The sequence below is a fragment of the Bradyrhizobium sp. SZCCHNR1015 genome, from assembly GCF_032489875.1.
Classification (GTDB): Bacteria; Pseudomonadota; Alphaproteobacteria; order Rhizobiales; family Xanthobacteraceae; genus Bradyrhizobium.
This window is the reverse complement of the sequence record NZ_JAUEYW010000025.1, coordinates 1-85,362: the sequence shown is the minus strand read 5'-3', so window position 1 is coordinate 85,362 and position 85,362 is coordinate 1. Positions and strand designations below refer to the sequence as shown.

Annotated in this window: 58 protein-coding genes, 2 tRNA genes and 1 pseudogene; 31 read left to right on the top strand and 30 right to left on the bottom strand. The window is 62.7% G+C overall.

Features of this window, described 5'->3' with window-relative positions:
* The first annotated feature begins 104 nt into the window (after window positions 1–104).
* Together truA and QX128_RS31490 are read left to right on the top strand one after the other, a co-directional pair.
* The gene (truA, locus tag QX128_RS31495; protein WP_315800479.1) at window positions 105–842 is read left to right on the top strand and encodes a tRNA pseudouridine(38-40) synthase TruA; all 738 of its coding nucleotides are present in this window, start codon (window positions 105–107) and stop codon (window positions 840–842) included.
* Window positions 843–996: 154 nt separating this feature from the next.
* Entirely contained in the window at window positions 997–3,054 is a 2,058-nt protein-coding gene (locus QX128_RS31490) for a methyl-accepting chemotaxis protein (RefSeq protein ID WP_316239491.1), read from the top strand.
* Window positions 3,055–3,071: 17 nt separating this feature from the next.
* Here the strand turns inward: QX128_RS31490 and dapE are convergent, their stop codons facing one another.
* From dapE to rpmH, 10 genes are all read right to left on the bottom strand, one after another.
* Complete coding sequence (dapE, locus tag QX128_RS31485; protein ID WP_316239490.1) at window positions 3,072–4,226, bottom strand: succinyl-diaminopimelate desuccinylase; 1,155 nt, start codon at window positions 4,224–4,226, stop codon at window positions 3,072–3,074.
* 59 nt (window positions 4,227–4,285) lie between these two features.
* Window positions 4,286–5,131 carry a 2,3,4,5-tetrahydropyridine-2,6-dicarboxylate N-succinyltransferase gene (gene dapD, locus QX128_RS31480; RefSeq protein ID WP_316239489.1) on the bottom strand — a complete coding sequence of 282 codons (846 nt, stop codon included), beginning with the start codon at window positions 5,129–5,131 and terminating at the stop codon, window positions 4,286–4,288.
* Between the two features lie 348 nt (window positions 5,132–5,479).
* Window positions 5,480–6,175, bottom strand: a complete 696-nt coding sequence (locus QX128_RS31475) for a pyrimidine 5'-nucleotidase (RefSeq protein WP_316239488.1) — start codon at window positions 6,173–6,175, stop codon at window positions 5,480–5,482.
* A 220-nt stretch (window positions 6,176–6,395) separates the two neighbouring features.
* On the bottom strand, window positions 6,396–7,454 hold the full coding sequence (locus QX128_RS31470; RefSeq protein ID WP_316239487.1) for a DUF1036 domain-containing protein: 1,059 nt from the start codon (window positions 7,452–7,454) through the stop codon (window positions 6,396–6,398).
* 125 nt (window positions 7,455–7,579) lie between these two features.
* Window positions 7,580–8,476 (bottom strand): acetylglutamate kinase, encoded by an 897-nt coding sequence (gene argB, locus QX128_RS31465; protein ID WP_315800474.1) that lies wholly within the window; start codon window positions 8,474–8,476, stop codon window positions 7,580–7,582.
* A gap of 75 nt (window positions 8,477–8,551) precedes the next feature.
* The gene (locus tag QX128_RS31460) at window positions 8,552–8,923 is read right to left on the bottom strand and encodes a DUF423 domain-containing protein (RefSeq protein WP_316183285.1); all 372 of its coding nucleotides are present in this window, start codon (window positions 8,921–8,923) and stop codon (window positions 8,552–8,554) included.
* The gene (gene yihA / locus QX128_RS31455; protein WP_315800472.1) at window positions 8,920–9,579 is read right to left on the bottom strand and encodes a ribosome biogenesis GTP-binding protein YihA/YsxC; all 660 of its coding nucleotides are present in this window, start codon (window positions 9,577–9,579) and stop codon (window positions 8,920–8,922) included. Before yihA ends, QX128_RS31460 begins: the two co-directional genes overlap by 4 nt.
* Before the next feature lie 184 nt (window positions 9,580–9,763).
* Window positions 9,764–11,629 (bottom strand): membrane protein insertase YidC, encoded by a 1,866-nt coding sequence (gene yidC, locus QX128_RS31450; protein ID WP_315800471.1) that lies wholly within the window; start codon window positions 11,627–11,629, stop codon window positions 9,764–9,766.
* Between the two features lie 22 nt (window positions 11,630–11,651).
* On the bottom strand, window positions 11,652–12,053 hold the full coding sequence (gene rnpA, locus QX128_RS31445; protein WP_315800470.1) for a ribonuclease P protein component: 402 nt from the start codon (window positions 12,051–12,053) through the stop codon (window positions 11,652–11,654).
* 31 nt (window positions 12,054–12,084) lie between these two features.
* Entirely contained in the window at window positions 12,085–12,219 is a 135-nt protein-coding gene (rpmH, locus tag QX128_RS31440; protein WP_006609582.1) for a 50S ribosomal protein L34, read from the bottom strand.
* A 514-nt stretch (window positions 12,220–12,733) separates the two neighbouring features.
* Between rpmH and QX128_RS31435 the strand changes: the two genes are divergently transcribed.
* Window positions 12,734–14,209, top strand: a complete 1,476-nt coding sequence (locus QX128_RS31435; protein WP_316239486.1) for a HAMP domain-containing sensor histidine kinase — start codon at window positions 12,734–12,736, stop codon at window positions 14,207–14,209.
* 272 nt (window positions 14,210–14,481) lie between these two features.
* A tRNA-Arg gene (locus tag QX128_RS31430) sits at window positions 14,482–14,558 on the top strand.
* A 679-nt stretch (window positions 14,559–15,237) separates the two neighbouring features.
* Here the strand turns inward: QX128_RS31430 and QX128_RS33270 are convergent.
* On the bottom strand, window positions 15,238–15,462 hold the full coding sequence (locus tag QX128_RS33270; RefSeq protein ID WP_410053198.1) for a 4'-phosphopantetheinyl transferase superfamily protein: 225 nt from the start codon (window positions 15,460–15,462) through the stop codon (window positions 15,238–15,240).
* An 848-nt stretch (window positions 15,463–16,310) separates the two neighbouring features.
* Between QX128_RS33270 and QX128_RS31420 the strand changes: the two genes are divergently transcribed.
* Window positions 16,311–16,490 (top strand): hypothetical protein, encoded by a 180-nt coding sequence (locus QX128_RS31420; RefSeq protein WP_316239484.1) that lies wholly within the window; start codon window positions 16,311–16,313, stop codon window positions 16,488–16,490.
* Between the two features lie 59 nt (window positions 16,491–16,549).
* Here the strand turns inward: QX128_RS31420 and QX128_RS31415 are convergent, their stop codons facing one another.
* A complete protein-coding gene (locus QX128_RS31415) occupies window positions 16,550–16,747 on the bottom strand; it encodes an MbtH family protein (RefSeq protein WP_316239483.1) in 198 nt (65 codons plus the stop codon).
* A gap of 215 nt (window positions 16,748–16,962) precedes the next feature.
* Between QX128_RS31415 and QX128_RS31410 the strand changes: the two genes are divergently transcribed.
* From QX128_RS31410 to QX128_RS31400, 3 genes are read left to right on the top strand one after another with little or no spacing between them, the layout of a single operon-like run.
* Window positions 16,963–18,774 (top strand): NAD(P)/FAD-dependent oxidoreductase, encoded by a 1,812-nt coding sequence (locus tag QX128_RS31410; protein ID WP_316239482.1) that lies wholly within the window; start codon window positions 16,963–16,965, stop codon window positions 18,772–18,774.
* The gene (locus QX128_RS31405; protein ID WP_316239481.1) at window positions 18,767–19,921 is read left to right on the top strand and encodes a KamA family radical SAM protein; all 1,155 of its coding nucleotides are present in this window, start codon (window positions 18,767–18,769) and stop codon (window positions 19,919–19,921) included. Before QX128_RS31410 ends, QX128_RS31405 begins: the two co-directional genes overlap by 8 nt.
* Complete coding sequence (locus tag QX128_RS31400) at window positions 19,918–21,528, top strand: radical SAM protein (protein WP_316239480.1); 1,611 nt, start codon at window positions 19,918–19,920, stop codon at window positions 21,526–21,528. The genes QX128_RS31405 and QX128_RS31400 overlap by 4 nt, the downstream gene beginning before the upstream one ends.
* A 17-nt stretch (window positions 21,529–21,545) precedes the next feature.
* On the opposite strand, the gene QX128_RS31395 is transcribed toward QX128_RS31400, so the two are convergent.
* Window positions 21,546–22,076 (bottom strand): GNAT family N-acetyltransferase, encoded by a 531-nt coding sequence (locus QX128_RS31395; protein WP_316239479.1) that lies wholly within the window; start codon window positions 22,074–22,076, stop codon window positions 21,546–21,548.
* 379 nt (window positions 22,077–22,455) lie between these two features.
* On the opposite strand from QX128_RS31395, the gene QX128_RS31390 reads away from it, so the two are divergent.
* From QX128_RS31390 to QX128_RS31360, 7 genes are all read left to right on the top strand, one after another.
* Complete coding sequence (locus tag QX128_RS31390; RefSeq protein ID WP_316239478.1) at window positions 22,456–27,684, top strand: non-ribosomal peptide synthetase; 5,229 nt, start codon at window positions 22,456–22,458, stop codon at window positions 27,682–27,684.
* Entirely contained in the window at window positions 27,653–32,377 is a 4,725-nt protein-coding gene (locus QX128_RS31385) for a non-ribosomal peptide synthetase (RefSeq protein WP_316239493.1), read from the top strand. The genes QX128_RS31390 and QX128_RS31385 overlap by 32 nt, the downstream gene beginning before the upstream one ends.
* Window positions 32,374–33,231, top strand: coding sequence for a phytanoyl-CoA dioxygenase family protein (locus QX128_RS31380; RefSeq protein ID WP_316239477.1), 858 nt, complete (start codon window positions 32,374–32,376; stop codon window positions 33,229–33,231). The genes QX128_RS31385 and QX128_RS31380 overlap by 4 nt, the downstream gene beginning before the upstream one ends.
* A gap of 368 nt (window positions 33,232–33,599) precedes the next feature.
* A complete protein-coding gene (locus tag QX128_RS31375; protein ID WP_316239476.1) occupies window positions 33,600–37,169 on the top strand; it encodes an amino acid adenylation domain-containing protein in 3,570 nt (1,189 codons plus the stop codon).
* A 10-nt stretch (window positions 37,170–37,179) separates the two neighbouring features.
* A complete protein-coding gene (locus tag QX128_RS31370; protein ID WP_316239475.1) occupies window positions 37,180–40,614 on the top strand; it encodes an amino acid adenylation domain-containing protein in 3,435 nt (1,144 codons plus the stop codon).
* Between the two features lie 43 nt (window positions 40,615–40,657).
* Complete coding sequence (locus tag QX128_RS31365) at window positions 40,658–42,028, top strand: condensation domain-containing protein (protein ID WP_316239474.1); 1,371 nt, start codon at window positions 40,658–40,660, stop codon at window positions 42,026–42,028.
* Window positions 42,029–42,033: 5 nt separating this feature from the next.
* On the top strand, window positions 42,034–44,517 hold the full coding sequence (locus QX128_RS31360) for a penicillin acylase family protein (RefSeq protein WP_316239473.1): 2,484 nt from the start codon (window positions 42,034–42,036) through the stop codon (window positions 44,515–44,517).
* 1,044 nt (window positions 44,518–45,561) lie between these two features.
* On the opposite strand, the gene QX128_RS31355 is transcribed toward QX128_RS31360, so the two are convergent.
* On the bottom strand, window positions 45,562–45,801 hold the full coding sequence (locus QX128_RS31355; RefSeq protein WP_316239472.1) for a helix-turn-helix transcriptional regulator: 240 nt from the start codon (window positions 45,799–45,801) through the stop codon (window positions 45,562–45,564).
* Window positions 45,802–46,050: 249 nt separating this feature from the next.
* Here QX128_RS31355 and QX128_RS31350 point away from each other — a divergent pair, with 249 nt between their 5' ends.
* Window positions 46,051–46,284: a hypothetical protein gene (locus tag QX128_RS31350; RefSeq protein ID WP_316239471.1), complete on the top strand. Its 234-nt coding sequence runs from the start codon at window positions 46,051–46,053 to the stop codon at window positions 46,282–46,284.
* A 183-nt stretch (window positions 46,285–46,467) separates the two neighbouring features.
* Here QX128_RS31350 and QX128_RS31345 read toward each other — a convergent pair whose 3' ends face one another.
* On the bottom strand, window positions 46,468–46,683 hold the full coding sequence (locus tag QX128_RS31345; RefSeq protein ID WP_316239470.1) for a helix-turn-helix transcriptional regulator: 216 nt from the start codon (window positions 46,681–46,683) through the stop codon (window positions 46,468–46,470).
* Between the two features lie 129 nt (window positions 46,684–46,812).
* On the bottom strand, window positions 46,813–49,824 hold the full coding sequence (traA, locus tag QX128_RS31340) for a Ti-type conjugative transfer relaxase TraA (protein ID WP_316239469.1): 3,012 nt from the start codon (window positions 49,822–49,824) through the stop codon (window positions 46,813–46,815).
* Between the two features lie 171 nt (window positions 49,825–49,995).
* Here traA and QX128_RS31335 point away from each other — a divergent pair, with 171 nt between their 5' ends.
* From QX128_RS31335 to QX128_RS31325, 3 genes and pseudogenes are all read left to right on the top strand, one after another.
* Window positions 49,996–50,322, top strand: a complete 327-nt coding sequence (locus QX128_RS31335; protein WP_316239468.1) for a conjugal transfer protein TraD — start codon at window positions 49,996–49,998, stop codon at window positions 50,320–50,322.
* A 1-nt stretch (window position 50,323) separates the two neighbouring features.
* Window positions 50,324–50,569, top strand: coding sequence for a conjugal transfer protein TraD (locus QX128_RS31330; RefSeq protein WP_316239467.1), 246 nt, complete (start codon window positions 50,324–50,326; stop codon window positions 50,567–50,569).
* Between the two features lie 688 nt (window positions 50,570–51,257).
* Window positions 51,258–52,328, top strand: a pseudogene (locus QX128_RS31325) (IS3 family transposase).
* 263 nt (window positions 52,329–52,591) lie between these two features.
* Here the strand turns inward: QX128_RS31325 and QX128_RS31320 are convergent.
* Entirely contained in the window at window positions 52,592–52,795 is a 204-nt protein-coding gene (locus QX128_RS31320) for a hypothetical protein (RefSeq protein ID WP_316239466.1), read from the bottom strand.
* Between the two features lie 99 nt (window positions 52,796–52,894).
* Here QX128_RS31320 and QX128_RS31315 point away from each other — a divergent pair, with 99 nt between their 5' ends.
* The 3 genes from QX128_RS31315 to QX128_RS31305 all read left to right on the top strand — a co-directional run bounded on the left by QX128_RS31315 (window position 52,895) and on the right by QX128_RS31305 (window position 57,734).
* Complete coding sequence (locus QX128_RS31315; protein ID WP_316239465.1) at window positions 52,895–54,217, top strand: helix-turn-helix transcriptional regulator; 1,323 nt, start codon at window positions 52,895–52,897, stop codon at window positions 54,215–54,217.
* Between the two features lie 333 nt (window positions 54,218–54,550).
* Window positions 54,551–56,293, top strand: coding sequence for an ATP-dependent nuclease (locus QX128_RS31310; RefSeq protein WP_316239464.1), 1,743 nt, complete (start codon window positions 54,551–54,553; stop codon window positions 56,291–56,293).
* Window positions 56,286–57,734 carry a UvrD-helicase domain-containing protein gene (locus QX128_RS31305; protein WP_316239463.1) on the top strand — a complete coding sequence of 483 codons (1,449 nt, stop codon included), beginning with the start codon at window positions 56,286–56,288 and terminating at the stop codon, window positions 57,732–57,734. The genes QX128_RS31310 and QX128_RS31305 overlap by 8 nt, the downstream gene beginning before the upstream one ends.
* Before the next feature lie 300 nt (window positions 57,735–58,034).
* Here QX128_RS31305 and QX128_RS31300 read toward each other — a convergent pair whose 3' ends face one another.
* Window positions 58,035–59,426, bottom strand: coding sequence for an integrase family protein (locus QX128_RS31300; protein WP_316239462.1), 1,392 nt, complete (start codon window positions 59,424–59,426; stop codon window positions 58,035–58,037).
* A gap of 152 nt (window positions 59,427–59,578) precedes the next feature.
* Between QX128_RS31300 and QX128_RS31295 the strand changes: the two genes are divergently transcribed.
* Window positions 59,579–59,652: transfer RNA gene (locus QX128_RS31295), tRNA-Arg, on the top strand.
* 93 nt (window positions 59,653–59,745) lie between these two features.
* Window positions 59,746–60,813, top strand: a complete 1,068-nt coding sequence (gene hisC, locus QX128_RS31290) for a histidinol-phosphate transaminase (protein WP_316239461.1) — start codon at window positions 59,746–59,748, stop codon at window positions 60,811–60,813.
* 237 nt (window positions 60,814–61,050) lie between these two features.
* On the opposite strand, the gene QX128_RS31285 is transcribed toward hisC, so the two are convergent.
* Genes QX128_RS31285 through QX128_RS31255 form a run of 7 tightly spaced genes read right to left on the bottom strand, consistent with a single transcriptional unit; the run spans window position 61,051 to window position 69,564 of the window.
* Window positions 61,051–61,875 (bottom strand): NAD(+)--dinitrogen-reductase ADP-D-ribosyltransferase, encoded by an 825-nt coding sequence (locus QX128_RS31285; protein WP_410051421.1) that lies wholly within the window; start codon window positions 61,873–61,875, stop codon window positions 61,051–61,053.
* Window positions 61,872–62,033, bottom strand: coding sequence for a hypothetical protein (locus QX128_RS31280; RefSeq protein ID WP_315800467.1), 162 nt, complete (start codon window positions 62,031–62,033; stop codon window positions 61,872–61,874). The genes QX128_RS31285 and QX128_RS31280 overlap by 4 nt, the downstream gene beginning before the upstream one ends.
* Window positions 62,034–63,224: a vWA domain-containing protein gene (locus QX128_RS31275; protein WP_316239460.1), complete on the bottom strand. Its 1,191-nt coding sequence runs from the start codon at window positions 63,222–63,224 to the stop codon at window positions 62,034–62,036.
* A complete protein-coding gene (locus tag QX128_RS31270; RefSeq protein WP_316239459.1) occupies window positions 63,221–65,602 on the bottom strand; it encodes a DUF5682 family protein in 2,382 nt (793 codons plus the stop codon). The genes QX128_RS31275 and QX128_RS31270 overlap by 4 nt, the downstream gene beginning before the upstream one ends.
* A 1-nt stretch (window position 65,603) precedes the next feature.
* Window positions 65,604–66,707 (bottom strand): AAA family ATPase, encoded by a 1,104-nt coding sequence (locus tag QX128_RS31265; RefSeq protein WP_316239458.1) that lies wholly within the window; start codon window positions 66,705–66,707, stop codon window positions 65,604–65,606.
* A gap of 29 nt (window positions 66,708–66,736) precedes the next feature.
* Window positions 66,737–68,131: a DUF5691 domain-containing protein gene (locus QX128_RS31260; protein WP_316239457.1), complete on the bottom strand. Its 1,395-nt coding sequence runs from the start codon at window positions 68,129–68,131 to the stop codon at window positions 66,737–66,739.
* Between the two features lie 2 nt (window positions 68,132–68,133).
* Window positions 68,134–69,564 (bottom strand): SWIM zinc finger family protein, encoded by a 1,431-nt coding sequence (locus QX128_RS31255; RefSeq protein ID WP_316239456.1) that lies wholly within the window; start codon window positions 69,562–69,564, stop codon window positions 68,134–68,136.
* Window positions 69,565–69,760: 196 nt separating this feature from the next.
* On the opposite strand from QX128_RS31255, the gene QX128_RS31250 reads away from it, so the two are divergent.
* Window positions 69,761–69,952: a hypothetical protein gene (locus QX128_RS31250; protein WP_316239455.1), complete on the top strand. Its 192-nt coding sequence runs from the start codon at window positions 69,761–69,763 to the stop codon at window positions 69,950–69,952.
* A gap of 418 nt (window positions 69,953–70,370) precedes the next feature.
* Complete coding sequence (locus QX128_RS31245; RefSeq protein WP_316239454.1) at window positions 70,371–70,694, top strand: hypothetical protein; 324 nt, start codon at window positions 70,371–70,373, stop codon at window positions 70,692–70,694.
* Between the two features lie 112 nt (window positions 70,695–70,806).
* On the opposite strand, the gene QX128_RS31240 is transcribed toward QX128_RS31245, so the two are convergent.
* The gene (locus tag QX128_RS31240; protein ID WP_316239453.1) at window positions 70,807–72,363 is read right to left on the bottom strand and encodes a glycosyltransferase family 39 protein; all 1,557 of its coding nucleotides are present in this window, start codon (window positions 72,361–72,363) and stop codon (window positions 70,807–70,809) included.
* A 433-nt stretch (window positions 72,364–72,796) separates the two neighbouring features.
* On the opposite strand from QX128_RS31240, the gene QX128_RS31235 reads away from it, so the two are divergent.
* Both QX128_RS31235 and QX128_RS31230 read left to right on the top strand, forming a co-directional pair.
* Window positions 72,797–73,468, top strand: a complete 672-nt coding sequence (locus QX128_RS31235) for a response regulator transcription factor (protein ID WP_315800459.1) — start codon at window positions 72,797–72,799, stop codon at window positions 73,466–73,468.
* Window positions 73,469–73,473: 5 nt separating this feature from the next.
* The gene (locus QX128_RS31230; protein ID WP_316239452.1) at window positions 73,474–74,913 is read left to right on the top strand and encodes a HAMP domain-containing sensor histidine kinase; all 1,440 of its coding nucleotides are present in this window, start codon (window positions 73,474–73,476) and stop codon (window positions 74,911–74,913) included.
* Window positions 74,914–74,944: 31 nt separating this feature from the next.
* Here the strand turns inward: QX128_RS31230 and QX128_RS31225 are convergent, their stop codons facing one another.
* Together QX128_RS31225 and QX128_RS31220 are read right to left on the bottom strand one after the other, a co-directional pair.
* A complete protein-coding gene (locus tag QX128_RS31225) occupies window positions 74,945–76,108 on the bottom strand; it encodes a hypothetical protein (RefSeq protein ID WP_315800457.1) in 1,164 nt (387 codons plus the stop codon).
* A 280-nt stretch (window positions 76,109–76,388) separates the two neighbouring features.
* Window positions 76,389–77,339, bottom strand: a complete 951-nt coding sequence (locus QX128_RS31220; protein WP_316239492.1) for an aldo/keto reductase — start codon at window positions 77,337–77,339, stop codon at window positions 76,389–76,391.
* A 249-nt stretch (window positions 77,340–77,588) separates the two neighbouring features.
* On the opposite strand from QX128_RS31220, the gene QX128_RS31215 reads away from it, so the two are divergent.
* Window positions 77,589–78,833: an NF038122 family metalloprotease gene (locus tag QX128_RS31215; protein WP_316239451.1), complete on the top strand. Its 1,245-nt coding sequence runs from the start codon at window positions 77,589–77,591 to the stop codon at window positions 78,831–78,833.
* Window positions 78,834–78,894: 61 nt separating this feature from the next.
* Here QX128_RS31215 and QX128_RS31210 read toward each other — a convergent pair whose 3' ends face one another.
* Both QX128_RS31210 and QX128_RS31205 read right to left on the bottom strand, forming a co-directional pair.
* Complete coding sequence (locus QX128_RS31210) at window positions 78,895–80,082, bottom strand: TCR/Tet family MFS transporter (RefSeq protein WP_316239450.1); 1,188 nt, start codon at window positions 80,080–80,082, stop codon at window positions 78,895–78,897.
* A 338-nt stretch (window positions 80,083–80,420) separates the two neighbouring features.
* On the bottom strand, window positions 80,421–82,487 hold the full coding sequence (locus tag QX128_RS31205) for an acyltransferase family protein (protein ID WP_316239449.1): 2,067 nt from the start codon (window positions 82,485–82,487) through the stop codon (window positions 80,421–80,423).
* A gap of 355 nt (window positions 82,488–82,842) precedes the next feature.
* On the opposite strand from QX128_RS31205, the gene QX128_RS31200 reads away from it, so the two are divergent.
* Both QX128_RS31200 and QX128_RS31195 read left to right on the top strand, forming a co-directional pair.
* Complete coding sequence (locus QX128_RS31200) at window positions 82,843–83,214, top strand: hypothetical protein (RefSeq protein ID WP_316239448.1); 372 nt, start codon at window positions 82,843–82,845, stop codon at window positions 83,212–83,214.
* A 568-nt stretch (window positions 83,215–83,782) separates the two neighbouring features.
* Window positions 83,783–85,362: HEAT repeat domain-containing protein (locus tag QX128_RS31195; RefSeq protein WP_316239447.1), on the top strand; the 1,580-nt coding region annotated here is incomplete at its 3' end.

The window sequence follows — 85,362 nt, the reverse complement described above, 5'->3', positions numbered from 1 at the left end:
GCTCAAGACCGCAGAAGAATCCACGCCATGCACCATGTCCAGTCTGTCTGAACCGGACAGCCGTGGGTCAAGCCCGGCAATGACGGCCAAACGCGATCGAGGCGATGCCCCGCTACAAGCTCACCATCGAATATGACGGCGCGCCGTTCTGCGGCTGGCAGCTGCAGGCGACCTTGCCGTCGGTGCAGGGCGCGCTGGAAGCGGCGGTGCAGGCGACCTGCGGCGTGCCGACGCGCGTGCACGGTTCTGGCCGTACCGACGCCGGCGTCCACGCCATGGGGCAGGTCGCGCATTGCGACATCGCCAAGGAGTTCCGCCCCGACAAGCTGCGCGACGCACTCAACGCGCATCTGCGGCCGAACCCGGTTGCGGTGCTCCATGCCGAGATCGTGCCCGACAGCTTCGAAGCGCGGTTCTCCGCGCGGAAGCGGCACTACCGCTATCGCATCGTCAATCGCCGCTCCAATCTTGCGCTCGAGGTCGGCCGCGTCTGGCGCGTGCCGCAGCGGCTGGATTCGGAGGCGATGCATGCGGCGGCGCAGCGGCTGCTCGGCAGGCATGATTTCACGACCTTCCGCGATGCGGAATGTCAGGCGAAATCGCCGGAGAAGACGCTCGATCAACTCGATGTCGTGAGGGACGGCGATGCGATCACCATCCTCACCTCCGCGCGCTCCTATCTGCATAGCCAGGTGCGCTCGATGGTCGGCTCGCTGGTGTGGGTCGGGCAGGGCCGCTGGACCGCAGATGATCTTGCCGCCGCGCTCGCCGCGCGCAATCGCGCCGCCTGTGGCGTCGTCGCGCCACCGGAAGGGCTCTATCTCGTGAAGGTCGACTATTGAGGTCGTTCCCGCGTGGAACCCGGCCCGTCGCGTACCGCGACGAGAGGCTGTCCTAATTAGTTGCTGCTTCGAGTTGCGCGATAGGCCTCATTAACTTCAAATTGAATCCCTCCCTGCTATCCGGACCTCAGGCTGCTCTCCAGCGAGGTCGATCGTGCGCATTCGTCAAGTCTTCCTGCTCTCTCTGCTGCTCGGGGCGGTCATCGGCCTGCTCGCCACCGTGCTGTTCGCCTGGCAGCAGCTGACCTCGCTGCAAGCGGCCCGGACCGCGGGCGCCGATGCGCAACTGCTGGCCGCCATGCTGCGGCTCCCGGAAAAGCTCAATGTGGAGCGCGCCTGGATCAATCCGCGACTGGCATCGGCCAACCCGGCGACGGCGGAGGAGCTTGCGGGGCTCAAGAAGATCACCGGCGGCTCCGATGAGGCGCTCGCCAAGGCGCGCAGCCTGGCGCAGCTTCGCGAGGACGTCGCAGCGCTCGATTCGATCGAGCAGAAGCTGCGCACGCTGCGCGGCGCGGCGCTCGATGCCGTGGCCGAGCCCAAGGCGTCCCGGTCTGAGGCTGCCGTCCGCGACTACGTGCCGCAGATGTTCACGGTCCAGGAAGCCACCGGCAGCCACGTCGAGGTGATCGTGCGCCGGATCAACGCGGCCAACCCCGCCGTCGGCCAAGCCGCACGGCTCGCCGTGGTCGGATGGGATCTGCGCGATTGGGCCGGCCGCGCCACCACGACGCTCATTCGCATGATCGCCACCAAGCAGCCGATGGCCGGCGAGCCGGCCGAGGCGCTCGCCGCGTTCAAGGGACGCATTGAGCGGATCTGGGCGACGGCTAAGCTTGCCGCTGCCGAGATCGATCAGAAGCCGATCTTCGCGGCGATGACCGGGGTGGAGAACGGCTATTGGGCGCGCGGCGGCGAGCTGTATACGTCGCAGGTGGCGCCGAATCGCGGCAAGGTGCTCGAGCTCGACCCCGATCAGTTCCTGCGCTCGCTGTTTCCGATCCTCGACACCATCCTGCCGCTGCGTGATGCCGCGCTGACCGAGGCGCTGCGCCAGAGCGAGGCCGCGATCGGCGACGCCCAGCTCCGCTTCGTGCTGGCGCTCATTCTGCTCGTCGTCAACATTGCTGCCGCTGCGCTCGGAACGCTCTGGTTCAACGCTCGGGTCATCAAGCCTCTGTCCAACCTGACCGAGTTGATCGGGCGCATCGCCAGCGGCGCGCGCGATGTGGAAATCGCCTACCGCGACCGCACCGACGAGGTCGGTACGCTCGCCCACGCCATCGGCGTTCTGCAGGAGAAGTCGGCCGAGGCCGATCGGCTGGCGTTGCAGGGTGCCGATGCCGAGGCGCGGCGCGATGCGCGGCGGCAAAAGATCGAGGCGCTCACCCGTCGCTTCGGCGACGTCATCGACACGCTCTGCGGCCGGTTGAGCGACGCCGCCAGTGGCCTGAAACTCTCGGCTGAGACCCTCGACGGCTCCGCCAGCACCACGGCGTCACGTGCCACCGCCGTGGCCGATGCGGCGGCGCAGGCAACCTCCGGCGTCAACACAGTCGCGGCGGCCTCCGAGGAGCTCGACGCCTCGATGAAGGAGATCACCCGGCAGATCGCGGAAGCCGCGTCGGAATCCTCCAACGCGACCAGCCAGGCGCTCGACACCACCGACAAGGTCCGCACGCTGGCCGGCAGCGCGACACGCATCGGCGATGTCGTCCAGCTCATCCGCGCCATCGCCTCGCAGACCAATCTGCTGGCGCTCAATGCCACGATCGAGTCGGCGCGCGCAGGCGAGGCCGGCAAGGGTTTTGCCGTCGTCGCATCCGAGGTGAAGAGCCTGGCGTCGCAGACCAGCAAGGCCACCGAAGAGATCGAGAGCCAGATCGCCGCGATTCAGGACGAGACCGGCAGCACGGTCGCCGCAATCGAGAAGATCGCAGCCGTGGTGAATACGATCAGCGGCGTCACGGGAGCTGTCGCGACGGCCGTGGCCGAGCAGAGCGCTACGACACGCGAGATCGCTCGCAGTGTGCAGCAGACGGCGAGCGGTACCAACGACGTCTCGTCGTCGATTGCGCTGGTCAGCGCGGCCGCAGCCGAAACCCGCGGCTCGGCGCGCTCACTGCTCGATTCTGCTGCCAGCCTAGCCGGCCAGGCGACGGATTTGCGCCGCGAGGTCGATCAGTTCCTGGCGGAGGTGAAGGCCGCCTGATCGGAGCGGCACGCCGCTCACGCGAAGTAGCGATCGAGAATGCCGCGATAGATCTTCGTCAGGGTGGCGATGTCGGCGACCGAGGCGCGCTCGTCGATCTGGTGCATGGTCTGGCCGACCAGGCCGAACTCGATCACCGGGCAGTAGCTCGAGATGAAGCGCGCGTCCGAGGTGCCGCCGGTGGTCGATAGCTCGGGCTTGCGGCCCGTCACGCTCTCGATCGCGGCAACCGCGAGGTCGGTGAACGGTCCGGGCTTGGTCAGGAACACGTTGGAGTTCGACGGCATCCAGTCGATGCGGGCGCGGATGCGGTTGCCGCAAGCCTTGGCCAGCCGCTGCTCGACCAGCGCGCGCAGCGACTCCTGCGTATGGCAGTCGTTGTAGCGGATGTTGAACTTCGCCCGCGCCAGTCCCGCGATGACATTGGTCGCGGTGTTGCCGACGTCGACCGTGGTGAATTCGAGGTTCGACGGCTGGAATTGCGCGCTGCCATGGTCGAGCGGCTCGTCCGAAAGCGCGACGATCAGGCGCGAGATATCCGGGACCGGGTTGGAGGCGCGGTGCGGGTAGGCGACGTGGCCCTGCTTGCCCTCGACGATCAGGGTGCCGGACTGCGAGCCGCGGCGGCCGATCTTGATGCAGTCGCCCATGACTTCTTGATTCGACGGCTCGCCGAGCACGCAATGGTCGAAGCGCTCGCCGCGCTCGGCCGCCCATTTCAACAGCTTGATGGTGCCGTTGATCGAGACGTCCTCCTCGTCGCCGGTGATCAGGAACGAGATCGAGCCCTTCGGCCGTCCACCATTGTCGCGCAGATAGTCGAGTGCAGCCGCCACGCTGCAGGCGATGCCGCCTTTCATGTCGACGGCGCCACGGCCATAGATGTAGCCGTCCTTGACCTCGCCGGAGAATGCGCCAAGGCTCCACGCAGCCTCGTCGCCGGGCGGCACCACGTCGGTGTGGCCGGCGAACGTGATGTGCGGCCCCTCGGTGCCGATCCGGGCGTAGAGATTGTCGACGTCGGCGGTGCCCGCTTCCGAGAAGGTCACGCGATGGGTCTGGAAGCCGGCTTGCTTCAGCAGGTCCTCGAGCACGCCGAGCGCCCCGGCATCGGCGGGGGTCACGGAGGGACAGCGGATCAGGTCGCGGGTGATGGTGAGGGCATCGGTCATGCCCTCGCTTAACATGGGCGTTCGGGCGGCGGCTAGTGCGGCCGCCCGGACGTGGACGATCAGTCGCGCAGCAGCTCGTTGATCGAGGTCTTGGAGCGGGTGCGCTCGTCGACGCGCTTGACGATGACGGCACAGGCGGTGGAGGGGCCGATCTGGCCGTTCTTCATCGGCTTGCCCGGCAGCGCGCCCGGCACCACGACGGCATATTCCGGCACCTCGCCGACGAAAACCTCGCCGGTCTCGCGGTCGACGATCTTGGTCGAGGCGCCCAGGAACACGCCCATCGACAGCACCGCGCCCTTGCGCACGACCACGCCTTCGGCAACCTCCGAGCGCGCGCCGATGAAGCAGTCATCCTCGATGATGACGGGACCGGCCTGCAGCGGCTCCAGCACGCCGCCGATGCCGACGCCGCCGGAAATGTGCACGCGCTTGCCGATCTGGGCGCAGGAGCCGACCGTCGACCAGGTGTCGACCATGGTCGCCTCGTCGACATAGGCGCCGAGATTGACGAAGGACGGCATCAGCACGACGTTCTTGGCGATGAAGGCCGAGCGGCGCACGATTGCGCCCGGCACGGCGCGGAAGCCGGCGTCACGGAAACGGTTCTCGCCCCAGCCCTCGAACTTCGACGGCACCTTGTCCCACCACGACGCCCGGCCGGGGCCGCCGGGGATCACGCTCATGTCGTTGAGGCGGAACGACAGCAGCACCGCCTTCTTGAGCCACTGGTTGACGCTCCACTTGCCGTCCGTGCCCCGCTCGGCGACCCGGGCCTCGCCCTTGTCGAGCAGCTCCAGCGCGCTCTCCACGGCGTCGCGGACCTCGCCCTTGGTCGTGGTCGAGACGCCATCACGGGCATCGAAGGCGCTGTTGATGGTGGATTCCAGGGCGGACAGTGACATCGGTCGATCCTCGCTTGGTCCCGGGCCGACCGGGATAGACTTGTAGAAGCTGGGGGCAGGGCGGCTTTTTCCGGGTTTGGGGCAAGGGAGTCAAGGCACCCACCGGCGTCGTCCCGGACAAGCGGAGCGCCCGGCTGTCGCTATTGAGACGACTTTATATCGCGAGCGCCGATCCGGGACCCATAACCACAGGGAGACGTGTTGGGCACATCCTTAGCCACTTGCGTGCCCACACATCCGCCGGTGGTTATGGGTCCCGGGTCAAGCCCGGGACGACACTGAGTTTGTCGGACGCCCATCGCACCTCAGGACCGCCGGCGGCTTCGCTTGTCCGGACGACAGCGAGGGTTAGGCCTTCACCAGCCGCAGCAAGAACCCGGTCAGATCGTCCGTCACATGATCCACATGCGGATCATCGCGGCCCGACAGCTCCCAATCCTCGCGCACCACCTCCTTGGTGCCGTCCGGTACGACGAGCACCGTGGTCATGCCGAGGTCGTGCGGGACGACGAGGTTGCGGGAGAGGTCCTCGAACATCGCGGAGCGCGTCGGATCGACATCGTGCAGCCGGACGAATTTGTCATAGGTCTCGCGCGCGGGCTTCGGTGTCAATTCGGCGGCGACGATGTCGAACACGCCATGGAAATGGTCTGCGATGCCGAGCCGGCTCAGCACCGCGCCGACATGGTCCACCGAGCCGTTGGTCAGGATCAGCTTGCGTCCGGGCAGTCGCTCGATCGCCGCGCCCATCGCCGAGTTCGGCTCCAGCGGCGAATGGTCGATCTTGTGCACGTAGGCCAGGAAGTCGTCGGCATGCACGCCGTGCTCGGTCATCATGCCGCGCATCGTGGTGCCGTAGCGGCGGTAGTAGTCCTTCTGGATGCGGCGCGCTTCGTCCGCATCGACCTTGAGCCAGTTGGACACGAATTCGCCGATCCTGGCATCGACCTGCTGCCACAGATTGACGTGATGCGGATACAGCGTGTTGTCGAGATCGAACACCCAGGTGTCGACGTGATCGAAGGCGCGGGGGGACTTTGTCATGTGTGCCTCGGTCCATCATGCGTGGGTTCATTCGGCCACAGTGGCGCGGCATATTCCGCTGTCGTCCCGGCGAACGCCGGGACCCATACCGCGTGATCTGTCTTGAGGCAGGATGGCTGACGCCGGCGGCCCAAACCACGGCCGGTGGCTATGGATCCCGGCGTTCGCCGGGATGACGGCGGAATTTGTTGCGGTATCCCGGGACTCATCGATGCGTCCATCACGGCAACGCAAACCGCAGCGTCTTGCCGCCGCGGGTGATGTCGACCGAAGTGAAGCCGGTGGCCGCGAAGCCGCGGCTCGGGCAGTCGCCCTGCTCGGAGGTCTCGAACTTGTTCTCGCGGGTGCAGAGCTGCACCAGGCCGCCCCAGTTCAGCGGCTTGTTCTTCAGCTTGATGGTGCGGTTCTCATCGTCGACCGCCTCGGCGAAGCTGTAGACCTTCTTCGGCTGTCCGGTGATGTCGGGATGCAGGCACTTGCCGGCATCGATCCGGTACCAGCCGCGGCTCACCACGGTGCGGCCGTCGTCGGTGCCGACCGCCGCCATGACCTTGTGCGGCGTGTCGTTGCACCAGGTCAGTCCCACCGGGGATGGTGTCTGCACCGCATCGACCATCGTGGCGAAGAAGCTCGGCTGCGACACGACATCAGAAGACAAGCCGCGGCTTTTCAGGAACGCCGCGAGCGCGGCCTGCGTCTTCGGTCCGTCGACGCCGTCGATCGGTGAGGCGTCATAGCCGGCGATGCCGAGCAGCCGCTGGATGCCGGCGAGCCGCGCCTGCTCGTCGTCATATTCGGCGCTCTCGGCGAGATAGGCGATCAGGGTGCCGTCATCGGTCTTGCTCGGCGTGACCTGTGTGAAGGCCGCCGGCGTCTGCCCGGTGCGGCACTGCCGGGCGGCGGCGATGACGAAATTGTCGGGCGCCACGCACAGCTGGTCGTTGCCGTTCTCGGCGAGCGGCGACGCGCCGTAGAGGCTGAGCGCGCGCGCATGGAGGAGGATGCGGTCCGCCGTCAGCGTCCCCTGCAGCACCACGCGGCAGGTCGCCGGATCGAGCCGGAACCAGCCGCGCGTTGCGGTCGCCGCCTTCTCGTCGATGCCGATTGCGGCCTCCACAACGTAGCTCATGCGATTGCAGAGCTTGAGGTCGGCGCGGGCAGGGGTGGTGAAGGCGAGGAGCGGAAGGAGGACCGTTAGGGCAAGTAAAGCGCGCGCCAGGATGGACTTCGCTCGTCCACCCTCTCCGCCGTCATGGCCGGGCTTGACCCGGCCATCCATCTTTTTGCGAGCACCAGAGAGTAAGGCGTGGATGCCCGGGCCTTCGCCGCGCCGAAGCGGCTTCGGCCGCGCAGGCGGGTCAAGCCCGGGCATGACGACCTTTAATGTGGTGGCGGCCGTGCCCATCACTTGTGGATCAGCGTGCCCGTGCCCTGGTTGGTGAACAGCTCGAGCAGCACCGCGTGCGACACCTTGCCGTCGAGGATGACGACGCCCTGCACGCCCTGCTCGAGCGCGTAGATGCAGGTCTCGACCTTGGGGATCATACCGCCGGAGATGGTGCCGTCGGCGATCAGCTTGCGCGCGTCCTTGATCGAGATTTCCGGGATCAGCTTCTTCGACTTGTCGAGCACGCCGGGCACGTCGGTCAGCAGCAGCAGCCGCTTGGCCTTCAGCGCGCCGGCGACGGCGCCGGCGAAGGTGTCGGCATTGACGTTGAAGGTCTGGCCCTCCTTCGAGGTCGCGAGCGGCGCCAGCACCGGGATCAGCTCGTAGCCGATCAGCTGGTTGAGCAGCGTGAGGTCGACCTTGTCCGGCTCGCCGACGAAGCCGAGATCGACCACCTTCTCGATGTGGCTGTCGGGATCGACCATGGTGCGGGTCGCCTTGACCGCGCGCACCATGTTGCCGTCCTTGCCGCACAGCCCGACGGCCTTGCCGCCAGCCTCGTTGATGTAACCGACCAGCTGCTTGTTGATCGAGCCGGCCAGCACCATCTCGACGATCTCGATGGTCGCGGCATCGGTGATGCGCAGGCCGGCCGCGAATTCCGAGACGATGCCGAGGCGCTTGAGCATGGTCGCGATCTGCGGCCCGCCGCCATGCACCACCACCGGGTTGATCGCGGTCTGCTCGAGCAGCACGATGTCGCGCGCAAACGCCTTCGCGGTGTCCTCGTCACCCATGGCGTGGCCGCCATATTTGATGACGATGGTTTCGTCGTCATACTCCTGCATGTGCGGGAGTGCTTCGGACAGGATGCGGGCCTGATCGAGCGGGCTGATGGTGGTCGCGTCGGTCATGTCTGGGAGGTCTCGGCTGTCAGGGGCGTCGCGCCGCGTTCTAGCCGATTGGAGCCCGCGGCGCAAAGCGCCGGATCAGGCCCGCCGCGGCCACAGCGCGCAGACCGCGAGTGCGAGCCAGCTCGCGATCTGCAGGCTGCCGCCGATCGGTGCTGCGAACGGAAACAGCCGGTCGCCGGTGAACTGCCGCATCAGGAGGTCGCCCGCGAACAGGGCTGGGCCGAGCACGAAGCCGATCGCCGTGGCCAGGCCGATGCGCCTCGCGACGACGCCGCGTTCGGCCAGCGCGATGGTGCCGAGCAGGGCGCAGGCATGGAACAGCAGCATGGTCGAGGCGGTCGCGAGCCGGGATGCATCGGGATCGTGCGCGGCCTTGGCCGCCAGCGCGACGCCGGCGGCGCCCATCAGCCCGGCCATTGCGACCAGGATTCGCCACGGCGTCATCATGTGCTCCGCTCTTCCAGCAGCCGCACCATGGCGGCGCGCAGCTCCGGCATGCCGGTGCCGGATCGTGACGACGTCGCCAGCACCTGCGGGAACGCCGCCGGATGCTTGGCGAGCGCGGCCTCGGTCTCGGCGATCCGGCTTGCGAGCTCGGCCGGCTTGATCTGATCGGCCTTGGTCAGGACGAGCTGATAGCTGACGGCGGACCGGTCCAGCGTCTTGAGGATCTCCTGATCGACTTCCTTCAGCCCATGACGGGCATCGATCAGCACATAGACGCGGGCGAGCGAGGCGCGGCCGAGCAGGAATTTGTGAATCAGCTCGGTCCAGGACGCGACCTTGGTCTTCGCCGCGGCGGCATAGCCATAGCCGGGCATGTCGACCAGCCGCAGCGGCGCATGCTCGGGCCCCTCGAAGAAGATCAGCTCCTGGGTGCGGCCCGGCGTATGCGAGGTGCGCGCCAGCGCGTTCTGGCCGGTCAGCGCGTTGATCAGGCTGGACTTGCCGACATTGGAGCGGCCGGCGAAGGCGACCTCGATCGCCCCCATCGGCGGCAGGCTTTCGATCGACGGCGATGCGTGCGTGAAGCGCCACGCCTGCGCAAACAGCTTGCGGCCTTTCTCGATCAGGCGGTCGTCTGCATCGGCGCTGGTGGTCATGACAAGCCTTCGCTCTTCGTCATGCCCGGGCTTGACCCGCCTGCGGGGCCGAAGCCCCTTCGGCGCGGCGAAGGCCCGGGCATCCACGCCCATTGCGCGGGATATCAAAACGTGGATGGCCGGGACAAGCCCGGCCATCAAGGTAGATGGTTCGTTGCTTCAGCGGCTCACACCGCCTTGGTCGTCAAGCCGCTTTTTTCCTGAACGTGCCGCGGATGTTGTCGAACAGCTCCACCTTGACGCCGTTGCGGCGCATGATGAAGCCCTGCTGCAGCACCGACAGCGTGTTGTTCCATGCCCAGTAGATCACGAGACCCGCCGGGAAGCCCGCGAGCATGAAGGTGAAGATCAGCGGCATCCAGTTGAAGATCATCGCCTGGGTCGGATCGGGTGGCGTGGGGTTCAGCTTCATCTGGAACCACATCGTGATGCCCATGATGATCGGCCAGATGCCGAGCGCGAGGTAATGCCCGAACAGCGGCAGCTGGGTCGGATCGAAATGCAGGAGCCCGAACAGCGTGAACAGATTGGTCGGATCCGGCGACGAGAGGTCCTTGATCCAGCCATAGAACGGCGCGTGTCGCATCTCGATGGTGACGAACAGCACCTTGTAGAGCGAGAAGAACACCGGGATCTGCAGCACGACCGGCAGACAGCCGGCGACCGGGTTGATCTTCTCCTTCTTGTAGATCTCCATCATCTCCTGCTGCTGCTTCATCCGGTCGTCCGGATAGCGCTCCTTGAGCGCCTGGAGCTGCGGCTGGATCGCCTTCATCTTCGCCATCGAGGCGTAGGACTTGTTGGCGAGCGGGAAGAACAGGAGCTTCACCAGCACCGTCACCAGCAGGATCGAGATGCCGAAATTGCCGAAGAAACGGAAGAAGAAGTCGAGCGCCAGGAACATCGGCTTGGTCAGGAAGTAGAACCAGCCCCAGTCGATGAGGAGATCGAAATGGTTCAGCCCGAGCTTCTGGTTGTAGCCGCCGAGGCCGCCGATCGGGAAGTTGATGCCGACGACGCCGGCCTCCTTGGCGCCGGCGAACAGCCGCGTGGAGACGCTGGTCGAGCCGCCGGCCGGCACCGTCTGCGGGGTCTCGACATAGTCCGTCTGGTAGCGATGCTGGTTGTCGACCAGCTTCGACGAATAGTTCGCCTGCAGGCGGGCATCCGTCATCGGCAGCAGCGCCGCCGCCCAATATTTGTCGGTGATGCCGAGCCAGCCATTGGTGACGTCGAACTTCGCCGCCTTCTCGTCGTCCATCTTCTTGTAGGTGAATTCCTGCAGGCCCTTCTCGCCGAGATAGCCGATCAGGCCTTCGTGCAGGATGTAGTAGCCGGACACGTGCGGCGTGCCGTGGCGCGAGATCAGGCCGTAGGGATACAGCGTCACCGGCGCGTTGCCGGCATTGGTGACGTCATCCTTGATGGTGAAGAGATAGTGGTCGTCGACGGAAATGGTGCGCTGGAAAGTCAGGCCGTCGCCGTTGGTAGTGGTCAGCTTCACCGGGGTCGACGGCGTCAGCGCATTCGAGCCGTCCTGCTGCCAGACCGTGTTCTGGTCGGGCACCTGCACCTTGGCGCCGGCGGCGTTCACCCAGCCGAACTCGGCGTAATAGGGTTCGGCGGTGTTGGACGGCGAGAACAGCACGATCGCCGGCGATTTCGGATCGACCGTCTCGCGGTACTGCACGAAGGCCAGATCGTCGATCCGCGCGCCCTTGAGCGAGATGCTGCCGGTCAGCCGCGGCGTGTCGATCTTGACGCGCGGCGTGGCGGCGATGGCGGTGTCGCGCGGCATCACGCCGGTGCTGGTCACGGCGCCGCCCGGCGCGCTCGGGCTGCCGGTCGCGGTCGCGCCCGGCTGCGGGGTGGCTGACGGCGCGGCGCTGTCGGGCTGGGTTGCCGGCGCCTGCTTCTTGGCGAGCTCGGCCTGCATCTGCGCCTGCGCGCGCTGCTTCTCCATCTGCGGGCCGTTGTAGAAGACCTGCCACAGGATCAGCACGAGGCCGGATAGAATGACGGCGAGGATGGTGTTGCGATTGTCGGTCATCGTTTTCTTATCGTCTCGTCGTTCAATCCGGTTTGCGGGAATGCGCGTCCGGAGCGGAAGCGTTCTGCTGGTTCAGCTTGCGCGGCTGCGGCTTGGCCTGCGGCCGGTCGAGGCGGCGGAGCGTCGCCTGGAGGTCGGCGAGCATGGTCTGGAAATCGCGTGACAGGGCATCCCGCCGGCCGACCAGCACGTAGTCACTGTGCGGCCGCATCGACAAGGGATCGAGCCGTTTCACAAGCTCGCGCAACCGCCGACGGATGCGATTACGCTCCGTGGCGGTGCCATTCTTCTTGGTGACGGTAAAGCCGATCCGGACCGGGCCCTGGTCCGGCCGTTCCCGGCGCTGGACCACGAAGGCAGGGCTGTTCGCCCGCACGCCATCGGCAACGGCGAGGAAGTCCGCCCGCTGCCGTAGCCGATCCATGATGGAAATCTCCGGGACAGACGCCCTGGCTTCAGGCGCTGAGACGCTTGCGGCCCCGGGCGCGACGCGCGGCAAGGACCTTGCGGCCGCCGGTGGTGGCGAGACGGGCGCGGAAGCCGTGACGGCGCTTGCGCACCAGTTTGCTGGGTTGATAAGTCCGCTTCACGGGTCGTTCTCCGCTGACGGGCAATTTGCCAGTTGACAACTTGCCTGCTTGAAATGTCGATTGATGTCCGGTGATGCTTCCGGGCCCGAAATGGACCGCTGCCGGCCCTGAAATCGAGCCGCTCCCGGGCGAGCCGGGTCATCGCGGACGGTTGGCGCGGCTTATAAGGGAGCGTCCCGCCTTCGTCAATCGCGGCAAGGCGTCATAGGCGGTGCAGGGATCGACGACGCCGAGATCTCGTAAAGACCTTCGTCACCAGCCGCGGGTCAGCGTCGCGAACGACACGAGGCAGGACGAGAACGCAAGACCCTGCGCACATGACCCTGCGCACAAGACGAAGGCAAGAATAGCCTCGGCGCGGCGGGGTTGAAGATGTCAGAGATCGTGCAGTTTTGGGTTCCATTATGAACGATTTGGAAACCGGAACATGAGCGATCCGTAATTTGACCGGACTCCGGTGCAGTCCCATCTTGCGGTCCCGTAAGGGTGGGGGTGTCTCTTACAAGGGCGATCCGTGACCGAGAGCGACAACCAGCCAATCCTGGAGCGCCTGCGACCGAAACGGTCGCGCCGGCTCGGCTTGTCTGGAAAGCTGCTGCTGCTGACGATTCCGCTGGTGATGATCGCGGAAGTGCTGATCTACGTGCCGGCGATCGCCAATTTCTGGACCAACAGGCTCAACGACCGCCTGGCGGCCGCCAATACCGCTGCACTGGTGCTCGACGCCGCACCGTCCGGCATGGTGCCGGATTCGCTGGCGCGGCAGATCCTCACCTCCATCAACGCGCGCGGCGTCGCCATCAAGATGGGGCAGCAGCGCCGTCTGCTCGCCAGCGCCGATCTGCCCGCCTCGATCGACCACGACTTCGACATGCGCGACATGACGGTGTGGTCATCGATCGTGAACTCGCTGACGATGATGACGGAGACCGGCGATCACACCATGCGGGTGATCGGGCCGGCGCCGGGCCGGGCCCAGTTCATCGAGGTGGTGACCGACGAGAAGCCGCTGCGCAAGGCGATGTACCGGTTCTCGCGCAACCTGCTCGGCGTGTCGCTGCTGCTGGCGGTGCTGACCGCGGCGCTGGTCTATCTTGCGCTGCATTTCCTGTTCGTGCGGCCGATGCGGCGCCTCACCGCGAGCCTCGTCGGCTTCCACGAAAATCCGGAGAGCGTGGCGCGAATCATCGTGCCGAGCCAGCGTTCCGACGAGATCGGCGTCGCCGAGCGCGAGCTTGCCGACATGCAGCGCGACCTCGTCTCGATGCTGCATCAGAAGAGCCGGCTCGCCGCGCTCGGCCTCGCCGTGTCCAAGATCAATCACGATCTGCGCAACCTGCTGGCCTCGTCGCAGCTGCTGTCGGACCAGCTCGCCAGCGTGCCCGATCCGCGGGTGCAGCGCTTCGCGCCGAAGCTGATGCGCTCGCTGGAGCGCGCCATCGCGTTCTGCCAGTCGACCTTGTCCTACGGCAAGGTGCAGGAGCCGGCGCCGGACCGCCGCATGGTGGTGGTCGAGCCCGTCGTCGCGGAGGTGCGGGAGACCGCTGGCCTGTCGCCGGATGCCTCGATCACCTGGATCGCGGCGATCGAGCGCGGGCTGAAGATCGATGCCGATCCCGACCAGTTGTTCCGCGTGCTGCTCAACCTGGTGCGCAATGCCGCCCAGGCCCTGGACAGCCTCGCGGCGGATGCCGGCGTGCGCCAGATCCGCATCACCGGCCGCCGCGAGGGCGGGGTGGCGATCCTGGAGGTCTCGGACACGGGTCCCGGTGTCCCGGCGAAGGTGCGAGAGCACCTGTTCGAGGCCTTCCGCGGTGCCGGTCGTCCCGGCGGCTCGGGGCTGGGCCTTGCGATTGCGGCCGAACTGGTCCGGGCCCATGATGGCGACATCCAACTGGTCGAAGGGACCCTGGGGGCCACCTTCCGAATCACGATCCCTGACCGCCCCGTCGAGCTGCAGACCTTCTGGACCGAGCGCGCCAGCGCCTGAACCGGACCGGCCTCACCTGCCATACCGGCGGGGCGATGCCGCAGGCGTCGGGCCCGGAACTGCTGGCGTGTCGGAACGAAGTCCGTCCGCTCCGGCCCTGCCGAACCGCGCCGGCGCGCCTGCGGAAAAATGGTCGCAAAATGTCCCGCTCCAGCCTTGCCAAGCGGTCTCCGAGCCGTTAGTCAGGGGCCCTTCGCGAGGCCTGCCGGCGTTTGCCGCTCCGGCCTTCCGGGATCCGGCCCCTGGCCCGGAGCCTGCCAAATGCGAAAAACGCGCCCGTAGCTCAGCTGGATAGAGCATCAGACTACGAATCTGAGGGTCGGACGTTCGAATCGTTCCGGGCGCGCCAGCTATCTCCTTCAATAATCGTCAATTTTGTGCTTTTGCCGAAAATAACCCAGACTGAAATTTCCGTTTAGTCTGGGTTTTAGTCTGGGGAAATTTTTCAATCGGCTTCGCTGTTTGTGGGCGCTGGAGAGTTGCCGACGCCTCCCTACCTGCGACTTCGTCATCTGCTGCTACGTTTGGCTAAAGCTTCGCCATCACGATTGAGGCTTCCTCGGGAGCCAGCGATGCCAAGCCTGGATTCGAGCCCCGCAACCCGACCTGCGAGACAGGAAATCGATCAGCTGCGCCGATTGCCGCGGTCTCGTCTGCGTGCGGTGGCCTCTTTGCTGGGCTTGATCGAATGTTTTTAGTACCAAACCAGTGCGGTCCGACATCAACGATGCTGGTCTGTTGTCGATCGCGCAATCCATATCGGAGGTTCGAATCCCTCCCTCTCCGCCACATTAAAACGGCTTCGAGAAAGCCCCGTAAAGTAAGGCCTTTCTGCACACCAGGATTGGCCGGTGTAGCCCTCGAGTGTAGCCCGGGGCACCCCAAGTTCGCATATGCGGCCTTCACCGGCAATCGCACCCGCGGCTCATTTCATCTCGCTGCGCTTGAGGCTAACCTGAGGCTGATAACTAGTCTGGCTACGGCGGATAACCGCCGTCGCAACTGGAGCAGCATCAGTCGCTCGGGCCTCACGCCTCGGCAGCACGGTAACCTAGACACCAATGCTCCGGCCGGCCAAAATCCGATTCGAGCCGGATCAAGCTAGGTGGGCCGTCTGGAGTAAGCGCAAATCCCTTTAGGCTCTGATTGAGGCCCGTCCCAGTGGCCTTGATGATTGCCTCGCTGATGGTCCAATATCGGAAAAAAAGCCTTGTGCGGCGTGCGCCACTTAAGGCTGCGCAGACAGCGCACATGTTCCTCAGGGAAGCGATCTCTCGCTACGTTAAGAAGATCTTCAGTCCAGCTCATCCTCTCAAGGTCAATCCCGACCGCGCAGCATGACAGGGCAACAGCGGCGAAGCCTGACGAGTGACTGATGCAGAACTGTAGTGGCTCGCCCAACGCGCCAAATGGTGGACACAAAAAGGGCTTGCCATGTTCGCCCTTCTCGAATTTGAGCGCTCCCGGTGGAAGTCCAGCCAGCTTACCCAGTAAGAGGCGTAGCGCTCCGTGCGCTGCAGCATACGCGATAGCGTCCTCGCGCTGACGAAATGCTGCCATCTGCCAGCGCTCGGGTTCGCTGAAGCCGGCCAGTGCGGCGAACGTCATCAGGTCCGTTGCAGGAGAGAGCGTGCCGACCCAACAGATGAAATTGCAGCCAGATGGACAGGGCGCCCTTCAGCCGAGACATCGTCAAGAAATGTTGCGCAAGGTTGGGAAGAGCACTTTCCCTTTAGCGCCCAAGCAAGGGCAAAATCGTTCGGCATACCCGCTGGATTCAAGGTGATTAATGACTCCTCGCATCGGCTTTGCCATCCAACGCTCATGGGGCCCACAGAGCTAAAGGCTTCATTCTCAAAACCGTGATAGCCAGTCTCACACGGCTGAGTGGTGTTTGGCTGGTCTTGCTGCAGGCGCCCAATTGAAGACCGGCCAACGTCGTCCGCGGCGCAGGAGGCCCCTCGAGTGCGACGGCGTGGTCAACGTTCCTTTGACTACGGTATCCCAGGGGCCGATGCTCAAAAAAGGATGTACGAACTGAGCTACGTAAGGTACTCTAGTTGTAAACGTGGTATGAGTCACGTCCTGGTGGGAGATTTTCATGCTGCTTCATCAATTGTTGTCGCCAGAAGAGTTCGCCAATCTGAGCTCCCTCGACGAGCACCAGCTCGACATGATCGAAGAAGCGCTTGCGCGCAAATTGCTTGAAAGCAAGAGCGCGCGTGAAAAGGGAAGCAGCGTTCTAAAGCAGTTGTTGGCGAAGACGGGTGTCGACCGCTAGAAGGACCCGCGCGGAGCCGTCAAGGGGGGCTTCGGCTTGCTTCACGGTTGGGCAGGCCTTTAATTTTCCCTGGCGCTGCGGGGAGTCATGTCCGTCCAGACCTCTCTGATGTAGTCCAAGCATGCTACCTTCGATCCAGTTTTGCCGGCTTCCTGCCAGCCTGGAGGTAGCGGCCTTCCTGCGAGCCAGATTGAATACTGTTCCTCGTGATTGACAACCACGACGTACTGTCGTTCGTCGTCCTCTTCTGCAAGCATTACCTTCCTCCTGAGGATCTCTGCGGCGTACGCAGGTGGTCGCTGGCTCGGTTCAAGGCGACGATCATGGGCGACTGCGGGCACGCTTGCAACTTTTTTGCCTCACGAATGCGGCGAGTTCGGCCGCGGTCGCAATGGTCGTATTCCGCTTGGCACGCTTCGAACGACCGCCTATTCTGTTGGCCCGCGTTGGCCGCTTGGCCCTGATGACAAAAATGTCCGATCACTTGAGCCTATTCTCGCCCGAGGACAACCGAACTTGGGATGTGGTGATCTGCGGTGGGGGCCTTGCGGGGCTCGCCCTCGCGCGCCAGCTGTCGTTAGAGCTCCCCGATCGCCAGGTCTTGGTGCTAGACGAGCGCGCGCAGCCCAGCCCGATCGCAGCTTTCAAGGTCGGTGAGTCGACTCTCGAGGTTTCGACGCATTACCTTCGCGACCGGCTTCAGATGAACCAACATATGGATGGTGTTCATCTTCGGAAGATGGGCCTGCGTTTTTTCTTTCCGGCGTCAGCCGGTTTTCATGAGCGGCCGGAATTTGGGCCGTCGAGCTACGACCCGGCGCCAGCATTCCAGGTCGATCGCGGATTACTTGAGAATGGTATTCGCGCTTTGCTTGTTCAAAGTGGAATGCAGGTCCATTGCGGCACGCGCGTTGTGGACATTGAACTAGGACAAGAGGATTGCGAGCACGTCGTCAGTGTAGTCGCAATGGATGGCAACGATACTAAACGAATTCCCGCTCGGTGGGTCATCGACGCAAGCGGACGTCGACGCATCCTGCAAAAAAAACTCGGCTTGAGCATCCCGGCCGGCCATGGTTGCAGCGCGGCCTGGTTTCGGATCGCGGGACGGGTTGATGTTTCTGATTTTGTGCCGGCGTGCCGGGCCGATTGGCACGCTCGCGTGTCCCTTGGCGAACGCTATTTTTCAACCAATCACCTGATGGGCAATGGTCGCTGGGTCTGGATGATTCCGCTGGGCTCAGGGTGCACTAGCATTGGAATTGTCACACGAGAGGACGTCATTCCTATTTCGTCCTATAATACGTACGGTAAGGCGATCAAATGGCTCCTGGACAACGAGCCGGAACTTGGTGCGCGGATAGCTCCCTATCAGCCGCTGGATTTCCGGTGCTTGCGCAACTACTCTTATTCGTCGCGTCAGATCTTCTCAAAGGAGCGATGGGCGTGTGTGGGCGACGCCGGAGTCTTTGCCGATCCACTGTTTTCGCCGGGAATTGATGGAATCAGCATCGCGAATTCCATCGTCACCGATCTGATCCGCCGCGACCAGACCAGCGGCGTAAGTAGCGCTTTGATAGATCGCTATAATCAATATCTCATTGCGTTTAACGATGCGGCCATCAGGATTACCCAGCCGGCCTATCACTTCTTCGGACGCTCAAAACCTATGGCTGCTAAGCTGCTGTGGAACACGCTTGCTGGGTGGGCGGTGACCGCACCGCAGCGTTTCAACTACACATATGTGGATGATGCCCTTGCCGGGGAGATGTTGGTCGCTGCAACCCAGTTGACGGCATTGTCCCTCCGCATGGAGCGTGTCTTCGCAGATTGGGCGGAACAGCCAGCGCGCGAAGGCACCTTTGATTTTTTTGACTATCAGAATATCACGGGGGTCCAGGACCTTTATTCACGCAACGTCCGCGGAGACCAGAGCCGCGACGAACTTCTGAGCGCGCAAGCAGCAAATCTCCGATACTTCGAGACGCTCGCTCAAGGGCTGTTTCGAATCGCGTTGGAAGATCTTTGCATCGAACTTCCGGACGAGTTCTCCGGAAGTGCCTGCCCATGGCTCAATGCCTGGGGTATTGGGCTCGATCCCAGCCGCTGGGTGTCGGACCGGCTATTCGAGTGCCGGACTCCTACAGGGGAAGTCGAACCGCTTCTTGCCCAATTGAGAGCCGCCTTCGGACTGGACCGGCCGAGACACCCTGCTGGGCCACAGTCTTCACGGGCTACGTTCTCGGTCAGCGGTGGGTGTGCGGAGGTCTTAGCCGGTGACTGATGATGTCCAGCGCTCTCCTGGGTGGTCCGATTGGCGATGGCAGATCGCGAATGCGATCACCACTGTCGAAGCCCTCAAAGACTGGATCAACGTCACACCGGATGAGGAAAAGGCGATCGCCGCCACGAGCGCCCGATACCGCTGGAGGATCACTCCTTACTATGCATCCATCATGGACCCGGTAGACCCGCGCTGCCCCGTTCGCCTGCAAGCGATTCCGCATCTGGATGAGATTAGGCCGAACGTTTACGCGGAGTTGGACCCGGTCGGCGACATGCATTATCGCCGAACCGCGCGGCTTATCCATAAGTACCCGGACCGTGTCGCCATCCTCGTGTCCTCCACCTGCCCGGTATATTGTCGGCACTGCACGCGCAAATATCATACTACGGACAAGACTGGGACCTATTACGGCGAGGACCGGAGCAGCTCTTTCGAGCCGGATCTCGAGTATATTCGGCGGCGGCCTCAGATTCGCGACGTGCTGTTGACGGGAGGGGATCCGCTAATGCTCCCAACACGGCGCCTCGAACAACTGATCGAAAAACTGCGTGACATCCCTCATATCGAGCTGATCAGAATCGGATCTCGATTCCCTGTGCTCTTACCGCAGCGAGTCGACGCCGAACTCGTCTCCATGCTGGCACGGTACAAACCTTTATACTTTATCACCCACTTCAATCACAGCAAAGAGATCACCGCCGAGGCGGTGTCCGCATGTCATTCGCTCGCCGATAACGGCATTCCGGTTCTCAATCAGACCGTGCTGCTCGCTGGGATCAATGATCAGCGTGACGAACTTCTGATGCTTTTTCGGCAATTGGGAAAGCACAGGGTGCTTCCCTACTATCTGTATCACTGCGATGATGTAAACGGGGTGTCGCACTTCGTCTGCACGATCGCGTCAGGGCGGCAGCTCATGGAAGGTCTGTGGGGGCACACCACGGGCTTCGTTTTGCCGCGATACATACTGACGACACACCTGGGCAAGCTGCCGCTGTGGCCCGGACAGTTGACGACGACTGCGGATGGCTACGAATTGAGCTCCCACACGGGCGGCCACATTGTCGTATCCGAACGAGGCACCCGTGTTGCATCCTCGCCGATGTCATGGCCAGGAATGCCGTTCGAAGGCACGCGGGGATGATCGGTACCCGGCTCGACTGCGTGATCATCGGCCATCACGAGCTGCCCTTCGATCAGATCGTCGAGCGTCACCGGCGAATGCAGAAATACTCGGGCGGTTACCGGAATCTGAAGGCGAACTCAATCCTTGTCGACCAAAACCGCCTTACCTATTCGGATCTGCTCAACCGGGTGATTGGGCAGGTGCGCGGAACGCAGCCCGCTTTTGACGTGTTTCGGTTGCCGCATCTGGCCGCGCACTACCTTGCCTCGTTCTTATCTAAACGAGGATTCGCCGTGGAGGTGGTCAACAACTTCGACCACGACCAGGATCGATTGAAGGAACTCCTATCTGAGCCGCCGCGGGCCGTGGCCATCACGACTACATTTTATGTGGATGATGAACCAATCATCGACATCGTGAAGGCAGTGCGGCGACTCGTACCAGATACGATGATCCTGGTCGGCGGCCCGCGCATTTTTACGATCTGCACGAGCCACGAAGATGAAACCCAAGATCATATCTTCACCAGCGTTGGTGCGGATGCATATGTCTTCGACTCGCAGGGTGAGGGGACCCTTGCCGCCGTGTTGAGCCGGCTGAGAAGTTTGGATCTGGCGGGCTTATCGACTGTTCCGAACCTGATCTTAGCGACCGGCGACCGGATTACGCGAACGCCGAGAATACCCGAGTCCAACGACTTGGACCGGGGGGCGGTAGATTGGACGAACTTCCGCCCGGCCACCCTCGGGAAGACTGCTCCGATGAGGACGGCCCGCAGCTGCGCGTTTTCGTGTTCGTTCTGCTCGTTTCCGCTAATGGCGGGTCCACTTAGCTTGACCAGTCTGGAGGTGCTCGACTGCGAACTTCGAGCGCTTCGAGAGGCCGGTGTCGAAAACATCAATTTCATCGATGATACGTTCAACGTGCCGTTGCCGCGGTTCAAAGCATTGTGTCGTCTGCTGATAGACCGCGGTTATGGGTTCAACTGGTATTCGATGTTCCGCTGTTCGAACGCTGACGACGAGACGTTTCGGTTGATGAGTCGCGCCGGCTGTCGAGGTGTCTTTCTCGGTATTGAATCCGGTAGTCCGTCGGTTCTCGGACACATGCACAAGGCCGCGACGGTAGATCGATACGAGCGAGGTATGGCGCGGCTGAAGGATTTCGGAATCCTCACGTTGGCGTCGTTCATTGTGGGCTTTCCGGGTGAAACTGAGCAAACCGTCGAAGAAACTTGCGCCTTCATCCGCCGAACGCGTCCAGACTTCTTCCGCGCCCAACTTTATTATCACGATGTGCGGGTTCCAATTCATGAGAAGGCAGCGCAGTTCGGGATGATAGGAGCCGGCTTCAGTTGGAGCCACGCGACGATGGATTGGGCGGAGGCCTGCGACCGTGTGGAATACCTATATCAGGCAGTTAGTGATTCGCTGTTGTTCCCAGTTCACGGTTTCGACCTTGAATCCATTCCCTATCTACTTGGCAACGGCATCAGCATAGATCAGATCTTCGCATTCGCGCGCGTCGCGCAGCGGATGCTGGTGCGCAGCTTTGGTGAGGTCGCGGCCCATCCGGAAGCCGATTGGAGCGAGTTGCGTAATCTGGTTGCGCGGCGCTGCGCATAGCGCCAAGTCGCGACCTGTCATTTTTTAGTGGCCTCCTGCCCTGCGCCCCACCGGAATAGTGCGTACGGGCCGTCTTCGTAGTAGGTCCCGGCGGGCAACAGGCCAGCCTTCTGCATGACCCGGTGCGACGCCTTGTTATGGAAAAAGGCAGCGCCCAGCACCACGCGAGAAGGATGCCTCTCTTGGAGAAATGCGAGGGCGCTCCTCACCGCCTCGGTTGCATAACCCCTGGACCAGAGAGTAGGCGTAATTCCGAAAACCAACTCGAGTTCTGGCCCGGTCCTTTCCCATAACTTGAACCCGCAATATCCGATGACCGCACCGGTCATTTTCTGTTGTACGGCCCATTGCCCAAAGCCGTCTTCGTCCCATTGTTTGCGGAATCTCTCGATTGCTGAGGAAACCTGCTCACGCGACGGTTGAAATCCCGGATTCGTCATTCGGACGATCTGGGGGTCCGTCCACAGCCCATAGAGCGCATCAGCGTCCATTGGGCCGTAGGGCCGAAGCACCACCCGTTCTGAAACGATGGCCAATGAAGCACTCACCAGGAGCATCCTAGTCGTGGCGTCGGCATATTTGTCACAGGCCCTATATCCGGTCGGGGACGTGGTGGCAGCCGCTTCAACCCCAGCGGCGCCCCGATGTATCCGCGACTCCGCGTGCCCTGGCCCGCCCCGGTTGAAGTTCTTGGGGCGGGAGTTGGGTAAGTGTGCCGAACTGTCTGCTTAGGACCACTGTCCAATGGGAGCAATTTAGGCAAGCCGCCTGTACTACCGTGAATAAGTGGCTCAATGCTGCACCGGACCTCACCAACTCCTGAACCCGCCCAGCAGCTTACACTTTCGCCAGCGCCGTACAAGTTGCATGTGACAGGCAATTGGTTGCATAGTTCGTGGGATGAGATCAGGCAACGGAGCGCGGTTCGTGCCCGAGGACACAATTGCGACAATGGTCGCCGCTGCGGCAGATGCATGCCCGGATCGCTGTGCATATTCTTGGCTCGACCACACCGGAACGATCACCCAAAGCCTGACATATGGAGAACTCGCCAGTGCGGTCGAGCGGCGGCGGCAAATCATCGAACAACATACCGCTGTGGGCGATCGGGTCCTGCTCGCCGCCTCCGAGAGCCTGGCATTTGTAGAGACGTTTTTTGCCTGTGTCTCATCCGGCAGGATCGCCGTGCCGCTGCCCGAGCCCGTCGGTCAGCGCCGCATGAAAAGAATGACGGATGTCGCCGCCGACTGCACGCCGTCGCTCGTGTTTGCCAATCCCGATATCGTACCGTCCGTCAGGCGCGCGCTCGCGCGTGGCGTCAAACACGAAGTCGCCGTTCTGCCCTCGGTATCCGTAAGCAACGGACCGCTCAGTTGCTTGCAGCCGCATCCATCCCGATCTGAACAGATTGCCTTGCTGCAATACACGTCGGGGTCGACCGGCCAGCCGAAAGGGGTGCTGATAACTCATGCCAATGTCGTGCACAATTCGCGTAGCATTCAGCAGGCGTTTGGTCACGGCACTGAAAGCCGCATTCTTCTCTGGGTGCCGCTGTTTCACGATATGGGCTTGATTGGGATGCTTCAGAGCGTAGCGGCCCACGCCACCTGCTACCTCATGGCACCTGCCTCTTTCCATCGTGATCCGCTGGTTTGGCTCCGTGCAATCGACGCTCACCTCATCACTACGGCTGGGGCGCCCAACTCAGCATATGAACAGTGCGTCGCGCGGATTGAGGAACGGGGGAAGCCGCATGCCTTGAACCTTTCCCACTGGCGGGTCGCCTTTGTAGGCGCAGAAATGGTTAGGCCGTCGACCTTAGAGCGTTTTAGCGAGAAGCTCGCGCCGTTCGGCTTCAGACGGGATGCGTTTCGGCCATGCTATGGACTGGCCGAGGCGACGCTGATGGTGACTGCAGGGAGAACGATGCGGCCGTCGCTGACGGGCGTCGAGGCCAAGCAAGGAGGTATGGCCGCCGGCACCCCGGGCGCAAGGAAACCGCATCTGGTTGGGTCGGGGCACGCATTACCGGGACAGCGAATATTGATCCTAAACCAGGAAACGGACATTCCGTTGTCGGCGGGCTCCATCGGCGAGATTTGCGTATCGGGTCCAAACGTCAGTCGTGGATATTGGAACATCTCGTCGAATCCTGTCGGCGGCGCGGACAAAGAGTTCGGTGAACCGATGGTGCGAACTGGAGATTTGGGATTTCTCCGTGACGGAGAGCTTTTCATCGTTGGTCGCATAAAGGACATCTATATCAAAGACGGACTCAACATCGCGGCCGAGACGATTGAGGCGTGTATCGCCGAGGTTTACGAGCTTGCAACCGCGCGCTGCGTCGCCTTCGCGATCGACAACGGTGACAAGGAGTCACTCGTCGTCGTCGTTGAGGTCAATCGCACTCTGATCGACCTGGCCCGAATCGTTACCTTCGTTCGGGACGCTGTCGCCGATGCCTTCGCGTTCGAACCGTCCGACGTCGTGCTCGTGCGGAGGGGTAGCATCCCTCTCACGACAAGCGGGAAGCCGCAGCGCTTTCTTTGCAAGCAGGCTTTTCAGCAAGGTCGGCTCGCTGTCTTGTTGCACGATCGCCTGGATGCCAGCCATGCGGCGGCATTGAAGGCTGCGATTGGCGACGCGCCGCCCGCGCAGCCCGAGATCGTGCGCGCGATCAGCGAATTAATCTCTCGACTGCTCGCTTATTCGGCAGATGAAATCATGCCGAACGCCAGACTGGTAGATCTCGGGATAACCTCGCTGACCGCGATGCGGCTCCAGCATTTATTACGCTCAAGTTTTTCGGTCTCAGTGCCGCTAAGAAAATTGCTCTGCGCTGAGACCGTTGAAGGTCTTGCCTCGGCCGTCGCGACGGCGCAGTCTATCAAAGAGGCCAGTGAGCGTTGGAGTGATGGCGCTTGCACGCCTGGCGTATCGATGAACCAGAAGGCGCTGTGGCTGGCCTATCGCCGCGCGCCCCGGTCAAGCCTTTACAACGTGCCTCTATGTTTACGGGTGCTTGAACACCTCGACGTGGTGCGGTTGCAGACCGCATTCCAGACACTTTTTTCATCCCACTCGGTGCTCGGCATCACATACGTGCAGGACGCAATGCGCGACCTGATTCCGGTTCAGCTCGCCGACGTCCCAGCGATCGTTTTCAAGAACGTAGAAAGCATGGATCGAACGGACCTTCGCACCCTTGTCGCTATTGACGCCTCGAAGCCGTTCGATCTTGCCCAGGAAGCCAGTCTTAGGCTTCACGCCTATCGACGGGCCGACGACGAGTACTGGATTCTACTGACCGCGCACCACATCGCGATCGATCTCAGATCGATGGAGATCATCATACGCGACCTGTTCGTCTCTTATCGGCGCGACTTAAGTGATCGCCAGGCTGTGCGTGGCAAAACGCCCGCGGCAACCTTCTGGCACGCAGTTGAAGAGGAGAATCGCTTGCTCGCCAGTGTTGCGGGACAAAACGCGATCGTCTCGTCGCGATCGAATCTTTTGCCCTCGATCAACCTCGATGGATATCATGGTGACAGTTCCGAAGCGGTGGAGGAAGGGGGCAGGCTTCAATTCCAACTCGGGCGGCCACGGTCGGATGCGTTAAGGACGCTTGCGAAGTCGTTAGGCGCCACCTGCTTTGTTGTCATGTTCGCGGCAATGGCCGCAACTGTGCATCGCCTGACGGGACAGTCGCAATTTTCTCTGGGCATCGTCGATGTGGGACGCCGGCACGAAAAGTACGAGGAAGTCGTCGGCTATCTCGCCAAGATTGTATCGGTCCTGTGTTCCGTCAAGCGTGGTGAGAGCCTCGTGGACCTTGTTCTACGGCTGCGCGATGAAATAATCGATGCGCTCGATCGCATGCCTATCCCGTACGCGGCCATACAGTCCCGCGACGATTCGGGCGATTCTGCATGGGCCACGGCGTTTCCAGACGTGTTCTGTGTTGAGGAAACGCCCACCCTTCTGCGCGGACCTGCGGCCGAGGCGTTAGCCGCCGGTCAGGAGGACTACGTCGGTGAGCTTCTCGGGCTTCGGGTTGCGCCTGTCGTCCTCGAGCGGCGGTCGGTGGAATTCCCGCTGATCCTTCGGTTCGTTGTCGGTTCGGGCGGTATTACGGGCTCACTGGATTTCCAAGCCCGCGCACATCGCCCCTGCTTCATGGAGGCGTTCAGACAAGCTCTCATCGATGTCGTGGATGAAATGGGACAGGTTGCCCCTTTCACGCGCGGACATCCCCGGTACTCTAGTTTCCGGCCAGGTCCCCCGGATCAATCCATTCCGGTCGCTCCCGAAGAAATGATATCGCGGCTTGCGCTCGGTAGCCCGCAGGCGCCCGCAATCGTCGATGGCGGATCATCACTGTGCTATGCGGACTTGTGGGCTCGCGTCTCGGAAGTCGCGGGGGCGTACGCCGGCGCAGGGCTGGGCCCGGGCAAAAGGCTCGGCCTGTGTGTTTCTGACACGACCGATTTCACAGTTGGATCACTTGCAGCAATGGTGGTCGGCACTCCGTTCATTCCGCTTCCCATAGACGAGCCCGCCGATCGCCTTCAATCCATGGTACGGACCAGCGCTCCCGATCTGATTGCGATCGCCGGGCCACGGATTCCGCCCGGGATAGCTGAGCTGCCTTGCATTGACATTTCCGCAGCTGCAACGCTGGCCTCCCCTCGCAAGATGTCGGCATCGGATGTGATGTCTGACGCCCGACCGGCCTACGCGATGTGGACGTCCGGATCTAGCGGCGTGCCGAAGGGTGTGCTGGTGAGCCGCGAGTCCCTAGCCTGTCATCTTTCCGCGTTTTGCGCTTACGCGCATCTGCGCCGCGAGGATAGGGTGCTTCGGTTCTCGCCCACTAGTTTCGACGCGATCATAGAGGAGGTCTTCGGGACGTTGATGGCGGGTGCGGCGATCTGCTCTCTGAGCGAGATCGAGCGCCTGTCATTACCATCGTTCACGACCTTCTTGGAACGAGAGGGTGTGACGGTAATGAACATTCCGACCCCCTTTTGGGAAGCATGGGTGGAGTACTTAACGAGTACCGGTCGTGCGTTGCCGAAGTCTCTTCGACTTACGATCATCGGAAACGCGGCGATCGGCCGTCGATCAGTACAAGATTGGATGCGATTGTCGGGCGCGGCGGCGGTTTCGTTGGTCAACGCATACGGACCAACGGAGGCGACTGTCACGACCACCATGTTCAAAGTTCCTCGCGACGTCGACTCCGCTCGCGACGTGCCAATCGGCGCGCCACTAGATGGAAAGACCGTTCACGTCCTTGACGACGATCTCCTCCCGGTGCCGCCCGGTTCGGTCGGACAACTCTACATCGGTGGCTCCGGGCCGGCACTCTGCTATCTAAGCGACCCAGCGACGTCGGCGGCGCGCTTCTTGCCGAACCCGTTCACGAACACGCCGGGAGCGCGGTTGTTTAAGACCGGTGATCTCGTCCGGCTTGGCCCCAATGGCGTTCTTACATACGTGGGCCGCGTCGACAATCAGGTCAAACTCCGCGGGTATCGAATCGAGATCGAGGAGGTCGAAGCTGCATTGCGGGCACTGCCTGACGTCGTCGCAGCCGCCGCAGTGCTGCGCGACGCGGCCGATGGGGGCGCCGAGCTCGCCGCCGGGGTCGTCCTGCGTGCGAGCGGAGCCTCGACGTCAATTCAGCTCCGCCGTGCGGTTAAGCGCCGCCTGCCTTCGCACATGATACCTGCAGACATCGTCATTTTCGATCAAATGCCGGTCACCCGCACAGGTAAGGTGGATCGAGTAGCGGTCATGCAATGTCTACAGCCGCGTAGCAACGAGGTTCCGCAAGGTTTCGACGAAACGCGAACCTCCGTGGAAGAAGCCTTGCACCGAGTTTGGTCGGAGATCCTCAAGCGCGAGACCATAGGGCTGGAGCAGAACTTTTTCGAGCTCGGAGGACATTCCCTCACCGGTACTCGCATTCTGGCGCGAATCTCGCACGCCCTTGAAATCGAATTGCCGCTACTGACCATCTTCGAACATCCCACCATCGCGGATTTGGCTAGACATATCGAGGCTTTGCTTGACGCGAGCGACGGCAGGACCGGGATCTCGGAAGACATGCGTCTTGGCCATGCGACGAAAGGGGTGCGCAATGCCCAATGAGCCTCTCGGCGTCCCCGTTGTAGAACCCGTACTAAGCAAGCGTGCACAGTTTATCAGACGGCTGGCTCAGCGGGAGGATGCGGCCGCAGTTTGGCTGCCGCGCCAAATGTACGATGGTGGGCACGCACCGGCCACGTTGGCCCAACTTCGTCTTTGGATCCATCATCAAACGGATCAGGATACCGCGGTTCAAAACCTTGCGATTGTCGTCGCATTTGAGTCGATCGTTGAGGCACCATGGATCGAGCGTTGCCTGAGATCCGTGCTCAGCCGGCACGATGCGTTTCGAACAAGATTCATCCACGACGGCGATCATCTCTACCAGGTAGCCGATTGCGAAATCGACCCGACAATCGTTGTCGAGGATCTCAGAAGCTACGAACCGGCCGACGCCGCTCATCGCCTTGATGAGACTGTCTGGCGTGCCGTATCGACACCGTTCCGCCTCGATTGCGCGCCCCTCTACCGGTCCGTGTTGGTCCTCTTGCCGGGCGACAGGTCGCTACTAGTGTTCGTCACGCACCACATCTTATGCGACGCTTGGTCGAGTGCGATCCTATGCTCCGAGTTCCTGCAAACATGGAGCGAGCGCGCGCCGAGCTCTCAACAACGGCCGGGACTCCACGATTATGCTCGCCACGAAGCTCAAGTGGTGTCGACGCATATTGTCGAGCGTAACTTGGCCTATTGGCGAGAGCGGCTCGCAGCGCCTCTGCCCGTCCTAGCGTTGCCCTTGGATAAACCTCGGCGCAGCCTCAAACTGGAACGAGCCGGCTGGCTTTCGCAAATTCTCGGCCCGGACGAACTGCAGAAAATTACATCTGCTTGTGGCCGGCACTCGGTGACCGTGCAGATGCTGGTCCTTGCCTGTTATGTGCTGTTGCTGTCGAGGTATGCAAATCAGTACGACATCGTCATCGGAACTGACTTCGCTGGCCGAGACGACGTTCGCTTCGATGCCACGGTTGGGTTTTTCGTCGATACACTGCCGCTGCGCTTCCACGTCGGCGACAACTTAACCCTAAGAGGTTTCTTGGAGCACGTGCGCGACCGTGTGATTGAGGCGATCGCTCATCGACCGTTGGTGTTCCATCGTCTTGTGGCCGAACTCAAACCAGCTCGCACGGAACATTTGGCGCCTGTGTTCCAGACCGCGTTTTCGATTGTCGAAGAGCGACGCCGCGAGGATGACTGTAAGGACGCGGGTTCTCCTCGGATCGATCTCGTGCACCAACAGTGGCGCATTGCGGAGCATGATTTGTCGTTCTTTGCTGATGTATCGACCGACCGGATGGAAATCGCGTTCGAGTATCGATCCAGCCTATTTGAGCCATCAACTATCGCACGCTTCGCTCAGCACTTCCGCAACCTGCTGGACGCCTTCGCGGGAGCCGAAGACCAGCCGCTGCGTGAGGTGAATTGCCTTTCCACGGTAGAGCGACGGACCATTTTGGAGCATTGGAACGATACCGCCGAAATGGTGATGCTCCCGCTCGCGCTCCCGACCGCGTTCCAGGAGCACGCCCGACTTAAGCCCGAGGCTGCGGCCGTCACCTTCGATGATGATATAGTGACGTACGCCCAACTCGCCGAGCGCACAGCAGCGCTCGCGTCCGATCTGGTCGGTGCGGGGGCAGGTCCGGAACGCCTTGTTGCTATTCTGGCCGATCGCGATCCGTGGTTCGTCGCCACCGTCCTTGGGGTATTCTCAGCGGCTGGCGCATACGTGCCTTTTTCTCCGTCCGAGCCCGAATCGCGTTTGCGGATGATGCTGCGGCAGGTCGCTCCGGCGGCGCTTGCCTGCACACAGCGGACTGAGGCGCTCGCTCGACGACTTGCATCTTCCGTGGACCCATCCTTGTCTTTGGTGGTGGTCGACAGGCAAGCCACGGCCGGCGGCCCTCCTCACGACACGACTGCGGTACCGAGGCCTGCAAGTTTGGCGTACGAAATTTTTACGTCCGGCTCGACCGGCGTACCTAAGGCAGCAATGGTTTGCTACCGCGGGATGATCAATCATCTGCATGCCAAGAATGCCACTCTGGGGCTCACGTCATCTGACGTTGTCGCGCAGAGCGCGCCACAGACCTTCGATGTGCATGTCTGGCAGATGTTGTGCCCGCTATCGGTGGGCGCGCGCATGGCAATTCTGCCTGATGACGTCGCGATGGACGCGCGGCGGTTGATCGAGGCAGTAGCCGATCAGCGCATAACGGTCCTGGAGGTGGTGCCGACGGTTATGCGCGCCATCCTCGATGAATTCGATGCCGGTCGCTGCCGCCCCGATCAGCTTACGACTTTGCGATGGCTCATCTGCAATGGCGAGACGCTCGGCGCGGACTTGTGCGCCCGCTGGCTCGCAGTCTGTCCCGATACGCCGCTTATCAATGCCTACGGTCCGACCGAGTGTTCGGATGACGTGGCGCAATTCCGGGTTACCGCCGCGGCCGCCGACGGCAGAGCGGCGCCTATCGGACGTCCTTTGGCCAACACACGGATCTATATTGTCGACCGCTCGGACCAGCCGGTGCCCATCGGAGTTGTCGGAGAGTTGCTGATCGGCGGTGACGGCGTCGGACGTGGCTATGATGGGGATCCCGCTACGACCGCTGCGCGCTTCATTCCGGATCCATTTGGAGGAGATGCTGGCGCCAGGCTATACCGGACAGGTGACTTGGCGCGCTTCCTCGCCGACGGTACCATCGAATTCGTCGGTCGCGTCGATCATCAGATCAAGATCCGCGGCTGCAGGGTGGAAATCGGCGAAATCGAGGCTGCTCTCATGCGCCATGCCGGCGTCAATGCCGCGATTGTTGTGGCGCACCGTAATCCCGCGGCCGAGCATCAGCTCACGGCCTTCGTGACGCCGCGAGGCGACTTGGAGCTGTCGAGCGGAGAACTGCAAGCCCATGTTCAGAGCTTGCTTCCCCGCGAAATGGTGCCTTCCAACATTGCTATCACCCCCTCCCTTCCGTTGCTTGCCAATGGGAAGATCAATCGAATCGAATTGTCGACGCAGGCTTTTCAAATGGCGGCGACACCATTGTCGCTTGCGAGACTGGAGGGGCCGGTCGACGAACTTGTCGGACTGGTGTTCGCAGACGTGCTCAGATTACAGGCTGTCGGTCGCGATCAGGATTTTTTTTCGCTCGGCGGGCACTCGCTAACGGCAGCCGTTGCGGCCACCCGATTGCGAGAAATCCTCAACACCGATGTCAGGGTACGTGACATATTCGATCATCCCACGCCCGCGCTACTTTCTGGTCGCATCCGTAGAAGCCGCGGCGGACGTCCGTGGGACGATGTTCCGCGCATCACACGTCGCGCGGAAGGAACTGCTCACCTTGCATCAGCAGCACAGCGTCGGGTCTGGATCGCCGACCAACTTCGCCCGCAAGATCACGCATATCACATGGCCGGCCTAATGCGGATCTGCGGCAGCGTCCAGATCGAGCATTTGCAACAAGCCCTCGACGCTGTAGTCGCGCGTCACCAAAGCCTCCGGACGGTATTCGTTGAACGGTGCGGGATACTGCATACGGATGTGGTGCCAGCGAGCCCGGTCGAGCTACCAGTCATTGACTTACGTGAAAGGTACGCTGAGCGACCCAGCCTCGAGGTCGAATGGGCGCAAGAGCTTGCTCGTCCAGGCTTCCGACTGGACCGATGGCCATTGTTTCGCGTAGCGCTGCTTCGGTTCTGCGAGGAGGAGTATTCCCTTGCTCTTGCGGCACACCATATCGCTTATGATGGCTGGTCGATGTCTATCTTTGCGGACGAACTCGCTACCTTGCACGCGAACTCCGCGTTTGGACAAAGTCAGCCGCTCGCCCCCCTCCCGATCCAATACTCCGACTTTGCCGCATGGGAGCAGGATTGGCTCGGCAGCCGCGCAGCTGACATGCAGCGTAGGTATTGGCGCAAAACTTTGGGCGACCTGCCAAATCCTGACATCCTACCTGCCGATGGCGAGCGTTCAGGCCGCGGCGCCAGAGCGGAGCGGTTTGTTAGCTCCGACGTGACCTGCCGGATCAAACGCGTCGCGCGACAAGAAGGCGCGAGTGTCCTAATGGTGCTGCTGGCGGGCCTTAAGGCGCATCTCTTCGCTCTTTCCGGCCGGACCGACATCATCGTCGCAACACTATCTTCCGGCCGATGCCAAACGGAGCTGGAGCGTCTGATCGGATTTTTTGTGAACGTAGTCGCCATTCGGACGGAGCTTTCCGGATGCCGCATTTTCACCGACGCCATCGCGGCCGTTCGGCGGTCGGTACTGGATGCCTTCGACCATCGCGAACTGCCGTACGATATCGTCGTCTCAGAAGTCGTTCAGCCGCATAATCGCAAAGGTCATCATCCTTTCCAGATCGTTTTGACCTACAACGCGCTTCCCACCCCTCTGGAGTCGCGATGGGACATTGAGATAGAAGAGGTGTTCAATCAGGCTACGCGCTTCGATCTTGAGTTCCTTGTGCAGGAAAATGACAATGGCCTCAAGATCGTTGCATTGCACGATGCCGAGCTTTTTAGCCCAGAGCACGTTGCATCATTATTGGCCGGATATGTAGCTACCCTGGATGCCTTTAGCTCCGCTCCCGAGCGGCCCCTCCGAGTCGCGCCGGCAGCTCCATTCGGGATGTTCGCCTTCGAGTGCCATGACCAGGCTACTCCGACCGGGAAAGGTGATCGATGACCCTTCTGGACGAGCCTTCAGATCTCGCTCCCACGGAGCAGGAGATCGCCTCTTATCGGCAGCACGGCTGGTACTTGTCACGCCTTGTCATCCCGTCGGAATTGATCGATGACGCGCTCTACGACATGGAGCGTCACTATGCGGGCGAACGGGGACGGCCTCTGCTCGCGGAACACTACGTAGAATGGCAGCCTGGACGCCCGGGACTGCGTCTCACCGATTACATGTCGCTGCAATACGAGAGCTTCCAACAGCTGGTGAGCTACCCCGCCATAGGAGGCATTGCGGCGCGCCTCACCGGCCTGCCGCCAATCCGACTATTTCACGATCAGCTAATCTACAAGCCCCCGGCCGAGCCTGGTTCGCTGGCGATAGTCGGGTGGCACACGGATCGGGCCTATTGGAGAACCTGCTCCTCCGAGCACATGCTGACGGCATGGGTGGCTTTTCAGGATTGCGAGGCCCAGATGGGCGCCCTGCGGTTCATCGAGGGCAGCCATCTTTGGGATGGTACGCTGGGAATGAAGTCCTTCTATGACGAGGACGTGGCCCGGCTTGAGGCCGAGTTGAGCCGCGAACACAGGGAGTTCAGAGTATCGTCGCCGGCGCTGCGGAAAGGCCAAGTGATGTTCCACAATAGCAGGACCATTCACGGCAGTCCGCCCAACCGCTCCGAGCTACCGCGCATAGCGCTTGCAATCCACCTGCAGGATGGGACCAATTGCTATGTGAAAGTGAAAGATGAACACGGGCATCCGGTGGTGCACGTCATTGACACGCTCTGCCGATCCACCGCCGACGGTAATCCCGACTATTCCGATCCAGACATCTGTCCTGTGTTGTGTGCAACTTGAACAACGGCCCCGCCAAAACATCAATTGAGAGTATGGGGACCGGGAGCGCGGCTCCGGTCTGGTCGGCCCAGTTCGCGCGCCCGGCGTGGCAGGTCGTCCCCGATTTTGCTCGGCCCGGCTTGCCCTTGAGCAGACCGCGCTCAGTGGTTTATTCCCCGAAGCATCGTCTATTCACACTGAAGCTAGATGTCGAGATCTCTTCCCGGATCAAAGCGCTCGCAAGTGCTTCGCCGGGACTTGTTTTTACGACACTTGCTGCCGGCCTGCTGGCGACATTGGCGCGTTACGGACAGTGGGGGCGCCTTGGACTCGGTTGTCCGGCATTGGCCGGGAGCGGTCCAGGTAGCGCAAACGATGCGTGTGGACTGATGGTAGTGGACGTTAGTCCGGAGGCAAGCTTCCAGGATTTGCTATCCCAGACGCGGACCGAAGTCGTGGCAGTCTGCGCAGCCAAAGATACGACGTATCGTTCGCTCCTCTCAGCTTTGAACATATCCGCGGCAGCTAATCAATGTTCCGTCTTTGCAGTCGCCGTTGCGATGGACGGATTTCATGGGTCAATGCCAGACTTGAAGCAGGACGTCACGATCAGGTGGCGTGACGACGGCAGCCTCTCCGCAGATATCTATTTCGACAGCCGGATTCTCGACGAGACGGCCGTGACTCGTTTCGCGGAGTGCTATGCGACCCTGCTGGCGTCAGCGGTTGCTGATATCAATGCTAGTGTCGCGGGCCTGCGGGTGCTTGGCAACGGCCATCGGGAACTTCTCAAAACGTGGCAGCATGGCGTCACCGCCTCCTCGGACGTGTCGACAATCCTCGATATCTTTGCGCGCTCAGTCGCGACCGCTCCGGAGGGAGCCGCACTTCTGCATGAGGGCCGCATCCTCAGCTTCAAGGAACTTGACGACCGCTCGACCCAGCTGGCGCGCCTGCTCAGCCACAGCGGCGTCGCGCGCGGCTCTCGAGTCGGTCTGGCGTGCGAGCGTGTCCCCGAGTTGCCGATCGCGATCCTGGCGATCGTTAAATGCGGTGCTGCATACGTACCGCTGGACCCTGCACTCCCGTCCGCTCGACTGGCGAAAATGATAGACCTAGCCGCGGTTACCTTAATAGTCGCGACTCACAGCGCCGCAGCGAAGCTCGGCGGCCTCTGCGCGCGACTGATTCCGTTCGACCATGCTGCTGGAGTAGACGTGGATGAACCCAAGGCTGTCAAACGGCCGAGGCCGGGAAGAGATGATCTAGCTTACATCATGTTTACGTCTGGATCGACAGGAGAGCCAAAGGCCGTCGGAATGCGGCACGGGCCGCTGTGCAACTTGGTCGAATGGGAATGCCACCGGCTGCAGCCTGGACGAACGCTGCAATGGGCCGCCGCGGGATTTGATGTGAGCGCTCAAGAACTGTTCGCCACCTGGGGAGCGGGCGCAGCAATCGTGATTATGACGGAACATGAGCGGCGGGACATCAGGACGTTGCCGGCTCTGCTCGCAAAGGCCGAGATCACGAATCTATTCGTTCCCGCTGCAATTCTCGATCAGCTCGCATCCGCCTGTCTTCAGCAGAACAGCTTTCCCGAACGGCTGCAAGTCGTCACGACTGCTGGCGAGAGCCTGCGAGTGACCAAGAACATCATGCGAATGTTTCGGCGTCTTCCAGGCTGCGAGCTGCGCAATCAGTACGGTCCGACCGAGACGCACGTCGTAACTGAGCATCGGCTCGCGGGCATGTCTAGCCGGTGGGACGCGCTTCCGCCGATCGGTGGCCCTATCCAGAATGCGCGCGTCTACCTGCTGGATGAATCCCTCTCGCTTGTGCCGCCTGGCGGTACCGGAGAAATCTACGTCGGCGGCGAGGTGCTCGCCCGGGGCTATATCGATAGACCCGATTTGACCGCAGAACGCTTCTTGCCCGATCCGTTCTCCGACATTCCGGGCGCGCGGATCTATCGAACCGGCGACTTGGCCCGGCACAGCGAGAACGGTGAACTCCAGTTCATTGGCCGGGCTGACCGCCAGTTGAAAGTCCGAGGCTACCGAGTCGAGCCAGGCGAAATCGAGACGACACTTCGCGGACATCCCGCGGTCGCAGATGTCGCGGTGGTGCAAATCGAGGATGACGCCGTAGGAACGGAGCTTGCAGCGTATGTGGTCACGACCGGGCCCGATCTACGCTCGACTCAATTGCGGACGTTTGTCGCCGGGCTCCTTCCGGCCTACATGGTCCCGCGGTGGGTCATGTTTCTGCCCGCGCTGCCTCTTAATGTAAACGGAAAGGTCGACCGCAACGAGTTGCGAAATAAGCGGCCATGGCCGGACGATGTCGCCGAAGCGGCCGTGTCGGCGTTCACGCAGACCGAAGACATCATTGCGGGGCTATGGCGACGTCTGCTCCGCCTCGGAAGTCTGTCCCGGCACGATAGCTTCTTTGAGGTGGGCGGGCACTCCCTACTCGGCATGCAACTGCTCGCGCGTATACGCGACACGTTCGGCCTCGACCTCAATTTGCGGCTGCTCTTCGAATGTCCGCGGCTGGAGGACTTCGCCGCGCGGATCGATCTGATGCGTCGGCATCAATCTGGTGTGCCGAGCCTGCCCGCGATTCGGCCGAGGAGCTCGGCAGATCGTGCGATGATGAGCTCTGCCCAGAAGAGGCTGTGGTTCTTGCATCAGTTAGAACCCGACAATGTTGGTTACAACATTCAAGCCGGGATACGAATCCGGGGCGAGATCAACGAGCATCTTATTGGGGATGCGTTCAATGAGGTGATCGAGCGCCACGAAGTCTTGCGGACAGCATTCGGCAACGTCGACGGCATTCCAGTTCCGAAGCTCGTCGATGTCGAGCCGTTGTATCTGAGGAAAATCACCGTTGACGGCGAGGAATCGAGCCAGATGGAGGCAGTCCGACAGATAGCGGTGGCCGAAGTCGGTCGACCGTTCCGGCTCTCCGAGCCGCCGCTGCTTCGCCCAGTCCTCATAATCCTGGGGCGAGACGACCACGTCCTGCTGGTGACTATGCACCATATCGTATCCGACGGTTGGTCCATGAACATTCTGTTCAGTGACTTAGCCGAGGCTTACCGCGCCCTGCGAGTTGGTGCTCGCGGCTTGTCCGCCCTTACAGTACAGTTCTCGGACGTGGCGCTTTGGGAGGAAAGCGAGCTGGTCCAGGCCGCAATTGAGCGACAACTCGGCTTTTGGCGCAATCTCCTCTCGCCGCTGTGGCAGCCCTTAATACTTGGCCCAGCGAATTTGCCCGCAGTCTCGGCCCGGTCGATGCGCGGTCGAACCATCGCATTCGACTTTGACAAGAGGTTGTGCCAGGATCTCTCTCTTATCGCGCAGGAAAGCGTCGCCACGTTATTCATAGTCCTGCTGGCCGCCTATGCCGCATTCCTCCAGCGGTTATCCGGTTCGGAGGATCTCGTCATCGGGGTCCCGGTGGCTGGGCGTCAAAGGGCCGAAACGCATACGCTGATCGGTTTCTTCGTCAACATGTTGCCCTTGCGACTGAAGCCGAAGCCTACCCTTCGGTTTCGCGATTTCTTGGTTGAGGTCCGCGATCTCGCGATCGCAGCGTTCGATCACCAAGATGTTTCGTTGGATCGACTTGTCGGGGAGCTGAAGCTTCCAGGTCGATCGCTGTTCCAGACTGTCTTCATGATGCAGAACACGCCTCCGGTCGGATCAGGGTTCGTCGCCGAGGATCTCCAGACCGCACGGTTCGAGTGCGATGAAGAGGTCGCGAACTACGAACTGATTGTCGAGTTACTGCAAATCGGTTCTGGACTTAGATGCAACCTGACTTATGCATGCGAACTTCACGCTGAGAATACTGTCCGTCGATGGATGGTAGGCTACGAAAGGGTCTTGCGAGCTGTCGCCGCCGATGCCGATATTTCCATCGGTGCATTGGATGTAGGCATTCTTTAAGCAAATTGACATGACTCAAGCTTCTCAGAGAGAGCTATGGATACCAATACATGAGGTGATTGCGGCGCGCGCGCACTCATGTGGAAACACACCAGCCGTCATCACCGAGAATGCCGCGCTTACGTACGGCGAGTTGCAGTCGGCTGCCGAGGTGCTCTGCGGACAGCTTCGGAAAGCCGGCGTCGAGCCGGGCCAACGAATCGGTGTTTGGGCCGAGAGGACAACGGAAACTATTGTAGGAATTCTCGGTATTCTACGCGCGGGCGCTGCCTTCGTACCGCTTGCCCCGCGAGACCCAGCGTCGAGAACGAAAAAGATTGCCGAAGCGGCCGATATAGCCATCATCGTTGGCTCAGCGACGGGCGATGTACTTTATCCATTTCCCGATACCACTTGGCTTGCGGTGACGCCGAAGGCCCACGGCGGCAACTCCGCGGACCCCGAGGAGAGGTGCGGAGTTCGTTCGGGTGATCTTGCCTACGTCATCTTCACGTCCGGCAGTACCGGGCAGCCCAAAGGCGTGATGGTCAGCCACGAAAATCTTACCTTCTCGACCAGAGCCCGTCTTGCGACCTATCCCGAGCCGATGGGAGGATTTCTGCTCTTGTCGAGCTTGACATTCGACAGTGCCCTGGTGGGTATCTTTTGGGCACTGTCCACCGGCGGCTATATCGTTATTCCCAGTGATCAAACCATCGTGGATTCGCCCAGCGTCCTGCGCTTGATAAAGCGACATGCGATTACGCATTGGTTGAGCATTCCTGCGCTCTACGAAAACACGCTAGACCATGCCGACCCAAACAGTCTCGAAAGCCTCAAGGTTGTCATCGTCGCCGGAGAAACATGCCCAGCATCGCTCTGCGCCAAGCATCGGATGAAGGCAGCAGGGGTAACCCTTTACAACGAGTACGGTCCGACCGAGGCAACGATCTGGGCCACAGTTCATGATTGCACCCACTGCGGTTCTGACGAAGCGATCCCAATCGGCCGCGCAATCCCGGGTGCCGATGTCATTCTGCTCGACCAAAACGGCGATCCAGTGCGCGACGGCGCCGCCGGCGAGATACACATCGCTGGTCCCGGAGTAGCTCTAGGATATCTGCGCGATCCTGCACTGACCGCGCTTCGTTTCGTGCCCGATCGGTTCTTTGGAAGTGCCGGCGCACGTCTTTATAAAACCGGAGATCTTGGGCGGCGCGGGAGCGGGGGCGATATCGAATTCCTTGGCAGGACCGACAATCAGCTGAAAGTCCGTGGTTTCAGGGTTCAACTGGAGGAAATTGAAGCGATCGCTTTAACCTGCAGCGGCGTCCGGGCGTGCGCTGCCGTAGCGAAATACGCCGCCGGCGGCGAGCTCAAGATTGTGCTGTATCTTGAAGCAGATCCCGGAATCGGAGTTGACTCTAATCGAGTCGTCGAGTCGCTTGCCGTCGAGTTGCCAAAACATATGAGACCTGCGGAGGTCAACGTGTTAGACCACCTTCCACGTGGCCAGACGGGGAAGGTCGATCGCACCGCGCTTGCCTCGATTGTCTCCGAAGGGGATCATAGTTCCGGCGGCCACGAGCCCCTAGGCAACGCCGAACGCATAATCGCGGCGATTTGGAAAGATCTTCTCCGGGTTGAGTATATCTACCGCGACGACGATTTCTTTCAGCTTGGAGGGCACTCACTGCTGGCCACGCAGGCGGTTGCCAGGATCAGGGCCGCTATGGGCGTCGAGCTCCCCGTGCACTTGCTGTTTGAAGCGACCACGTTGCGCGCGCTCGCCTCAATGGCGGAGCAGGCCCTGCAGACCGTTAAGCGAGGAAAGGGGTGTCGGCACGTTCCGATGCGCCAAGGCGCCGGAACGCGCCTTTTGGCGTTGGTGGTAGCAGAGGCTGAACTTGATGCCTGCCGAGCGGTGCTTCGGCACGCCTCGGACGAGAGCATACATGCCTTCGTTCCGGATTCCTTCGATCCTGAAGCCAGCCTCGCGGAAGTCGAGGACTGTGCTCAGAGAATACTTGAGGCATTGAGAACGGTCCGGCCGTCCGGTTCATTCATGGTCGCTGGCTGGAAAGATCATATCCTGATAGCTGCAGAGTTGGCAGCTCGCTTGGAGTCGGAAGGTGACGAGGTCAGCCACCTTTTGCATATCCGGCCGGCCGGATTCGAACACAGTTCGCTTGATCCGGATCTGCAGGCTCGGCTAAGCATTATCGACTTTTCACTGGATCCGAGCGAGCGGCTGGACAGCGCGTCGATTGTGATCGGAGAGTCAGACGGATCACTAGAGCCAGCCCCCCAGAAGCAGACGCGCCCGATCGACCTGTCTGCACCGAAGAGTCAACCTCACGTCTGGTCTTGTCCGCGCTGTCAAGGGTTGCTCTCCGAGATTTCCGCGCAGTCGCAGGTCCAATGCACCGCCTGCAGCGCTGCATTTCCGAAGCTTGGCACCATTCCTGTACTCGTACAAAACCCCGATGTCCTACTCACTGCTAGTCGGGACGCGGCCAGCCGTTACGGACGACTTGTAGCCCAGTCGGAAACCTATTTCACACAGGTTTTGAAGGATACCAGGCAATCCTATCGCTGGCCGTTCGCGCGCCGGGTGCTGCCCGCACTACGCAGCATGCGCGAATTGCCCGAGAGCTTCACTGGGGCGGTTGACGAACTCTTGGCTAGGACAAACAACGGCCTCGTCCGCCAAGAGACCGACCTAGGTCCGCCCGATACCGCTGACCAGAGCGGAACTTACGGCTTCCATAACTTGAGCTACCTGCGCACCGACTGGGCAGGAACACCTGAGGGTGAAACCCAGGTTGCCGCCATGCGAGATCGCCTTATCGATCAGTTGCTGGCGCGCCATCTTGCCGAGCAAACGGTGCTCGTGCTGGGCGTGGGCACCGGTCGCATCTTGTACGAACTCGCATCGGTATGCGCACGAGCAATCGGAATAGATCTTTGTGTGCCATACGCCTACCTATTCGACCGTCTCCAGTCCGGGCCGATCCCTTTTCACGAAGTTCAAACCTTCATGCCTTTGTCCGTGGACAGCGCCATTCGGTCTTTTCGCGCAGTCAAGCCGGTTGGTTTCGATCGTCGGACCGCGGTTGAGTATGCGGTCGCAGACGCGCGCCGGATTCCTTTGCGGACAAAATCCGTCAGCGTCGTCGTATCCGCTTATTTCACCGACGCCGTGCCAATGGTGGATTGGCTGCCTGAGGTAGTGCGGACACTTAACAATGGAGGCTATTTGATCCATTTGGGGCCGCTCGGTTACGCGTTTCAGCAACCTCGAGGGCTCCTGATGCCAGAGGAGATCACGGACTTGCTTGCGGCTTACGGCTTTCGGATCGAGGAGAGTACGTGGTTTCCGCTAAGCTTCATGGCCTCGCCGTCCTCCGGCTTTCAGGAGACACACCAGGTGTGGAGTCTCGTTGCGCGCCTCCAAGTAGGATGACCGCCCAAACGGCGATTCGCGACGAGCCGAGTTTCCAAGGAGCATGCGGCCGATGAAGCGACGTCCGACCCTCAGATCAATCCTCTCGGCGGGAGAACAATTGTCGACCGCTGGCCACTGGATAGAGGCGCCGCTGAGCTGCGCCCAGTTGTCTCTTTGGCGGGTGGGGTCGCAGTCGTGGTCGAGTCCAATCGTGAATCTGCCGGCTGCATTGAGCATTCGTGGAACACTGTCAATGAGCGCGATACGACGGTCGCTGGAGGCAGTTCTAGCCCGGCATGAAGTCCTGCGGACCACATTTCATATCACGCAAACCACCGTCGTCCAGCGCATCCATGCATTTCACGTGGCGCCGCTTCGATACCTGAGCTTGATGACCAACCCGAACGATGAGCGGTTTAAGGGCCTTCTGCGCGACGAGATCGAGCGTCCCTTCGAACTGGCGAGCGAGTTCCCTTTACGCTGCACCGTTGTGAGGCTCTCTCCGGATCACCACGTTTTCATCGTCGTTTTTCACCATCTGGCAACTGACGGATGGTCAGCCGGTCTTTTCATGCGGGAACTGGTGACAGCTTATGCAGATGTACGTGAAATGCGGACAGTTTCGTCGCAACCGTCGGCGAGACAGTACCGTGATCATGTGGCTGACGAGGAGCGGTTCTTGAATTCGGCGACGGCGCATCGTCAGATGGCGTACTGGAGAGATGTACTCAGCCCCTCAAGCGAGCCATTGCGATGGCAGAAAGGCGGGGCGCAGACCGCAGAGTACAATATGGCGACCATCGCCATTCCATCGCCGCTGCAGAGGGCATTGGATGAACGCGCCCGGACAGCGGGCGTGACCGTGTTTATTGCTATGGTTGCCGCCCTAAAGCGCACCATCCATCTCTCTACCGGCGCCACCGATATCCGGGTCGCGACTCTCGTAAGCGGTCGTGAGAACTCTGCCGATCGCAATGTCATGGGGCTATTTGCCAATACCATCGTGCTGCGCAGCAAATTGGACGGTTGCTCCAAGCCGGACGAGGTCCTTGAGCGAGTAAGGTCCGTGATCGTTTCGGCGTTTGGAAACCAAACCCTGCCGTTCGAGATCGTCCTGCAGCAGATGAGCCGTAACGCTGAACTCAGCGGATCGAAGCCGTTCGAAGTGTTGTTCGTCCACCAAGCGTTTGCGGCCGAGCCCATCGCCATCGCAGGCTTGGAGATCACTCCCCTTGATCTTCCACCCTCAGGTGGTCTTGCTGGGGGGCGCGGAATAGGCTTGGTTATCGTGTGCGAGCAGAAAAACCAAGAACTGGCGTTCACGTTCTGGGGGCGGCCGGACTTCATCGACGCCGACAGCTTCCATTTGCTCCCCGCTTCGCTGCTTCGAGCCATCGAGGATTGGTGCGCTCCCCGGCCAGGACCGCGGTAAAGATAATGGGCTATTTGCTGCGCAAGATGATCAGAGTTTGGCCTTGGTCGGGTCTGGTCTGCGCGTTGGCGATCAGTATCACCGCGGCGGCGCCTTTCTTCGCCTGGACCGCTTTCGGGAAAGCGCTCATCATATTCGCCATAATGCTCAGCTTGAGTTTGGTAGTCATGCTCTGGGGCGTGCCGTGGTATCTCCGGCGGCGCAGCAGAAACGCACTCATGTTTCGGAGGGCAGTACTCGCTCTGTTTTGCTCATTTCGAGCGATGAACCGCAAGTGTCGTCGCTCCAAATTCGGTCCGCATTTGCGTGTCAATCTTGACCAGTTCGGGATGCCCATCATCCACGCCGAAAACCGTTGTGATGCCTGGGAAGCGTTGGGTTTCGCAGTCGCTCGCGACCGCATGTTCCAGATGCACCTAACTCGGCGGATCATGGCTGGCCGGCTGTCCGAGCTTTTCGGCCGGGCTGTCCTAGAGAGTGATCGCCGCGCGCGATCGATGGGCTTCGCAAGGATTGCAGCAGATGCTGCCGCGCGTCTTCCGGCGGAACATGCAGATGTGCTGCGGGCATATTGCCGCGGCATCAACCGGTGGCTGGACAGTTGTGAGGCGCGTGGGGTGTTCGAAGCTAGGTTGCTCGATTTGCAGATCGAGCCTTGGACAATGGAGGACAGCCTACTGGTCTACCTCGGCTTGTGGGAGCAACTCACGGGAGATCAAAGTACCGAGCGGATGATAACTACAATGAGGTACTGCCTTCCGCCGGAAATTGTCGACTTTCTCACCCCCCGTACCGATCCTCTCTACGGCACAACGACTTCGGGGCCGCCCACTTACTCGTCGCTATCGTCCGATGTTTGCGCCCGGATCAAATTCTTACTGGCTGAAGCTGCCGATGCGATGTCGGTCAAGGACGCAGTAGGGCTCCACACGTCTCCTGTCGGCTCTAACGTATGGGCGATCGACGGGTCCCGTACCAAGGACGGACGTGCCATTCTAGCGAACGATATTCACCTCAATCTGGCCTTTCCGCCCCCGACCTACCGCGCAAGGCTACGTTATGGAGAAGTCGATCTGGACGGATTCGTCCTTCCTGGCGTCCCGGGGATGATTGCTGGCAGCAACGGGCGAGTCGCATGGGGCAGCGCCAATCTTCTCGCTGACTGCCTTGATCTTGTAAGAATCGAGACTTCATCGGAGATGGCCGGTTACTATCGCTTGGGCGATCACTGGAGGGCTTTCGATCTCGCTCACGAAGCTATCGAAGTGCTCGGCCAGGAGCCTCACCAAGAGAGCTTTCTTTCGACTGTTTGGGGACCCGTCTCACTTGAGACGTTGATAGGAGAGCCTGTTGCAGTACGCTGGACAGCTCTCGACGCATCATCCTTGGATCTCTCTCTCTTGGATCTGGACGCGGCCGACAATATCGAGAGCGCCATAGCGCTTTTCGAGCGGTTCCGCGGTCCACCGCTCTCCGTCATTGTCGCTGGCTGCGACGGCAGAATAGGCTCGACTATTGCCGGCCGTATCCCCTCCCGATTCGGGCACGACGGCACGGCGGCCGTGAGCTGGGCTGACGGCGCGCGCGGGTGGCGCGGAGACGTCGACGTGCAACGACGCGTTTCGCTCCCGCCGCACGTCGGCTTCTTAGTGGCGGCGAACAATCGCCCGGCCCATGTTGCCCGACCCGAGCAAATCGGCCATGCATATTGCAGCAGCGCACGCGCGGTACGGATAGCCGAGTTACTGGCTCAAGATGTTCGCATGGATGAAGCCGACCTCGCCAATCTTCAGCTCGACACCTATTGTCCAGCGCTCGAGGCGTACCGCCAGCTTGCCCTCGAGGCGCTGGAGCAATCCGAAATCTTGATATGCAAAGATATCGATCTTCGAACAGAATTGGCGTCTTGGGATCTTTGCGCCAGCCGATCCTCCGTTGCGGCTTCGATCACGTTCGCATTCCGGGAAATTCTCGCAGTCGAGCTTCTGGCACCTATTGTCGCGGCTTGCCGGAGCGCCGACCCGGCCTACGTTTATCGTTGGCCGTTGTCTGATGTGCCGGTGTTAGCCATGGTGCAGTCGCGGGATCCACTCCTGCTGCCCGCGCGTCATAGGGACGTAGGTTGGCAAACGTTCTTGAACAACTGCTTGCGCGAGTCGCTGCGACGACTTGGCGCGGAAAGCAGGACGGGTCTACGCTGGGGCGTCGTCAACCGCACGCGTTTCGGTTACACCCTCGCGAAGCTTATTGCTCGAATTGACGCCCTGGTTTCTCCACCTAGCTCCGAGCAAGACGGATCGCATGAGTGCGTCAGGATCGCCACGTCCACGGACGGAGCGGCATTCCGCTTGGTCGTATCGCCGGGCCGAGAAAGTTCCGGTCTATTTCAGATGGCGGGGGGCCAATCTAGTCATCCCCTCTCGCCCCACTTTGACGACTTGCATCGCGACTGGCTGAAGGGACGCTATCGGGCCTTTCGGAGCCCGTGAAACAACCGTTATCCAGAGTTAGCTTCAAAATCCTTTGCCGCCTTCACGCCGCGGATGCGGATCCCGACGAGCAGCTTGATAATTCTGCGCGTGAACGACCAAGCCAGGTTGGGATGCGAGAGACGAAAAGGCGCTCGTACCAGCAACGGGTCGCATTGTACCGGTGTTGAGCACCTGGCTGAGAGGGGATAAGGCCGGCCGACGCAAGTTGCCGGCCTTGCTGCATCCCCGAACGGGAAGAAATGCCGGGGCCGCTACGAGAAGCCGGGATGCTTCAGCGGCCGGACCGCTGAAACCGTCCAGCGGCGCCGACGGGCTCGACAAAATGCTGGCCGCAACACACTTTCAACACGCTGTAGCTAAGCTGTTGATATATTATGTGCTCAAACGGTTTCCTAAACCGTAGGTCGGGTGTTCTGCGAATCGTAACTGTCGACTATCCCTCCTCCAGCAACCTGCGCTCAAAAGAGGTGCGATCGCGGCCATTCGTAGGGCGGATACTTACGGAAAGGCTCAAAGAAAGCCCGAAGTAAGATGTTGAGAGGCGCGCCCTTGTAAGTCTCTGATTTTAAAAGAGAATTATGCAACTAGAGCAGGAATCCCTCCCTCTCCGCCAGCGAGAAGTGCAAAAAACCCAATAAAAACGGGCATTTCTCGAGCCACCGGATTCGGACGGTGGAGACCTGCGGTGGAGACCCGCGGATCGTTCAAGGCAGGCTCAGGATCTCGAGCCCGCATTCGTTCGCGCGCGCGGCAACGGCGCGGCGCATCTGAGGAGCTAGGGAGCCCTCCACGACGGCAGTTCGTACATCGAGCCCGCTCTTTTCCGGCCATGGCGCTACCCTCGAGCAACGTGATTCAAGGATTCGGAGATAAGCGGCTGCGCTTCATGTCCAGGTCCTTGTCGTGGGCCAGAACGAAGTTCAAACTGGATTAGGCTTGTGGGGCCGGGTCAAGTCGCTTCTCCAAGCCACGGCCTCGCCGCCGAGCTTGCGCAGCCGCTCGACGCCAATAGACTATGCCCACAGTAGACCGAATACGCAACTACCCAGCCCCCCTTCGAGACCCGGCAGCAATCAGGCGCTCTGGGGTCGTATGCAGTGCGGTGGCTAGGCGCGCAAGGACGACGATGGTCATATTCCGCTTTCCCCGTTCGACCTGGGAGATGTAGGTGCGATCGAGACCCGCCTCGAAAGCAAGCTCCTCCTGAGACCAATTCAACGCCTTGCGCGCTCTTCGCACGTTCGCGGCGACTATCCCCACAACTGCCGATTCATCCACCATAAGGGACAAATCGAGAAGAATGTAGACTATCGGTCTACGGACTATGAATCCCAATTCCGATTGCCAGATTGTAGACGATAGTCTACATTTGGAATGAGGCTTGCGACCCTTAGCCAGGCAATGGAGTAGGGTCATGCGAAATCGGGGATGGCTGCTATGCCGGATCGCGGCAACGTCGGAGATGGTGCTCCGGACACAAGCGGGTCCAAATCGCGACCCCGCGACGGGCATTCCTTTGATGATCACGTAATGGCCGTCACTGCTATCGATTATTGCGGTCGCGTACTGACGGTGGTCAGTCAATCCGACGTCGCTTGCGGATCCACGCAGACGACCGACGTCATACCGTTCATGACCATCATGTTCGGAGGGCCTCTTGGCCAGATGACGTGGAAAGCCGATACATGGGCGAACTCCCTTCGAAACCACGAAACGGCGGTCCGCAAGCTGATCGAATCGATTTCCTCAGCCGGCCGCGACTGAACGGCTCAAGCGGATCGATCAGGCCACTGGTCAGGATCGCGTCGGCCAAGCTGTTTTCGAACGCCGATCAACTAGCTGAAGGAACGACACGGCTCTGGTCGGCCGGATCAACGGTCACCCAGGCAATGGCGGACACTTGGCCCACAGCCGTTTCGTCTCCTCACGACCGCGAGCTTCTACTCGTCACCGGATTTCATCGAACTCGCGTTTCGGACGCCAGGAGACCGGATCTGCGATCCAGCGGTTGATGTCCGATTCATGCCAGCCGGTGCCATTGGTGCTGATCTTGAGCTGGGCGGGGAACGTGCCCTCGGCAATCTTGCGGTAGATGGTGGACCGGGACAGCCCGGTCCGGTCAAGAACGGTTTTCAAACGGATGATACGGTCTGGTTCGCGCATGACCGCGCTGCCTCGTGCTGATTATGCCTAGCGGCTTCTGAGACCAGACAGGACTGCCGTTGCAGGCGCGCAAGAGCGTCTTTGGCGTCTCGCGTACTCTGGCGGAGAATCGGCGGTAAATCGGATGGATCAGATTCCGAGGCCGCGGCCTCTGCCAAGGTCGATGCCGTGGCTGAAGGCGAGTTCGAGGCCGAGCCGGCGCCCTGATTCGAACGCGATGCCAAGCTCGCGCTTGCGATTCTCGAGGAGAGATTCCAGTTGCGGATCGCGCTCGAGGCTTCTTGCCATGTCGCTCATCGCCGAGCGCGTGGCCTTGTAGCCGGAGATATCGCCCGCCTGATATTGGCGCAGGCTGGCCTGGTCGAGCTTCTGCCAGCGCTCCACGAAGCGGTCGGCGCGCCGGCTCGGATTAATGCGCAGTTCGGTCTCGATCTGGAGCGCGCGGATGGCGCGGTTGACTTGGCCTTGAGCCGCCTCGCGGGCCAATTCCGGGTTCTTGTTGTAGGCGGCTTCGGCGTCACGCGAGCCATAGGACCGCAGCTCCTCGAAAGCCTGCCGGGCCTCCCGTAGCTCCTTCAACTGCTCGGGGCTTGCCCTGCCGCCCATCTCCTGCGCCGCGAAGATCGCATCGACGGCGCGGGCATGGCGCACGAGCGCTCGGGTACGCACGCGGCGCAATTCTTTTTCCGGATCTTCCGCGACCTTCTGTTCCGGCGCCTCGGTATCGCGCAGCCCGGCCCGCGGACCGCTCCTTTCCCTTTCCGGCGTTTCGCGCTCCGGCCTCCGTCCCCGATCCGGGCCGGGCGCATCTCCAGGAGAGCGGAGGCCGTCGAATATGTCGCGCAGCTTCTCCGGCATCACCTTGCGCACGATCGCGGCCACGCGTTCGCGGAAGCTGATCCCACGGCGCTCGGCGTAGCTTTGGACCGGATCGGCACGGTCGTAGTCCGAGGCCATGTCCTTGGCACGATCGCGCGACAGGCCACGGACCAGCCGGCCCTGATTGGCAAAATCGTCACGGCCATAGTGCAGGTCCACGCCGTCGCGATGCCGAGACAGCGCGACATAGCTGCTGTGGGCATCCATGCCCGGAGTCGCCAGCACATGGACGCGGTCTACCGTCATGCCCTGCGCCTTGTGGATCGTCGCGGCATAGCCATGGTCGATCCGGTTGTAATCCTTCAGTTCGAAGCGCACGGACCGGCCGTCGTCAGTCCGCACGGTCATGGATTGCGTGCTGACCAACTCGACCGTTCCGAGCGTGCCGTTCTTGACGCCAAGCCCGCGCTCGTTCTGCAGGAACATGACGCGATCCCCGCTGGCGAAGTTTCTCGCGCCGCGGTCGACCGTCACACGTGTCTCATCGCCAAGATCGCCGGCGGCGCGCATCCGCTCGCGCGCGGCCTCGTTCAGTGCCCGGACCTCGTCATTGGTGTGCGTGAGGATGATCCGGCCGCGATCCGGCGATCCCTCCCGGTCGCGGTCCCAGCGCTCGATCAGATCGCCCCGCGCCTGCTCGCGGGTCTGAGCCTCATGGACCATGCCGTGGGCGTGAAAAGCTCCAAGCGCTTGTCCCACTTTGCCGGTCGCCAGATCGCGCGTGGCGTCGCGCTGCCAGCCCTCCCGCTGACGGCGCACCTCGCCGATTTCCGCTCCACCGTGACGCTCATGGATCGACCGGAACGCCGCACCCGCCTCGATGGCCTGCAGCTGCTGCGGATCGCCAATCAGCACGACCTTGGCGCCAGACTCGGCCGCATGGGACAGCACGCGCTCGAGCTGCCGCGTGCCGACCATGCCGGCCTCGTCGATCACCAGCACCTCGCGGGGAGTGAGCCCGTCACGGCCCTGATTCCAGCCATGCTCCAGGCTGGCAATCGTGCGTGACGCAATGCCCGATCCGCCTTCGAGGTTTTCAGCGGCAATGCCGGACAGCGCCACGCCACGGACCTCGAAGCCGGCTGCTTCCCACGCCTCTCGCGCCACTCCCAGCATCGCGCTCTTTCCCGTCCCGGCATAGCCGACCACGACACTGAGATCGTGCCCTTCCGTGACATGCGCCAGCGCCTCGGCCTGTTCGGATGACAGCACCAGGCCGTGCGCTTCGGCACGCGCCAAAGCGCGTTCGCGGTCCGTATCCCGGACCTCATGGCGGTTCCGTTCAGCGATCCGTTCGGCGGCGACGTGCAGGCGCCGTTCCGTCTCGATCATTTCGCGGGTGGTGAACCGATCCTCGCCACGGGCGTCCTTGCCGAGTTCGACCAGATCGGGCGCTCCCTGCATCGCGCCCATAACCTGGTTGAACTGGTCAAGCCCGTCACTGTGCCTGTGCGCGAACTTTGCCAGGTCGCGGCGCGTGAAGGTCGATTGCTGCCGGGTGATGGCGTCCAGCCCGAGGGAGGGATCGGCGATGATCCGTGCGCCATTGCCACGCGCGATCTCCCGGTGCATCTGGGCCCGGTCGGCCTCACCGCCGTGGCCTGCGATGCCGCGAACCTCAATCCGTTTCGCCGGCGCACCGATCTTTATTTGGGGCTCCAGCGCGATGCCCTGAGCTTCCAGACTGCGATGGTCGATCCGCGCGTCGACGTCGAGCTCGGCCAGGCGCTCATTGGCGAGCTCGGCCCAGCGTTCGCGCCAGCGCTCGACCATTTCGGTACGATTCCAGTCCCAGACCTTTTTGCCAAACCCGTTCTCGTCGACCGCGCGCATGGTCAGCATGACATGGGCGTGGGGTTTCGGCATGCCGTCCTCTGCCCTATCCCAATGCACATTGAGGTCGGCGATCATGCCGAGACCCACGAACTCGCGCCGAACGAAGTGTCGAGCCAACTCGATGCCCTGGGTCTCACTCATCTCGCGGGGGATGGCGAACTCCACCTCGCGGGACAGCTGCGCATCTTTCCGGACCTCGAACGCTTCGACAGCGTTCCACAGCCGTTCGCGGTTACTCCACGCAGCCGGCGCATTCTCAGGCAGTAACACCTCGGAATGGACGACGCCGCGCTTGCGGGAAAAATCCTGATCACGGCCGAGCCGCTCGTTGCGCAGCCGCGAGGCTGAGCGGTAGGCCGCCGACGCCACCGCACTGCTCCCGGCCTTCCGGCCGATGATTTTGACGTGAAGATGATAGATCGCCATCGCGACCAGAGCATCTACATGGGAAAGCGTCCGTCGGCACGACGTATAAGCGCGCCCTCCCTCGAAAAAATCTCGGGCGGGATCGTACCGTCTCAGCTCGTCCTGATGACCTGAAAGCATTGTGCGGGGTGCTCGACTATCATTTCTCCATCGACACTCATGGAGGCGGCGATGCGCAAACCACGGGACTTTGATGCGGATCTGAAGGCACTCGAAGACAAAGCACGCCGGCTGAAAACTCGTAAAGTGCAGCAACTCGGCGAACTGGTCATCGCCACCGGAGCTGACACACTCACCGCTGAAGAACTGGCCGGCGGGCTGATCGTGCTGGCCGAGACGAAGGAGGCCGGAAAGAGGGAGGCATGGGCCAAGCGCGGCGTTGCCTTTTTTCAAAGCCGGTCGCGGCGAGTTACACCAAAGGCTGACCGCAATCCGGACGGCTCTCCTGCGTCACCGAGCGGCGCGCCATCGGCGTCGAGCCGCAAGGGCGCGACATGACATGCGCACATGGCAGGTTGAACGCCGCAAGCGCACGCGGCATCTCATTGAACTTGGCGGACTTGTCGTAAAGGCCGGGATCGTGGATCTGACTGGCGATGACCGGACCATGATCCTCGGCGCGTTGGTCTGGATTGCCGATAAACTCAGGGGCCATCAGCGCGAAAAGGCTCGTGCGCTCTGGGCCGCAAAGGGCAAGCAGGTGTTCGATATGGACCCGGCTGCGCACATTCGTGCTGATCGTTGACGCCCGAAAATGGAACGTTGGCCGAGCCTACTAGATTGCTGCTTGCCGCTTGCCAGGGCGAAGAAGTTTGTGCGCGCCACGCTGCGCCAATGCTTGGGGGCAAGGTGAGCACTGTGGTATGAGACTTACCTTTTGTTCGCGAAGGATCACGAAATTTCGGCTTTGTGCTGGCACCTCATATGGGTGTTTTGTATGATGCAAACTGGCAATTCTCAGGTGAGAAAACAAAAGAGGCGAATGTCTATTTCGGCAGTTCCTTGTGGGGCAGCGCTCGCCGTGTACCGCTAGCTTGCCGATACCGTTGGAAAGGTCACAATGTTCCTGGCCATGGCTGGACCCCACTGATGGGCCACAGCCGGCACAGTGTCTGCCCCATCGGGCGTCGCCCCAGTGCAAGTCTGAACCAGAAAAGCCGACGCGAGTCGGAGTCGCCAATTTGAAGGTCTGTATTTGGGCACAGATCGACTTCGGGGTTCCTCAGCAAGCGTCTTGAAGACTGCGTCCTTTCCGAGCTCTCGATCAGTAGCGCCGTGCAAACACGGATCGAGGATCGAATCCCTTGGACCGAGGACAGATCAGGGATGATGTAGACGGCCTGGACCAATTCCAGGGCTCGCCTAACAAGTGACCTTGCCCCTCTGGTTTAATCCGGTTTGAAGTTCGTTCTGGCCCTAACGAGGACCAGAGCATGAAGCGCAGCCGCTTTACGGAAGAGCAGATCATCGGGATTTTGAAGGAGCACGAGGCTGGCGTTCCGGTCGCCGATCTGTGCCGCAAGCATGGCGTCAGCGATGCCAGCATTTACAAGTGGAAGGCCAAGTTTGGCGGAATGGACGTCTCGGAATCCAAGCGGCTGAAGACGCTAGAGGACGAGAACACGCGGCTCAAGCGGCTGCTGGCGGACGCCACGTTGGACAATGCCGCCCTGAAGGACCTCCTGGGAAAGAAGTGGTGACGCTCGCGGCCAAGCGGAAAGCTGTCGCGCATCTCGTTGGCGTTCACGGGATGAGCGAACGGCGGGCGTGTAAAGCCATGGGCTGTTGCCGCATGACGGTCAGATATCAGACGAGCCGGACCGATGATGCCGGGCTGCGACAGCGCATGCGGGCGATCGCCCATGAGCGCTGCCGCTTCGGCTATCGTCGCCTCCACGTCCTGCTCAAGCGGGAGGGCTACCTGGTCAATCACAAGAAGCTGTTCCGCCCGTACCGGGAGGAGCGGCTCACGGTCCGCCGCAGAGGTGGCCGCAAGCGGGCCCTCGGCACACGAGCGCCAATGATGGTGCCGCTGCTGCTGAATGATCGCTGGTCGCTCGACTTCGTGTCTGATCAGATGCGGCGCTTCCGCATCTTGACCGTGGTCGACGACTGCACCCGCGAGCGCCTGGCATTGGTGGCCGACACCTCACTCTCGGGTGCCCGGGTCGCACGAGAACTGGACCGGCTGGTCGCTGAGCGCGGTAAGCCCAGGATGGTGGTGAGCGACAACGGCAGCGAGCTCACGAGCAATGCCATCCTGACATGGACCGATCTGAGCCGTGTCGCCTAGCACTACATCGCACCGGGGAAACCAATGCAGAATGCCTTCATCGAGAGCTTCAACGGCCGGCTGCGGGACGAATTGCTGAATGGGACGCTGTTCACCTCGCTCGCCCAGGCCGCGCGTTGCGCTCCGATGCTGGCGGACCGACTATAACGACGCTCGGCCGCCCTCCCAACTCGGATGGGAGACGCCGTCCGAGGTGGCAGCAGTGCCCTGAACGCAGCCCCCGCCGGACCAAGGCTTGCCAATGGAGAGCGAGCGACGGGATCCTTAATCCCTTCTCCCGAGTGGAGAACCTTTCCGCAGGCGGTTCGGGTGGCATTGCGAGGAAATGGTTACCTTCAAAGCCAAAACCCGACCGTTTCGCGCTGCACAGGAAACGAACGGGTTGGGTGATGGCCGCGACCGGAGCTCAGTCGAGGAGGCAAAGCTCCGACCGCCAATTTGCATATAGAGGCTTACCAGTGCCCATTCAAAGGGCTAATGCCTCACCGTCCCCCTTCCTGCCAACAGGCCGAGCACGGCGGCAATCGATGCTTTGAAGCTCTCAATGAATGCGTTTACGAGCACATCCGCAAGTGGTATGGGCACAAAGCCGTTCAAAACGGCAACGACCACGGCAAATCCAGCTGATACGATACCAAGCGTCAATACGGCTTTCAGCAGTGCGGCAAAGCTAGCCATTTTTTCCTCCTGGGTCCGGGTTGCGTGTGCGCCGAACTCTAGAGAAGGTTGCCGCCTTTCCTGAGGGCCCCAATTTTGGCGAACCCAGGGGAGGCGGGCGTGACAGCAGCGACGAAGGAGCGGCGGGGGCGTGCGATTAAGCGGCCCCCCTCCCGGTTAGGACGTCTTCTGATTGCGCTGAGAGAGTCTGTGGGGCATCGCGCTCTGAATCCAGGCGCGCACCCGAAATTCTTGGAAAATGTCAAAAAATACAGACCGCAAGGGCTGTCTCGCCGCGAGGCGTTTGGATGGATTCAGGATCTTGGAGAAAGCGTCTCGGAGGAGGAAATACGTCGGCTCGAAACCGGGCGGCGCACATCCCCTTCTCCCGAGGTGCTCAGAGTCCTACTTACGGTCTACGGCCTATCAGAGCCGGAGATCGATTCCGTCATCAACGACCCGAACCTGAACAATCTTGGTGGCACGAATCCGCATCTGCTGACGGCGTGGCGGATGCGCGATATCGCCGTAGGAGAGTTCGGGCCGCTTATCCGCAACGCATTGCGGGTTGGGGAGCACGTCTCCACCTGGATCGAGGTTGAAAAGGCTGGGATCCAAGGCTTTGTGGGCGACGAAATCACTATCAAAGTGAGCCAGAACGAAGTGGTGCCACCGCCTAACTTCGTCAAGCTCGCCAATGACGCCAAGGACCAAAATGCGGGGCGGATGGCAAAAGGTATTCGTGGCTGGACCGACAATGCCACCCTTTGCCTTAGCGCCGTGACGTCCGAACTGGGCAGCGACATTGATGAGCGCAACAAGATAACCTTGCACATGGACCGCTCTTGGTATCGGTACAATGTCGCGGCCAAGCAGGAAATTGGTGCGGAGTATCGCTGGCGCGCGTTGCAGGGAGCCTCTGTTCCGCTGAAGCCGGTAGCTTTCCTTGCCTCAGGTGTCGGGGTTTGCATCAACATTATTTGCGACAACGGCCAGTCAATCGTCATCGGACATCGCTCGAACGACGAGACCTTTCGGAAGGGAGAGTTCGACATTGCCGTTGTCGAAGGCATCCGCCCGTCGAGCGACGTTATCGATGGCAAGATTGACATCAATACCGTTATACATCGAGGGCTGGCAGAAGAACTTGGCCTCGACCGAGCTGTTCGAGGCCGGAAGGTTCCGGACCTTATTAAACGATTAGTCGTGTTTGAGTTCGGATGCGATCTCGAATTCTATCAATGGAATTTTCTAGCATTTGCTGAAGTCAGTCTAGATTTCGACACGCTGTTTGCTGGCTGGCAAAAAGCAAAGGATCGCAAGGAAAACCAAACCCTGCGAACGATACCCTGCGACGAGCAGTCAGTGACCAAATTCCTTTCGGAGCATCCGATCTGGTCATCGGGCATGGCATGCGCACTGAGGTCGTTTGACTATCTTTGACGGTTCATATCTATTTATTTCCTGTCGCGTGGAAGCGTGTTGCGCCAGTAAATTGATCAACGGCAGTGCGCAGTGAATTTGTACCTAGAACATCCCCTTAACTTCAATACAGGACCAATCGGAAGTCACATTGGCCTGTTCAATCGTCCCGTAGTCGGTAAGATTAAGTTGGCGGTTTGCGTTTGCACCGCGAGCGGCTCAACGAATAACGTTCCCCTCTGAAGATCTATCTAGGGTACGCAAAGGATCCATCATCAACGATGACTTGGGTTGAGAAGGCTCTGCGAGCAGCAGCTTACTCTGCTTGCTTATTAGCTAAGCGAGAGATTTCGCATGAGGATAGTCTACGTAGAGATTGATCATTTCCGAGGGATCAAGAAATTGCGCTGGGCGCCCAGCGCTGGTGTCAATTGCCTCATAGGGCCTGGCGACTCGGCGAAGACGACGATTCTCGACGCGATAGAGCTGGTCCTGAATCCCCGTTCCTATTCCTTCGCCGATGATTCAGATTTCTACGGCCTGGACTACAACACGCCCGTTAATATCGTTCTGACGGTCGGGGAGTTGCCTCCGGGATTCGTCTCAGACGATCGTTACGGCCTCCATCTTCGCGGATGGAACGGAGTCGCGCTGAAGCTCGAAGATGAGCCAGGCACCGGCCTTGATGATGTCCTGTCGCTTCGTGTGACGATTGACAGATCGCATGAAGCGCGGTGGTCACTGTTCAATGAACGCATCGCGACCGACACGGAAAGCGATCCTCCCGCGTTGCGTTACAAGGATGCGCGCCAGCTCGCGAGCACGCGGTTGGGCCCATATGCGGAACGGCATCTCGGTTGGGGGCGGCTGTCGGTCCTCAATCGCCTGGAAGACAATACTGAAACTTTCAGCGGGCAACTCGCCGATGCGAGCCGCGCCGCGCGAGATGCCTTCACGAGGGGAAATCCCGAGATCTTCAAGAAAACTGCCGCTCGGGCGGAAGTGCTCGGCAAGCATTTTTCGGTGCCGGTTCGCGAGAGATACGTGGCCGAACTCGATGTAAAGGGAGTGAGCCTGACCGCCGGCGGCGTTTCATTGCACGACGGCAAGCTGCCGCTTCGGTGTCTGGGAACTGGGTCGTCACGCCTGATCGTCTCCGCGCTTCAGCATGGGGCGGGTAGTTCACATGTCGCGCTCATTGACGAGATAGAACATGGTCTTGAGCCACATCGCATTGCCCGCCTCTTGAAATATTTGGCCAGTTCCCAATCGGAAAGTGAACAAGCTTCGCTACCTCAGATGTTTATCACAACGCATTCCCCGGTCGTTATCCGCGAACTGAAAGCGAGTGATATCTTTGCGGTTAGATCAAGCAATGGCCTAGTCCAAGTCAGGTCCGTTTTGACCACAGCCCGGTCTCCCAACGATGCGCAGCGGCACATGAGAGCTGTCCCCGACAGTTTTCTCGCGCGCAAGATCATTGTCTGCGAAGGCCGAACCGAGCAGGGTTTGACGCGAGGTCTTGATTTATATTGGAGCAAAGACGACAAGCATGAGTCCTTTGCACTTCGAGGGACGACCGCCGTCGACGGCAATGGAAGCGGCGGCGCTCCCATTCTTGCCGACCACCTAAGCAGTCTGGGTTATGATGTGTTTCTCTTGCTCGATTCGGACGAGCCAGTAGCTCCCTCGATCTTAAAAGCACTCAGCCTGAAAGGCGTGCTATTTCACGAGTGGGCCGGGGGATGCTCCGTGGAGGAGCGCATCTTCCTCGATGTTCCCTGGGCAATGGTCTCCTCACTGATTGCACTCGCCATCGAATCTGTGACTTCCGATAGCGTCCAAGCCCAGATAAACAAGATGTGCCGTACGCAGAACCTGCCCGAGGTGACATCTCTTCATTTCAGCCCGTCCCTCAACACGCCCGCTTTCCGCACCGTTCTTGGCAAGGCGGCAAAAAATGACAGCCGGCCCTGGTTCAAGGACATATCCAGAGGCGAGCGAGTTGGCGAATTAATCGGCCCTTGCCTTGAAAAGGTTGCGGATACGCCGCTCGCCCAAGGATTAAGCGCTCTGCGGAAATGGATAGATGAATGACGTGGACCCCGATTTGAGAATCGGCAGACTCGCCGCCTCTGTTCGACTGGGCAGCATTGTAGCCGCTGCCGGTTGTGGGAAGACCCAGCAGATCGCCAACGCGGCCAAGTTTGGCAGCGGTCGTAGGCTCATACTGACGCATACGCATGCCGGAATCGACGTGCTTCGTGAGCGCTTAAAAGCTCTGAAGGTGCCAAGCGGTCAATTTCGTCTGGACACGATTGCCGGATGGTGTCTGCGCTATGCAGCTTCTTTCCCCATTCGATCCGGGCTCGCGACTCGCGTTCCCCGAACGGACAGCGAGTGGATCGCGGTCTACCTAGCGGCAACCCGGCTCGTCGAAAGCGGGGCCGTCGATTCCATTTTAGCAGCCACATACACAGGCGTTCTTGTCGATGAATACCAGGATTGTTCGGTTCAGCAGCATGAGGTGATAAAGGCGCTTTCCGGCAGGCTCTCCGTCTGCGTGTTCGGAGATCCTCTGCAGGCCATATTCGATTTCAAGGGACAGGAGCCCGTTGATTGGCAGGCCCACGTCTACCCGACGTTCCCAAAGGCAGGCGAACTCGTCAAGCCCTGGCGTTGGCTGAAGAAGAAGAATCCTTGCCTCGCCACGTGGTTGAAGAATATCCGTGACGAGCTTGAGGCTGGTGCCGAGATTGATCTCGCGGGCTGTCCGGACTGCGTTGAGTGGGAGACGTTGCCAGCCGATCCTCGGCTCCGGACGAACAAGATTACCGAGGTATGTAAGAGGGCTCGTGGAGCGGCTGCAAATGAAACGCTTGTCGTGATTGCCGACCCGGCGAGCATCGGAGCGCGGGCCTACATTGCCAAGCAATTGGCAAAGGTTGGATTCTCCGCGATTGAACCGATCGGCTGTGCTACGCTTTATGCTGCGGCCCGCAAATTTGAAAAGGCAACAGGCCTCAACCAGGTCGAGGCTGTCGTGGGATTTGCTGGTGACTGCATGACCGGCACCGCTGAAACACTGTTCATTGCTGCCGTAGACGCTCGCCGAAGGGGATTGCGGAAAGGCGCTGCTCAGTTCGGATCGCTGATTGATCTCGGTGTAGCCCTGATCGACAATCCAAACCCCGCAAATCAGCTTGCCTTGCTCAACGGCTTTCACGATCGGGATAATTGCTACTGTTACCGGCGCGAGATGTTTTACGCAATGCGAGCGGCGTTGCTTGTCTGCGTCAACCGCCCTTCCTCTTCTTTGGCCAACGCGATCTGGGAAGTTCAGACTGCGGCCCGCCATGCCGGACGTATGGTTGGACGCCGCTGTGTGGGAAGCACGCTACTTGTGAAGGGGCTTGAATTTGATCATGCTGTAGTTGTCCATACACTCGGCATGACACGGAAGGATTGGTACGTTGCCTTGACCCGGGCGAGCAAAAGCTTGAGGCTCCTTGTCCCGGGACAGAAACTGAAGTTTTGATAGCGTGCCAGCATTAATGGCCCGCAAGAAGGTGAGAAGTTCTTCTAGCCGTAAGATTGGGCATAGCCGGGAGAGGTCGATTCGGACGTTGCGGATTTCCGAGATGAGCTTGCCCACTATTCCGATTTGATCTTGCTCGGACCGGGAGGCTATTCTGGCTGTCTGGTTCTGGCATTGGGGAAGCCAATCGGCAACTCGTTCGATTAGTCAGAAATGAGATCCGATGCTCTGATTCGTGGACTTTTTCTCCGCGCTGCACAGGCGGCAAGACAATGTGTGAACTATGGTCTATCGCAACGACTATGCAGAATCGCCCTTGTCACCCCGCATTGCGAGGCGCCGCAGGATCGTTTTCGGCGGGCCGAGCGAACCCGAATTCGCAGCCGCACTCAACGCGGCTGCCGACATCGTCTCAGATATCGCGCCTGGTTTGAGCTGATCGTCAGTCTCTTCGACCCTAGCGCTTCTGAGCCATCGTGCTAACGACAGGTCACGCTTCGCTTCGAGGCCGTGGACAACCAATTCCGATATTCTTTGCTGCTGCTGGCGCAGGTGGTCCCTCAATAGCCGATCGCGCGTGATGTACCCGGCGTTCACGCCGGGTAGCGAATGGTTCATTAGCAGATGAATGTCGAGCTCTGAAACACCTGCCGCTTGCGCGAGCGTGCGGTAGCTCTGCCGCAGATCGTTGCCCCATTTGGAGAGGACATTTCTATCCTCCTTGTGCTCGACGAGATGTCCTTGTTCGCTATCCGCCGGAAACAACCAAGAAGACCCTTGCTCGGGATACATGATCCGACCCCACCTGATCGCGCGGATGATGCAGCGGATCATCGGCCGCGATAGCGGAATATCGAATGCCTTCTCCTCACCACCTTTGGGCTTCGGGATGTGGACGAGCCGTCCTCGCCGATCGATGTGCTCGAAGCGGACCGCTTTAAGCGCCGTTGGTCGTGATCCGCTAAGAAGTGTCAGAAGGTGAAATTCTCGCCTTAAAGGGTTGTCCAGTGCGTGAAGTTCCTTAAGCCAAACACCGATGTCGTTCGGTCCCATACCCGTATTGCGTCGGTGCTCCTTGTTCCAATCGATGGCGGAGACTGGATTAGCGGCAGGAAGGTCGGGATTGCCTTTCCGAGCGTGGTTGTAGACGGCCCGCAGACTGCGTAGAGCTCCATTGGCAATGTAAGGGCCATTTTCCTTCGTGATCTTGTCATGGCGTTCAATAACTAGGTTCGGCTGCCGCCCAAGCCGAGCCAATGGATTGTCAAGCCAGTCCTTGAATAACCGCTCCAAGTGATCTCGATAATTTCCAATGGTCCCCGAGCTTCGACCCTTACGTTCCATATGCGCATCTCGATAGCGCTCCCAGGCCTGCCGAAGCGTTATTGAGCCTCCCTTAATCGTCGGAGCTTCGCCAGGACGCTGGCCCTTGGCGATCGACCCGAGTGCTTCCTTGGCGCCGGCTCGCGCTTGTCGCGTGGTTATGTCGCCAAATTCACCAAGCTTTACCTGCGCCGTGAATTCACGAACGCCATCGCGCCAGAACTCACCCTGGGCCATGAATGTCTTCCGACGCTTGCCGACGAGGACGAAAAATCCCGGCAGCTCGCTGTCGCGCACCTTGTATTGCTTCTCTCCCGCAGAAAGACGCGCAATGCTCTTATCAGTGAGAATCTCGCGTTGGTCAGCCATGGGTACTTTCACCAATTTTAGTCTGGGTTTAGTCTGGGGAAGTCCTGGATGAGAGTCATCGAGGTCCAATTACGCCAGACTACGCTATGACGCGAAAGTGCATGACTGATCAATATCTTATCGTGGGGGCGAGAGTGTGGCGAGGTGCCGCCGCGTGTAGTCGGAAAGCACCAAATTCATACTACGAATCTGAGGGTCGGACGTTCGAATCGTTCCGGGCGCGCCATTTGCCGATGATCCACACCACGTTCAGTTCGCACGTCCATCGCTTCCGATCGATGCGTCGATCGGCGGATCTCGGGTGCGCAGGAGAGCAATCTTGAGTCGCTTCTGGTCAGAGCTCGTTCGTGGGCTGTCGCCCTATGTGCCCGGCGAGCAGCCGCAGATCCCGGGCTTGGTCAAGCTCAACACCAATGAGAGCCCGTTCGGGCCCTCGCCCAAGGCGATCGAGGCCATACGGGCCGCCGCCGCCGACACCTTGCGGCTCTATCCGGATCCCCAGGCGACGCGGCTGCGCGAGGTGCTCGCGGCCCATCACGGGGTCTCACCGGAGCAGGTGTTCGTCGGCAACGGTTCGGATGAGGTGCTCGCGCATGCCTTCGCGGCGCTCCTGAAGCAACCCGCGCCGCTGCTGTTTCCTGACGTGACCTACAGCTTCTATCCGGTCTACTGCCGGCTGCTCGGAATCGACCACGCGACCGTTCCGCTCGACGCCGAGATGCGCGTGCGTATCGAGGACTATGTCGGCCGCCCCGGCCCGGTGATCATCGCCAATCCGAACGCACCGACGGGTATCGCGCTGCCGAGCGCCGAGATCGCGCGACTCGCGGCGGCGCGTCGCGACGCGGCCGTCGTCATCGACGAGGCCTATGTCGATTTCGGCGCCGAGACCGCGATTCCCTTGATCCGTGACTACCCCAACCTGCTGGTGGTGCAGACGATGTCGAAATCGCGCGCGCTCGCAGGACTCCGCGTCGGCTACGCGATCGGCGATGCCGCGCTGATCGAGGGCCTGACGCGGGTCAAGGACAGCTTCAACTCCTACCCGCTCGGCCGGCCCGCCCAGGCCGGCGCGATCGCCGCGATTGAGGACGAGGCGCACTTCCAGCAGGCGCGCTCGGTCATCATGAAGAACCGCGCCGACCTCACCGCTGCGCTGGTTCGGCTCGGCTTCGAGGTGCTGCCGTCCAGCGCCAATTTCGTCTTCGCCCGGCATCCGGACCATTCCGGCCAGGCGCTGTCCGCAGCCTTGCGCCAGCGCGCAGTGCTCGTCCGCCATTTCACCGCCCCGCGGATCGCGAACTATCTGCGCATCACGATCGGCTCGGAGACGGAGCTTGCGCGGCTGACGGACGCGCTGCGCGAGGTGCTGGCGCAGAATGGTTGAGGGCCGTGGCTGAGACGACGATCGGTCGGAGCGGATCCGCCACGGCCGGCACACTCTGCGACGTCTGGATGCCCTTGCTCCAAGACATCAGGCCCGAAGCGCGCGCAATCTCCAGCAGCCGGGACACCTGCACGTGAATGTCCGCCGTCACGTCGCGGTCGAGCCTGTCGCGCCAGCGCGCAGGAATGGCCGCCAGCGCGCGTTCCTCGACATCAGGCGCGGTCATGCGAAGCCTGCTCACACATAGTCGACGCTCACGCGGTAGTCGCCGCCGATCACGAGGTATTCGCCTTCGCCCTTCAGCGCATGTGACGACAGCAGGCCGTTGAAGAACACGATCTTGCTGACGGGAATCCTCGCGGTGAGAATCATGTCGCCGAAGCAGCCCGCAGTGTCGCGGTCGGAGGAGAACGAGACGAGGTTGTTGAGCCGGACCACCGCCTCGCGCCGTGTCGTTTGCTCCACGATCCAATGCTCGTCGAACGAATTGACGCCGCGATGCAGCGTCAGATGCGTCTCGTCCGGAAAGGCGAAGCGGCGGATCGCCCATTGGCAGAATTCGAACAGCAGATCGAGTTGCACCCAGATTGCATTGTTGTGGAAGCGGCTCGACATCTTCTCCTGGACATAGGTCGTCCAGGCCCGGCTTGCCACGCGTTCGATGATCTCCTTGTGGTAGGACGGACCGAGGCCGAACCGGCTCTCGACCCAGCCCTTGAGCACGGCGCCTTCCGGGCCGTTGCTGTCGAAGCCCCAGCCCTGGATCAGCCGCAGGAAGGACGAGCGGAAACGCCGCTGGCCGCCGGACGTCGTGGCGCGTTGCTCAGGATCGAGGCCGAACATCGCCATCATGTAGGTGGTGAAGGCTTCGCCGGCTTCGGCGAGATGTTCGGCCTGATCGAGCATCGTGAACAGGCTGGGGTTCATCTCCGTGACGCCCCAGATGTGCAGCGGCACCGCGCTGTCGTTGAAGGCACAGCTCGCCAGCCACGCGGAGGGACGCCCGACGAGATTGGTCGAATGGCCGATGCCGCGGTGGGCGCGCTGTGCTGCGTCGTTCATGGCCGGCATGATGCCGTGTGGCAGGCCGAGAGCGCAATCCTCGTGGAGTCGTCGAGGAGCATCAGCCAGATGACCAGCAATCCGCCGGCCAAACCGACCACGGGCAGGACCGCATAGCGCCCGAGTTGCAGGATGCAGATGAGAACCAGGCGCTTCATTCACACGCCCGAGACGCCGTCCTCCGGCCGCACCAGCTTGATGTCCTGCGCTGCGGCCCACGACCAGATGTCCTGGCGCTTCAGCGCGGTTGCCATCAACCCCGGAAACTGGTGCGGCGTGCAGGCGAACACCGGGCAGCCGAGCGAGGCCAGGATTGCGGCATGCTTGCCGTCATAGGCCGGACGGCCGTCGTCGTTGAGCGCCAGCAGCACGATCAGGTTCACGCCCGACGAGACCAGCGCCTTGGCGCGGGCCAGCATCTGCTCGGCGATGCCGCCCTCGATGAGATCGCTGATCAGCACCATGTGCGTCCGCGCCGGCTCGCGGACCAGGCGCTCGCAATAGGCCAGCGCCTGGTTGATGTCGGTGCCGCCGCCGAGCTGCACCGAGAACAGCACCTCGACCGGATCGGCCAGCTCCTCGGTGAGGTCGATGATGTTGGTGTCGAACACCACGAGCTTCATCGCGATCGCCGGGATCGAGGCCAGCACCGCGGCGAAGATCGAGGAGTAGACGACGGAGGTGCCCATCGAGCCCGACTGGTCGACGCAGAGGATCACCTCCTCCAGATTGGTCCGGCGCGCGGCGCGCGCGTGCCCGATCAATGTCTCCGGCACGATGGTGCGATGCTCGGCCTGCCAGTGGCGCAGATTCCTGCCGATCGTGCGCGGCCAGTCGATGTCGCCGGCGCGCGGCCGGCGGGTGCGGCGGCGGCGGTCGACCGCGCCCCGGATCGTCTCGGTGGTGCGGGCGTCGAGCTTTTCCATCAGCTCCTTCACCACCTTGGCGACGACCTGGCGCGCCGTCGCCTTGGTCTTCTCCGGCATCACCGCGCGCAGCGCCATCAGGTCGGCGACGAGATGCACGTCGGCTTCGAGGGCGGCGAGGAGCTCCGGCTGCAGCAGCATCTCCTTCAGGCCGAGCCGCTCGAACGCGTCCTTCTGGATCACCTGCACGACCGGCGCGGGAAAGAACTCCCTGATGTCGCCGAGCCAGCTCGCCACGCGCGGCGCCGAGCCGCCGAGGCCGCCACGTCGGCCCCCGCCGCGCTTGCCGCCGGAGCCGGCGTCATAGAGTCCGGCCAGTGCCGCATCGAGCCGCCGATCGCGATCGGACAGGCCGGCCTGGTCGTCGCCGCCGAGCACGAGGCGCCAGCGGCGGTTGCGCTCGGCATCTGCATCACGGCTCATTTCGATCGCCCCTTCATCGGCCGGTCGGCGCCCAGGATCGTCAGCAGCAAGGGCAGGGCGGCGTCGAACCCGGCCGCACTGGACGGCAGCGGCGCGAGCGGCTGCAACGGCGTGGTATCGATCGACGCCGACACGGCCAGCGGGCGCTGCTTGGCGAGTTCGTCGAGCAGGCGCCGCCGCTCGTTGCGGTCGAAGCTCGCGAAGGCACGGCGCATCACCGGCAGCAGGTTGTTGAACGCCTCGTCGTCGATCGCAGCCAGCCAGCCGTCGATGATCCGGCGCAGCATCTGGTCGTGCAGCAGCACCTGGCCGCTCTGGCCGAGAAACCCGTCGAGCCAGTCGCCGGCCTCCAGGGTCGGCACGCTGTGGGAGAGCGCGCGCGACAGTGCCAGCGCGGCCTGCTCCGGTGAGACGATGCCCTGATCGTACAGCAGGCGGCCCGCCAGGCCCTTCACCAGCGGATGCGCTGCCGCATCGGCGGCGACATGCAGCAGCGCGCGGCTCCAGCCGTCGCGCAGGCCGCGATCCTCGATCAGCCCGATCGCGACGTCGAGCCGCGCCAGCCTGCCGCGCAGATCGGCGGCGACGTCGGCTTGCAGGTTGCGGCAGGCATAGACGAGGCCGGCACAGATCGCCTCGACGAGGCTGGTCACCAGCAGGCGCAGCGCCTCGGTCGGCAGCGCCCGCGCGGTGCCGTAGCGCAGGATTTCGGCGAGCGGCGGCACGGCCTCGGTGAGGTCGGCAACGTCGCTGGTCGCGGCCGAGCGCTGCTGCAGCAGCGCGATCGTCGTTTCGGCCGCCTCGCTCAGACCCGCTTCGAGACAGCCGCGCACGAGGTCCGCGACGGTGTTCAACGAGGTCGCCGCCTGCGCGTGGGTGACGGCGGCGTTGCCTGCGGCCTGCGCGACGGTCGTGCCGTGCACGAGCGCCTCGACCAGACGCACCGAGAATTCCGGCTCCCAGCGCAGCCGCCAGTTCTCGCGAAACGTGCCGCGGCTCTGCCCCGATCCCTGCAACCGTCCCCACGGCACCTGGATCAGCGCGAGGCGATGCAGGAGCTGCGACTTGGCAAGCCCAGCCTCGCTGCGCAGGTCGAGCGCGATGTCGGTGTCGAGCGCCTCCGGCTTCAGCTTCAGCTTGCGCTGCCAGCGCGCGAGATCGGCGGCGAGCGGCATCTGCGGCACGCTGTCGTCGATCTCGCCGACCCGTTGACCGATGATGAGCTGCTGCTCGATCAGGCGGAACGGAGCCGTCTCGCCTTCGCAAAGCGTGGCAAGGCTCGCCTCGCGCATCTCGGCCAGTCCCGGCAAAGCGACGTCGCGCAACGCGGCCAGCGTGATCGCCAGCCGCGACGCCTCGATCACGGAGGCCGTCGATGCCGGCCGGCCATTCCGGCGCAACAGTTCGGCGACGCGCGCCTGCCAGCGGGTCGTGAAGCCGGTAGCGTCGAGCGCGGCGACCTGACCGTGCTGCAATCCTTGCCAGAGATGCGCGTACCAGCCGGGCGAGATCACGCCGGCGCCATAGCCGGAGCTCGCGGCGAGCCGCGTCTCGGTCCAGGGCACCCACGTCGCGGTCACCTTGATCTGCGGCAATCCCTTCAGCAATGCGCGATCATCCTTCAGCGCGACCTTCTTGCGCAGCGCCGGCACGTGCCAGGCGCCGCAGATAACGGCGACCGTGCCGTCCTGCGCGCTCAGCGCCGCTGCGATTTCCAGGCGCATGTGCGCTTCGCGGCGCAGCTCGCGCTGGGCTTCATCGGCCGGCTGATAGGGCAGGGGATCGATCGTCTCGCGCAACGCCGCGATGGCCGCTTCCAGCGCCGCAAAGATCTCCGGTCCATGCGTGCCCTGCTCGACGATCGCGTTCCACCAGGACTCGCTGTCGTCATAGCCGGCGAGCGTCGCGAGATAGGCCAGCGGATCGCGCCGGATCTGTGCCAGCTCCGGATCGGTGGCCTCGGGCTGCTCCTGCGCAGCCGCGTTGGCGTCCTCCGGCGTGGCCTTGCCTTCATCGCTCTCCGGCTTCGCCGCCTTGGCCCGTTCGGCCAGCCGATGCGATGCCGGCAGATCGATGAAGCGGACCGGTCGCTGCTTCGCCAGCGCCCAGCGGATCGCCTGCCATTCCGGCGAGAACACCGCAAACGGAAAGAAGCTGGCGTTGCTCGCATCGTCCTGCGCATGCACCAGCAAGGCGATGGGCGGCACCATCGCCGGCGATGCGGCGAAGGAGATCAGCTCATCGGCATCCGGCGGTCCCTCGACCAGCACGACCGCGGGATCGGCGGCGTCGAGCGCCGCCAGCACGGCGCGCGCCGAGCCCGGCCCGTGATGCCGGATGCCGAGGAGGTGCAGGCGATCGGGCGAAGCTGCGGCCACGTCACATCACTTCGCGGATCGCGCCGTAGAGATCGGCCCAGGGCTTGCGCTCGCGCACCACTGTTTCAAGATATTCCTGCAGCACGACCTTGTCCTGCACGGGGTCCTTGACGATCGCGCCGACCAGATTGGCGGCCATGCTCTGCGCGTCGATCACGCCGGAGCCGAAATGTCCGGCCTCGGCCCAGGCCCCGATCGTCACCGCGATCGCTTCCGCTGTCGACAGCGAGCCGGATGGTGACTTCAGTTTCAGCCGGCCGTCGAGCGTCTGGCCGTCGCGCAGCTCGCGGAACACCGTGACGATGCGCATGATCTCCTGGTCGGCGGGCGCGATCGTCGGCAGCTCAAGGCCGCCGCCGATTTCGCCGACCCGCTTGGTGACGATCTTCACCTCCTCATCGAGGTCGGCCGGCAGCGGCAGCACCACGACGTTGAAGCGCCGCTTCAGCGCCGAGGACAATTCGTTGACGCCCTTGTCGCGCGCATTCGCCGTCGCGATCATGTTGAAGCCGCGCCGGGCGTGCACGGCGTCGTTGATCTCCGCGATCGGCATCAGCTTCTCCGACAGCACCGTGATCAGCGTGTCCTGCACGTCCGACGGCATGCGCGTCAGCTCCTCGAAGCGCACGATCCGTCCCGCCTCCATCGCGCGCATCAGGGGCGTCGCCACCATGGCTTCGCGCGACGGGCCCTTGGCGAGCAGCAACGCGTAGTTCCAGCCGTAGCGGATCTGGTTCTCGTCGGTGCCGGCCGTGCATTGCACGATCAGCTCGGACGAGCCGGAGATCGCGGCGGCGAGATGTTCGGAGACCCACGATTTCGCGGTGCCGGGCACGCCCAGGATCAGCAGCGCGCGATCGGTCGCGAGCGTCGCCACGGCGGTCTCGATCAGCCGGCGGTTGCCGATATATTTCGGCGTGATCTCGACCCCCGATTTGGTGCGGCCGCCCATCAGATAGGTCACGACCGCCTGCGGCGACAGCCGCCACTGCGCCGGCCGCGCCCGCGTGTCCTCTTGCGCCAGCGCCTCGAGCTCGTGGGCATGCAATGCTTCCGCGGAGCGGCGCAACTGGCCGTCGGTCGGGCTCGCATCGGCATTTGTCATGGGTGTGCTCCGGACATTTTGATTGCGCGTTACGTCGGCAACGCGAGAACGAGGTCGGCGAAATCCTTGGCCGCCCGCGCGGTGGCGGGGGACAGCGGGGTGAGCGTGGCGATGAAGGCGGGCATCGTCGCGCGCGGCATCAGCGCAGCCATGAGCACCAGCCGGCCGTCGTCCTTCTGCGCCGCCGGCGTGGTCGCATCGGCGAGGTCCTGGATCGCCTTCTGCCAGGCCGGTGACGCCAGCACGCGTTCGGCGACCTGCGCTGCGAGCGGCTGGCGGGCCTTCGCCGCGAGCGACATCAGCGCATATCCGTGCAGCGCGTCGCCGCCGCAGAGGCGCGCGCCGATGATGCGCAGCACGGTGTCGTCGTCGCCCTCGGCTGCGGCGGCATCCATCAACAGCATGAGCACGCGGTGCTCGGATGGCGGCAGTGCGGCGATCAGCGCCTCGGGCGACACGCCGACCGCCCGGGCGAGAGCGGTCAGTTGCAGTCCGCCGAACAGTCGCTCGCGCAACGCCTCGGCCTCCTGCCATTTCAGGCCGTCGGCCGGCAGCTTGAAGGTCACTGTCGATGCCGAGCCGAGGCCGATCTTAGCGAGGAATGAGCCCGCGCGCTGGAAGCACTGCGCGGCCTCGCTCAGCCGGGTGCCGCGTTCGGCGCGTTCGGCGATGCGCGTGAGGAGCTGTGCGGCGATCTGCTTGATGCTGTCGGCGCGATCGGCGCTCAGGCTCTCCAGAAACGGCTGGTCATCGGAGCTGAGGCCGACCATCAGCGCATCGAGCAGCGCAGCGCGGACCGGTGCGGGCTCGCTTTTCCACACCGATTCGATCAGCGCGCGGCCGTCGGCGGGATTGTTGCGCCGCTGCTCCGCGACGAAGGCGCGCCGCTGCGCCTTCGGGAAGGTGGTCCAGTTCTCCAGGGTGATGCGTTCGAAGAACAGGCCCTTCGTCGCATCGTCATCGGCGTCGGAGGCGATCAGCGCCAGATAGGCGCGCTCGGCGAGGCCCTGGTCCTCGGCGTTGGCTTTGATGTGCGGCACGAGATCCGGCAGATCGAACGGATGCAGCCGGCAGCCGGCGGCCTGGATCCGGCGCAGCGCGAGCGGCAGGGCGCTCGACGCCAGCGACTTCTCGACGCTGCGTGCCAGGGCCCTGAGCGCGCGCCGCGCCGGTTCGGGCAGGATGGGCCGCGCGTCCTGGTGCAGCCGCAGGGCGGCATCCGCCAGGGGATCGGCCACAGGCGCCGGCGCGCCGGCAAAGCGCTGCCATTGCGCGGCCAGTGCCAGCAGCGGCAGCGCCGGCTCGCGTCCTTGCGGCAACAGCTCGGCCAGCGCAGGCGGGGTCGTCAAGGGCTGCCGCGCCAGGCCAAGCAGGAAGGACTGGCGCAGGCGGGCATGGCTCTGGGGATCGATTGCGCTCGCCATCGTCAGCCCTCGTGATGCCAGCGGCCGAGCGCCGTTTCGGCGGCGAGCACCTGCGCAACGCGGCCGTCCCACAGACACAGCAGCGACAGGTCGTCGAGGCCGAGCAGCGGCGTCAGCTGGTCGAACTGGCTGCGTTCCACCGCGATCGCATCTCCGGCCTTGTCGGTGATGGCGAGCGCGCCCTTGCCGGCGGTGTGCAGCGTCACGCCCGCGAGCCGCAGCGGCCAGCGATCGAGCCACGGCAGCGCGGCGAGCCGCGCGGTGTAGTCCTGCAGCGCTGGTGCGAGCCCTGGCAGCGGCCGCGGCCAGGTCGCGGTCGCCGCGGTCTTGCGGCTCGCCAGCAGCCCGCGCAACGGCGCGGCCGACGGATAGAACACGACCTCGCCGTCGATGATCTCGCCCGGAGCGAAAGGAAATCCGGCGCCGCCGCCGGACACCGGCACGAAATCGACCAGCACCGCGGCGCGCGGCTGGCTGAGGTCATCGCCCGTGTTGACGAGCCATGTCTCGAGCCTGCGCAGCTTGTCCGGCTGCACCTCGGACAGGTTGGCGGCAACGATCCACACGCTGCTTGCGCGCGGCGCCGCGGCGTCCGCCAGCAGTTCCTCGCGGCGCAGCGACCAGCCGACCGCGCGTCGGACATCCTCGCGCAGCGGCGCCGGCAGGCGGTCCTGATGCCGGTAGGCCGAGGCGATCAGGGTCATCGCGCCGAGCTGCTCGATGGCGAGATCGGCGCGGCGCTCCTCGCCGACACGAAACAGCTCGGACGAGAGCTGATCGAGCCGGGCAGCGAGGCCTCCGGCCTTGGCATCGACCAGCCGTGTCGACAGCGTGCGCGTGGCGGATGCGGCGCGGGTGGCGAAATCGGCAAGCCCCTGGTTGAGCTGATCAGCGATCCAGCGCTCCAGTTCGTCGAGCCCGGCGAGGATCGCGGCCTCGCGCTCGGCCCGGATGCGCTCGCGCTGGGCCTCGGCGCGCGCCGCGGCCTTTGGATCGGAGGGCGCGATCGTCGCGGTCTCTGCCAGCGCAGCATCGAGCGAAGGCGCCGCGCCCGCATCATCGCTCTCCGGCTTGGGCTTGCCCGGCGCGCGGCCGCTCGAGCCGCGGCGCCGCGCGCTCCAGTCCTCGACCCATTGCGGCGGGCTGGTGGTCTCGAACCGCTCCGGCTTGTCGACCCGCAGCCACAGCACCGCCAGCACATGCTTGCAGGGAAACTTGCGGCTGGGGCAGGTGCATTTGTAGCCGCTGCCTTCGGCTGCGGTGACCACGCGATACGGTGTCGCGCCCGAGCCCTGGCATTCGCCCCACAGCACCTCGGCATCGCTGCTCGCGGCGAGCACCGGCCAGTTCGCCGGCTTCACCAGCTTCAGCGCCGCGGCGAGTGAGGCCTGATCAGGCGCGAGCCCTTCGATTCGTTCGCGTGTCAGTGACACCCACTCTCCCAACCGGCTGATCGCGCGATGCCGCACTCCCTAGCAGATGGTTGTGGAGCCGCACAACAATTCGAGCGCGCCGCCCGCCGATTTCCTTTCGCGTCGCACGGACTGGGCAAAGCGTGCAACGCTCGGCTTGTGACGCGCACGTCGGCAGAATTGCGAAATTTCCCGGGCGCACATGCGGCGGACGTCGATGCCTTCGACGCTGCGGCTCGGACGGAACGACATTGTCGCTGCGCAGGCGAAACAGTTGGCGTTTGAAGCGCAATGGCGCGCTGCCTGGCTGGTCGTCGTCCATCACGTCGAAGCCGGCTGTTCAAACGCGCGGGAATTTTTCCCGGTCATGCACCGAAGAGATGCCCGGATCGTCTGCGTCGTACTGTAATCCTGCGGTAAGGCGCGTGACGCTTACTTCGAAGCGTCCTTACGACCGACGTCACATCGGTTTCGCCATCGACAGCGTGTCATGATGAGCCAATGCTCGCCGTCTCTCGATGTGGTGCTCGATCGGAAAGACATCGGAGCGGCGTCGCAGCCCTGAAGCCCGACCTGATCAGGTCGGCTCCGTCCCACCTGCGGCGCTTTCCATCATGAGCTGGTGCCGCATGGCTTCGAACGTCGTCGGAGTCCAGTGGGCAGGCCGTTCGGTTTGTGTCCCAGCCCCACACGTCCGAACGGCCTGCCATGATGGACCTGGCGTCACGCTCGCGCTCACACTCTCGCTGCGCCGTTTGTAATGATGCTGTAAGCCGCAGCCACGAGTCTCCCGCAACGACGGCTGAGCCGATCGCAAGGAGAACCCAATGAAACGAATTTGCGCGCTCATGATCGTGGCCTCGACCATCGCGGGCACGATCGCCACGCCGGCCAACGCCGGCGGAGATCGCGGAGCGGCGGTCGCCGCCGGCGTCGTCGGCGGTCTGGCGATCGGAGCCCTGATCGGGTCTGCGGCAACCGCCCGTTCCGCACCGACCTATGTCGACAGCTACGAGGACTATCCACCGCCGCGGGTCGTCTATCGTCGTCACCGCGTCTATGAGTATGATGCGGACTACGGCAATTATGGCGACGGCTATCTGTCCGGCTACCGGGACGGCTATTCCGACGGCTCCTGGGACAATGACTGAGACGGCCGCCCGGGCGTCCGACGATGCAAGGCCCCGCCGATGCGGGGCCTTGTTCTTTATCTACATGCTCGGATCCGCCGACGATGTTGCCGCGTCCCGCGTTGCCTCAGCCCTATGGGTCGCTCGGCCGTGGCACCAGGAATGCCACCACCGTCCGTGTGCACCCTGTCCAGCCGAGCAGCCGCGCCTGGACCGTGAACTCACGCCTGACGTAGTTGCCGGATCGGGCGGCCGCCGCTTCCGCGGCGCCGATACAATCCGCCTGGTCGCGGAAGCACAGCGAAATCCAGCCTTCGCTGCCAGCATCCACGCCGGCCTTGTGGGTTGAGATGGGCAGACCGTAAGCGGGATGATCGGCGCTGTAGAAGGCGGTCGCGAGCGCAAGGCTCTCGGTGCCGCCGACATGCGCGAGCGGTGTCCCCGTCAGCTCCCGCCATAGCCGCGTCGCCTCCTGTGCAGTCTGCTGGTAGAAGGTGCGGCCTTCCTCATAGCCGTGCCGGTTGCGGTAGAAGGCGTGCAGCGGCGCCGCGACGATCGCGGCCAGGACGGCGATCCCGGCCGTCAGCACCGCGATGTTGACGGTGTGGAAGCGGGCAATCGGATAGCTTGCGCCGCAGACGACCACCACGACGAACAGGAACAGTCCCTGCAGCGCCCACAGCGATGGCAGGTCGGTCCCCATGATCAGCGCGTTGACGACGGGCAGGCCGACCGTGCCGATGGCGATGTACGACAACAGCCGGAGGCCGTCGTTCAGCGTGGTCATCTCCGTGGCGAAGGACCTGATCCTGGCGCCGGCGACGATCAGCCAGGTGACGGCTGGCACGGCCATCGCGGCTGCGAGCCCCAAGAGGAAGAACAGGGCATCCCGCGACGACGTTGCCAGGGTGGAGCGCGCGTGCATCAGCGCGTGCTGGATGGGCGCGGCGTCATGTCCGACCAGCCAGTCGAGATGCATCGACAGCGCGGCGAGGCCGGCGACCGTGGAGATCCATGGTGAAGCCGACGTGAAATAGGCGCGCCGCTGCGGATGCGCCATGGCGGCGAAGGCAAAACTCATCACCAGGAAGATCGAGTAGTACTTGCCGAGCACGGCGAGTGCGGTCGTCAGACCCGCGGCGGCAGCCCAGGACGTCGTTCGCGTTTCGAACGCGCGCAGGAAGCAGTAGGTGGCGAGCGGCCACGTCGCCAGCTGCACCGAGTTGGCGTTGAAGCGCTGCGCGTGAAACTGATAGGCCGGCGTCAGCATCAGCAGCAGCAGCACGATCACCCGCTTGTCGCCGCCGACGAAGCGGCGCGAGACGAGATCGACGAACCACAGCGCCAGCGCCGCATTGGTCATCGCCATCAGGTGGAACGACCAGTCGGAAAGCGGGAAGACGGCGGTCCAGGCGCCGGCGATCCAGCCCATCAGCGGCGGATGCTTGTCGTAGCCCCAGGCGAACGTCCGCCCGAACGTCCAGGTCTCGATCACGTCAGGATGCAGGCCGGCACCGGCATAGGCGATCGAAAGATAGACCGTCCACACGGCCACGAAGCACGCCAGCAGCAGCGGCACGGCCCAGCCGGCCTCGATGCCGTCCAGCCAGCGCAGGAATGGACGACGCCAGGCCGCCGGATGACAGTCCGACCGTTCGGCGACGGTCGAGAACGCAAAGTCATAGAACATGTCGATGTCGATCAATGATGAGGCAACGGATGTGACGCGCGATCGACGCCCCCGGCCGATTAGGAATGGCGGATCGCCCGGTATGTCCGGTCGATCATGCGGCAGGCTTCATGCGGGCGAATCCTCGGCGCGTGTTTGAGCGCGCCAGTCTCGGCCAAGACGATTACGAAAGGCTGACGTTACCGGCCTGCCGGCTGATGGAAAATCGGATGTCCGCGGCCTGGCCCGTCATGCGACTGCAATCGCGCCGGCCGAGAAACCGTTCAGCTTGCAATCGGAGATGTCGCGACAGGCGTGCAATCGGCTTTGTCAGAACCAGTCAACTTCGATTGAGCCACGAAAAACAACGGTACCAGAACGCCGCCACGTAATCCTATTGTAATCCGTCCGTAATGATAGGAACAGCCGATTGTCGGTGATGCGGGAGGATGGCGTGCGCGTTCTGGTCGTTGAGGATGATCCCCAGCTCGGGCTCTGGCTGCGGGATGCACTCGCGACGGCGTTCGGCTCGTCGGACATCGTCACGACGCTCGACGAGGCGCGGGCGGCGATCGCGGTGCGCAATTTCGAGCTCGTGGTGATCGACCGCGGTCTTCCGGACGGCGACGGGCTGGCGCTGCTGCCGGATCTGCGGCAGCAGAAGCCGAGCCCCGCGACCGTGGTGCTGACGGCGCTCGACGATCCCGCCGACATCGCACGTGCGCTCGACGAGGGCGCGGACGACTATGTCGCCAAGCCATTTGAGCCTATTGAACTGGTGGCACGGGCGCGGGCGGTGCTGCGCCGTCTATTTCTCGACCGCGGCGCGATGGTCTCGATCGCCAATCTGGGATTCGACATCGTCAACCGTGCGGTCTGCGTCGACGAGGCGCCGATCGTGGTGCCCAGGCGCGAACTTGCGATCCTCGAGGCGCTGGTTCGCCGCAGCGGGCGGGTCGTGCTGCGCGAGACGTTGGAGACCGCAGCCTACGGCTTCGAGGACGAGATCCAGTCGAACGCGATCGAGGCCCATGTGTCGCGGCTGCGCCGCCGCCTGCGCGAAGCCAATTGCAAGGCCACGATCAGGCCGGTGCGCGGCCTTGGCTATCTCCTCAGCGGCGAGTGACGCAGATGAGGTGGCAGAAGCTGAGCCGCATCCGGCGCTCGATCACGCTGCTCTCCGCGACGCTGATTGCGGTCGTCACCACCATCATGCTGATCTGCGCCGCCGCCTTGCTGATCCGCTTCGGCGGCGACGATGACGGCACGTGGGGTGCGGCCGACGTCGCCGACGCGCTGAAGGAGGCCGTGGCCCGCGATGCCGGCGGCCAGCTGATCGTCAAGCAGACGCCCCGCCTCGACACGATCATGCAGGACTTTCCGACGTTCTGGTATGTCGTCTCCGACAAGAGCGGCGAGGTGAGCTACGGGCCGATTCCGAAATGGCGGCCGCACAAGGGGCCGTCCTCGCGGGACGGCACCAGCTTTCTTGCCTATGCGATCGACGGCGAGACGAGGCGCCTGAAACGGATGACGGCGGTCCGGAATACGCCGGTCGGCGAGGTCTGGATCGAGACCGGCGGCGTCGCCTACACGTCGACGCAACTGATGACGGGCACCTTGACCGATGCGACGATCGTCGCGCTCCCGATCATCCTGGTCCTGGTCGCGACGGTGCTGGCGGCGCTGCTGTTCGTGCCGACGCTGATCGCGCGTCCGGTGCGCGCGGTCGCGCGCGCGGCCGAGATGATCGACGGCGTGCCCGACGGCCGAAGGCTGCCCGAGCGCGACGCGCCGGCCGAACTGCTGCCGCTGGTCACCGCCTTCAATCGTGCCCTGACGCGCATCGACCACGCCGCCGAGGCGCAGCGCAACTTCCTGTCCAACGCGGCCCATGAACTGCGGACGCCGCTGACCAACGCCCGCACCATGCTGGAGGCGGTGCCGGATGCCGGCCTGCGCGCGAAGCTCGTCGGCGAGAACCAGAAGCTGTCGTCGATCGTCACCATGCTGCTGCAACTGGCGCGGATCTCGATGGAGCCGGACGAGCCGGGCGAGATCGACCTGGTCGCGCTGGCGCGGCGCGTCACCGCCGAGCACGTGCCGATGGCGCTGCAGGCCGGGCTTGAGATCGGCTTCGCTGGCTGCGATGCGCCGGTCCGGATCCGCGGCTCGGAGCCCGCGATCGCGGTCGCGCTCTCGAACCTGATCAGGAATGCGGTCGCGCATGCCGGCGCGGGCGGTCCCATCCTGGTCGAGGTCGACTCCGCTGCCCGCCTGCGCGTGATCGATTCGGGGCCCGGCCTGCAATCCGATCAGCCCGAACGCCTGCTGCAGCCGTTCGAGCGCGGCCACGCCCGCGGCGAAGGCATGGGGCTCGGGCTCTCGATCGTGTCGCAGGTCATGGCGACGCATCGGGGCCGCGTCGCGCTGCGCGAGACGCCGGGCGGCGGCACCACGGTCGAGCTGAGCTTCGCGCGCGCCGCGCCTCAGCACGGCGGCGCTGCGAATGCGGCCCTGCCGGCCGTCCGGCGCACGGCCGAGCAGGCGGGATTGCTGCCGCCCTCCTGACGCCGGGACGTCGCTTCCGGCGGTTCGGTGCTCAGCGTGGCTCCCTGCTGCGCTGCCACTTCAGGAAGTCGCTGTAGAGTCTCGCGGCCTCGTCCGGCGACATCCGCGCCTGCGCCTTGCGCTCGTCGAGAAACTTGCGGAATTCGGCCGGGTTGGCGTCCTGGCCCGGCGACTGCATCGCGCGGGCGCCGTCGAGCCATTCCTGCGCCGCCTTGAAGCGGATCATGCCCTGCACCGGCGCCGACAGCACGGTGTCGCGCCATTTCGGATGCCGCGGCGGCGACTGCAGCACCTGGATCTTGCCGAACAGCGCGTCGACGAACCGCGCGGTGCGGCGATAGCGCTCGCTGTTCTCCGGCCAGTTGTAGACCATCAGCACGGTGGAGGCCGCGACCGCGTCGACCTTGGTGCCCGGCGGCACCAGGTTGGGATATTCCTCCGACGAGAACGTCGTCGGCAGATAGATGTCCTGCAGCACGCGGTCATACGGGACCGGCAGCAGATGCAGCCGGCCGCCCTCGTTCTTGATGCCCTTGATGATCGGCGCGTCCTTCGACACCGAGGCGATCCAGGCATCGCCCTGGCCGTCGATCAGCTTCTGCAGGCCGCCGGTCGGGTCGGTCTGCGAATCGATGTCGGCCTGGATGCCGAGCCGCCGGAAGATCGTGCGCGCCGCCGGGAGGCCGATCGAGCGCTCGGCGAATACGCGCTTGCCGTTGAGATCCGCGAGCGAGCGGATCTCGCGCCGCGCGATGATGTGAACGTCGTTGTGGAACAGCTTCGCGATGTAGCGCACGCGCTGGGCAATGTCTGGAATGTTGTATTCCGTCTTGACGAATTCCAGCGCGTCGGTGGCGACGAAGCCCATGTCGATGTTCTTCAGCATGACGATGTCGATGAGGTTCTGCGCCGAGCCCTTGCCGAGGATCGGCAGCACGCGCAGGCTCTCGCCATCATCCAGCACCGCCGCCATGTCGGAGCCCATCACCGACATCGGGCCGCCGATCGGCGCGGTGATCACGGTGACGGTGCCGGAGTTCAGCGCCTCGCGGTCCGGCAGCGTGCCCACCGGGGCGCCGGCCGGCGCGCGCTGCGGTGATTGCTGCGCCCGGGCGCTGCCGGTCGGCGCCACGAGGGATGACAGAACCGATGCAAATACGAATGCGCCAACAGCTACGCGCGCGACACGATTCACCGAACGCTTCCTCGATACATTCTAAATTAGAGGTGGACTTAGCAGTTCGATCCCGGCCGAAGTTTGGCCGCGAGGTGACGATCCGCGAAATGCTGCAAAGTCGCCCGGCCCGCTGCACGGCTGTGCTGAAAATGCGGTGCAGGAGCGTGATCGCGTGCGAGGACAGCTGTTGGCAGCGCCCTGTCCTCGATCACAGGCCGTGTCCGGTGGAGAACGACCGTCCTGCGTGCGTGTCGAAACGCCGCACGCCTAGTTGAATGATGACGCTGTTCGTGTGCGCTCACGCGCTCGCCGCGTCGAGCCGCGCGACCTGGTCCGCGGTCAGCGCGAGCTGCGCCGCCGCCACGAGGGTGTCGACCTGCTCGGGCCTGGTCGCGCTGGCGATCGGCGCCGTCACCGACGGCTTGGCCAGCAGCCACGCCAGCGCGATCGAGGCCTGCTGCGCTCCGGTCTCCCTCGCGACCGAATCCAGCGCGGCGAGGATGCGCATGCCGTGCTCGTTCAAGTATTTCGGTATGCTGCGCTGGCCGCGCGGGCTCTTGCCGAAATCGGCCTCCGAGCGGTACTTGCCGGTGAGGAAGCCGGCGGCCAGCGAGAAGAAGGTGATGACGCCGACGCCGTTGTCCTCGCAGACGCGCTGCAGCGCGCCTTCGTAGGATGCGCGCTCGGCGAGGCTGTATTCCGGCTGCAGGCTCTCATAGCGCGGCAGGTTGTTCGCCTTGGAGATGTCGAGTGCGGCCTGCAGCCGCTCCGCCGAGAAGTTCGAGGCGCCGATGACGCGCACCTTGCCGGCCTTGATCAGCCTGTCGTAGGCCGCCAGCGTCTCCTCCTGCGGCGTCGCCTCGTCGTCCTTGTGCGACTGGTAGAGATCGATCACGTCGGTCTGCAGCCGGCGCAAGCTATCCTCCACCGCGCGCGCGATGTAGTCGTCCTTCAGCCCGACCTTGCCGTCGCCCATGTCCATGCCGACCTTGGTGGCGAGGATGACGCGATCGCGGTTGCCGCGCAGCTTCATCCATTTGCCGATGATGGTCTCGGACTCGCCGCCGGTGTGGCCGGGCACCCAGCGCGAATAGACGTCCGCCGTGTCGAGGAAGTTGAGCCCGGACTCCAGCACCTTGTCGAGCAGGCGGAACGAGGCTGCCTCGTCCACCGTCCAGCCGAACACGTTGCAGCCGAAGCAGAGGGGCGGAACGTTGAGGCCGGACCGGCCGAGCGGGCGCATCTTCATGGGGAGGCTCTCGATGATGATGTTGGATCGATCTGTGGCGGACGCCTGCCGCAGATTGCCGTCATTCGCCGCGCGTGACCAGCGCGGCAGGAGCATGGCGGGGCTTCCCGGCCGCATCCAAACCATGGCGCGGCTGCCGCGAAGAGGGTCCGGCCGCGTCAGACTTTTCACTCACTTGCCGATGATGGTCGCGGCTTGCGAACGCCTCGCAGCTGGGGACGCGGGGGCCATGATCGAGGAGTCCGTCTGATGAACACGCTGACCTATGACCAGCTCGGACTGAGCTCGGAGGGCCTCATGATGCCGGACCCGACCGCGGCGGCGAAGACCACGACCATCAATACGGCCGCGGCCGCCTCGCCGTTCGTGCTGCCGCCCGGCGCGGTGTCGGATCCGGTGGTGCATGCCGACGGCTCCGAGACCGTCGCGGTTCACACCGGCGGTCTGACCTTCAACCTCACCTTCGATGCCGCCGCTGCGGCTGCGCCCGAAAGCTTCCGCGCCGGCGTCGAGCAGGCGGCGGCGATCCTGTCCTCGGCGATCACCGATCAGGCCACGGTGAACCTCGCGATCGATTTCGCCGGCACCGGCGGCGGCGCCGGCGCCAATGTCAGCAACGGCGTGCTCGCCAACTATACGCAGCTGCGAACCGATCTGCAGGATCACGCGGCGGCCGGCGACACCGTGTTCGACAATCTGCCGACGACCAGGGCGGTGCAGGGCCATTCCCAGGTGTTCGTCGCCAACGCGCAGGCCAAGGTGCTCGGGCTGATCGATCCAAACAGCACGACGACGGAGGACGGCTTCGCCATCTTCAACACCGACATCCCGACTCAGTCCCTGGTCGGCGTCGCGCTGCACGAATTGTCGCATGCGCTCGGGCGCGTACCGTCGCCGGGCAATCTCGACATCTTCGATCTGTTCGATTTCACCAAGCCGGGACAGCATCTGATCAACAACAACATCGCGGCCGGCCCTCCCGCTTATTTCTCGCTCGACGGCGGCGTGACCAAGATCGCCGATTACGGCCAGATGTCCGACCCGGCCGACTTCCTCAACACCGGCATCCAGGGCGCGCGCGATCCCTTGAACGAGTTCTACAACCCCACCACGTCGCAGACGCTGTCGCCGATCGATCTCGTGGTGCTGGAGACGCTCGGCTACAACATCAAGACGCCCGACACGCAGGCGCTGCTGGCCCAGATCCCGCAGGCCGCAGGCGTCGCCGCGCCCGTGCAGACGCCGGCGCAGGCCGCCGCCATCGCCTCGGCGGTGGCAGCCGAGACCGCCGCCAGCCTGACCAAGCTCGGTGACGCCGCAGGCGCTGCGCAGGTTCTGGCGAACGCGCAGGCCGATGCGACCGCGGCCAACGAGAGTGGCAGCACCCATGCCGCCGGCACCATGCACGAGGCCGCGGTCCACGACCCCTATGCCGGCAACTCCCACTACGACTCCATGATGGCCCTGCATCTGCACAGCATCACCGCGAACTGAGAGGCGTGCGGGCGAGCGCTGTCCCCGAGGCAAGGGCGGCGCAGGCGATCGTTCCGAGACGTCAGGGCACGGACACCGGCTTGGCCGGGCGCAGCGTGACAACGACGGGAATGGCGATCGCGTAGATCGCGACGACCGACAGCCAGATCGCCCCGGGCCATTGCTCCCTGACGGCGAAGTACAGGCTCGAGAAGCCGAGCGGCGCAACGATCGAGGCGAGGCTGACGGTGGCGGCGAGCACGCCCTGGAACTGGCCCTGTAAATTCTCGTCGACCTGCCGGGTGGCGAGCGACTGCAGGGCCGGCATGCCCATGCCGCCGAGCGCGAACAGCGGCATGGCGCCAAACACCATCCAGCTCTGCCTGGCGAACGCCATGGCCGTGAGCGCCGTGCAGACACAGGTCACCCCGGTCAGAATGGCGCCGCGCTCGCTCAGCAATCTCACCGCCGGACCGGGAAGGAATATCTGGGCCAGCATCTGGCACACGCCGAAGGCGCCGAGCGACAGGCCGATCCAAAGACCGCTCCAGTGGAAGGTGTCGCCACCCCACAGCGCCCAGCAGACGCCATAGGCCTCGCCGGTCGCGCTGAACAGGAAGAAGAGGAGAACCACCGGCAGCAGGCTCTTGACGGCGAGCACCCAGCGCAATGGCCGCAGCGGGTTGAGGACCGCGATCTCGATCCTGCCAGGGTCCGGTGGTCGCGTTTCCGGCAGCATCAGCAACGCCAGCAGCGCGTTGCATCCGTTCAATACCGCCGCCGCGATGAACGGCAGCCGCAGCCAATGGTCGCCGAGCGCGCCGCCGAGCACGGGCCCGATGATGAATCCCATGCCGAACATCGCATTGAGGAGTCCGAAGCGGTGGGCCCGCTCCTCCTCGGCAGAGATGTCGGTGATGTAGGCCGTGGCCACCGAGACGTTTGCGCTGGTGACGCCGGCGATGGCGCGGCCGAGCAGGAGCATCCAGAGATCGGACGCAGCGGCCAGGAACAGGTAGTTGACGATGGCGCCGGCCAGCGAGACCAGCAGCAGCGGGCGCCGGCCGAGCCGATCGCTCAGCGAGCCCAGCACCGGCGCGCAGATGAACTGCATCGCGGCGTAGAGCGCCGTCATGACGCCGAGAAGGGACGCCACGTTGTCGGCGTGCGTCACGTCGTGCAGCAGCGACGGCAGGATCGGAAAGATCAGCCCGATGCCGGCGGCATCGAGCACGATGGTCAGATAGATGACGGCAACAGCCCTGGTCATGGCGCGCTCCGGTCCACGCGAGCCGATGGCGCAGATACGCGCGACCGCTCGCTGGAGCCTGACGATCGGTCAGGCGATTGATGTGTGGGAGACGCTGGGCCGGTCCATGCCAGAACGGCAGATGGACGGCTTGTACTCGGCCGCAGGCAACGGCCGCTTTTCGCGACAGGCGCCATCTACACGCGGCGATCGGGTAGCGCAAGCCGCTTTTTCCGAACGACGATCGGCGCGTTCAATGCATATTCATCGACACGACGCCGGAGCTCTGGTCGGGTGATGGCACGCAGACGTCGATGGGACTTGGGATGTCTCGTGGTCCATCCCGGCAATGCGCGTCTTCACGGCACGGCCGGCCGGTCATCGGGAGCCCCCGTCCTGCCATGCGGCTGCGCATCGCTGCGCGTGCCCGGCGGCAGGACGTCGCGTTGGATCAACGGGGTGAGCAGGTGCTCGGCGAGATAGAGGGACGCGAGGGGGCGCAGGTGCGCATTGTCGAAGCTCACGAGACCCTCGCGCCGGTTGCGATCGAGATAGATCAGGCAGCCTTCTCGATTGCAGAAGAAGTCATGAAGGCTCTGGTACTCGAACGGTTCGTCGGCCCGGAGCTCGTTCCGAAACGCCTTGTCGATGCCGAGCGCATGCTGGTCCAGGTGCGTCGCGATACGTGCCGGCGTGAACTGCCAATAATGCTGCATGACCACCTTGAAGAGGAACGGCTCCCAATGCGGCGCCAGTCCGAGCACGATCACCCGTTTCACGCCGATCCGTTTGATGTCCCGGGATACTTCGCGCAGGTACTCCGTATCGAAGGAATTGTTGAATGAGATGACCACGACATCGGGAACGACCTTCCTGATCGTCGACAGCGCAAATGAGTTGGACATCTCGCAGTAATCCGTCGTCAACTTGGCCAGATCGATCGGGTGTGGACGGCACCCCGACGCATAGACCAGCAGCAGGGACGTATCGGCCGGCAGCGTCTTCCGTAAGCCGTAGAAGAGATGGGCCGAATGAGAGTCGCCCCAGAGCAGCACCGTTCTGCGGGAGTGGCTGGTGTAGCAGTCCGGGCTGATGCCGTCCCGCGGGACGCGCGTGGGAAGCGCGCTCTCGAAGTTGTAGAAGTTGCATTGGTTCTGGTTGATCTCCACCAGCTCTTCGCGGGCTGGCGACACGCCCGTGCGGAACGAATCGAAATAGGCTGCGTAGCTGTTCAGATCGCCCGGCTGAAAGGTCCAGCCGTAGGTCATGGCCAGGGCGCCGATTCCAGCGAGCGTCGCCAGGGCACCGCCGAGCAGCGGGAGCGAGCGCAAGGGCGATTGCCCGAACCGGATTGGACGTTCGAGAAATCGATAGGTGATCCAGGCCAGACCGGCGCTCAGCGCGACGACGCCGCAGCGCAGCGGCGCGGAGCCCGCCTCGCCCATCCAGGCCCGGGTCAGGACGAGCAGGGGCCAGTGCCAGAGATAGAGCGGGTAGCTGATCAGCCCGATTCCGACCAGGACAGGATGCGAAAGAATCCGGCGGGCGACCCAGCTAGACGGTCCGGCGCCGACGAGCATGCAGGTCGCTGCGACAGGCAGCAGTGCCGCCCACCCGGGAAATGGCGTATTTCTCGAAATCAGGATCAGGCTCGCCGCCAACAGAGCTATTCCCGACGCCGCGAGCCGATCGGAAACGACCGATCGATGTCCCGTGTCAGGGACGGCGCCGAGGAGCGGCCTGGTGTATGGCGACGATGCGATCGCCAGCAGACCGCCTGCAAACAGCTCCCATGCGCGCGTGAGCGGGGAGTAGAACGCATCGGTCGGGCTCGTGCCCATGGCTCTGATGTTCAGCAGAAATGACCCGACGAGCAGCAGCCCCACGAGGTACGGCAAGGCGCGCTTCCTTGTCCGCCAGCACAGCCACAGCAGCAGCGGCCAGAGGATGTAATATTGCTCTTCGATGCCGAGCGACCACAGGTGAAGCAGCGGCTTCGTTTCCGCGGCCAGGTCGAAATAGTTGGCCTCCTTCCAGAACAGCAGGTTCGCGGCAAATCCGGCGCTCGCCGCGACCTGCTTGCCGAGCTCCTTGTATTCGTCGGTGTACAGAAGAATGCACCCGAGCAGGAGGACGGCCAAGAGAACCACGATGAGGGCAGGGAAGATGCGCTTGACACGGCGCGCGTAGAAGGTCCGAAGACGAAATGATCCGTTCGCCAGATCCGCAACGATGATCGAGGTGATCAGGAACCCGGATATGACGAAGAAGATGTCGACTCCGATGAAGCCGCCGCGAAGCACATGGGGAAAGGCGTGGAACACGACGACGGACATGACTGCGACAGCTCTCAGTCCGTCGATATCCGGCCTGTAGGCCGTGCCGACCACGGGAGCCGGTTTCGAGCCGGCCACTGGCGCGTGCATGTGCGCTCTCTCCCCCAAAAGAACGTTCGGCTTCCAATCGGCTTGGCTGCCGTCAATTGCGCGAAAATTTCTATTTCACAATTATGACGGATGGCGCAGGCCAAACGCAATCACGAATGAGCGTCGTGAGGAGGTGATCGCCAAGTCGGTCGCGAACGTCGAAGCCGTCCGCGGTGAGCCCGCGCTCATGATGCCGCGTGGCTATTGTCTGTCTCCCGCAAAACGACGTATGTGAATCCGGTGGCACGGTGATCGCTCGGGGCGATGCGATCGATGCGCAGGGGGATGGACGATGGGGATCAAGGCAGCTCTGCCTGCGGCGGCGATCGCCGTTCTGATGGCCGGTGGATGTGCGATGTCGCCGGAGGGCTTGAATTCGCGCGACGTCGCCGACAGCAGGAGCTTTTCCGAAAGCTATGAGGAGATCTACCGCCGCCTGATCGAGACCGGCAAAAGCTGCAATCCGCCCGTCCGGGTCTTTGGCAATCCGGCCAACCCGGGCGGGGGACAGATCGAAGCCGAAGGCGAGCTGCACCGCGACCGCGGCTTCGCGGAGTTTCGCCTGGTCGCAGGCAGCTATGGGGTCCGGATGAACTACTTCGCCTCGGCGCGCATCGAAAAGTCCGGCTCCGGATCGCGCGTGACCATCAAGGTCAGCAATCCGCTGGGAGCAGGCCCCCTGAGTAGCCGGATCTATCGATGGGCCAGTGGGGATTCGAGCTGTTAGCTCGAACGTCTTGCGCCCGATCGACGAGATCGGACGTTTGCGGCAGAAACTCGAAATGCGAGGCAGATCGCGCGACGGAGCGGCCGTACCTTGGCATACGCTGCGGGAAAGGTTTCTGCAGCGTCACCATGAGACCAGAATTGCGGCGTCTCGGAATCTGCAATCTCAAGGAGCGACTTGTCGTCGTCCCACAGATCTACTGAGGTGCAATTTTACCGATTTTGCAGGACGCATCCAGCGCTGCCGAAATCCGAAATGTCGCGGAATGCTTCGCTTGGGAGTTGCCTATCGGATAGTTTGATGCTGCAAGTAGATATCACCGAGAATCCTTATGTAGAAATAGATGCACCAAAGCTCCGCTGAGATATGGCGAAGGAATATTCCGAGGCGCTATCAGACGCCGACTCTGCTGGCCAATCGTGGTCTGGCTGCTGACTTTGTCGAACGAATACCGTTTGAGTCTCTTCGGTCACGTCTATTGCAGGCCTCTGGAGGTGGTACGCCACTCACTTGGCTGGTCAGCGGGGGGCCTGCGACCGGAAAGAGCTCTCTCTGCGCCGTGTTGGCCATGGCTCTGGCTGAGGCAGGGACGCCCTGTGTTGTAATCAATCGTCGTATCTTGGACGTTCATGGCGCGGCAAATGCGGACCACATAGGCCTATTACGCCGACTACGGCCTGCCGCAGTAGCGGAAAAGAAATGGAAATCTGACCTGAAACATGGGCGTATCATCGTCATTGTGGATGGATTGAATGAGATCAGGTTACGCTACGGTCGGGAAACCTTGTGGAAGGCCGTCGAGCAGATCGTAATAGGCAATCATCCTTGTCCAGTGATGGCGACCACTCGCGCCTTGGGCGATATGGACGATTGGGTCGCATTGCGCTCGATCGAGCTCATGGAGCTACGGCCCTTTGCAGATGAAGAGGTCGACGCGTTTCTCTCCGACGCAGGGCTCGACGTTGGGGCGGCTCGGTCCGCCATTGAGGATGCTGGACTGACCGAGCCTGCAACAAATCCACTAGTCCTGAGTCACATCGTCGATCTTCTGCTCTCGCCGGGAGATGTCGGAACCAAGCTGCCTCGGAGTCGAGCGGGCGTGCTGATGCGCACTTTTGAGCATGTCGCCGAAAAACGTGGGCTGATTGATCTGAAACGAGGTCAGGCGCCCGTTGAACTGGCGCCAGCCATCGCGGCGGCCGCCGCACTATGCGTGATCTTCGATCCTCAAAGTGCGGAAACGGGGCGCGACTTGAGGTTCAACCTTGCCGAGCTCCACAGCTTGCTGGCCCTGAGTTGGCCTGACGCAGTACAGCCGGATTGGACAAATTTGCTGACAGACATGCATCTCGCTCGGATGGTAACAGCAGCGGCGGGAAACGAAGCGGAATTCGCTCATCAGACCTTGATTGATCTGGCGGTCGCGCTCCTGTTTCGAGGCAGGGAGCTACCCGACTTTTTGATCCTCGATCGGCCCGATCTCGCGCAGACAATCGGGGATTGGGTGGGCTTGCATGCCGATCCGGAACTTGCAGTGAACCAAGCTATTGATTTTGCGCAGCGCCACTACCGGCCCGACTTGCTTGTCGATGTTGCCGCCGCGAATGATGGAATCTTGACCCCCGCGCAGCGTGAGATGCTATGGGCAGCAATTGGCGTGGGACTCGCCGGCTCGCGCCGTATGCGTGACCGAACTGCCGACCGCTTGGCGGAATTGTCCACGAGTCTTGCGCGTAGTGCCATTGGGTTCGGTCTATTTTCTACAATCTCGAAGGACGAAGATTTGACGGCGGAGACCCGCACATTGTTGCTGAGTCGTCGGCTCAATGCGCGAAGCTTCAAGCGGGCTCTGCAACTATCGACTTGGCGGCGGCGGCGTTCGCGCAAGGACAAAATGACTCATTCCAGTGGTCGGTTTGGAACGCTTGACCGGGATGCATTGGTCGACATTTTGCAGCGAGCGACGCTTCAGCAGAAGCGGGGAGCAGCGGCAAAAGCTCTTGGTGTCCTTGGGGATCGCAGTGCGGTGTCAGCACTTTGCGCCGCATTGCAGGATGAAGCGCCGAGTGTGCGCGGCTCGGCGGCCACTGCGCTGGGCGCCCTAGGAGATTCAAGTGCGGTGTCGGTACTTTGCACCGCATTGCAGGA

Coding starts and splice junctions, on each gene's coding strand:
- truA (WP_315800479.1), top strand. CDS start 105: ATGCCCCGCTACAAGCTCACCATCGAATATGACGGCGCGCCGTTCTGC.
- dapE (WP_316239490.1), bottom strand. CDS start 4,226: ATGACCGATGCCCTCACCATCACCCGCGACCTGATCCGCTGTCCCTCC.
- dapD (WP_316239489.1), bottom strand. CDS start 5,131: ATGTCACTGTCCGCCCTGGAATCCACCATCAACAGCGCCTTCGATGCC.
- QX128_RS31475 (WP_316239488.1), bottom strand. CDS start 6,175: ATGACAAAGTCCCCCCGCGCCTTCGATCACGTCGACACCTGGGTGTTC.
- QX128_RS31470 (WP_316239487.1), bottom strand. CDS start 7,454: ATGGATGGCCGGGTCAAGCCCGGCCATGACGGCGGAGAGGGTGGACGA.
- argB (WP_315800474.1), bottom strand. CDS start 8,476: ATGACCGACGCGACCACCATCAGCCCGCTCGATCAGGCCCGCATCCTG.
- QX128_RS31460 (WP_316183285.1), bottom strand. CDS start 8,923: ATGATGACGCCGTGGCGAATCCTGGTCGCAATGGCCGGGCTGATGGGC.
- yihA (WP_315800472.1), bottom strand. CDS start 9,579: ATGACCACCAGCGCCGATGCAGACGACCGCCTGATCGAGAAAGGCCGC.
- yidC (WP_315800471.1), bottom strand. CDS start 11,629: ATGACCGACAATCGCAACACCATCCTCGCCGTCATTCTATCCGGCCTC.
- rnpA (WP_315800470.1), bottom strand. CDS start 12,053: ATGGATCGGCTACGGCAGCGGGCGGACTTCCTCGCCGTTGCCGATGGC.
- QX128_RS33270 (WP_410053198.1), bottom strand. CDS start 15,462: ATGTGCGCTGTCTGCGCAGCCTTAAGTGGCGCACGCCGCACAAGGCTT.
- QX128_RS31420 (WP_316239484.1), top strand. CDS start 16,311: ATGCTGCTTCATCAATTGTTGTCGCCAGAAGAGTTCGCCAATCTGAGC.
- QX128_RS31415 (WP_316239483.1), bottom strand. CDS start 16,747: ATGCTTGCAGAAGAGGACGACGAACGACAGTACGTCGTGGTTGTCAAT.
- QX128_RS31410 (WP_316239482.1), top strand. CDS start 16,963: ATGTCCGATCACTTGAGCCTATTCTCGCCCGAGGACAACCGAACTTGG.
- QX128_RS31400 (WP_316239480.1), top strand. CDS start 19,918: ATGATCGGTACCCGGCTCGACTGCGTGATCATCGGCCATCACGAGCTG.
- QX128_RS31385 (WP_316239493.1), top strand. CDS start 27,653: ATGCGACGAAAGGGGTGCGCAATGCCCAATGAGCCTCTCGGCGTCCCC.
- QX128_RS31380 (WP_316239477.1), top strand. CDS start 32,374: ATGACCCTTCTGGACGAGCCTTCAGATCTCGCTCCCACGGAGCAGGAG.
- QX128_RS31375 (WP_316239476.1), top strand. CDS start 33,600: ATGGTAGTGGACGTTAGTCCGGAGGCAAGCTTCCAGGATTTGCTATCC.
- QX128_RS31370 (WP_316239475.1), top strand. CDS start 37,180: ATGACTCAAGCTTCTCAGAGAGAGCTATGGATACCAATACATGAGGTG.
- QX128_RS31365 (WP_316239474.1), top strand. CDS start 40,658: ATGCGGCCGATGAAGCGACGTCCGACCCTCAGATCAATCCTCTCGGCG.
- QX128_RS31360 (WP_316239473.1), top strand. CDS start 42,034: ATGGGCTATTTGCTGCGCAAGATGATCAGAGTTTGGCCTTGGTCGGGT.
- QX128_RS31355 (WP_316239472.1), bottom strand. CDS start 45,801: ATGGTGGATGAATCGGCAGTTGTGGGGATAGTCGCCGCGAACGTGCGA.
- QX128_RS31350 (WP_316239471.1), top strand. CDS start 46,051: ATGGCCGTCACTGCTATCGATTATTGCGGTCGCGTACTGACGGTGGTC.
- QX128_RS31345 (WP_316239470.1), bottom strand. CDS start 46,683: ATGCGCGAACCAGACCGTATCATCCGTTTGAAAACCGTTCTTGACCGG.
- traA (WP_316239469.1), bottom strand. CDS start 49,824: ATGGCGATCTATCATCTTCACGTCAAAATCATCGGCCGGAAGGCCGGG.
- QX128_RS31335 (WP_316239468.1), top strand. CDS start 49,996: ATGCGCAAACCACGGGACTTTGATGCGGATCTGAAGGCACTCGAAGAC.
- QX128_RS31330 (WP_316239467.1), top strand. CDS start 50,324: ATGCGCACATGGCAGGTTGAACGCCGCAAGCGCACGCGGCATCTCATT.
- QX128_RS31320 (WP_316239466.1), bottom strand. CDS start 52,795: ATGGCTAGCTTTGCCGCACTGCTGAAAGCCGTATTGACGCTTGGTATC.
- QX128_RS31310 (WP_316239464.1), top strand. CDS start 54,551: ATGAGGATAGTCTACGTAGAGATTGATCATTTCCGAGGGATCAAGAAA.
- QX128_RS31305 (WP_316239463.1), top strand. CDS start 56,286: ATGAATGACGTGGACCCCGATTTGAGAATCGGCAGACTCGCCGCCTCT.
- QX128_RS31300 (WP_316239462.1), bottom strand. CDS start 59,426: ATGGCTGACCAACGCGAGATTCTCACTGATAAGAGCATTGCGCGTCTT.
- QX128_RS31285 (WP_410051421.1), bottom strand. CDS start 61,875: ATGAACGACGCAGCACAGCGCGCCCACCGCGGCATCGGCCATTCGACC.
- QX128_RS31280 (WP_315800467.1), bottom strand. CDS start 62,033: ATGAAGCGCCTGGTTCTCATCTGCATCCTGCAACTCGGGCGCTATGCG.
- QX128_RS31275 (WP_316239460.1), bottom strand. CDS start 63,224: ATGAGCCGTGATGCAGATGCCGAGCGCAACCGCCGCTGGCGCCTCGTG.
- QX128_RS31265 (WP_316239458.1), bottom strand. CDS start 66,707: ATGACAAATGCCGATGCGAGCCCGACCGACGGCCAGTTGCGCCGCTCC.
- QX128_RS31260 (WP_316239457.1), bottom strand. CDS start 68,131: ATGGCGAGCGCAATCGATCCCCAGAGCCATGCCCGCCTGCGCCAGTCC.
- QX128_RS31250 (WP_316239455.1), top strand. CDS start 69,761: ATGCCTTCGACGCTGCGGCTCGGACGGAACGACATTGTCGCTGCGCAG.
- QX128_RS31245 (WP_316239454.1), top strand. CDS start 70,371: ATGAAACGAATTTGCGCGCTCATGATCGTGGCCTCGACCATCGCGGGC.
- QX128_RS31240 (WP_316239453.1), bottom strand. CDS start 72,363: ATGTTCTATGACTTTGCGTTCTCGACCGTCGCCGAACGGTCGGACTGT.
- QX128_RS31230 (WP_316239452.1), top strand. CDS start 73,474: ATGAGGTGGCAGAAGCTGAGCCGCATCCGGCGCTCGATCACGCTGCTC.
- QX128_RS31220 (WP_316239492.1), bottom strand. CDS start 77,339: ATGAAGATGCGCCCGCTCGGCCGGTCCGGCCTCAACGTTCCGCCCCTC.
- QX128_RS31215 (WP_316239451.1), top strand. CDS start 77,589: ATGAACACGCTGACCTATGACCAGCTCGGACTGAGCTCGGAGGGCCTC.
- QX128_RS31210 (WP_316239450.1), bottom strand. CDS start 80,082: ATGACCAGGGCTGTTGCCGTCATCTATCTGACCATCGTGCTCGATGCC.
- QX128_RS31205 (WP_316239449.1), bottom strand. CDS start 82,487: ATGCACGCGCCAGTGGCCGGCTCGAAACCGGCTCCCGTGGTCGGCACG.
- QX128_RS31200 (WP_316239448.1), top strand. CDS start 82,843: ATGTCGCCGGAGGGCTTGAATTCGCGCGACGTCGCCGACAGCAGGAGC.